This window comes from Pantoea sp. KPR_PJ (genome assembly GCF_041386365.1).
GTDB lineage: Bacteria > Pseudomonadota > Gammaproteobacteria > Enterobacterales > Enterobacteriaceae > Pantoea.
The window spans coordinates 691,646-801,624 of record NZ_JABMIK010000002.1; the positions used below are offsets into that span (position 1 = coordinate 691,646).

The window sequence follows — 109,979 nt, forward strand, 5'->3', positions numbered from 1 at the left end:
GTCAGGTTACGGTGCAGCAGATCGCTCTGACGCCAGATAGCCACGCCACCGTCTGCGTTCAGGGCGATAACGCGATCGTCCTGATCCACCAGATAGATACGGCCGGCATCGACAATCAGATCTTTCACGCCGCCAATTTCGCGCTTCCACAGGATCTGGCCGGAACGCAGATCGAGTGCCGCCAGATTGCCGTTATAGGCCAGCGTGTAGACAACGCCGTTGACAATGACCGGTGTCGTATCGACATCGTTCAGGCGATCGATTTCCGTTGCGCCGCTCGGCTGGGAAATACGCTGCTGCCAGATGATCTGGCCCTGATTCATGATGACCGCGCTAACGCGGCCATTATCGCCGCCGACAATTGCGCCGCCGAATGCCACCGCTGGCGCAGACTCGCCGCGCAGTGACAGCGCAGGCATATCCAGGTTGACGGTCCACTTCACCGCGCCGCTGCTCTGATCCAGCCCTTGCAACATACCGTTGCTGGTGTGCACCAGCACCAGGCCATCGCTGACCACCGGACGCGACAGCGCTTCACCCGCCACCTTCGTCTGCCATGCAAGGGTGCCATCGTTGCTGTTCAGCGCGAACACCTGGCCGCGTTCGCTGCCCACGAAAATATGATCGCCTGCCGCCGTGACGCCGCCAGAGAGCAGAGCCGAGATATTTTTCGAGAAAAAGCCGGTTTTCTCAGAGAGATCGACTTTCCATTTTTCCTTGCCGCTGGAGGCGTCCAGCGCTTTCACCACGCCGAAACGGTCCGCCGCAAATACGGTATTGTCCTGCCATGCCGGATGCAGGTTAGAGTAGAAATCGCCAACGCCATCACCAACTGACGTGCTCCACGCTTTCTGAGGGGTAAACTGATTTTCCACCTTCGGCAGCGGGGCCATTTTCACTACATCTTCTTCGCCGCTGAACAGCGAACAACCGCTGAGCAAAGTGACTGAAATCAGTCCTGGCAGCAGGTATTTACGTAATTCCATGCGCTCTCTCTTGACTGGCTTAGCTTAAGTTATTCATCTTCATCTGCATCATTTGCTTCAGCGCTGGAGAGGCGTTTGACTCAACGCCCTTACTCCATGCCGCGCGTGCGCCCTGCTTATCGCCTTTGCTCAGCAGCGCCTCGCCGCGAATATCCGCTACAATGGCCGTCCAGCCATCGCCCTTGACAGCGTCGAGGGTTTTAAGTGCGGCATCCGACTGATTCTGTTGCAGTTGAATGCGCGCCAGACGCAGGTTAATCACCGCCTGCAGATTGGCATCTTTGGTATTTTTCAGGCCGTTTTCCAGCAGGGAAGAGGCCTTGTCCAGCTGGTTAGCGTCAACATACTGCTTTGCCGCCTCCATCGCCGCCAGTGCGCCATAGGTATTGCTGTTTTCGTTAGCAAATTTCGCTACGGCATCCAGCGTGGCTGGCTGGTCAGCTTTCATCGCGCTGGTTACTTGTTGATACTGCGCTGAAACCGCTTTTGCCGACCCCTCTTCATGGCTGGCCCAGTAGCGCCAGCCGCCCAGCGCGGCAATGCCGATAATCACGCCGACCGCCAGCGCCTTGCCGTTACTGGCAAAAAAGCGACGTAACGCGTCAACCTGCTCGTTTTCATTGCTATAGACTTCCACGCGATCCCTCTCCTTTCTCTGGTTGGTGCCGTGCCACGCTTACTGCAACAGCGTGCGCAATGCAGCAGCAGCCTCTGTCTGTGCCAGCGTTTGTTGATCGCCGCTGCGCAGATCCTTAATCACCACCTGACCGGCTTTCACTTCATCTTCACCCACGACCAGCGCGACGCGAGCGCCCCACTTATCGGCACGGGCAAACTGCTTCTTGAAGTTGCCGCCGCCAAAGTTGGTCATTAGCTTTAGCTCTGGCGCTTCGTCACGCAATTTTTCTGCCAGCTGCATGGCCGCAGACTGAACGCCCTGCCCCGAAGCGATAACATAGACATCAACAACGCGCGTCGGTTCAAATTCAGGATTAACCGCCTGCACCAGCAGCACCAGACGCTCCAGCCCCATTGCGAAACCTACCGCCGGAGTAGCGCGTCCGCCTAGCTGCTCGACCAGGCCATCGTAACGGCCACCGCCGCATACTGTGCCCTGCGCACCCAGGCTTTCTGTCACCCACTCAAAAACGGTGCGATTGTAATAGTCGAGACCGCGCACCAGGCGCTGATTGACGGTGTAGGCGATGCCCGCATCGTCCAGCAACGCGCAAAGCCCGCTAAAGTGTTCGCGAGAGTCGTCGTCGAGATGATCCATTAGCTGTGGCGCATCGTTGAGCAGCGTCTGCACCTCAGGATTTTTGCTGTCCAGCACGCGTAGCGGGTTGCTGTACATGCGGCGTTTGCTGTCTTCGTCCAGCACCTCTTTATGCTGTTCGAGAAACGCGACCAGCGCGTCGCGATAGTTGGCGCGCGCCTCCAGCGAACCGATGGAGTTAAGCTCCAGGCGCACGTGATCGGCGATGCCCAGCGCTTTCCACCAGCGCGCGGTCAGCATAATCAGCTCAGCGTCGACATCGGGACCCTGCAGGCCAAATACCTCTGCCCCCAGCTGATGGAACTGGCGATAGCGGCCCTTCTGCGGACGCTCGTAGCGGAACATCGGGCCCATGTACCACAGGCGTTGTTCCTGGTTGTAAAGCAGACCATGCTCAATCCCGGCGCGTACGCAGCCTGCGGTCCCCTCGGGACGCAGCGTCAGGCTTTCGCCGTTGCGGTCGTCAAAGGTATACATCTCTTTTTCAACCACATCGGTCACTTCACCGATAGCGCGCTTAAACAGCGGCGTCTGCTCCACGATCGGCATGCGAATTTCGCTGTAGCCGTAGCTGGAGAGCACCTGCTTGAGCGTGCCTTCAATCCGTTGCCAGATAGCCGTATCTGCCGGCAGGTAGTCGTTCATGCCGCGGATAGCTTGAATGTTCTTCGCCACGTTAAAATCTCTTAATACAAAAAAACCTGTCCGGCATCATACCTTATGAGGATGAAACCGCACAGGTTCATTAAACAAAGTCACGCTGCACGCGCCGGATGTTATTTTTCCAGCTGCTGCACGCTGATACGACGACTCTCATCCAGCATGGTGGCTTTGGCACGGATGCGCGCCTCAAGCTGATCGATCATATCGTCGTTATCGAGACGATCGCGCTGACGCACGCCATCTTCGTAGAAACCGCTCTTCTTGTTACCGCCGGTGACGCCCAGGGTCGAGACCGTGGCTTCGCCGGGACCGTTTACCACGCAGCCGATAATGGAGACATCCATTGGCGTGATCAGGTCTTCAAGACGCTGTTCAAGCGCATTCACCGTGCCGATCACGTCAAACTCCTGGCGCGAGCAGGTTGGGCAGGCGATAAAGTTGATGCCACGCGAGCGGATGCGCAACGACTTGAGAATGTCGAAGCCGACTTTGACCTCTTCCACCGGATCGGCCGCCAGCGAAATGCGCAGCGTGTCGCCAATTCCTTCAGAGAGCAGCAGGCCAAGACCAATCGCCGATTTCACCGCGCCCGCGCGCGCGCCGCCTGCTTCGGTAATACCGAGATGCAGCGGCTGATCGATCTGTTTCGCCAGCAGACGATAGGATTCAACCGCCAGGAAAACATCTGACGCTTTAACGCTGACTTTGAACTGATCGAAGTTAAGGCGATCAAGATGGTCAACGTGGCGCATAGCCGATTCCAGCAACGCCTGTGGCGTCGGCTCGCCATATTTTTCCTGCAAATCTTTTTCCAGCGAACCGGCGTTAACGCCGATACGGATGGGAATGTTGTAGTGACGCGCGCAGTCCACCACCTGGCGGATACGCTCGTTGTTGCCGATATTGCCTGGGTTAATACGCAGGCAGTCAACGCCATATTCGGCGACCTTCAGCGCAATGCGATAGTCAAAATGGATATCTGCCACCAGCGGCACGTTGACGCGCTGCTTGATCAGCTTAAAGGCTTCCGCAGCATCCATCGTTGGCACAGAGACGCGGACAATATCCACGCCGACGCGCTCAAGCGCTTTGATCTGATTGACCGTGGCATCGACATCGGTAGTGCGGGTATTGGTCATCGACTGAACGGCGATAGGCGCGCCGTCGCCGACAGGCACCTTGCCGACATAAATCCGGGTTGATTTACGACGGATAATGGGTGCTTCGTTATGCATATTCTTTCTCCACAATTGCCCGGGGCGCGATGCAGCGTTATTGCGCACCCAACGTCAGGCGAGCAACCTGGTTATTACGGACAAAACGACTTAAATCAACCGGCTGGTTCTGATATTGCACCTGCACCGCCGCCGGTGCGCCAATTTTCAGGCGATAGGGTGCGGTACCGGAAAGGCTGAGTTTACCACCGTTACGTTGCATTCCGCTGAACAGTTTTTTACCGGTGGCGTCGGTGACTTCCAGCCAGCAGTCCGCATTAAAATTCATGACAACGGTATTCGGATCGGCAGGTGCTTCACCCACGGCTGCATTGCTGGTCGGCAGTTGACCGGCGGTCACAGACGGCGTTGCGCTACTCTCAACCGGAGCCTGGCTCGGTGAGACCACCGCGCTGTTAGCAGAGGTTGCGGCAGGTGCCGCGCTGGAGTTGGCAGACTGAGCCGCAGTGGTGCTGCTCGGCTGGCTGGCGGCCGGTGATGCCGTGCTGCTGTCAGCGCTGTTGGTTTCATCTGGTGCAGCCGGTGCCGTCGTCTCCTCGCTGGCGTCATTGCTGCCGCCGTCGAGAGGGATCGACTGGCTGTTATCGCTGCTGCTGCCGTTCTGGTCCGCCATAGAAACCAGATCGTCCTGGGAAGCTTTGTGATTCTGCCACCACCATGCGCCGGTCAGACCGACCACCACAAACAGCACCAGCCAGGTGAAAATCATTAGCCAGCCGTCGCGCTTTTTGCGACGTTTGCCGAGCGAGAAGTTCTGCATCGGCTCAATTTTTGCCGCACGCACCGGCGTCTGCTTCGCCATCATCGGCAGCAGATCCTCTTCAGGAATATGCACCAGACGCGCGTAGGAGCGAATGTATCCACGCAAAAAGGTCGACGCCAGATCGGCCGGCGATTTGTCCTCTTCGATATCGCGTACGGTCGTAAGTTTCAGGCACAGGCGTTCAGCCACGTTTTGCTGAGTCAGCCCCATTTTTTCACGGGCCAGACGCAGGCGTTCACCTGTGGAGTGTACTGCAGAGTTGTCTTGAGTGGCTTCAGTATTCATTAGCTAAATAACGCTGGTACTGTATCGATTGTGGAAAACTTCGCGCTAACTGGTCGCTATAACGTGTAACGTCAGCAGCTTTTCCCTGTTGCGCGGCGAAACGGATCTGTAACGCTAAGCTGCGTGCCGTAGCAGGCAGATATTGCTGATAAAGCTCAGTTAACAGTAAAGCATGTGCCGGATAAAGTACGCGTTGTTTTTCCGCCTCGTCCAGCAACGCATCGCCTTTCGCGCGATTTGCCTCAAGTGCCCGCCCCAGCGCCGCTCGTGCAGCCTGCATATTCTCTGCCTGGAGATAACAATATCCTGACAGCTCCCATGCGTCGGCCTGAGCGTCACTTTCTGACGCATCCATAGCCCGCTTAAACTGTTGATGCGCTTCATCATACTGCCCTAAAGCGCAGAGAAACGCACCGTAATTGTTAGCGACATAGCCATTTGCTGGTGCCAGCCGCTGCGCCTGCTGATAGTTACGCATCGCCTCGGCACGGTTTCCCTGTTTTTCTGCCAGCCGGGCCCGTGCCAGAGGCATACGGTAGTCACGTGGCGCAGCGGCCTGCGCCCGCTGAAAATTGCGGCTGGCGGCAGCAAAATCCCCTGCCGCCAGATAGTGCATCCCCAGCGCCAGACGCGTCTCAGCTGCCCCAGAACAGGGGCTGCGACTGACACAACCGGTTACAACAATCAGTGCCAGTAAACTGGCTGGTAATCCTTTACCCATTCGGTTCTCCTGATGACCAGAACGTTACTATGGCAGCAGCCTGCCATGCGTCCTCATCAGGTGAAACCCCCAGTTGCCTCGTTTCAGAGCGCCTTCACAGATATCGGCTCACCCGCCATTTTTTTACGCATCGTGCGCTTGGTACGGTCAATAACATCGCCCGCCAGCTGACCACAGGCCGCATCAATGTCGTCACCGCGCGTTTTACGCACGATGGTGGTAAAGCCATACTCCATCAGGACCTTAGCGAAACGGTCCACCCGGCTGTTAGAGCTACGGCCATAGGGCGCGCCCGGGAAGGGGTTCCAGGGGATCAGGTTGATTTTGCTGGGCGTATCTTTCAGCAGCGCCGCCAGCTCATGGGCGTCGTCGGTGCTGTCATTGACGTGGTCCAGCATCACGTATTCAATGGTTACGCGGCCCTGATTAGCGTTGGATTTCGCCAGGTAGCGCTTAACTGCGCCAAGGAACATCTCGATATTGTACTTCTTGTTGATCGGGACGATATCGTCGCGCAGCTTATCGTTAGGTGCATGCAGCGAAATTGCCAGTGCCACGTCGATCATATCGCCCAGCTTGTCCAGCGCTGGCACAACGCCAGAGGTGGAGAGCGTGACGCGACGTTTTGACAGACCAAAACCGAAGTCGTCCAGCATAATTTCCATCGCCGGAACCACGTTGTTCAGGTTAAGCAGCGGTTCACCCATGCCCATCATCACCACGTTGGTGATAGGACGCTGACCGGTGACTTTCGCTGCACCGATGATTTTCGCTGCGCGCCATACCTGACCGATGATCTCGGAAACACGCAGGTTACGGTTGAAGCCCTGCTGTGCGGTTGAGCAGAATTTACACTCCAGCGCACAGCCTACCTGGGACGATACACAGAGTGTCGCGCGATCGTCTTCCGGGATATAAACCGTTTCAACCAGCTGATCGCCAACGCGGATTGCCCACTTAATGGTGCCGTCGCTGGAGCGCATCTCTTCGGCTACTTCCGGCGCACGGATCTCTGCAATCTGGCTCAGCTTCGCGCGCAGCACCTTGTTAATGTCGGTCATCTGCTCGAAATCATCGCAGCAGTAGTGGTACATCCACTTCATCACCTGGTCAGCGCGGAACGGCTTTTCGCCCATGGAGAGAAACAGTTCACGCATCTGCTGGCGGTTGAGGTCCAGCAGGTTAATTTTTTCGCTTTTGGGGGCGACTACGGCAGGGGAAGCGGACGACGGCGTCACAATCTGTTCGGACATAGTATTCTCTGGCCTCGTTATTACACGTTATGGCTCTGGTTAAGGATAGAAAAAAAAGACGCCCTTGCTGAGACTGGCTCAACAAGGGCGCGATATTTTACAACATCTGCAAGATGATGTCAGGACAGTCGGCTGCGCGTTACGTAGAAATTTGTAAAGCGCCCTGCCTGGCTGACCTCAGCGCAATTAACGAGTGCGCGGGCAGATCTCGTTTTCGCCGAAGAAGTAGGCGATTTCACGCGCGGCAGACTCAGCAGAGTCAGAACCGTGGGTCGCGTTTTCAGTGAAGCTGTCTGCGTAGTCAGCGCGCAGGGTGCCAGCCAGCGCGTTCGCCGGGTTGGTCGCGCCCATCAGGTCACGGTGACGCTGAACGGCGTTTTCACCTTCCAGTACAGAAACCACAACCGGACCAGAAGTCATGAACTCAACCAGGCCGTCGAAGAACGGTTTGCCCTGGTGCTCAGCGTAGAAACCTTCAGCCTGCTCTTTGCTCAGCTGCAGCATTTTAGCGCCAACGATTTTGAAGCCTGCGCTTTCAAAACGGTTGTAGATAGCACCAATCACGTTCTTAGCAACGGCGTTTGGTTTGATGATGGAGAAGGTACGTTCGATTGCCATGTTGACCTCTGTCTTTAGCATCCTGAAGAAACCGGGAACCCGCTCCCGGTAAGAAAACGCGCCGATTATAGGGAGATCGGCGGGCGTTGCCTATTAGCGATCGCATGATTTATTGAAAATTATTGATATTTGTCGGGGCAAACAGGCAAAAAATGTGCAATACGCCGCCTTTCAGCTGCAGGTAAAGAAAAGAGGACCGAACGGCTCCGCCTCTCCTTTATTCTCCCCCGCCGCCTGCGGCCGGAAGCGCAGCGGCACCCGCTGCACAGGGTTGCTGAATGCGCCCTGCTCGCCTGGCGAGCCGCTAAAACACCACTCGCGCTTTTCACCTGCATCGCCGCAGGCAAAATCAGCACCGTCTGGCCAGTTGGCTGTAAGATGGCGCAGCAGAGCGCTGGCGATCGCCATCGGTGCGGCTTTCCCCTTACGCAGCGGAGGGAAGGGTAGCCACTGGAGACCGTCGCTGCGCGATTTCACCGCAAACTCACCATTTTAGCCACCCTGCCCTTGAGATAGCTTTCACATTCCCTGACACTGGGTTTTCCTGACGATAAGAAGAGGTTGTTATGACAGCCATATTTGTCTCTGCTGACTGGTTAAACGAACACTACGCCGAAGAGGGCGTACAGGTACTGGATGCCCGCATGCTGCCGCCAGGCCAGGAGGCCGTACGCGATATCACCGCAGAATATCTGGCGGGCCATCTGCCCGACGCCCCCTTTTTCGACATTGAAACCCTTTCCGATCACAGCAGCCCTTATCCACATATGATGCCGCGCGCCGAGCGCTTTGCGGTGGCGATGCGTGAACTGGGGATCCATAGCGATAAACATCTGGTGGTGTATGACGAGGGCAACCTCTTCTCTGCCCCGCGAGCCTGGTGGATGCTGCGCACCTTTGGCGTAGAGCAGGTATCGATTCTGGCAGGAGGATTACAGGGCTGGAAAGCGGCGGGCTTACCGCTGGCGACCGGGCCGGTCACGCTGCCAGAGGGGGAGTTTGAAGCGACACTGGATGAAACTCAGGTGAAACGCCTGACCGACGTGCTGCTGATCAGCCATGAGGGCGGCGCACAGATTATTGACGCGCGCGCGGCGAACCGTTTCAACGCCGAAGTCGATGAGCCGCGTCCGGGTCTGCATCGCGGTCATATTCCCCACAGCCGCAACGTGCCCTGGAACGATCTGGTGGTCAACGGGGCGCTGAAGCCGGAAGCAGAACTGCGCGCTATTTTCGACAACGCGGGCGTGAAGCTGGATGAGCCGATCGTTGCCAGCTGTGGTTCAGGCGTGACCGCCGTGGTGGTCATTCTGGCGCTGACCGTGCTGGGCGCCCGCAACGTGACGCTCTATGACGGATCCTGGGGCGAATGGGGCAGCCGCGACGATCTGCCGATCGAGAAGAGATAAAAAGGGGCGGCCGATCGCCGCACCCGTTTCAGATAATGCGAGGACTTCCTTTGAAGTCGCGCAGGAAGCTGCCCCAGCGGCGTTCATAGAACGGTGTGATGTGGGCAGTGAAAAAATGGCTAATGCCCTTCTCGCCCGCCACGACTTCACAAATATCAATCGGCGCATCCTCGGCCAGCGTATCCGTGGCGACGCTGCCCGCCGCCTGAATAATGGCCTCTATGTCGCTTTCCGCCTCAATACCGATCAGCAGATTGGGCTGCTCATCGGTGCTTTCGCGAATAGTGGCAACAAAAGCGCGGCGTACCTGTTTGTATTTGCTGAACAGCTGCGTCAGCGAGTCAATCATCTGCGCAGGCGGCGTTGCCACCTCAGAGAGCAGCAGCGCATGCCCGCCCTCCAGTACGGTCTGCTGGCTCAGCGCATTCCCCTCCTCCCCCAGCAGATGGGCAATCTCCGCCGGAGAAAACTCTTTACCGGCTGGCAGCCTGGGGTTGAGGAACAGCGTTTCGCCGCGCGTCATCTCAAACAGCGTGCGCACCGGCAAACGCAGACAAGCCTGCTCGCCCTCAATGGCCTCGCTCATGGCTTCCTGGGAGCTGAAAAACGGGATAACACTGCGGCCATCCTCTTTTTCCCAGTGCACCAGATCGACCGGCGTATCGGCAGCAAACGGCATCTGAGTACTCTCGCCCGGTACCCAGACGTCGGCGGTCAGCAGCAGCTGAAAAAACTCTGGACGGTGCGCTGGCTCAGTGGCTGCCAGCTTTAGCACCTCTTCAAGACGATTCATAATTTGCCTTTCTCCGTAAGGTGACGGAGAAACCGTCACCCGGTCCTTTACTTAAGCAGCAGATTCGCCAGGGTGCGCACACCAATGCCGGTTGCGCCCGCAGCCCACTGATCGACTGCACCTTTGCGGTAGGTCGCTGAACAGTCGATATGCAGCCAGCCTTCCTGATAGCGCGTCACAAAGTGCGACAGAAATGCGGCGGCACTGCTTGCCCCTGCGGCGTGCGCCGGGCTGGCAATGTTATTGAGATCGGCAAAGTTAGACGGCAGATGGTTGCGGTGGAACTCCGCCAGCGGCAGACGCCAGAACGGCTCATTCTCGCTGGTGGCGCTGCCCATCAGCGACTGTGCCAGCACGTCGTCAAAGGTAAAAAGCGCATGGTAGTCGTTGCCCAGGGCGGTCTTTGCCGCGCCGGTCAGCGTGGCTGCATCTATCAGCAGCGTTGGCTGCTGCTCGCTGGCATCGATCAGACCATCAGCCAGCACCAGGCGCCCTTCCGCGTCGGTATTCATCACCTCAACCGATTTGCCGTTGCGGTAGCGAATAATGTCACCCAGGCGGAACGCATTGCCGCTGACCATGTTATCGGCGCAGCACAGGAACAGCTTAACGCGCTGCTTAAGGCCGCGGGAAATCGCCAGCGCCAGCGCGCCGGTTACGGTCGCTGCACCGCCCATATCGGACTTCATTGAGTCCATAAAGGCGCTCTGTTTCAGGCTGTAGCCGCCGGTATCAAAGGTAATGCCTTTGCCCACCAGACAGGCGTAGACCGGTGCGCTGTCGTCACCGGTTGGGTTGTAATCGAGCGCCAGCAGCACGGGCGGACGACTGGAGCCGCGTCCCACGGTGTGAAGGCCAAGATAACCCTGAATGCGCAGGTCGTCGCCGCGCGTGACGCGATAGCTGACCGCTTCACCGCCGACTTCCGTAATCAGGTCGATCGCGCTATGCGCCAGATCTTCCGGGCCCAGCTCTTCTGCTGGCAGGTTAATGGTATCGCGCACCCAGTCGATAATGCGCAAACGGCGGGAGAACTCCGCCTGATCCTGTTCACTGAGGGTGGGCCAGGCCACGCTGCGCTGCCCTTTCGGCCCGCGATAGCCCTGCCAGAACGCCCAGCACGGTTCCAGATCCCAGCCCTCACCGCTCAGTGTCACCTGACGGATACCCTGGGCGTCAATTTTACGCGCCGCGCGCTGGATGGTGTTGAGTTCATCCGCACCGTTCAGGTGGATAGTCATGCCGCTGTCGTTGCTGGTCAGAATCGCTTTCTCACCCCAGCGCGCATCTGCGGGCTGATGGCTCAGCGTGATAGTCATCGGTTGTGTTGTCATCGCGAAACTCCGTATGCGTTATAAGTCTCATCCAGCCAGAAGCGCAGGCTTTAGCAGTTAAACGTCAGACCTGATAACAGATATTCTCGGGTGACGCCAGCGGATCCAGCCGGAGAGGCGCCGTTTCCGGTTTTATCCGGCCAACGGCGCAGGGATTAACGTGAAGTGGACAGGGGCGCACGCAGGCGAGTCACCACCTTTTGCACCAGGGCAATGGCGTAGTCGATCTCTTCCTGGGTGGTAAAGCGGCCCAGCGAGAAGCGCAGTGAACTGTGCGCCAGCGCCTCGTCCAGACCAATGGCGCGCAGGACATAAGAGGGTTCCATGCTGGCAGAGGTACAGGCCGATCCAGAAGAGAGCGCCAGATCTTTCAGTGCCATGATCAGCGATTCGCCATCAACGCCAGCAAAACTGACGTTAAGAATAGTGGGTGCGCTCTGCGTCAGATCGCCGTTGAGCTGAACCCCCTCCAGCGCGCTCAGCCCCTGCCACAGCCGCGCACGCAGCGCAGCCAGGCGCGTCATTTCGCTTTCGCGCGCCTCGCGGGCGAGGTGAAATGCTTCGCCCATGCCGACAATCTGATGCACCGGCAGGGTGCCGGAACGCATGCCGCGCTCGTGGCCACCGCCGTGCATCTGCGCATCGATCTGAACTTTCGGCTTGCGACGCACGTAAAGCGCGCCGATCCCTTTAGGCCCATAGAGCTTATGGGCTGAAAAGGACATCAGGTCGACCGGCAGCGTGCTGAGATCGATCGGCAGCTTACCCACGCTCTGCGTGGCATCGACGTGGAACAGGATATCGCGCGCACGGCACAGTTCGCCAATGGCCGCTATATCCTGAACCACACCAATTTCATTGTTCACATGCATCAGGGTAACCAGCACGGTGTCGTCGCGCAGTGCATCACGCACCGCATCCACGGTCACAATACCGTTCGCTGGCGGAGTCAGATAAGTGACGGTAAAACCTTCACTCTCCAGCTGCTTACAGCTGTCGAGCACCGCTTTATGTTCGGTCTGGCTGGTGAGGATGTGCCTGCCGCGGGCGCGCCGGGCATGGGCGGCACCCTTAATGGCAAGGTTGTCAGATTCGGTTGCGCCAGAGGTGAAGATAATTTCGCGCGGATCGGCATTGACCAGCTCTGCCACCTGATTACGCGCAACATCGACCGCCTCTTCCGCCTGCCAGCCAAAACGGTGCGAGCGTGAAGCCGGATTACCAAAGGTGCCGTCCAGCGTCAGGAACTGCATCATTTTGCTGGCAACACGCGGATCGGCCGGGGTGGTGGCGGCATAATCCAGGTAAATCGGTAATTTCATTGCGCTAAAGCTCCGTATCGAAAATCGTACGTCTTTATAGCAGATTCGGCCCTGACCGCGTTAGCAGTTAGGGCCGCAGAAGCGAGGGATTACGAGGCGCGCAGATTGACGTTGATTTCCTGAACGCGGTTGTTCTGGAAACGTCGGTTGTCCTGAGCATTCTGACGATCGGCAACGTCCAGAATCTCCTGGTTATTGACCAGTTCGGCCAGCGTAATGTTGTTCAGGAATTCGCTAATGCGCACGCTGAGATCGCGCCACAGCACATGCGTCAGGCAACGCTCACCGCCCTGGCAACCTTCTTTACCCTGGCATTTGGTGGCATCGACGGACTCATCAACGGCGGTGATCACTTCCCCCACCGCAATGGCGCTGGACTCTTTACCCAGCAGATAACCGCCGCCCGGACCACGTACGCTGGCCACCAGACCATGTTTACGCAGACGTGAGAATAACTGCTCCAGATAGGAGAGCGAAATGCCCTGACGCTCGGAGATATCCGCCAGCGGAACCGGTCCTTCATGGGAATGCAGGGCCACGTCCAGCATAGCGGTCACAGCGTAACGTCCTTTGGATGTCAGTCTCATAGCGAACTACCTCAATAGCGTCCGGTTATCGGAGGATTAGCAAAAGATAGCCGAAGTCTGACATTCCCGAGTGTTTTGGTCAACTATTTAACCGAGTATTTCACTCAACTATTTAACCTGGTAATTTAGTCAACTACTCTTTGTCGCCTTTGCGCTTCTCAAATGAGGCGAGCATGCCGCGCAGGATATTCAGCTCATCGCGCTCAGGACGCGCGCGGGTATAGAGGCGACGCAGCTTGCTCATCACCTGGCCCGGGTTGCCTTCACGGATAAAGCCGCTGTTCAGCATCATCTGTTCCATATGCTGATAGAAACGCTCAAGATCGTCTACCAGCGGATAAGGTGACTCCGCATACGTCGGGGCTGGCTGCGCGTTCTCCTGAGCGGCCAGCCATGCCATACGCACTTCATAGGCAATGATTTGCACCGCCATCGCCAGGTTGAGCGAGCTGTATGCCGGGTTAGCCTGAATGGCAACGTGGTAATGACACTTTTGCAGTTCGTCGTTGGTCAGGCCGACGCGCTCGCGGCCAAACACCAGCGCAACGGGGGCCTGCTGGCCCTCTTCCACACTTTTCACACCACATTCGCGCGCGTCCAGCATCGGCCAAGGCAGCGAGCGCGAACGGGCGCTGGTGCCTACCACCAGGCTACAGCCAGCGATAGCCTCGTCGAGCGTGTCGACGATTTTAGCTTCGCCAATGACATCACTGGCACCTGCGGCGAGCGAGATTGCCTGTGAATCAGGCTTGACCAGCGGATTGACCAGATAAAGGTTGCTCAGGCCCATGGTTTTCATGGCGCGGGCCACAGAGCCCATGTTGCCGGTGTGGGAGGTTTCTACCAGTACGATTCGAATGTTCTGCAGCATAGATTGGCGTCAGTCAGGAAATGATGGTCAGCATGCTAACATAAATCGAGACATTTAAAGAACGCACTGCTATACTCCGCGCCGTTTTTCCCGTTCTTTAACATCCAGTGAGAGATACCGATGCATCCGATGCTCAACATCGCCGTGCGCGCTGCGCGCAAGGCCGGAAACCTGATTGCCAAGAATTATGAAACCCCGGACGCGGTCGAAGCCAGCCAGAAAGGCAGCAACGACTTTGTAACCAATGTTGACCGTGATGCAGAACGACTGATTATCGAAGTGATTCGCAAATCCTACCCGCAGCACTCCATCATTACTGAAGAGAGTGGCGAACTGGCGGGCGACGATCAGGACATTCAATGGGTTATCGATCCGCTGGATGGCACGACCAACTTCATCAAACGTCTGCCCCATTTCGCTGTCTCTATCGCCGTGCGTATCAAAGGCCGCACCGAAGTGGGCGTGGTTTACGATCCGATGCGTAACGAACTCTTTACCGCCGTTCGTGGTCAGGGCGCACAGCTTAACGGCTACCGTCTGCGCGGCAGCACGGCTCGCGATCTCGATGGCACCATTCTCGCCACTGGCTTCCCGTTCAAAACCAAACAGCATGCGCCGTCCTACATGAACGTCGTGACCAAACTGTTTACTCAGTGTGCCGACTTCCGTCGCACCGGTTCAGCCGCGCTGGATCTGGCCTATGTCGCGTCTGGTCGCGTAGATGGCTATTTTGAGATCGGCCTGAAACCGTGGGATTTCGCAGCAGGTGAACTGCTGGTGCGCGAAGCTGGCGGCCTGGTCACCGACTTTACCGGCGGCCACAGCTATATGCACTCAGGTAACATCGTGGCGGGTAACCCGCGCGTGGTTAAATCACTGCTCTCAAATATGCGTGATGAACTGAGCGAAGCGCTGAAGCGCTAACATGAAAAAGGCGGCTTTTCAGCCGCCTTTTTTATGGGTCACCGCTTACGCTTAGCGACGTTCGTGGCTCAGCACCTGGCGAGGCTGAGTGCGACGGCCGATGCGGCCCATTACCGCTGCCAGTACGGCTTCAATCAGCAGCATAAAGAAGGCATACCAGCTCGCTTTCGCCGTTGCGGCTGCAGCCTGCTCAGCGGCCTCACGTGCTTTCTGCTCCGCCTGCTGCTTCAGCTGCTCATATTTCTGTACCGCCTGCTGATAGCTCTGCTCGGTCTGGCTCACGATCTGTTCAACTTCCTGATCGCTCTTACCGGTGCGCGCCTTGATGATATTTTTCAGCGCGTCGCGGTCAGCCGCCTGCAGTGTATCAGAATGGCGCGTCAGCACGCCGCGAACCCAGTTGGTAATATCGTTATCGGCATTCTGTGGGTTCTGCGCGGTATTTTTCGCCTGATTCTCTGCATTATTCGCTTCGTTATTTACGTCCTGCTGTAAATTTTCCGGCTGCAATTCAGGCTTGCCCGTCTGGCGCAGCGTCGTTTCCAGTTCATTCTGCAAATCGTCAAGATTAATATTATTTTCCTGCAGTTTCTGCTTCGCATAATTGGTTACCGTTGGGGCGGCGGCGGAAATACCACTGCCTACTGCCTGGAAACCAGAACCAATAATATTGAATGCGCCGCCGATCAGGCTGCTGGCAAGAGAAACGGCCAGCCAGATGGTCAGCAGGGTGCTGAGACCAAACATCAGCAGGCCATGCAGTGCACCTTCACGCTGTGCCAGACGCCCCGCCAGATAGCTGCCCACTGCCATCGCGATTAGCATGCTCAGTCCGGTCCAGATCAGTGCACCGGTGCCCAAATGCTGTAGAGGATTCTGCTCCTGCTGAGGATCGATTGTTGTTGCGCCGATCGCGGTTCCGAGCAGCGTCAGTAAAATATGCACTATCAGCGCACCAATTACGCCAGCGAAAACCGCACTCCAGGAAATACGCTTTAACGGTAATCCAGCGTGCGTTTCGGTAATGGTCTCTGTTGTGCCATTATTAATCCGGGTTTCATGCATGGTGGTTCTCCTCGCAACAGACAACGTTAAATAATCAATATTAATTAAAACAACATAACATTTGGTGGTTGTTATTTAGCGTAGACGAGAAAACTATTTTCACCAGTGAGATGATTCATCTGTTTTCAATAGCGAAGCAAAAAAAAAGAGATAAACAAAACGGAAAACAGCAAGGCCGGAAGATAAATTTATTTGCGGTCGCGAATAAACTGGCGCTAACGAAAAGGATTGACTCCCCCGCCGATACCGGATGCGGCGCTCTGCCATAAAATCATGCCTGTTACCACCAGCAGCAGGCTGCCGGTAAGGGCCAGCAGAGGCATGAGAATCGCTGCCGCTGAGGATGACGAGCGGTCACCGGCCAGACGTTGTGCAAGCGCCCGGAATCGCTGCACCAGCAGACCGATCGCAGAGATAGTTAGCGCCGTTCCTAAAGCCATGACCACCGCCGACAGTACGCCCCACAGATAGACGCCCGTTACGCGAGCAAAGAGCAGCATCATAACCGCACCAGAGCAAGGACGTAGTCCCATTGAAGCGACCAGCAGAAGCTGTGTTTTAACGCTTACCGCTTCGGCAACCTGCTGCGCAGCTGGCAGGTGCGCGTGTCCGCAGCCGCAATGCGCACTGTGATGATGTACATGTCGTGCGCGTACACGGCGCGCTGACCGCGGACGCAGCCGCTGCCACAGCGTTTTCAGCGAGCGGAAACTCAACCACAGGCCCAGGCCCATCACCAGCAGATAACTGCCTTTTTCCAGCCAGTCGCTGCTGAGATGCAGCTGACGTGAGGAGGTTTGCAGCACAATCAGCATAAGCGTCACCAGTCCAATCGCGACCCCGCCCTGCAGCAGCGACGCCAGTAGCGTCAGCCTGAGGCTGGTCCTGAGGCGTGCTGGATGAGTCGCAAGAAAGGTTGCGATCACGACTTTACCGTGGCCTGGTCCGAGCGCATGCAGAACGCCATACGCCAGGCTAAACAGCACCAGCAGGCCACCGGTGCTGTCAGGTTCGGCTTTCACCTGCTGCAACAGCTGCGTCATCTGCTGGTGCAAAGCTTTTTGCCAGATAACGCTTTGCAGCAGAAGTTGCGGCCAGTACAGCCAGAGCGCAAAAGCCGATGCCATCATGACAATAGCCAGCAGCCACAGGGGCCAGAGCCGGTGCGTTCGGGAGCCTGCTATTATCAGCGACACGTCAGCGTTACCTGTTGTGCAAACTGACGCCCCAAATCCATCTGCTCAGGCGGTGCATCCGCTTTATCCAGCGACAGCGCATACTGCTTAAGGCCGTCATCCGGTTTGGGCGTATGCAGCGCCAGGGCGCAGCGTCCCCGTAATGCTTCTGGCAGGCTGAGCGCCTGCGCGTCGGCATAGGTCATATCGACAAAATAGGTGGGATCAAAAGTCAGAATATCAAAGCGCTGACCGCCTAAGGTCGGCGGTTCGGCCAGGGGCAAAATAAACTCCAGCACCGCTTTATTGCCGCTGCGCGACAGATGATACTCTGTTGGCAAATTTAGAAACTTCACCCGCTGGCCATTGTGCCATACCTCAGAAAAGTAGTGCTGGCCCAGGACATTGGCCATCACCTCTGCCGCCAGCTTTTTCCACACCTCGCTGCCTGGTTTTGCATCTCCTGCGTCATAGAGCAGATCGGCAGAGGTAATCTCATCCATCGTCCAGCGCATTTTCAGTCCGGTAAACGTATCATCATTCGCGATCAGGTCCGTTTTCATATCGATAAAACTGTGCGGATGTGCCCAGCCCGCAGCACTCAGCACCATCAACAGAGTAAGAAGTGCAGTTTTCATAATGTTATAAAGTTACATTCCAGACGGGAAGCTTATATAAGTAACAAAAAATTGTGACCCATGCTGAAGCATTGCATTAAAAACCTGAACAACGCCCCAGCGTTTTATGCGATTGGCTATTCTTAGCGCAATACCGGACCGCTGGAATCCAGACTGATGAGTTCTGCTACCTCTTCGGCACCACTCTTCACCCGATCGCAGCGCCGCTGTCATCTGCTACTGCTACTGTATCTGCCTACTCCCGCACTTACGCTTGAAAAACTCTGTCAGTTGAATGGCGTTGATGCTGTCGTTGCCCGACAGGATATCGAAGATGTCGGCGAGGAGATACAGCGTTATCACCAGCTGGAACTGCATCAGATGGTGGACGGCAGCTTTCGCATTCATGGCACCGAGCTGGATCGGCGACTTTGCCTGCTGCACTGGCTGCGGCGCGGGCTGCGTTTGTCGGAAACCTTCGTGCGAGAGCAGTTTGCTGCGCCGCTACGCCAGCGGCTGAAGATAATGAAAATTGAAAAAGCGCTCTACGATGAGATTAACTTACAGGCGCTGATCCAGCACTGTAGCCTGAAGCTGTCACGCGATTTCAGCGCGCGCGATCGCCTGTTCCTGCAAATTTTTATGAAATATGGCCTGCTCCAGCGTCAGCCTGCGCTGTTTAACGAACGTCAGCGCGCCTGGCTGGCGCAAAAATTTGAGCGCGAGGCGGCGATGGACATCATCCTCCACTGGCAAAAGCGCTGTCACCTTGCGCCGCACAGTAGCGAAGCCGATTTCTGGACGCTGCTGTTCAGCCTGACCCATGCGCCAGACGCTGACACACTGCATCATCCCTGCCATCAGCAGCTGATGACGGCAACGGAACAGCTTATCCAGGCCTTTGAACAGCTTGCCGGGCTACGCTTCGTGGAGCCGCAGGAACTGACGCGCCAGCTCTATACCCACCTGGGGCAGGCGCTGGACCGCTCCCATTTTGCTATTGGCATTGATAACAGCGTGGCGCTGGACGTGACAAAGCTCTATCCGCGGCTGCTGCGCACCACGCAACAGGCGCTGACGCCGTTTGAAACCCATTACGATTTACATTTCAGTCAGGAAGAGGTCAGCCTGATTGCTGTTATTTTCGGTGCCTGGCTGATGCAGGGGAGCGCGCTTCAGGAGAAGCAGGTATTGCTGCTGACCGGAGAAAATGCCCGCCTTGAACAGCAGATCGAACAGCAGATCCGCGAAATCTCACTGCTGCCGATTAACATCAAATATCAGGATATGGCGGACTTTCAGCGCGACGGCGCACCCCGTGAAATTGCGCTGGTGATCTCGCCCTATGCCACCTCCCTGCCGCTCTACTCGCCGCCGCTGATCCACGCTGAGCTGCCGCTGAGTGACCATCAGCAGCAGCGTATTCGCGCGCTGCTGGAGAGTTAACTCGCGCGTGGACGCAAAAAGAGCGCAGGCAGTGCAACCAGCGCCATCACCCAGAAAAGATGTCCCTGCAGGTGGGTAAACAGCAGGCCGCAAATCATGGTCATTACCGCAATACCGCCTCCCATCGCCAGCGCCGAGTAAATCGATTGCAGGCGAATAACGTCCGGACCGCTGCGGCTGGCGATAAAGCGCATTGCCGCCAGGTGGCAAACGGTAAAGCTGCCGCAGTGCAGGATCTGTCCCACAATCAGCCAGGGCAGTTCCACGGTTGCTCCTGACACCCCCCAGCGCACCAGCGCACAGACGCCGGAAAGCAGCAGCAAGTCGCGAGCACGCCAGCGGCGGAACAGGCGATTGCTTGAGGCAAAAACGATAATCTCCGCCACCACGCCAAGTGACCACAGATAGCCGACCACCGAGGCGGAGTAACCACTCTGCTGCCACCAGATAGCACTAAAGCCATAATAAGCTGCATGCGCGCCCTGCATCAGCGTAACGCAGACCATAAAGCGCCATACGCTGTTTTCCCGCAGCAGATCGCGCCAGGCACGCCAGCCCCCGCCAGCCGCGCCATGACGCTCTTCTCCCTGTGGGTAGGTCAGCGGCGGCAGCAGCATGCCCGCCAGCATCGCCAGCATGCCAACCGACAGCAGCGCGAGAATCGCCTGCGATGACCAGTGATTGACCAACAGTCCGGTCAGCGCAGAGCTGATCACAAAGGCCAGCGAGCCCCACAGGCGGACCGGTCCATATTTCAGGCCGATTTGCCGGGTCCAGGTGGCAGCCAGCGCGTCGCTGAGCGGTACCAGTGGCGAGAAAAAGAGGTTAAAGCCTACCATCACCAGCAGCAGCCAGAGCCACTGCTGCCCTATCCAGTATCCGGCGGCAAACAGGCAGGTCATCAGCGCCAGCAGCCGTAGCGCGACGATCAGCTGCGCCGGATGTTTAACCTGTGAAGCGATGAACAGACTACCGGCAAAGCGTGCCACCATGCCACAGCCCAGCAGCAGGCCAATTTTTTCAGCATCAAGGCCGGTGCCCTTCAGCCAGACGCCCCAGAAAGGCAGATAGATGCCGTAGCAAAAAAAGTAAGTGAAATAGCCAAGACCGAGCCATTTCGCTGAGCTGATTGCCATTATCCCTCCAGCAATGCTTATCCGTTCACGTTATTGCGCGCTACTCTACCGGAAATCAGGCAATAAAAAAGGATGGCCAGGGCCATCCTTCTTCACGATTGCACAGAATTAAAATTACGCGTACACCGGCAGGCGGGCACAGACGTCCAGTACTTTCTGCTTAATACGTTCGATGGTCGCTTCATCGTTGACGTTGTCCAGCACGTCGGCGATCCAGCCAGCCAGCTCGCGCACTTCGGCCTCTTTAAAGCCGCGACGAGTAACCGCTGGCGTACCGATACGCACACCAGAGGTAACAAACGGGCTTTTCGGATCGTTCGGCACGCTATTTTTGTTTACGGTGATGTTGGCACGGCCCAGCGCGGCATCCGCCTCTTTACCGGTCAGATTTTTGCTGACCAGGTCGATCAGGAACAGGTGGTTGTGCGTACCGCCAGAAACGATGTTGTAGCCGCGCTCGATCAGCACTTCCACCATCGCCTTCGCGTTTTTCGCTACCTGCTGCTGGTAGGTTTTAAACTCCGGCTCCATCGCCTCTTTGAACGCAACCGCTTTACCGGCGATAACGTGCATCAGCGGACCGCCCTGCCCGCCCGGGAAGACAGCAGAGTTCAGCTTTTTATAGAACTCTTCGTCACCCCCTTTCGCCAGGATCAGCCCCCCGCGCGGACCCGCCAGGGTTTTGTGCGTGGTTGAGGTGACGATGTGCGCATGCGGCACCGGGCTCGGATAGACGTCAGCCGCGATCAGACCCGCTACGTGCGCCATGTCGACAAACAGGTAAGCGCCTACGCTGTCAGCGATTTCGCGCATTTTCGCCCAGTCACAGACGCCAGAATAGGCAGAGAAGCCGCCAACGATCATTTTCGGCTGATGCGTTTTTGCCAGCTCAGCCAGTTCGTTGTAGTCAATTTTGCCGCTCTCATCAATGCCGTAAGGCACAACGTTATAGAGCTTGCCAGACAGGTTAACTGGCGACCCGTGAGTCAGGTGACCGCCGTGTGCCAGGTTCATACCCAGAATGGTATCGCCCGGCTGCAGCAGCGCGGTATAGACGGCAAAGTTAGCCTGAGAACCAGAGTGCGGCTGCACGTTCGCGTAATCGGCACCAAACAGTTCTTTAGCGCGATCGATGGCCAGCTGTTCAACGATATCGACATATTCACAACCGCCGTAGTAGCGCTTGCCTGGATACCCTTCGGCATATTTGTTGGTGAGCTGCGAACCTTGCGCCTGCATTACGCGTGGGCTGGTGTAGTTTTCAGAAGCAATCAGTTCAATGTGCTCTTCCTGACGCACTTTCTCTTGCTCCATCGCCTGCCACAACTCGGCATCATAATCGGCAATGTTCATTTCACGCTTTAACATCCGCATCTCCTGACTCAGCTAACTTTTTAACGGCAGTTTACACTCCCTGAGGGAGCAAAGGCCCACAGTGTAAACCGTTTTGCCAGGTGACGGTAGCGCCAATTCCGGAATAGACGCAAACGATTGGCTGCCAGCTGGAACGGGATTTTTACGCTTTTTTATTCTGTCGTTCCACCACAATTTTTCCTTAAACCGTGGCGCAGATTTTTTCCCTCTGTCCCAGAAGCTTGCCAGTCAGATAACCCAAACGTGCACCGGATTATTTACAACCGCTGATGCCCGATAATAACATGCATTTAAAATACAACTTTAAACAGCCAGAGGATTACTCATGCTTGATGCACACACTATTGCTACGGTGAAATCTACGCTTCCTGCTATTGCCGCCGTGGGTCCAGGACTGACTGCGCATTTCTATGACCGCATGCTGACGCAGCATCCTGCATTAAAAAATGTTTTTAATATGAACAATCAGCGCAACGGCGACCAGCGTGAGGCGCTGTTTAATGCGATCTGTGCTTACGGGGCCAGCCTGGACAACCTGGCGGCTCTGCTGCCTGCTGTAGAAAAGATTGCGCAGAAGCATGCCAGCCTGGCTATCACGCCTGACCAGTACGCTATCGTGGGAGAAAACCTGCTGGCGACCATCAAAGAGTTGCTTAATCCAGGCGATGAGGTGCTGGCCGCGTGGGGACGCGCATACGATGTGCTGGCAGACGTTTTTATCCAGCGCGAGGAGGCGATTTATCAGGAAAGCGAGCAGCAGGAAGGAGGATGGCGCGGTACGCGCGCGTTTCGCATTAGCGCCATTGAGGAGCAAAGCGCGGTGATCAAAAGCTTTACCCTGACGCCGGTGGACGGCGGTAAGGTCGCAGCGTTTAAGCCCGGGCAGTATATCACCGTGCATCTGCGCCCCGCCGGATCTGTGTTTCAGCAAAACCGTCAGTATTCGCTGACGCATACACCGGATGGCAAGACCTACCGTATTGCGGTGAAGTATGAGCCGCCAGGCGTGGTATCGGGCTGGCTACACCGGCATGCAAAAGTGGGCGATGTGCTGGCGCTGACCGCTCCGCATGGGGATATTTTCATGGATGTGACATCAGAGATCCCGGTTGCGCTGATTTCTGCGGGCGTGGGCGTAACGCCCACGCTGGCTATGCTGCACGCGCTGGCAGAACAGGCTCACGCTGCACCGGTTACCTGGCTTCACGCAGCTGAAAACGGCGCGCAGCACGCTTTTGCTGCTGAGGTGGCTGAAACGGGGGCTCTCCTGCGCGATTTCTGCAAGCGTGTCTGGTATCGCATGCCGGACGCGGCTGACGCCGGGCGTTTTGACGCTGAGGGGGTAATGGATCTGGCCAGCCTCTCTGAGCGGCTGCGGGATGCACGTACGCAGTTCTGGCTGTGTGGTCCCGTGGGCTTTATGCAGTGTGTGGCCGGACAACTGCGCGAGGCGGGCGTTAATGCATCGCGCATTCACTATGAGGTTTTTGGCCCACACAAAGGTCTGTAACCATTACTCAAGAGAAAGCCCGCAGAGTAGCGGGCTTTTTGCGGGGACACGGCAGGCTTAAATCGCCTCTTCATCCTCTTCCCCGGTACGAATACGCACCACGCGTGAAACGTCAAAAACGAAAATCTTACCGTCACCGATTTTGCCGGTCTGCGCGGTTTTCATAATAGTTTCCACGCAGGTATCGACAATGTCGTCGCCTACGACCATTTCGATTTTCACTTTTGGCAGGAAGTCGACCATATACTCCGCACCGCGATAGAGCTCAGTATGCCCTTTCTGGCGGCCAAAGCCTTTCACTTCAGAGACCGTCATCCCGGTAATGCCCACCTCGGCTAAGGCTTCACGCACATCATCGAGTTTGAATGGTTTGATAATTGCATCAATCTTTTTCATGTCAGACCCTTTTTACACTCCCTCCAGACCGGATGGGGTGCTGTAAGTATATACCCGCAACCTCAGGCGTTTTCTTTGCGCCAGAAAGCTACTCTTTAAAATCGCTGGCGTCCAGTTCATGTCGGGAAAGCAGCTTATAAAACTCGGTGCGATTACGCCCGGCCAGCCGCGCGGCGTTAGTGACATTGCCTTTGGTCATCTGCAACAGCTTACGCAGGTAGTTCAGCTCAAACTGGTTACGCGCCTCAACAAACGTCGGTAATGCGCTATTCTCGCCGCTGAGCGCCTGCTCTACCAGCGCATCGCTGATAACCGGCGACGACGTCAGCGCCACGCACTGTTCAATGACGTTCACCAGCTGGCGCACGTTACCAGGCCAGCTCGCGGACATCAGACGCTTCATCGCATCCACCGAAAAGCTACGTACAAAGGGTTTATGCCGCCCGGCTGCCTGACGCAGCAGATGCGCGGCGAGCAGCGGAATATCCTCGGTGCGCTCGTGCAGCGCAGGCAGCTTCAGATTCACGACGTTAAGACGATAGAAAAGATCCTCGCGAAATTCTTTCTTCTCCATCGCCTTCGGCAAGTCGCGATGCGTCGCCGAGATAATGCGCACGTTAATTTCGATGTCGTTATTGCTACCGAGTGGGCGAATTTTGCGCTCCTGCAAGACGCGCAGCAGTTTAACCTGTAGCGACGGAGGCATATCACCGATCTCGTCGAGGAATAACGTGCCCCCTTCCGCCGCCTGAAACAGTCCTTCACGTGCGCTTACCGCACCGGTGAACGCTCCTCTGGCATGACCAAAGAGTTCTGACTCCAGCAGCTGTTCCGGCAGCGCACCGCAGTTAATGGCAATGAAGGGTTTTTCAGCGCGCGGGCTGGCGGCATGAATCGCCTGCGCCAGCACCTCTTTACCGCTGCCGCTCTGACCGTTGATTAATACGCTGACGTCCGATTGCGCCACCATATGCGCCTGCTCCAGCAGTCGGAGCATGACCGGGCTGCGAGTCACTATCGCTTCACGCCAGCGGTCGCCACCCGCTGGCGCACGCTGCGCCAGCGCATCGTCAATAGCCTTATAGAGCGCATCACGATCGACCGGCTTGGTAAGAAAGCTGAATACCCCCTGCTGCGTGGCGGAAACCGCGTCTGGAATCGAGCCGTGCGCCGTCAGAATAATCACCGGCAGGCTGGGATTGCGCTTCTGGATTTCGCCGAACAGCGCCAGGCCATCCATGTCGTCCATGCGCAGGTCGCTGATCACCAGATCGATCTGCTCTTTCTGCAACAGCCGCAGCGCGTCCGGCCCGCCTGGGGCAGTATGTACCTGAAAGCCCTCGCTGCTGAGGCGCATGCCCAGCAGCTTTAGCAGGCTGGGATCGTCATCTACCAGCAGCAAACGTGCGGATTGTCTGGCCATCATGGCTCCTCGTGTTGCGGCGTTTCCGGCGCGTGACTGCTTTCGGTGACGTCAGGCGCTTTGCGCGATGAGAGCTGGCGCTCAATGTCCGTCAGCCGCTCCAGCTTATGCTGGGTATCGTTAAGGGTGTTACGCATCTGCGTCTGCTGCTGACGCAGCGCGTCAAGCTGCGCATCGCTGCTTTGCTGTAAATGGGCATAACGGGATCGCGTTTCGCTGAGGTTAAGCTGAGCCACCTGGCTACTGCGCCACAGCTGGATCAGCGGTCGCACGGCGCCCGGAAACTCGCTGCTGTATTCATCCAGCGACGCAACATAATCGCGTCGCTCCAGCGGCGTCACGTTGCCGTTAGCCATCAAAATGCCATTCTTGAATGCGCGCGCCCACCCCTCTACCGGCCAGCGATGCGCCTCAGCGCGCGCCTCGGCGGGGGACAGTCGCTCGGCACAGTCAATGGCACGCATCCAGTAGAGCGGATTGCCGGTGGCCGCCGCGCTTTCATTGCGCCAGACGCTGCTGCATTCTGTGGCAAGGTAATCAGGGAGATTAACTTCCGGCTCGGTAACAACGGCGTTGCGGTGTGCGGACGAAGTGGCCGGGGAGGCATTACAGCCGCTGAGCGACAGGCTTAGCAGCGCGGTAAAAAGTGAGGCGAAGATGATTTTCATCTGTCAGGCATTCCCGGCTGTGTGATTCAGTACAATACGAAAACAAACGTCAGCGTCTTTGCTGTCAATCAGTTGCAGATCGCCCTGCATGCGACGCAGACAATCTTTGGCTATGCTCAGTCCCAGTCCGCTGCCTTTAACGGGCCCTTTACGCTGCTGGCTGCCCTGGAAAAAAGGTTCAAATATCATTGCCCGCTCCTCAACCGGGATCGGCGTGCCGCTGTTGGCGACCTCGATCCAGACTTTATCGCCGTGCAGCTGGCTGCGCAGCCAGATGCTACCCGATTCGCTGCCATAGTTCACTGCGTTAGAGTATAAGTTGTCGATCGCCCGCATCAGCAGCATCGGCTCGGCAAGGCAGTGTGTTACCGACAGATCGCACAGGGTATGCATCAGCTTAGCGCGTGCCGGCAACGCATGCGCGCTGACCACCCTGTCGACCAGCTCACCGATCTCTACCCGCTCCAGCGATCCAGACCCTTCCCCTTCCGCCAGCTTGCGATTGTAATCAAGCAGCTGTTCAATCAGGCGTTGCAGATGGCGGCTGCTGGAATCGAGGATCGCTACCACCTCTTTCTGCTCATTGTTGAGCGTGCCGACCACCTCATCTGCCAGTAATTCGGTGCCTTCCCGCAGGCTGGCAAGTGGAGTTTTCAGCTCGTGCGACAAATGGCGCAGAAACGCATGCCGCTGGCTTTCCAGCCAGGCGAGCCGCTCACTAAGCCAGACAATACGCTGCCCGAGTGAACGCAGCTCGCGCGGGCCGCGAAACGCCACGCTTGCGCCCAGTTCGCGCCCTTCGCCAAGCCGGTTAATCATCCGCTCAACGCTTTTTACGGGTCCAATAATCATGCGGGTAAAAAGCAGCACCAGCGCCAGGCTGACGATAAACAGCGTGAGCGCCTGCCAGCCAAAAAACTGACCGCGATCGGCTATTTCACGCTGGAGCTGTAGCCCACGCGCAAAGACTTCATCGCGCGTCTCTTGAACCAGTTGCGCATTCGTGGCGGAAAACCGCTCCAGCGCCTGCGAGACAGCGGCGACCGGATTTCCGTTATCACACTGCAAATCGGCCAGCTGAGGCAGGGTGGCGCGTAAGGTCTGAAAAGCGCTCAGCGCGGGCAGGCTTGAGGCGTGAGAATCGAGTATCTGGTTATAGCGCACGCGCTGGGTTTGGTAGAGACGCGCCAGGGTTGCGTCGCCCAGTACGCAGTACTGCCGGTAGCTCCGCTCGAGCTCCAGCGCAGTACGCGCCATTGCTTCGCTGCGGCGTACGTCGGTAAAGGTGTTGCGGTTGGTATCCGCTGCCTGATCGCTTAAAGCCGACAGGCTTTCCCAGGCCTGCCATGCCAGTACCAGCAGCGGTAACAAAACCAGCAGAAACGCCATCAGCACCAGCTGACGCAACGATCGGGGAAATAGACGCCATTTTCTCACGCGGTCGCTTCCTTAAATAAACGCTGTAAGAATGCTAGCGAAGTCAGCCCAGGGAAGATAGAGCGGAAATGAAAACGGCAGACCTTTCGGCCTGCCGTGAGAGCGACGCCGCAGCATCGCCTGGAAAAAGGTGGAGCCTTACTCAACGTTGCGTCCGATGTCTGATAACGTTGCAAAGCAAGCGATTATCGGTTGGTGGACGGCAGGCTCCGTTTGGTGCGTCATTCAGTTTTTATGCGCTCTGCCGCAGTGCGGGGCAATCATAAACAGGAGAATGAGCCACGTAGTGATATTAGCAAACTTCATGCCAGAAAATAAATGACTTTATTTTCCAGACAGTTGCCACCTTCAGCGACCGGCCTGCGCGTGCAACCGGGCCTGAGTCGCGTAAGAATGTCGCCAAAACCCAACAACTTAATGCAGCCCCTGGTAACACTCTCATTATCAACAGGATAAATGTCACCTTTTAGAGACAACAGAGACGCATGACTGTCGCCATTTCCCAACATCCAAAAAAAAGGAGACATTGCTGTCTCCTTTTAAACGCGGGCTGGCTTATCCCAGCTGCTTGCGCGCATTGCGGAAAATGCGCATCCACGGGCTGTCTTCGCCCCACTCTGCCGGATGCCAGGAGTTGCTGACCGTGCGGAACACGCGCTCCGGGTGCGGCATCATAATGGTCACGCGACCGCTTTCGTTGGTTACCGCCGTGATCCCGTTAGGCGAGCCGTTCGGGTTGGCCGGATAGGTCTCCGTAACCTTGCCATAGTTATCGACAAAGCGCAGCGCCACCAGGCCTTTCGCTTCCAGCGCGGCAAGATGCGCACCGTCACGGACCTCAACAAAGCCTTCCCCGTGAGAGACCGCAATTGGCATATGCGATCCTGCCATGCCGTCCAGCAGCAGCGACGGGCTTGCCTCAACCTCCACCAGGCTAAAGCGTGCTTCAAAACGCTCTGACTGGTTGCGCACAAAGCGCGGCCAGAGTTCACTGCCCGGGATCAGCTCGCGCAGGTTAGACATCATCTGACAGCCGTTACACACGCCAAGCGCCAGCGTCTGAGGACGGTGGAAGAAGTTTTCAAACTCGTCACGCACGCGGGTGTTGAACAGAATCGATTTCGCCCAGCCTTCGCCTGCCCCCAGCACATCGCCGTAAGAGAAGCCACCACAGGCCACCAGCGCCTGAAACTCTTCCAGTCCACGGCGCCCCGCCAGCAGGTCGCTCATATGTACATCAACTGCGGTAAATCCGGCGCGGTGGAAGGCGGCTGCCATCTCCACATGCGAGTTAACGCCCTGCTCGCGCAGCACCGCTACGCGCGGACGGGCACCGGTGGCGATCATTGGCGCAGCAACATCTTCTTCCGGAGCAAAGGTCAGATGCACATTCAGGCCAGGATCGTTGTCGTCTTTACGTGCCTCATGTTCCTGGTCGGCGCAGACCGGGTTGTCGCGCAGACGCTGCATCTGCCAGCTGGTTTCCCCCCACCAGGTACGCAGCGTGGTGCGACTTTCGCTGTAAACCGTGCTGTCGCCAGCGCGAATGACAAAGCGGTCGCCGCGCTGTGCGCTGCCCAGAACGTGGCTGCAATTTGCCAGGCCATGATCCGCCAGCACCTTTTCAACAGCATCGCGATCTTCTGCGTTAATCTGAATTACCGCGCCCAGCTCTTCAGTAAAGAGTGCAGCCAGCGCATCGCTGCCCAGCGCGGCAATATCCACCTCAACGCCACAGTGACCGGTGAAGGCCATTTCTGCCAGCGTCACCAGCAGACCACCGTCAGAGCGGTCGTGGTAAGCCAGCAGTTTCTGCTGTGCCACCAGCGCCTGAATCGCGTTATAGAAGCCCGCAAGCTGCTGCGCGTCACGCACGTCAGCCGGTTTGTCACCCAGCTGACGGTAAACCTGCGACAGCGCCGTTGCGCCCAGCGTGTTAGCGCCATTGCCGAGATCGATCAGCAGCAGCAGGTTATCGCCCGTGGCGTGCAACTGCGGCGTAACGGTACGGCGGACATCTTCAACGCGCGCGAATGCGGTGATCACCAGCGACAGCGGCGCGGTCATTTCACGTTGTTCAATGCCTTGCTGCCAGCGGGTTTTCATCGACATCGAATCTTTGCCGACCGGAATAGTGATGCCAAGCGCAGGACAGAGCTCTTCACCCACGGCTTTCACCGCTTCATAAAGACCGGCATCCTCACCCGGATGCCCTGCGGCAGCCATCCAGTTTGCCGAGAGCTTCACGCGCTTCAGATCGCCAATCTGCGTTGCTGCAAGGTTAGTCAGTGCTTCGCCCACGGCCAGACGGCCAGAGGCAGCAAAATCGAGCAGCGCTACCGGTGCGCGCTCGCCCATCGCAAAGGCTTCCCCGTGATAGCTGTCAAGGCTTGCCGTGGTCACCGCACAGTTTGCCACCGGGATCTGCCACGGACCAACCATCTGGTCACGTGCCACCATGCCGGTGACGCTACGGTCACCGATGGTCACCAGGAACGTTTTCTCCGCCACCGTCGGCAGGTGCAGCACGCGGTTTACTGCATCGCTCAGGGTAATTCCGTCACGTAACAGCGGCTCGCCTTTAGCCTGCTGCGTCTCGACGTCACGCGTCATCTTCGGCGTTTTGCCGAGCAGCACGTCAAGCGGCATGTCGATAGGTGTATTGTCGAAATGGCTGTCGCTCAGGCTCAGATGCTGCTCTTCCGTGGCTTCGCCAATCACGGCGTACGGCGCACGCTCACGCTGGCAGAGCGCGTCGAACAGCGCCAGTTTTTCAGGTGCCACCGCCAGCACATAGCGCTCCTGCGACTCGTTACACCACACTTCCAGCGGGCTCATGCCGGGCTCATCGCTGAGAATGTCGCGCAGGTTAAAACGACCGCCGCGGCCGCCGTCGCTGACCAGCTCCGGCATGGCGTTTGACAGGCCGCCCGCGCCCACGTCGTGGATAAACAGAATGGGGTTCGCTTCGCCCATCTGCCAGCAGCGGTCAATCACTTCCTGGCAGCGACGCTCCATTTCCGGGTTATCGCGCTGCACTGAGGCAAAATCAAGGTCGGCATCGGACTGGCCTGACGTCATTGAAGACGCGGCGCCACCGCCCAGACCGATATTCATCGCCGGCCCGCCCAGCACGATTAGCTTCGCGCCTACGGTGATTTCGCCTTTCTGCACGTGATCGGCACGGATATTACCGATGCCCCCCGCCAGCATAATCGGCTTATGGTAACCGCGCAGTTCGACGCCGTTGTGGCTGTTAACCTGCTCTTCATAGGTGCGGAAGTAGCCATTCAGCGCCGGACGACCAAATTCGTTATTGAATGCGGCGCCGCCCAGCGGGCCTTCGGTCATGATATCCAGCGCGCTGACGATGCGATCTGGCTTGCCGAAGTCCTCTTCCCAGGGCTGCTCAAAGCCCGGAATGCGCAGGTTCGACACTGAAAAACCGACCAGGCCCGCTTTCGGCTTCGCGCCGCGTCCGGTAGCACCTTCATCGCGGATTTCACCGCCGGAACCGGTCGCCGCACCCGGCCACGGAGAGATTGCAGTGGGATGGTTATGGGTTTCCACCTTCATCAGGATATGTGCCGCCTCCTGATGGTAGTCATATTCGCCTTTCTGCGCGTCAGCGAAGAAACGGCCCACTTCCGAACCTTCCATGACCGCCGCATTGTCTTTGTACGCGGAGAGCACATGGTCTGGCGTGGTTTCGAAGGTGTTTTTAATCATTTTAAACAGCGATTTCGGCTGTTTTTCACCGTCGATAATCCAGTCAGCATTAAAGATTTTATGGCGGCAGTGCTCTGAGTTGGCCTGCGCGAACATATACAGCTCAATGTCGTTCGGGTTGCGTCCCAGACGCTGGAACGCTTCCAGCAGGTAGTCGATCTCATCATCCGCCAGCGCCAGACCCAGCGTGCGGTTAGCGTCATCCAGCGCCTGACGACCACCGTTCAGCACATCAACACTTTTCAGCGGCTGCGGTTCGTGATGGGTAAACAGCGCCTCGGCCTGCGCCAGATCGCTAAAAACGGTTTCCATCATGCGGTCATGCAGTAGCGATGCCAGCGTCTGCCACTGCGCCTCGGTTAACGCCGTTGCCTGCACGTAGAAAGCCAGGCCGCGCTCAAGGCGACGCACCTGTGGCAAATCGCAGTTATGGGCGATATCAGTCGCTTTCGAAGACCAGGGAGAGAGGGTGCCGGGGCGCGGCGTAACCAGCAGCAGGCGGCCTTTTGGCGCATGTTCGGCGAGAGAGGGACCGTATTTCAGCAGGCGCTGCAGGCGTGCTTTTTCATCAGCGTTCAGCGGTGCGCTGACATCGGCAAAATGGACGTACTCGGCGTAAATGTCACTCACTGGCAGGTGAGCGTCCTGAAAGCGGGTCAGCAGTTTGTTTACACGAAATGCCGACAGGGCGGGCGAACCACGCAGAATTTCCATCATTTAATCTCTCGTCAGAGCGCCAGGCGACGCTTCATGGGGCACAACAGAAGAAAACGGGCGGTATTATAGAGAAACAGCCCGCCCGACGAAACCGTTTGCGCATAATTTCTCGCACCAGGAACTTGCCTGAATTTTGCGCAAAACTTGCTTTATAAGTTGCTCTACGCTGCCGAGTTGCGCAAAATGCCCCTCGCTCTGGGAGTTAAAAAAAGATCAATACTGCCTTTAAAAGACAGAGGCCTTAGAGCCAGCGAGAGACAACTATTTGAAACGCCTAAAATTAAACTATCTGTTCGTCGGTCTGATCACCCTGCTACTGGCGATGGCCCTATGGCCATCCGTCCCATGGTACGGTCACGGTCAGGATGCGATATCGCAGATAAAATCACGGGGAGTACTGCGTATCAGTACCATAAATTCCCCACTGACTTACTACACCATCAACAAAGCCCCGGCCGGCATGGATTATGAGCTGGCGAAACGCTTTGCCACTTATTTGGGCGTAAAGCTCAAGGTAACGGTGCGCCCAAACCTCAGCGATCTGTTTGACGATCTCGACGACGGCAAGGCTGATTTACTGGCTGCAGGCCTGATCTATAACGATGAAAGGCTGATGCGTTACAGCACCGGGCCAGGTTACTACTCCGTTTCTCAGCAGCTGGTTTATCGCGTGGACAAACCGCGCCCGAAAAATCTTGGCGATCTGAAAGGACAGCTGCGGGTCGCGGCCGGTTCGGCCTATCTTTCCTCGCTGAAGGCGGCACGCGATAAGCAGTATCCCGATCTGAACTGGGTAATCTCTACCGACCAGTCGCCTAAAACGCTGCTGGAAGCGGTGGCTGACGGCAAGCTGGATTACACCATCGGTGACTCCGTGACCATTGCCCTGCTGCAGCGCATACATCCGCAGCTGGCCGTGGCGTTTGATGTCACGGATGAAAAGCCGGTCACCTGGTATATGCCCCAGAGCGACGACGACAGCCTTAACGCCGCCATGCTCGACTTCTTCAACGCGATGGGCGAAGAAGGCGTTATGGCACGCCTGGAAGAGAAGTATCTGGGACACGTCGGCACCTTTGACTATGTCGATACGCGCACATTTTTGCACGCGATTGACGTTACGCTGCCTGAAATTAAGCCACTGTTCGAAAAATATGCGGCCAGCATCGACTGGCGGCTGCTGGCGGCCATCTCCTACCAGGAGTCGCACTGGGACCCGCTTGCTACCTCCCCTACCGGCGTTCGCGGCATGATGATGCTGACGCGCAACACGGCCGACAGCGTTAACGTTGAGGATCGTACCGATACGGAACAGAGCATTCGCGGCGGCAGTCTCTATTTGCAGCGCATGATGGAGAAAGTCCCCTCCACCATTCCGGATGAGGAGCGCATCTGGTTTGCGCTGGCCGCCTATAATATGGGCTACGCCCATATGCTGGACGCGCGAAAACTCACCGCTAAACAGGGGGGGAATCCGGATAGCTGGGCCGACGTGAAGCTGCGGCTTCCCATGCTAAGCCAGAAGCGCTACTACGCGCAGACCAGCTATGGTTATGCGCGCGGCCATGAAGCCTATAACTATGTCGAGAATATTCGCAAGTATCAGCTCAGCCTGGTGGGTTATTTGCAGGAGCAGGAGAAACGGCTGGCTCAGCAGTCTGTGCTGGAAGCCGAGCTGGGCGGCGGTTATCCGGCAGTCGCGCCGGAAATTGCGATGAACTGACGTGCTGCCTGCGCTTGCCGCAGGCAGCGCGCTATAAGCCCGTTCCGCGCTGCGCCTGACGCAGCGCTTTTTTTTGCTCGCGCCGCATGCGGAAAAAGTCGCTCAGCATTGTCGCGCACTCTTCCGCCAGTATCCCGGTATGAAGAGTAATCTGGTGGTTCATACCCGGATGGCCCAGCACATCGATCAGCGATCCTGCAGCCCCGGTCTTCTCATCAGAGGCACCATAGACCAGCCGCGTGATACGGCTGTGCACCATCGCCCCTGCACACATTACGCAGGGCTCCAGCGTCACGTAGAGCGTGGTATTCAACAGACGATAATTTTCCAGCACCTTGCCTCCCTGACGCAGCGCCATAATCTCGGCGTGCGCGGTAGGATCGTGCTGGCCAATAGGCCGGTTCCAGCCTTCGCCAATCACGCGATCGCCCTGCACCAGCACCGCGCCAACCGGCACCTCGCCCTGCTTCCAGGCGAGACGCGCCAGCCGCAGCGCATGGCGCATCCAGTATTCGTCTTGAGGTTGATTCACGCAGGCTCACTCCCGGCAGCAGCAAAGCCGCGCATTATAGCGATCCCGCGCGCAGATTCGAAGATTAAACCCTACTCCAGCTGCTGAAGTTCACCACGCGGCGTGACGCGCCAGCGATGCTGGCAGAAAAACAGCAGCGGGTTATCCTGTTTGCTGTCGCTGTAGCCACTGTAGAGCTGAAGCGGCGTGCCGATCTTCTCTTCCAGCTGCGCCACTTTCTCGTGGCCAAGGCAGCGCATCGCGAGCACACGGCCGCCAAATCCGCGCTGCATCTGGCTGGCAATCAGCTTAACGCGCGGCAGAAAAGCCGAATCGTAATAGACCTGCTCTACCAGCGACTGCGGTGAGCCGGTAATCAGCCAGACGTCGGCATTATCACTGCCGAGATAGTCCGTCAGCCGCTGTTGCACCACGGGAAATGCCGTTACGCGCTGGCGAAACCACTGCGCAAAGGCCGCCTCACGCTGCAACAGCGTGCGCTCCGTACGGCCAAACGTAATCGACCAGAGCAGGAGACTCATCGGCCAGCGCGCCGCGCGCCCTTTGATAAGCAACCCCAGCCCGACAACCGGCAGCAGCGGCACCACCAGCAGCAGATTGAGCGGCTGACGCCACAGCAGATAACGCATAAAAGTGCCAAACATATCCTGCTGATGTAAGGTGCCATCCAGGTCAAAAAACACCACGCGACGTTGTGTACCTTTGGTCAAAAAACGCTCCTTTTCCGTTTTGTTTGTCACACTGCTATTGAGTGTAGTCATCAACCGCCGCAGCGGCGACGGCTGCAATTTTTAATTCCAGCGACTACAATGCCAGATGAATAGTTTATTCTTCCGCTGCACGCTGCATCTTACGATACGATTTCTAAATGAGGACCAGGCATGAGCTCATTGCTGCGCATCCGTCAGCTCTATCCGCGTCTGGCGCTGAATGAGCGTCGGCTGGCTGATTTTCTCTTGTCACAACCCGATCGGGCGCGGCATCTCAGTTCGCAAAAACTGGCTGAAGAGTCAGGCGTCAGTCAGTCGAGCGTGGTGAAATTTGCGCAGAAGCTGGGCTATAAAGGGTTCCCTGCGCTCAAGCTGGCACTGAGTGAATCGCTGGCAGACCGTGATGCGATTACGGTGCATAACCATATTCTCAGCGACGATTCGCTCAAAACTGTCGGCGAAAAGCTGCTGGCTGAAAAGCTGTCAGCCATCCGCGCCACGCTGGATATCAACAGCGAGGAGAAGCTTACCGAGACGCTGCACCTGCTGAAAAACGCCCAGCGCATTGTGCTGGTCGGTATTGGCGCGTCAGGACTGGTCGCCAAAGATTTTTCCTGGAAGCTGATGAAAATCGGCATCAATGCGGTGGCTGAACAGGATATGCACGCGCTGCTGGCAAGCGTGCAGGCGATGCGGCCCGGCGATGTGCTGCTGGCCATCTCCTACACCGGAGAACGTAAAGAGATCAACCTGGCGGCGCAGGAAGCCGTACAGATAGGTGCCTGGGTGCTGGCCTTTACCGGGTTTACGCCTAACAGCCTGCAACAGACGGCAACGCACTGTCTCTACACGGTGGCAGAAGAGCAGAGCACGCGCAGCGCGGCGATCTCATCGACCACTGCACAGCTGGCGCTGACTGACCTGCTGTTCATGGCGCTGGTGCAGAACGATCCGGAACGCGCCGCCAGCCATATGCGGCACAGCGAGGCGCTGGTTAAAAAGCTGAATTAGGCGGGGAACAGGAGTATAATCTCGCCGTTTTTAGCTGATCAGGTGAAGAAATGGCGCTGTTAATTACCGCCAGGTGCATTAATTGCGATATGTGCGAACCCGAATGCCCCAATCAGGCCATCACGCCTGGTGCAGATATCTATCAGATTGATGTCAGCCGCTGTACAGAATGCGTTGGTCATTACGATACGCCAACCTGCCAGAGCGTTTGCCCTATCGACAATACCATTACTGTTGATCCACAGCACATCGAATCACGCGATGCGCTGTGGGAGAAGTTTGTGGTGCTGCACCACTAGTTTTCAATGATAACCGTTGCGCAGGCGTAATGGCGCTCATCGGCCAGCGTCACGTGTACGTGCCTGACGCCCAGCTTTTCCGCCACGTCGCAGGCGTGATTGAAAAAACGCAGGCCGGGTTTGCCCAGCGCATCGTTGTACACCTCAAACTGGTTGAAAGCTAACCCGCCGCGAATGCCGGTACCAAAGGCTTTTGCCGCTGCCTCTTTGACCGCGAAGCGTTTAGCCAGAAAACGCACCGGCTGCTGATGACGCTGATACTGCTGCCACTCTGCTTCGCTCAGTACACGACGCGCCAGGCGATCGCCGGATCGCTCAATCACTCCGGCAATCCGCTCAATCTCAACGATATCGGTACCCAGTCCAAGAATGGCCATTAGCGGCGCGCTTCCCGCATCAGCAGCTTCATCTCTTTGACCGCATCCGCCAGGCCACTGAACAGGGCGCGACCAATAATAGCATGGCCGATATTCAGCTCGTGCATCTCCGGCAGCGCGGCAATGGGTTGCACGTTGTGGTAAGTCAGGCCATGACCGGCGTTCACCTTCAGCCCCAGGCTGGCCGCGAAGGTTGCGGCGTGGCGAATACGCGTCAGCTCAGTCTCACGCGCCAGGCCTTCTGCTGCCTCCGCGTAGGCGCCGGTATGAATTTCGATATAGGGCGCGCCGCTGGCGACCGCCGCCTCAATCTGGCGATGATCGGGGTCAATGAACAGCGAAACCAGAATGCCCGCCTGACTCAGCTGCGCCACCGCCGCATTGATTTTATCCTGCTGACCCGCCACGTCGAGTCCGCCTTCGGTCGTTACCTCTTCCCGTTTTTCCGGTACCAGACAAACGAAGTGTGGTTTGATGTCACAGGCTATTCCTACCATCTCGTCGGTAACCGCCATCTCCAGATTCATGCGCGTCTGAATGGTGTCGCGCAGAATTCGCACATCGCGGTCGGTGATATGGCGACGATCTTCACGCAGATGCACGGTGATGCCCTCTGCCCCCGCCTGCTCAGCGACAAACGCTGCCTGCACCGGATCGGGATAGTGTGTGCCGCGGGCGTTACGTACCGTGGCGATATGATCGATGTTGACCCCTAACAGCAACTCAGCCATGACAATCCTCAGGTTAACTATGTCGAAAAATCAGAGTGTACCGCGCCTCAGCGCGCAGGCACAGCGCTATGGCCCCACCGCGTCGGGCCGCTTCTTTGGCACGAACTGGCGAAACAGCTCGGTGCTCTTTAGCGGCTTGCCGCCGAGGTAGGGCTTCAGGGCGATGCGGGTAAAGCGTTTGGCGGCCCGCAGCGTGTCGGCATCCGGAAAATCGCGCGCCCACAGCGCGCGAAGCTGGCGTCCGGTAAAGCTGCGCTGGCCCGTCACCAGACTGGCGATAAAGCCCTTCTCTTCACGGTAGCTGTAGGTCATGGCGTCGGTCACGGGTTCGCCGCTACCGGCACAGTGAAGAAAATCGACGCCGTAACCAAGATGCCCCAGCAGCGCCAGTTCAAAGCGGCGCAGCGCCGGTTCAGGCGAGCTGTTCTCAGCCGCCAGCGCCTGCAGGCAGTTAAGGTAGTCAAAGAAAAGTTCTGAGAAAGGAAATTCCTGCTCCAGCACGCGTGACAGCAGTTCATTAACGTAGAGACCGCAATAGAGCGTGATGCCGCTGAGAGGCAGCGCCAGCGATACCGCTTCGGCTTTGGTCAGCGTTTTGACTTCGCCGCGTCCGGTCCAGCGAACCAGCAGCGGCGTAAAGGGTTGCAGCGTGCCTTTAAGCTGCGATCGGCGCGCCCGGGCGCCTTTCGCCAGCACCCTGACCCGCCCATCGCTTTCGCTGAACAGGTCGAGCAGCAGGCTGGTTTCGCTGTACGGGCGACTGTGCAGTACAAAGGCGCGTTGCCAGCCTTCCATCGGATCAGAGGTCGTCTACATAACCCAGGCTGCGCAGCGCACGTTCGTCGTCGGCCCAGCCGGATTTAACCTTGACCCACAGCTCGAGATGCACTTTTGCTTCAAACATCTCTTCCATGTCTTTACGTGCTTCAATGCCGATGGTTTTAATTTTGGCGCCTTTGTTGCCAATTACCATCTTTTTCTGCCCTTCACGTTCGACCAGGATCAAGCCGCTGATGTCGTAGCCGCCGCGCTCGTTAGCGATGAACTGCTCGATCTCAACCGTTACCGAATAGGGCAGTTCAGCGCCGAGGAAGCGCATCAGCTTCTCGCGAATGATCTCTGACGCCATAAAGCGCTGTGAGCGATCGGTAATGTAGTCTTCCGGGAAATGGTGATCGGCCTGCGGCAGGCGCTTACGCACAATGGCCGCAATGGTATCCACGTTTTTTCCGTTCTCAGCGGAGATCGGCACGATGTCGAGGAAATTCATCTGCTGGCTCAGGAACTGCAGATGCGGCAGCAGGATGCTTTTATCCTGAATGTTATCTACTTTATTGACGGCCAGCACCACCGGCACTTTGTTATCGCGCAGCTTGTTGAGCACCATCTCATCGTCTGGCGTCCAGCGCGTGCCTTCCACCACAAAAATGATCAGTTCCACGTCGCCAATAGAGCTGCTGGCCGCACGGTTCATCAGGCGGTTAATGGCGCGTTTCTCTTCCATGTGCAACCCGGGGGTATCCACGTAGATGGCCTGATATTCGCCTTCAGTGTGAATGCCCATAATGCGGTGGCGCGTGGTTTGTGGCTTACGCGAGGTGATCGACACCTTCTGTCCCAGCAGCTGGTTCAGTAAGGTGGATTTGCCGACGTTGGGTCGGCCGACAATCGCGACAAAGCCGCAATAGGTATTCTGTTCGCTCATTCGAGTCCTGACTTTTTCAGCGCCTGTTCAGACGCCGGGATATTGCTATTCGAGACCAAGCTTAATTAACGCCTGTTCAGCGGCAGCCTGTTCTGCTTTACGGCGGCTGGAGCCTACGCCCACCACCGGTTCAGCCATGCCACTCACCTGACAGTGAATGGTGAATTCCTGATCGTGGGCTTCGCCACGCACCTGCACCACCAGATAGGACGGCAGCGGCAGATGACGCCCCTGCAGATACTCCTGCAGGCGGGTTTTCGGATCTTTTTGCTTGTCGCCTGGGCTAATCTGCTCAAGGCGGGTCTGATACCAGTCGAGGATCAGTTTTTCCACCGTCTGGATATTACTGTCGAGGAAGATGCCGCCAATCAGCGCTTCCACGGTATCCGCGAGGATGGATTCGCGACGAAATCCGCCGCTTTTCAGCTCGCCCGGTCCCAGGCGCAGACACTCACCGAGGTCAAACTCGCGCGCCATCTCTGCCAGCGTGTTGCCACGCACCAGCGTCGCACGCATGCGGCTCATATCGCCCTCGTCAACCCGGGGAAAGCGATGATAGAGCGCGTTGGCGATCACATAGCTGAGAATGGAGTCGCCAAGAAATTCCAGACGCTCGTTGTGCTTACTGCTGGCGCTGCGGTGCGTTAGCGCCTGTTGCAAGAGTTCCGGATGAGTAAAAGTGTAGCCCAGTTTGCGCTGAAGCTTATTAATGAGGATGGGGTTCATGCGATTCCAGTTCTTTTGTGCGTCTGTGACTCTGCATACGAAACAGGGCTGACTTTCCAACGCAATCTGTTTCGTGTGCAGTGGCCTCCCGCAGGAGGCCAACCGTGTTGCCCTTTTATCCGGGCCAGATTGATCAGTGAATGCCGCCGATACGACTCAGACGAACACCTGTCGGCCACTGACCCTCTTGCTTATCGAAGCTCATCCAGATGGCAACCGCCTTGCCGACCAGGTTACGCTCCGGGACAAAGCCCCAGTAGCGGCTGTCAGCGCTGTTATCGCGGTTATCACCCATCATGAAGTACTGACCCTGCGGCACGATCCAGGTCGCCTGCGGCTGGCCCGGCTGTTGATAATACATGCTCGCCTGACTCTGCGCTTCGTTTACCAGCAAAATATCGTGCGTGACGTTGCCCAGCGTCTCTTTACGGGTGCCGAGACGCAGTCCGCCGCGCATGGTTTCGCCCGGCGCAACCTGATAGAAGCCGTTACCGGTTTCGTTGCCGTCAAACCCGCTGAAGGTCTGGATGAAGTTGCTCGGCTCAACGTGGGTGTAGGTGACCGGCAGCGCGCTGGTGCAGCGCTGGCCAGCAGCACAGTTCGGGCTGATGGTCAGCGTTTTGCTGTAGGGATCAAACACCACTTTGTCCCCTGGCAGACCGATAACGCGCTTGATGTAGTCCAGGCTCGGATCTTTCGGGTATTTGAATACCGCAATATCGCCGCGCTGCGGATGACCAGTCGGGATCAGCGTTGTCTGGGTGATCGGATCCTTAATCCCATAGGCAAATTTCTCTACCAGAATAAAATCCCCAATCAGCAGCGTTGGCATCATCGAGCCGGACGGGATCTGGAACGGCTCATAGATGAATGAACGCACCACAAATACCACCAGCAGCACGGGAAAGACCGAGGCAGTAGTCTCTATCCAGCCGGGCTGACCGTTGATCTTTGCCAGGGTTTTGCTGTCCAGCGTATTGCCTGCTGCAGCCTGCGCTTCCGCCCGTTTAGCCCTGCGAGCGGGTGCCCATTTAAAGCGGTCGATACACCAGACAACGCCCGTTACCAGCGTTGCAATCGCCAGAATCAGGGCGAACATATTAGCCATGGGAAATCCTTATTTGCTGTCCTTACCGACATGCAGAATGGCGAGGAAGGCTTCCTGCGGCAGCTCCACATTACCAACCTGCTTCATGCGCTTTTTACCTTCTTTCTGTTTCTGCAGCAGTTTCTTCTTACGGCTGACGTCGCCGCCGTAGCACTTAGCCAGTACGTTTTTACGTAGCTGCTTCACGGTAGAGCGGGCAATGATGTGGGTGCCGATCGCCGCCTGAATCGCAATATCGAACTGCTGACGCGGGATCAGATCCTTCATTTTTTCCACCAGCTCACGACCACGGTACTGTGAGTTATCGCGGTGGGTAATCAGCGCCAGCGCATCCACACGCTCCTGGTTGATCAGCACGTCAACGCGTACCATGTCAGAGGCCTGGAAACGTTTGAAGTTGTAATCCAGCGACGCATAACCGCGCGAGGTGGATTTCAGTCGGTCGAAGAAGTCGAGCACCACTTCTGCCATCGGGATGTCATAGGTCAGCGCCACCTGGTTACCGTGATAAACCATGTTGGTCTGCACACCGCGCTTTTCCACGCAGAGCGTAATCACGTTACCCAGGTATTCCTGCGGCAGCAGCATGTGACATTCAGCAATCGGCTCGCGCAGCTCTTCGATGTTGTTCAACGGCGGCAGCTTAGACGGGCTGTCTACGTAGATGGTTTCCCCCCCGGTGGTTTCCACTTCGTACACCACGGTCGGCGCAGTGGTGATCAGATCGAGGTCATACTCGCGTTCCAGACGCTCCTGGATAATCTCCATGTGCAGCAGGCCGAGGAAGCCACAGCGGAAGCCGAAGCCCAGCGCGGTAGAGCTTTCTGGTTCATAGAACAGAGAGGCGTCATTGAGGCTCAGTTTGCCGAGCGCGTCGCGAAACGCTTCATAGTCGTCAGAGCTTACCGGGAACAGCCCCGCATAAACCTGCGGTTTGACTTTCTTAAAGCCAGGCAGCGCTTTGTCCGCCGGGTTGCGAGCCAGCGTCAGAGTATCGCCTACGGGCGCACCCAGGATGTCTTTAATGGCGCAGACTAGCCAGCCTACTTCACCGCAGTTCAGTTCGGTGCGGTCGACCTGCTTCGGCGTAAAGATCCCCAGACGGTCAGCGTTATAGACCTGGCCGGTGCTCATCACTTTAATTTTGTCGCCTTTGCGCAGCGTTCCGTTTTTCACGCGGATCAGCGAGACAACGCCGAGGTAGTTGTCGAACCAGGAATCGATGATCAGGGCCTGTAACGGCGCATCCGGAGAGCCTTCCGGCGGCGGAATATCGCGCACCAGGCGCTCCAGTACATCAGGGACGCCAACGCCGGTTTTCGCCGAGCAGCGCACCGCGTCGGTCGCGTCGATGCCCACGATGTCTTCGATCTCCTGTGCTGCACGCTCAGGGTCGGCAGCAGGCAAATCGATCTTGTTGAGGACCGGCACGACTTCCAGATCCATCTCAATTGCGGTGTAGCAGTTTGCCAGGGTCTGTGCTTCGACGCCCTGTCCTGCATCTACCACCAGCAGTGCGCCTTCACAGGCGGCCAGCGAGCGCGACACCTCATAGGAGAAGTCGACATGCCCTGGGGTATCGATGAAATTGAGCTGGTAAGTCTCGCCGTTGAGGGCTTTATAATCGAGCGTCACGCTCTGCGCTTTGATGGTAATGCCGCGCTCGCGCTCCAGGTCCATGGAGTCGAGTACCTGTGCCGCCATCTCACGATCGGTTAAGCCGCCACAGATTTGAATCAAGCGGTCAGAGAGCGTCGATTTACCATGGTCAATGTGCGCGATGATGGAGAAGTTTCTTATGTGCTTCATTTATATGAATATCTTCACGTAGAAAAACAGTTAAAAACCTGAGCACAGACACATTCAGGAAGATCGCTCTTAACCCACAATCTTGTCAGCCTCATTAATGACGACGCATATTACACTGTTAAGGCCGCGCATAAAAGAATGGAACGTTGTGGAATCGCAACACTTTTTGGCGGGAAACAGACAGCAAAAGGCCGCGATGTACGCGGCCTGGCAGAGGATCAGGCTTCGCTTTCCACACGCAGTGCGTCAGGCGGAAGCGCCACACTCAAAATGACGGGCTGGAAGGCAGCGCGGTCGCCCACTTTTAGCGACACGCCCTTTGCCACAATAAAACCGCCGATGCCCCCAAGGAGCGCGCCGCAGGCCGCCGCCAGATCGCTGTGAAACAGCGCCTGAAACAGGCCCGCCAGCAGGAACAGACCGAACAGGGGGGTCATATAGACCAGCAGCGCTGAACCGAGCAGACTACTCTCTTTAATGCCCAGCTCTACGCGCTGACCCGGCTGCAACGGCTTTTCGCTGACGATACTCATCACGTGAGCATCTTTTGGCCCCAGCTTGTTCAGCATATGGCTGCCGCAGCCTTTGCGCGCCGAGCAGCTGTTACAGGAGGTTTTCGCCTCTGTATGCAGCGTCGCGATGCCATCCTGCCATGCCACCACGGTGGCCCATTCTCTCATCATCGTTGTGACCCCAAATCAATACTGTCCGCAATGCGTTTTGCTGTCGCAGGCGGCAGTTCGCCTACAACAGTGATTTCACGATTATTGCGCACTTCAGTCTGCACCGTACGACGTCCTGTGCGCAATGTCTGCGAAATGCTGCTTTTATCGACCGGGGTAACGTTGATGGCAAAGCTAAAAAGTCCATCGCTGTAGAGCCGCGACTCCACGGTTTTATTCATGGCCGGGATTTCACGACGGTTTTGCGAAACCAGCGACATGCCTGCAGGCAGCCAGGCGGGCTGCCAGTCGAGCGTCACCTTTTCACCTTCCGGAACAGAGAGCGACGGCGGCAGATTAGCCTTTTCCAGCCCCTGCATTAAGTTGCGCACCCCTTCGTCTACGGCAAAACTGATGACGCGGAACTGTTCCAGCGTTTCACCGTCGCGATCGAGCAGATCGATACGCAGCGGGAGTTTAGTCTCTACATCCAGCCATACAACATAGCTGTAGCGTGTGCCGTCACGAGAGACGATGCGTATGACTTCGCACAGCTGGTCGGCAATACGCGAGCGGCCCACCGGAATAAAATCCCAGGCGCTGGAGAGTTTGGAAAAGTCGGCGAAAATAGGCGACGGCAAAGCGTCAATGATGTGGTTGCCGGGCAGTGAGAAAGGATCAAGCCCCGGTTCGAAATAGCTGATGTCGCTGCCGCGCTGAATAACCTCGCGTCGCGGACCGTCCATCTGTAACAGCTGAGCATAAACGCGATTATCGATCACGGCGTGACGATAGCGCAGCGACTCAATGCCCATGCGCGACACGTTAATGTAGGCGAATTCGTAATTAAGGGTCTGGCTGGCCTGCTCCATCTGCTGTAACAACGCCCCGGACGCAGATGTCTGCGCCGGGGCGGTAGATGACCAAAGCAGGCTGCCTGCCAGCAGGCTAACGGCACACCAAAGCTGCTTCATTACTGCTGTTGAACACCTAATGTCTGATTACCGGGAACGTTCACCTGTGCCTGCTGCGGTGCAGGCGTTTCAAACTGCAGGCGATCAGAGTGGAGACGGCGTTGCAGTTCATAATCCTGCAGCATCGCATTAACGCGACGGCGCTGCTCCTGCACCTGCTGGTTCGCCCCACCGGTGTCGAATGCATCGGAAGGAACACCCAGGCTAACCGGTGACGCCTTGCCCATCATCGGCAGCGTGTTAAATACAGGCGAATCTGACGGCTCAGCGGTCGTTCCGCCTGGCTGGTTATAGTGCTGAACGCCAACAATGACCGCCAGCGAAACGCATGCCGCCACGCCAACCTGCGTCAGCTGTGCTGCCCAGGGACGCATTATGCGCCAGAATGGCATTTTTACCACGCTGGCCGGTTCAGGTTGCGCTTCTGGAATCAACGCCGTGACGTTGCGAGCCGGTTCCTGTTCAAGGGCCGCTGCGACGCGCGCAGAAATATCGAAGTGCAGCACATCGCCCACATCGCCGCGCATGGTATCGCGGATGAGATGATAGCTTTTCCAGCGCTGTTGCAGTTCTGCATCCTGAGATAGTGCTGACAACAGCGCGCTATCAAGCGCTTCGCCATCCATCAAAGCGGAAAGTTGTTCTTTCTGCATGCCTATGTACCCTTCCAGTAGCCGTTATCACTGACGTTGGATAAGCGGTTGAACTTTGTTATCAATGGCCTCTCGCGCGCGGAAAATACGTGAACGAACCGTACCAACCGGGCAATCCATAATGGCAGCAATCTCTTCGTAGCTTAGTCCGTCGAGTTCCCTGAGGGTAATTGCCATACGCAAATCTTCAGGAAGCGCTTCAATGGTGCGAAAGACAATTTGTTTCAGTTCATCTGACAACATTAAGTTCTCAGGGTTCGAAATTTCTTTTAATGCGCCCGCACTTTCGAAATTTTCCGCATCGATCGCATCCACATCGCTGGATGGCGGTCGACGCCCCTGAGCAACCAGGTAATTTTTGGCGGTATTGACCGCGATTCGGTACAGCCAGGTATAAAATGCGCTATCGCCGCGAAAAGATTCCAGTGCGCGATAGGCTTTGATAAAGGACTCCTGAACAACATCAGGAACGTCTCCCGACGGAACATAGCGGGAAACCAGGCTCGCCACTTTATGCTGGTAACGAATAACCAGTAAATTGAATGACTTCTGATCTCCCTTCTGCACCCGCTCTACGAGTACCTGATCCGTTAACTGCTCGCTCATCCGAGGTAATGTCTCCCCAAATTTTTTAAAATGCGTAAAGGAACTGCCAGCACATCTTCTTCATGGTTCTGAGCAAGCATGCGCTTGGAGTTGCGGTGTGGCAAAAAGTTCCTTTGACGCGCTGATGGTGACTCTTCCAGATGCGCTGTCGTTTGTTTTTCATTCTCAAGACAGTGTAATCCAGACTGCGGCTATCAACGCAGAATCGCAGGCAGAGTACCCTATGATGGCACCTTTTTCATCTTTAAATCCTTTACCGGCCCTGCGTTTTGTATAACAAACTCACCCTCGATCCTCAGGTTTGCAACGCCTTGATTTTACTTTAGCTGACGCGATAAACAGGCAGGGTTTGACCAGGTTTTGTTTAAAATCCTTCACAAGCCTGCGCTAAACGCTTATTCTCGGTCCACCCCTGTTTAGTAAATTAAACATTATGACGCAGCTAACTTCTCCGGATTATCAGTGTGACGTCTTGATTATTGGCAGTGGTGCGGCGGGTCTCTCACTGGCGCTACGACTGGCGGCCCACTATGACGTACTGGTCTTGAGTAAGGCGCAGGTGAGCGAAGGCTCAACGCTTTATGCTCAAGGCGGCATCGCCGCAGTGTTTGACAGAGATGACAGTATTGAATCACACGTCGAGGATACGCTGATTGCTGGCGCAGGCTTATGCGATCCGCAGGCCGTCTCGTTTGTTGCCAGCAACGCGCGGCACTGCGTGCAGTGGTTAATTGATCATGGCGTTGATTTCGACCGGAATGCAGAGGCAACGGGGGATCAGCCCTACCATCTCACGCGCGAAGGTGGCCACAGCCACCGACGCATTCTGCACAGTGCCGACGCTACCGGACGAGCCGTAGAGACAACGCTGGTCAGCCAGGCGCTAAGCCATCCCCGCATCCGTATTCTTGAGCGCGCTAACGCAGTCGATCTGATTTTATCAGACCGGGTCGGGCTTTCAGGGCCACGCCGTGCCACAGGGGCCTGGATATGGAATCGCAACCGGGAAAGGGTTGAAACCTGTAGCGCGCGGGCGGTGGTGCTGGCGACCGGCGGGGCCGCCAGAGTCTATCAGTACTCGACAAATCCCGACGTCGCTTCGGGCGATGGTATTGCAATGGCGTGGCGAGCCGGTTGCCGCGTGGCGAACCTGGAGTTTAACCAGTTCCATCCCACCTCGCTGTTTCACCCGGATGCACGCAGCTTTTTACTGAGCGAGGCGCTGCGCGGCGAAGGTGCCTGGCTGCTGCGGCCTGACGGTACCCGGTTTATGCCTGCGTTCGACGAGCGCGCCGAGCTTGCGCCACGCGATATTGTGGCCCGCGCCATTGACCATGAGATGAAGCGGCTCGGCGTCGACTGCCTTTATCTGGATATCAGCCATCAGCCGCCAGAATTCGTTCGTGCACACTTCCCGGGCATTTATGAAAAGCTGATGACCTTTGGCCTTGATCTGACCCGCGATCGCATCCCGGTTGTGCCTGCGGCGCACTATACCTGTGGCGGGGTAATGGTGGATGCACAGGGACGCACGGATATCGACGGGCTCTATGCAATTGGTGAAGTGAGCTATACCGGCCTGCACGGAGCGAACCGCATGGCCTCAAACTCTCTGCTGGAGTGTCTGGTATATGGCTGGTCAGCCGCAGAAGATTTACTGCGGGTGTTGCCACAGACCGTCGCCGTTGATCGGTTGCCCGCCTGGGATGAAAGCCGCGTTGACGATGCTGACGAGCGCGTGGTGATCCAGCATAACTGGCACGAGCTGCGGCTATTTATGTGGGATTATGTCGGCATCGTGCGGACCACACGCAGGCTGGAGCGGGCGCTACGCCGCATCACGCTGTTACAGCAGGAGATCAATGAGTACTACGCCAGTTTTCGCCTCTCCAGCGATCTGCTGGAACTGCGCAATCTTACCCAGGTTGCAGAACTGATGGTGCGTTGTGCGCTGATGCGCAAAGAGAGCCGCGGGTTGCACTTCACCCGCGACTATCCGGAGACGTTGCCCGAAGCCGCGCCGTCGATCTTAAAACCTGTTACATAAAGAGGTAGAAGTCGCGGGTCAGGCTGCACCAGGCTTCAGAGTAGTGAGTGTCCTGATTGCGTATCGCCATGCGCTCGATCAGAGTTTCGCCCGCGCTGGGCGAAAAACCGAGCAGCACACGATGTGGCGGTCGATGGGCATATTCCGCGACATCAATGCGAAAGCGCAGATGCCAGCCCTCTTTCTGCGCCAGCTCAACCATGTTCTGCCCTACCGCTTCCGGCAGCACCACACAAAAAAAGCCCTCTTCCTCCACCAGCTGTGCGGCACAGCGCAGCAGAGTGAGATGATCCAGCGTTGAGGTGGAACGGGCGCTATCGCGCTCTGGCGTACGGCAGGCAACACCCGGCGGAAAGTAAGGCGGGTTGCTGACAATCAGCGAATAGCGCTGGTCGCACGCGCTGGTAAAGACCGTGATATCCTGTGCATGCACCGCAATACGCGTTGGCCAGGGCGACTGTGCGACATTCTCCTGCGCCTGCCCGGCTGCCGCACCGTCCAGCTCTACCGCGTCAATATGCACCGCATGGGGCGTGCGCTGGGCCAGCATCAGGGCAATCAGCGCGCTGCCGCTGCCAATGTCGAGTATGCGACGCGCATTTGCGACCGGTGCCCAGGCACCCAGCAAAATTCCGTCGGTGCCGACCTTCATTGCGCAGCGATCGTGCGCAACAAAAAATTGTTTAAAGGTAAAACCGTTTCTTTTTAATACTGGCCGTACGTGCGGCTTTTCCTGCGTCATACTCTGCAACCGTTACTTTTTTCCTGCCGTGCGGCAGCGCATCAGTGTACCGTGACGGCGTAAGGAATACACGCAATGGGCGGAACGACACGGATAAACAGATGAAGATTACGTTTGATCTGTCTATAATCAGCGCCCCAAACTGAGGTAGACCATGACCGTAACCACATTTTCCGAACTCGAACTCGACGAAAGCCTGCTGGAAGCCCTGCAGGATAAAGGCTTCACACGCCCTACCGCCATTCAGGCTGAGGCGATTCCGCCTGCGCTGGAGGGCCGCGACGTTCTGGGTTCGGCTCCTACCGGAACAGGGAAAACCGCGGCGTATCTGCTGCCGGTACTGCAACATCTGCTCGATTTTCCGCGTAAAAAATCGGGCCCCCCGCGAATTCTGATCCTGACGCCCACGCGCGAGCTGGCGATGCAGGTCGCCGACCAGGCGCGCGAGCTGGCAAAACATACGCATCTGGATATCGCCACCATCACCGGCGGCGTGGCTTATATGAACCACGCAGAAGTGTTTAGTGAAAACCAGGATGTGGTGGTCGCGACCACGGGTCGTCTGCTTCAGTATATTAAAGAAGAGAATTTCGATTGCCGCGCCGTAGAAACGCTGATCCTCGATGAAGCGGACCGCATGCTGGATCTGGGCTTTGCGCAGGATATCGAAACCATCGCAGGCGAAACGCGCTGGCGTAAGCAAACCATGCTCTTCTCCGCCACGCTGGAAGGCGATGCGATCAAAGACTTTGCCGAGCGCCTGCTGAACGATCCGGTCGAAGTGGAAGCCGATCCAAGCCGCCGCGAGCGCAAGAAGATCCAGCAGTGGTACTACCGCGCCGACGATCTGCAGCATAAAACCAAACTGCTGATCCACCTGCTGAAGCAGCCGGACGTGACGCGCTCTATCGTGTTTGTGCGCAAGCGCGAGCGTTTGCACGAGCTGGTACAGTGGCTACATGAAGCGGGGATCCGCTGCTGCTATCTCGAAGGCGAGATGGTACAGGCCAAGCGTACTGAGGCGATCAAACGTATTACCGATGGCCGCGTTAATGTGCTGGTAGCGACCGATGTGGCGGCACGCGGTATTGATATCGAAGATGTCAGCCACGTCTTTAACTACGATATGCCGCGCACCGCTGATACCTATCTGCACCGTATTGGGCGTACGGCACGCGCCGGACGTAAGGGAACGGCGCTGTCGCTGGTAGAGGCCCACGATCATCTGCTGCTGGGCAAAATCAGTCGCTACCTCAATGAACCGCTAAAACCGCGTACCATTGATGAGCTGCGCCCCGTGACGCGTGCCCCCAGTGCTAAAACCACCGGTAAACCATCGAAAAAGGTGCTGGCGAAGCGTAAAGAGCAGAAAAAGAGCGAAGCGGAAAAGCCACGCGTTAAAAAGCGTCATCGCGATACCAAAAATATTGGTAAGCGCCGCAAGCCAGGCGCGACCGCTTCCTCCAGCAACGATGCGGAATAATTCAGCACCGTGATAAAAAAATCGCCTCCAGTGAGGCGATTTTTTTTATTTAACACAACAAAACAGCGTTTACAGCCGTGTAAAAGGTGCGACCCGCAGGAAAAAGCAATGCAGGTTCTTTCCCTCTGACACGATGTCAAAAAATCAGAAAAATATCAGCAACATAAAATTATAAGCCAGCTGGATGCTTTTTCTGCATGCCTGCAAACAAAGCCATTACAGGCTTTCAGTAAAGGTGCGGGTAATCACATCGCGCTGTTGCTCTGGGGTCAGTGCATTAAAACGCACGGCGTACCCTGAAACGCGGATGGTCAGCTGCGGGTATTTTTCCGGATGCTTTACCGCATCCTCAAGCGTTTCACGGCGCAGCACGTTAACATTCAGATGCTGTCCTCCCTCTACGCGCACCTGGGGCTTCATCTCCATGGGGATTTCACGAAAGGCAAATTCACCCAGTTCGCTCACGGCTACCACCTGATCTTCTTCGTATCCAGCTTTCGCACACAGGCAGCGCGCTTCCGCTTTTTCGTCATCCACCAGCCAGAATGAGTTCAGCAGGTCAGGATTATTGGTTTGAGTAATTTGAATGCCAGTGATCATAATCAGTTCTCCAGAACAGAGCGCTAACTGCGTTAGCGCGGGTTAAATCAATTTAATGCCCTGATATAGCACCCGTCTTTGGCAGGAGTTTTGACCTTAATCAATTTATATCGCCCGGTTATCTGCTGCTGACGTCAATTAATTGATTCAGATAAATTTTCTTATAAATTTATTTTGTATTTTTTCAACTATTTTTTACCTTCAACCTGACGCGGTGAACCGTTAAGCTAGCCGTACCGATCTCAAGGGAGCAAACCATGACGGATAAACTAACCTGGCACGATGTGCTGGCTGAAGAGAAAGAGAAGCCCTATTTCACTGAAACGCTTAAGCTGGTCGCGAATGAACGTGCGGCTGGCGTGACGGTTTATCCACCGCAGAAGGATGTTTTTAATGCGTTTCGCCTGACGGAGCTGGGCGACGTAAAAGTGGTTATTCTTGGTCAGGATCCCTATCACGGTCCAAACCAGGCGCACGGTCTGGCCTTCTCCGTGCTCCCCGGCGTGCCGGTTCCGCCCTCTTTGCAGAATATGTATAAAGAGCTGGAGCAAGAATATCCCGACTTTAAACGTCCGCAACACGGCTTCCTGGAAAGCTGGGCACGACAGGGCGTCATGCTGCTGAATACGGTGCTGACCGTCGAGGCGGGTAAGGCGCACTCTCATGCGCGATTTGGCTGGGAGACCTTTACCGATAACGTCATTGCCGCTATCAACCAGCACCGTGAAGGTGTGGTGTTTTTACTCTGGGGATCGCATGCGCAGAAAAAAGGCAGCATCATCGATCGTCAGCGCCATCATGTGTTACAGGCCCCGCATCCGTCGCCGCTCTCTGCGCACCGGGGATTCTTTGGCTGCGGGCATTTTGCACAGGCCAATGCGTTACTGACGCAGGCCGGCGATACGCCCATCGACTGGATGCCGCAGCTCCCGGCGAGCTGAGGCAGCCATAAAAAAACGGCCGCGTCACTGCGCGGCCGTCTGATTTTCAGCAATAGATGGCTTAGCCTTTGGCTTTTGCCACGGCCACCATCGCCGGGCGCAGCAGACGACCATTCAGGGTGTAGCCCCGCTGCATCACCATCATCACATGGTTTGGCGCAACCTCATCAGACTCCATCATTGACATCGCCTGATGGATTTCAGGGTTAAACGGCACGTTGGTATCGCCCACGACTTCAACGCCAAACTTACGCACGGCACCCAGCAGGGATTTCAGCGTCAGCTCAATGCCTTCGATCATTGAGGCCAGCTCTGGATTTTCTTTGTCCGCGACTTCCAGCGCACGCTCCAGACTGTCGATTACCGGCAGCAGCTCATTGGCAAATTTTTCCAGCGCAAACTTGTGCGCCTTCTCAACGTCGATCTCAGTACGGCGACGGATGTTCTCAATCTCCGCCTGCGCACGTAGCTGGGCGTCACGCACGCCCGTCTGAGACTGCGCCAGTTCAGCTTCCAGCTGGGCAATACGCTCATCACGCGGATCCACCTCTACTGCCGTCTCCGCTTCCTGAGGTTGCTGCTGATCCTGTTGAATTTCGTCTGAGACTTGCTCGTTCGGGGTGTTCTGTTCTTTACTACTCATGAATTTCTCCGCGTTGTGCACATTCATCTCGCCAGTCCGCTTATTATGGGGATCGGTTTGACGGTTTCAAGGGAACCCATCACATTGCCTTGCCGTTTTGGCTTATGAGGAAAGACCCACCAAATGAACAAACACTTTAACTGCATTGGTATTGTAGGCCATCCGCGTCACCCTACTGCGCTCACCACGCATGAGATGCTGTGGCGCTGGCTGACGGCCAAAGGTTATCAAGTGATTATTGAGAAGCAAATTGCCCAGGAGCTGAACCTGCATGATGTGCAGACCGGCACGCTGGCGGAGATTGGACAGCAGGCAGACCTTGCCGTAGTGGTTGGCGGCGACGGCAATATGCTTGGCGCGGCTCGCGTGCTGGCGCGCTATGACATCAAGGTGATCGGCATTAACCGCGGCAACCTGGGCTTTCTTACCGATCTTGACCCGGACAATGCGCAGCAGCAGCTGGATGAGGTTTTACAGGGGAGCTATTTCGTTGAGAGCCGCTTTCTGCTGGAAGCGCGCGTCTGTAAAGATGAGTGCTCACCGCGCCTGGGCCTGGCGATTAATGAGGTGGTGCTGCACCCGGGCAAAGTCGCGCATATGATCGAGTTCGAAGTCTATATTGACGAGGTCTTCGCCTTCTCACATCGCTCCGACGGGCTGATCATTGCCACGCCAACAGGCTCAACCGCCTACTCGCTGTCAGCCGGTGGCCCCATCCTGACGCCGTCACTGGATGCGATTGCGCTGGTGCCCATGTTTCCGCATACGCTGTCGGCACGCCCGCTGGTGATCAACAGCAGCAGTACTATCCGTCTGCGTTTTCCTGCGCGCCGCAGTGATTTAGAGATCAGCTGTGACAGCCAGATCGCGCTGCCTATTCAGGAAGGCGAAGATGTGTTAATTCGCCGCAGCGAGAACCATCTCAACCTGATTCATCCTAAAAACTACAGCTATTTCAATACGCTGAGTTCCAAACTGGGGTGGTCAAAAAAATTGTTTTAAATTCAACGCCCCCTCTTTACTGGATAAAAAACCAGTTTATACTGTATGAAAAACCATATCTGTTTTTCCATACAGGTGATTCTATGCTGGCACAGCTGACCATCAGTAACTTCGCTATCGTTCGTGAGCTCGACATTGATTTCCAACGCGGTATGACGGCGATTACCGGTGAAACCGGCGCGGGTAAGTCTATTGCTATTGACGCGCTGGGTCTGTGCCTCGGCGGTCGTGCTGAAGCAGATATGGTGCGTCAGGGTGCGGCTCGCGCCGATCTCTGCGCCCGTTTCAACCTCAAATCCTCGCCTTCTGCTCAGCGCTGGCTGGAAGAGAATCAGCTTGATGACGGCAACGAGTGTTTGCTGCGCCGGGTTATCAGTGCCGATGGCCGCTCGCGTGGCTTTATCAACGGGACTGCCGTCCCGCTCTCCCAGTTACGCGATCTGGGCCAGCTGCTGATTCAAATTCACGGCCAGCATGCTCATCAGTTGCTGCTCAAAGCGGACCATCAGAAACACCTGCTGGATGCCTATGCGGGCCATGACGATTTGCTACAGCAGATGCGTCGCGATTATCACGCCTGGCATCAGAGCTGTCGTAATCTGGCGCAGCATCAGCAACTGTCTCAGGAGCGCGAAGCGCGCCGCGAACTGTTGCAGTATCAGCTGAAAGAGCTGAACGATTTCGCTCCGCAGGCCAATGAATATGAGCAGATCGACGAAGAGTACAAGCGCCTCGCTAACAGTGGACAGCTGCTCTCTACCAGCCAGCAGGCGCTACAGCTGCTCGCCGATGGCGACGACAGCAATCTCAACAGCCTGCTCTACACTGCGCGACAGATGGTGACCGAGGTGGTGACGCTCGACGACAAGCTGAGCGGCGTGTTGAATATGCTGGAAGAGGCTGCCATTCAGCTGAGCGAAGCCAGCGACGAGCTGCGTCACTATGTAGACCGACTCGATCTTGACCCTAATCGTCTTTATGAGCTTGAGCAGCGTATTTCGCGCTACATTACGCTGGCGCGTAAGCACCATGTGACCCCTGAAGGGCTTGCGGAGCTGCATCAGCAGCTGCTGGCCGAGGCAGAGCAACTGTCTCAGCAGGAGAGCGATCAGGAGAGCCTGCAGGCGCTGGTGACAGAACACTACCAGGCCGCACTACACAGCGCTGAGCGTTTGCATCAGCAGCGCCAGCAGTATGGCGCCGAGCTTGAGCACCTGATTACCCAGAGCATGCATCAGCTTTCCATGCCGCACGGCCGCTTCACTATTGCGCTGGCGTTCAATGCCGATCAGCTGACCGCTGACGGGGCCAGCCGTATTGATTTCCAGGTTACCACTAACCCTGGCCAGCCTTTGCAGCCGCTGGGTAAAGTCGCCTCGGGTGGTGAACTGTCACGTATTGCGCTGGCTATCCAGGTCATTACCGCGAAGAAGATGGAAACGCCAGCCATGATTTTCGACGAAGTAGATGTGGGGATCAGCGGACCAACCGCTGCGGTGGTTGGTCGTCTGCTGCGCCAGCTGGGAGAATCGACGCAGGTGATGTGCGTTACGCACCTGCCTCAGGTCGCGGGCTGTGGCCATCAGCACTTCTTCGTCAGCAAAGAGACCGACGGTGCAATGACGGAAACGCATATGCAGGCGCTGGACAAACGTGCCCGCCTGCAGGAACTGGCGCGACTGCTTGGCGGCAGCGAAGTCACGCGCAACACCCTTGCTAACGCAAAAGAACTTTTAGCGGCCTGACAGCCGCACTTTCTTCCCGCTGCGTGGTCATATGCTTGCTCTGTCGATGTAGAGGTTTCCAATAGCGAAAAGGTCTATTATCATCGGCAACTTATGTCGCCTGAATAATAAAGCCTGCCGCAGGCAGAGTTCAGAATTTGATGGCAAAAAAACAGCCTGAGAAAAGGCGTTTGGCCCCAGAAAAGGAATGTAGAGATGCGCTGTAAAACGCTGACTGCCGCGGCAGTGGTAATGTTGATGATGACCGCCGGATGCTCCACTCTTGAGCGCGTGGTATACCGCCCAGATATCAACCAGGGCAACTATCTGGTTGCCAACGATGTGGCAAAAATCCACACCGGCATGACGCAGCAGCAGGTCGCCTACACGCTCGGTACGCCGATGATGCGCGACCCGTTTGGCAGCAACGTCTGGTATTACGTCTTCCGTCAGGAGCCAGGCCATGAGAGCGTGAAGCAGCAGACGCTGACGCTGACCTTCGACAGCAATGGCATCCTGACCAACATCGACAACAAGCCAAATCTGACCACATCGAAAGAGTGATTGAACGGCAACAAAAAAGGCACCCTGGGTGCCTTTTGCGTTTCTGTTGGGTAATTACTTTTTACCGCTGGCCGAACGTTCGGCACGCTGACGCCGCAACTCTTTGGGATCGGCAATCAGTGGACGATAAATTTCGACCCGATCGCCTTCCTGAAGCGTATCGCTCAGTTTTACTGTGCGACTGAATACGCCCACTTTGTTGCTGTTGAGATCGATATCACGACGCAGCTCAAGCAGCCCCGATGCCACAATAGCCTGCTCGACGGTGCTCCCCTCTTCCAGGGTGACTACGCGCTGGTATTGCTTCTCCGGCAGCGCATAAACCACCTCAACTGAAATCTCAGGCACTGTAGACCTCTTTGGCACGCTGGGTAAACGCCTGCACCATGCTGTTCGCCAGCTCTTTAAAGATGCGGCCAAACGCCATTTCGACCAGCATATTGGTGAATTCAAAATCGAGGCTCAGCTCAACTTTGCAGGCATCATCGCCCAGCGAGATAAACTGCCATCCGCCGGTCAGCTTACGAAACGGACCATCGACCAGCTGCATATGGATGCGCTGATTGTCGGTAAGGGTGTTACGCGTTGTAAAGGTCTTGCTGATGCCCGCTTTTGAGACGTCTACCGAGGCGGTCATCTCATTTTCAGACGATTCCAGCACGCGACTGCCGGTACAGCCCGGTAAAAACTGTGGATAGGCATCCACATCGTTAACCAGTTGGTACATTTGCTCAGCGCTGAAGGGCACCAGCGCTGAACGACTAATCTGAGCCATAATGGTTCCTGTTCATCACAAAACCGCTGAATTGTAGCATTTCCAGCGATCAAACAAAAATTCCCCGCATTGAGAGGTGTGCTAGAATATCCCGTTTCCCGGTGCCCCGCTGGACAAGGGGTGCGATGGCCGCCTAAGTGATGTAAAATACGCCGCACTATGACAAAGAAAAAAGTACATAAACCCGGTTCTGCCACTATTGCCCTTAACAAACGCGCCCGTCATGAATACTTCATTGAAGAGGAGTTCGAAGCGGGATTGTCGCTACAAGGATGGGAAGTGAAATCACTCCGTGCGGGTAAAGCCAACATCAGCGACAGTTATATTCTGCTGCGCGATGGTGAAGCTTACCTGTTCGGCTCTACCTTTCAGCCGCTGGCTGTGGCTTCGACGCACGTCGTCTGCGATCCAACGCGCAACCGCAAGCTACTACTTAATCAGCGTGAACTTGACTCACTCTATGGCCGCGTTAACCGCGAAGGCTATACCGTTGTTGCGCTGTCGCTTTACTGGAAGAACGCCTGGTGCAAGCTGAAGATTGGCGTTGCGCGCGGTAAGAAAGAGCATGACAAGCGCGACGATATCAAAGAGCGTGAGTGGAAGCTCGATAAAGCGCGCATCATGAAAAATCGCAACCGCTAATCACTGGATAGTTTTAAAGATTTTTGCTAGAGTAGTTGGCTCCTGGGGCTGATTCTGGATTCGACGGGATTTGCGAAACCCAAGGTGCATGCCGAGGTGCGGTAGGCCTCGCTAAAAAACCGCAAAAAAATAGTCGCAAACGACGAAAACTACGCACTAGCAGCTTAATAACCTGCTTAGAGCCCTCTCTCCCTAGCCTCCGCTCTTAGGACGGGGATCAAGAGAGGTCAAACCCAAAAGAGATCGCGTGGATGCCTTGCCTGGGGTTGAAGCGTTAAATCTAATCAGGATAGTCTGTCAGTGGCGTGTCTGTCCGCAGCTGCCAGGCGAATGTAAAGACTGACTAAGCATGTAGTACTGAGGATGTAGGAATTTCGGACGCGGGTTCAACTCCCGCCAGCTCCACCAAAATTCTCCATCGGTGATTACCAGAGTCATCCGATGAAGTCCTAAGAGCCCGCACGGCGCAAGCCCTGCGGGCTTTTTTGTGTCTGTCGCCTTACCAGCTGTCATTATAATTCTGAATGATGCTATAAGGGCATGTCAGCCTTTACAGGCTCATTCACTACATAGGCATACCACTTCGCCTTGTTGCATCAGCGTTTTTCCACGCTACCAGTAAGCGCGAGACACAGAACTGTCCCAGTAAAAGTAGTGCTGAAAAACTTATTAACTCTTTCGATATTTGCATAATCGACAATTTTTTCCAGGCTTAAGAAAATTAACTCAAGCCCAGGAGGAACCATGTTGGATCAGTATCAAAAATGCATCGAAGCCTGCTACCTGTGCGCCGCCGCATGTGATAACTGCGCAGCATCATGCCTTGAAGAAGAAAATCTGGAAATGATGCGTGAGTGCGTCAGGCTGGATATGCAATGTGCCAATATCTGCCGTCTTGCTGCTCAGTTTATGGCTCTGGAAAGCGAATCAGCTAAACAACTTTGTCAGCTGTGTGCTGAGATATGCCAGAAATGCGGTGACGAATGCGGTAAACACAAGCATGACCATTGCCAGCACTGTTCAAAAGCTTGCCATCACTGTGCTGAACAGTGCCGAAAAATGGCGGCCTAAAACATCACTCAATATCACAAGTCAGTCAGAAGAGACTGAGGGCGCGGCGTAGCTTACTGGCCTGATGGTAATGTATTGTTCCAGTCATCGTTCAGCGTTTTATTCTTGGCGGCAACTTACTCGCCTGCGTCACTGCTCCGTCTCTGGCAATGCCGCCCGCCAGCGCGCCGTTGCCCGCCGCGTAAGCTGTCACCGCGCCCACCATCGCATGCGCCATCAGATGGTAAAGGGTGCTGGGATACAGGCTTCGTAATCGTCCATACGCCAGACGGTACCCATTCATATTGCTTCGATACATGATTTAATATTTTACCCACAGTAACTTCGATAACATTACCAACCTCATATCCGGCCGATGCACCTGCTTTGCTTAGTTCAGCCGGAATGTCTCGCTATTTTCTTTATAAGCAGAGGAACTGGAAGGACATACCGCTATCATTTCCTGCTGTTGCTTATGCATTGCATGGGGTAATGATTCTTCTCGTAGTTGTCTCATCATTACTAAATTTTTTCTGGCGACTATAGGCTCATAAATTCAGGTTAAATTAGCTGTGTGACGTCACAGTATTCTAATCAGCAATGAGATTACGAACTTCTTTCTTATTACCCATTGCCACAATTTCACAAGATGGTTCGTCAAAAAATCCTAATGCAAAAAAAACAACCCCCCCTTCTTTCCAGGTTTCATTCATCCAGTGAGACCGTCCCTTTCCATAATCTATTTCTTTAAATTTATATCGGCTTATAGAAAAATAAACGCTAATTTCAGTATTTATCAGGCTACCAATCACCCCATTCTGAGACAAATCAATTATTCCAGTTCCTGAAACCCTCAACCCATCATTTTGTTTTTGCAGAAAACTGATTTTATCGGACACTTTGTCAACATTAATACCTCGATCTTGAAGCAGCCCCCATAATTTTTTATGGTTAACTATAGCGCTATCAGGCTGCACAGCCGAAAGTTCAACTACAACCCTCATTTCCGCCCCCTCCAGATCATTAACTGATAATAATTTTTTTATCATCATCTTTAATAACTCTTCGCTACCGTCTCTTCTTGTCTGTTTAGTAAACTCCCAACTAACCGCAGAAATATTTATACCTTCTATAGAATAACGGCTATAAAAATCAGCTATATCATTAGCTGTTGATACATCCTCTGCATACCTCAAAAAGACATTAGTAATCATAATGATTTCCTTTAGGATCGTTAAAATGTGGCCCTCGGTTCTGAGGATTTTCCTCACCAAAGAAATGCCCGCCGGCGTCATCCCTAATATATATTTTTTCTGTACCACCACCTGATTTTGGTACATCAAATTCATATATATATCCGGGTTGTGGATTACCGCGTTTATCTACGTTTGGATGAACTTTGCTCGGGCTTTGGCTGACTGGGATACCTGATTGACGTTTAGCCTCATTAAACGCTCCTGCTCTTGCGCTTCCTTCAGGAGATAAACTTGCAGGTTTGTCACCTTCAGCCAAATAGATATAATCATTTATATCTTGTCCAAAGGCCGGCGTTACCGTGGTATTACCGCCCGTGTCTGGCGCACCCTCAGTATTTCCTGTATGGCTTACTCCCTGTCCCGGCGACCGATCCGGCGTAACCAGCGACGTCCCTTTAGTTTCATCCGCAGCCGGATTCACCAGCTTTCCTCCGGTCAAATCATCATTAACCGGCACGGTTTCAGTTTTGCTGCCTGCTCCATTCGTATGCTGCTGGCTCTGCGCCGATACTATTGCCATCAATACGCAGCCGGGATTTGCCAGGCATGCCGCATCCAGCCCTTCTTTTACCTTTTTGGTCAGCGCCAGCGCCGCCTGCTCGTTTGCACCGCCTTTACCCGCTTCGGCCATTGCCGCCGAGTTCAGCGTTTCCTGTGCCAGCATCTGCTGCAACATGCCCGCGCTGAACATATTGTTACTGATTTCATTCTGGCCAGCCTGTGCGCCTGTGACCGCGTCAGCTGCTGAGTTACCGGTAAGGCCGCCAGCCAGCCCTGCCGCAACCGTGCCCAGTGCGACCAGCGTCTGCTTCTGCTCCTCGCTCAGCTGGCTGACCGGCACGTTGCCATACAGCGCATTCTTGATGGCTTCACCCATTGCCGCCGTGGTCGCTGCGCCAGCCGCGCCGGACAGCGCTGAATTGCCCTGTGCTGCAGCTATCACTCCGGCTACGGCCGCATGAGCCATTATACGGCTGGCTTCATCCGGCGCGGTCTGTTTGATGACCTCCGCCAGGTAAGGCGCCGCCGCTCCGCTGGCCGCCTGCGCCAGGCTGCCGCCCGCCAGCCCCTGCACCGCCGCCGTCGCCGCCTGAATGCCCTGCTGGATGGCGCTGCCCGTTCCCCACTGCTGCTGCGCCGCCTTATAGCTGTCCGTCGCCGTCAGCTTCGCGTTATAGCTTGCCCACTCGTCCTGCGACGCGCCTTCGCCCGGCTCTGTTATGCCGTTCTTCGCCAGCTCCGCCTTACCGGCATTGGTGGCCCGTATCTGCCCCTCCGTCCGGGCGATATCCGCCGCCTGGTTGCCAATCTCCCCAATCAGCTGCGCCTCCTGCAGCCGGTTCTGCTCTTTTTCCTTGTCGAATATCGGCGACAGCGTCTGGTTAGCGTGCGCCACGTCCCGGCTCAGCCCACTCACGTCCTGCGTCTGCTTCTCCCTGTCGCGGATAACTATCGCGCCCTGCTTACCGCCCCGTTCAGCTGCTGTGCATCTTGCCGCGCGAGGCGTTGACGTTTGTAGAGCAGGTCATCAAGCTGGTTGAGATGCGCCGTGTAATCCCAGCAATACTCCTAAAAGAAACTGCTGGCAAAAGGGAGTTTGTGACAAATATGCCTGCGACTGACGCTATCGAGCACAGGCAAAAGGTGATACGGTTAGCGGCTGAAAGTAAACTATAAGCAAAGCTTGCTCAGTAAAGGCCACGACTGTTACTAATTTACAGCTTTAAAAAATCCATCAATTTCACTTTTTGTTAGTTTCCTTAGATATAAGTTAACAATATTATTTTCATCATCTATCCCCAGGTAAAAATTATCATCACATTTTATCCAACTAGTTACTTGTGTATTTTCATCAATCTCCAGCAACATAGAATTTAATGTTATTTTCACTTTAATATTCACACTTAAATTATCGATAAATCGCTGACTGAAATCATTGCCATTTGATTCATTCCATAGCCCTTTATTAAAAACTGGAACCCCCTCCACACTTTCTGACAAATTAACTGACAGGCAGTCAACCTTATGGATCGAGCCAGGCTCTATCATTACTAATGTTATAGCTGATAAAAACCCGCTTTCTGGTAATACAGCAAACTCCAGGAGACTTGCATTACCGTTTCCTGTTCGCCAATACAAGGGCGATGACTTTAGAACATCAAGTATTTTTATATCAAGCGGAACGTAACCATCAATAGTAATGATTACATTTCTGGTCTCATCAATCACGTTATCAGTACTTATTTTCATTATTAATACAACGCATGTTTCAATACTGGGTAAGGGTCTGCAGGCCGCTGGCTAAATACCAGTATCTAGCGCCCTACCGGCATTTCTCGTTAAATTTAAAGCCCTGCGAAGAAGCATTCTCAAAAGTCCCCTTAATGCTGGTCAACATAGACTGACTTCTATCAGTTGTACTGTGAGATAAGCCATTTCTTGTTAAATACTCACCCATATTTTTAGTTGCATTTGGATTTACCCAAATGATTTATCCATTAACATTTAACTAAAAAGATTATGGAATAGACATCCCCGGTATCGCAGACTGAGTCGCTTTAATTGAATCAAAAACAGTTCCTGTTTTAACTACACCAGGACCAACTTTAGCCACTGCTGATTCAACCTTACCTGCAACCTTATCAACTACTTTCTCCGTCAGTAACGCGCCACCTTTCACCACTCCGGCACCGCCAGCCAGCAAGCCTGCTATATCCGTAATCAGCTTGCCGCCTTCAACGCCCGCATTAAACGAGCCTCTGGCCCGGCTTCCTGGTACTCGACTTCCATCCGGTTAATATAAGGCTGCTTCACCACTTCCGGAACGTTACCCAACACATCGCCACTTTTACACAGCATCTTCAGTACAAGCTGATCACCCGGCTGATAGTTAATGAATAACTGAATAATAAGGAAAGCCCCGGCTCTAAAGCCGGGTTTGTTTAACTCGTTTTCTTAACTATATGTTTCAACCATTCTTCTGATGAGGACCACTCATTAGGGTAATAATAGTCGCAATCAATTTTGTTCAGCAATATGTCTTGTAATTCATCATCCGATAAAGAAAGAGCTATTAGCTCATCTATTTCAACTTTCAACTGCAACCGTTCCCCCACCGTTTCAGTAGCTCTATAAGCGGCTAAGATTTCATCTGCATTACCAAATAGCACCTCAAAATCTTGGTTGAAATAGCACCTTAATAAATATGACAGCGAAGGTAACTTCTCATTAATGTTCATGGCGTTGGGTATCCAGTAATGATTTTGTATCCGTCGGGCATTGAAGGATCTCGACCAATAATTATCCTTGCATTAGTAGCAGATACAGCGCTTGTCGAGCCGCGAGTAACACTGATACCAATAGCTGCAGAAGATTGATAATCAAGCTCTAAGTAGCCCTTTTGGCTGCCAGATAAATATTTCTGGATTTTCGCTTGATTATTATCAATAGCTTTACTTACAACAGATTCTGCCGTAGCTCTATCAGTAAATGTCGATGCTGTTTTGTATTACCTGTAGACACTCTATCAAATAGCTCCGCTTCAGTTTTTCCTACATGACGCTCAATTAAATGGCCGCCTGCTTTTTCATGGGCAGCCAATCCGCCCCCGGAAACAATCGTACTATGTTGTCCGGCTGCCAGTACTTTATTAGACCCTGCATTACTGCCTTTGCCAATACCCACCGCTATTCCCGCTGCACTTGTTCCAACTGCCTGTGCCAGCGAGTTTATCGCAAGCTGCTTCGCTTCAGGTGAATCATCGGACATCAACGCGTTATGAATTGCCGCATTTCTGTCTGCTTCAAGCTGGATAGTTGTCACCTGAAGGATTGAAAGCTCGTTCTGATCTGCCTCGCTTAGCCCTCCATTAACCCGCGCTTTTTCCAGTAGCTCACTTGTGCGGTTAGCGTATTCGGTCTATAGTCTACTGACTTCGTTTGCCTTATCAACACAGTCCTTAGCTCCTCTACACTCCACAACTCGCTTCTGTTGTGCGGCAGAAATCTGCTTGTATTTTTCAGTGACGGATCCCTCACAAGCCTTATCGTCCCGACACTGTGTCATTTCCTGAACACGGGACTGATTCTGCTTAACGTTTAATGCATTATTCTCAACCGCATTCCTTCCCGCCTGCGCACCCGCCTGCGCACCCGCCACCGCATCCGCCGTGCCGTCTCCGGCCACGCCGCCCGCCAGCCCCGCTGCTAATGTCCCCAGCGCACTTATCATCTGCTTCTCGGTTTCCGTCAGGTCACCAACAGCTTTCCCCGGATAGAGTTGCTTCATCACCAGCTGCGCCATCAGTTCGCCGCTGACTCCGCCCGCCGAGCCGGAAGTGGTGACTACGCTGAAGCGGGCCTGCAGGAAGCTCTCTGCTCGTAAGCAGCGGGAGATAGCGGCGTTTATTGAGCTGGTTGCCGCGCCGCAGAAGCGGACACTGAAGATCCCGCAAGGTGCGGTTGAATGGCACAGGCTGGATTAGCTGGCTGGCTATGCAGGTAAAAAATATCCCGGCTCGATAGCCGGGATATTCAATGACTAACAGAAGTCTGGATCTATTCGACCTTCAGCTTTCAGGATATCAAGGAACCGGTTGTAGGCTGTTTCGTCCAATTCAAGGAGATCATCTAATAGATTCTCTTTGATTAAGGCCCAGTGATATATACCATGCCCATTATTTCTAAAATAAACACTGTCGCCTTCAATTTCAGGTTCAACAACCGTTACTTCTCTGGCTGAGTATGCAGATAACCCTCCATAATTTTTAGGCATTCCTAAAAAATTAACCTCACCGTTAATAAAGTAAATTGCATATATATCAACAATTTCACCATCATGTTCCTTTATTCTCATCGTACTTTATCCTTTATATTATTGATGATGTCTTGAGGATCGGGCTGAACCCTCTGCGGTGTAGTTATTTTCATATCATATGCCTTACCAGTTGTTGAGTTGTACTGATAATGAACAGTTATTGTTGAACCATCTGAAAGTTTTTGTTTTGCTTCCATCTTCTGGAATCCGGCTGATACAGGGAAGCGAGGATCGTTATTCATACCATCCAATGTCTTGCCAATTGTTGGATTTTCTTTTACCTGATTCCATAGTAATTGCTCATTTAAATCCCTCGGCGCTGTAAATTGTTTACCCGGTTTGGCCGTCGAGATTTTCTCCGCCGCACTGATCAGGATTTTGTTATCAATAACCTTCGCCGCTTTGCCGACAACTGACAGCGCTTTTTCTGCCGGGATCGACGTCAGCAGCGCCAGCGCATAATCTTTTGCATCTTCCGCTGACAACACGGCCATTACCGTATCTGAGCCAGGATTATTGCTCAGGATGGCTTTAATTATATCTGCGCTTTCCGGCAGATCGCCTTTCACCATCCGGGCCAGGTCAGCCTGTATCTGTTCCGGCGGCAGATTCTTGTCCTGGGCATATTGCGCGTAGGACTGCACAGACTGGCCATAATCCATCATGCCTTTTCCAAAGCCTTCCAGACCACTCAGCGCATTATTCTCAACCGCATTCCTTCCCGCCTGCGCTCCCGCCACCGCACCTGCCGTGCCATCTCCGGCCACGCCGCCCGCCAGTCCGGCCGCCAGCGTACCCAGCGCGCTTATCGTCTGGCGCTGCTCCTCCGTCAGGTCCTCACGCTTAACCCCCGGATACATCTGCTGCGCGATATACTCGCCCATTGCTGCGCCCGAGGCGCCCGCCAGCGCGCTGTTGCCCGCCGCGTAAGCCGTAACCGCACCCACCACCGCATGCGCCATCAGGTTCGCCTGTACGTTGACGGAACCATCTGGGTTCAGCGTCTGGTTATGAATAATTTCTGCCAGATACGGTGCAGACCCGCCGGTTATTGCCTGCGCCAGGTTGCCGCCCGCCAGACCCTGCACCGCCGCCGTCGCCGCCTGAATGCCCTGCTGGATGGCGCTGCCCGTTCCCCACTGCTGCTGCGCCGCCTTATAGCTGTCCGTCGCCGTCAGCTTCGCGTTATAGCTTGCCCACTCTTTCGTCGACGCGCCTTCGCCCGGCTCTTTTATGCCGTTCTTCGCCAGCTCCGCCTTACCGGCGTTCGTGGCCCGTATCTGCCCCTCCGTCCGGGCAATATCCGCCGCCTGGTTGCCAATCTCCCCAATCAGCTGCGCCTCCTGCAGCCGGTTCTGCTCTTTTTCCTTATCAAATATCGGCGACAGCGTCTGGTTAGCGTGCGCCACGTCCCGGCTCAGCCCGCTCACGTCCTGCGTCTGCTTCTCCCCGTCGCGGATAACTATCGCGCCCTCGCTCACCGCCGCCTTCGTCGTTGAGCTGTCGCTGCCGCTGTGGTTCGCCCCCACCAGCAGCCCGTTCGCCATGTTCCCGGCAAACTGACCGGCGATGCTGCCCCCGGTGCTGATGCCCGCGCTCTGGTGCTCCACCTTATAGTCCGCGTGGTTCTCAGTGTCACTCCAGCCCAGCGTACCCGTCTCCAGCCGGTTTTTATCCGCCGTCGCGGTGGAGCCGATTACCGCCCCGTCCAGCTGGGTGTGCTCTCCGACGCTCACGTCAAAGCCGCCCTTGCCCGCGAAGATGCCGGTCTGCTCCTCCACGCTCTGCCAGGTGCTGTGCATCCTGTCGCGCGAGGCGTTGACGCTGGCCGAGCCGGTCATCGAGCCGAAGGTAAAGCTGCCGCCCGCGCTGGCGCTCTGCTGCTTCGCGTCGTAGCGGTCGCTGTCCTGCTCGCTTGCCAGCGTCAGGTTGCGGGCCACGTCGGCCTTCACCTTTTCGCCGCTCACCTGCGCCCCCTGAAGAGTGGTGTCGCGCCCGCTCACCATCGTCACCTGGTTGCCCGCGCTCACCTGGGTCTCGGTGTGGGTGACGCCGCTGCCCTGCTCGCTGCCTTTGCCCTTGTTGGCGCTGGCGGAGACGCTGATGCCCCAGCCGCCCTGGCCCGCGCCGATGCCCACGCCCAGGCTGCCGCCGTGGCTCTCGTTTTTCCCCTCCAGCGAGGAGGTATTCGCGGCCGACAGCAGGTTCAGGTCCCGGTTCGCCGACAGCAGCACATCTTTACCAGCCTGCAGCTGGCTGCCCTGCACCGTCAGGTCACCGTCGGCTCCTTTCACGCCGCTGCCGCGCGCTACCACGCTCAGGTTATCGCCCGCCGTCAGGGTGCTGCCCTGTGCGGTGCGCTGCTCGCTGCGCTGGGTGGAGGTGGAGGACTGGCTGCCGTAAGAGAGGCTGACGCCGATGGCGTTGTTATTCTCCGGGCTGTCGCCCTGCGCCGCCGCCAGCCGCGCGGCCTGCGTCGCCTGAACGCCGCTGAGCGCCGCTTTGGTGCCCTGCAGCGCCGCCAGCCGTCCGCTGTCGGCGGACTTCGCCTCCTGCACCGTCTGCGCCGCCGTATTGAGCGCGCTGCCCACCGTGCCGGAGAGCGCCAGCGTCAGGCCGGAGGTTTTCTGCTCCACCCTGTGCGTCTGGCTGCTCTGGTTCTCCGCCGCGGTGACGCTGACCTCGCGCCCGTCCAGCGTCAGGTTTTTACCGGCGATAAGCTCAGAGCCGTTAACGTCCAGACGGTTGCCCGCCTGCAGCGTCACGTTACCGTTCACGCTGCCGACGGTGCTGCCCTGGTTCGTCAGCGCCTGCGCGGTGTCGGTGGTTTTCAGGCGCTGCGTGCCGTAACTGAAGCCGATGCCGCCGGTGCCCGACAGCCCGCTCTTTTTCTCCTGCGCCAGATGCTGTTCGCTGTTACGCTCCGTCGCGCCCACCACGCTGAGGTCGTTGCCCGCCTGCAGCGCAACGTCGTGCGTGCCCGCGATCTGGCTGCCCTGCACCCACAGATCCTTGCCTGCCGCGACCGTGACGCTGTCGCCGCTCAGCGCGCTGCCCTGCGCCGTCTGGCGCGCAATCTGGTCGCGCGTGGTGGTGGTGCTCTTCGACAGCCAGCCGCTGCTGCCGGTCACCTTATGCCGCTCGTCCAGATCCTGGGTGTTCTCACCATTCGTCAGCGTAACATCCTGTCCGGCAGTCAGCGCCAGCGCGAGGTCGGCCGACAGAGTGGCGGCGCGCGCCTTAAGATCGTTGCCTGCCAGCAGCGAGACGTCGCCTTTGCCCACCACGTCGCTGCCGATCTCCTGGGTGTTGCCCTGCATCAGGCTGTTGTCGCCGTCCCAGACGATATCGTCGCGGCTTGCGGTGGTAACGGTGTTAAGGCTGAGGTCGCGGCCCGCCTGCAGCACCGTCTGGCTCGCTTTACCGCTGTTGACCACCTGCGCCGCCGTCAGGTTGATATCGCGTCCCGCCTGCAGGATCAGCCTGCCGTCGTCGCCCTGCACGTACATGCCCGCCACGCTGTCGACGGTGGTGCGCGCAAAGCGGTTGTCGCCGCTCTGGCTCTCAACGCTGCGCGTGGTGCTGATGGCGTTGATATCCCGTCCGGCGCTGGCCAGCAGCGCGTCACTGCCCTGAATGACGCCACCAATGTTGTTGATATCGGTGCGGGCACGGAGATCGACGCTGGCGCCCCTGATGGTGCCCGCCAGATTAGTGATGTTGTCGGCGCTCAGCTTCACCACTTCGCGTCCGGCCAGCGTGCCGCTGTTAAACAGCCCGCCGCCCAGGTTCAGGTTGAGGTTGCGGCCCGCAATCAGCGCGCCGCTGCCGTCGACATCGCCCGGCTGGACGCGGGCGTAAACCTGCGGCACCAGCACCGTCTGGCTGGAACCATCCGGCAGCCTGACCTGCGCGTTAACCAGCCAGACAATATCCTTTGTCAGCAGCGCCATCTGCTCCGGCGTCAGCGCCACGCCGAGCGTCAGGTTGTACTGCTGGCTGAAGTCGATGGCGTTGTTCATCAGCGCCTTGTACTGCTCTTCGTCGTTGCTGTAGCCGTCCAGATAACGCTGCCCCGTCAGGTTGATCACCTGCTCGCGGATCAGACGCTGCTCATAAAAGCCGTCGCCGAGGCGCTTCAGGACGTTATCGCTGTTCTGCGTCAGCTTCTCCTGCATATAGTCGCTGCTCAGCCACTGCTTCTCCTGGGTAAAGCGCGGATCGGTCTCCACCAGATAGTTGCCGCCGGGCGACGGACTGGTTTTGAACAGGCTGTTGTCCGGCAGGCGGGTATCTGGCCCGACGATGCGCACCACGCGCGCCGCTTCACCCTGCTGCGGCGCGACGCTGCTGGCAACGTCAAAGCGCTGTCCCGGCTTCAGGGCGGCGGCGGCGATAGCGGGCAGCGCGCCGGTGTCCACAGCCTGCCAGTCAGGCGCAAGCGCGCTGCCCGCCACGGCGGCGCTGACGCCGCCGGTATGGCCGATCGCCGCGTCGGTGCCCTGTGCGCTCTGCGGCGCCAGCGAGACTGGCGTGCCGCTGATATCGCCATGATCCACCAGCTGGCTCGGCTTCAGCGCAATCGTCTCAATCACCTCCGGCGGCGTATAGGCCGACCTTTTTTTGCCCTGGCTGTCGCCGCCTTTATGACGGATACGGTAGTAGCTGGTGACCTTACCGCTGTCGGTCGTGATGCGCTGGCCCGGCACCTCGACGTTGTCGACCTCACCCGCGTTCATCGTCAGCGTATTGCCCGCTACGATTTGGCTCTTATCGTTGAACACCTTATCGGCGTTCACCGTCATATTGCCGCCCGCGACGATCTTCGCCGGATCGCTTTCGGCGATCTGCGTCTCCTGCACCGTGCGGGTGTAGTCATACTGGGTGAAGCGGTCGTGGTTGCTGCCGGTTTTGCCCGGCGTGTTAAGGTTCCGCAGCGAGTCGGCGGAGTTGCGATCGACAAACACGCCCGGCTCACCCGCTTTCCAGCGCACGGTGTCGCCCGAATGCTGATACTCGGTGATCGCCTCTGTGGAAACGGTCGCCAGCTCGGTGCTGAAATGGTCGTTGACGTTATTAATCTGTCCGGCGTCGAGCTGCATATCGCCCGCCGACTCGATAGTGGCGCTGTGGTTGTTGAGGGTGTCGGCCTTGCCGGTTGCCAGCCCGCTGGCGTCCAGCTGCCCGCCCAGCGCCATATCCCCCGCGCTGTAGATCAGGCCGTGATCGCGGTTGTTCAGCGTCTGGACGCCGATATCGACCCGCTCGCGCCCCGCCAGCGTGGCGGCGGTGCCGTTTTCCGCCAGGTTATTAAAGGTGCCGGCCTGCACGCCAAGGGTATCGCCGTAAATCCGGCCGCTGCCGATACTGGTTAAGGTGGCGGCTTTGAGCAGCGTCTGTTTGCCGTCAATCAGGCCGTAGTTAGTGAGCTGCCCGTTAAGGGTCAGCCAGTCCTGCCCGGCATTGATCTCGCCGCTGGCGCGGTTCAGCAGGTTGCTGGCGCGCAGATCCAGCTTGCTGCCCGCCAGCAGTTTGCCGCTGTTAACGACGTCGCCCGGCGTGGTGAAGTTGAAGCTGCCGTTGGCGATCATCTCGCCGCTGTTGTTCAGGCTCTGCTGGCTGACCAGCGTGATATCGCCGCGGGAGAGGATCTGGCCGTCACCGCCGATGCGATCGGCGCGGATCGTCAGCGATCGCCCCGCCTTGACGCCGCCCGCGCTGTTGATCAGCGCCAGCCCGCTGCCCTGCAGCAAAAGATCTTCTCCGGCAGCCAGCTCGCCCTGGCTGTTGTCGACGCTGCCCTGGCTGTTGAGGGTCAGCTGCCGATCGGCCAGCAGCGTGCCGCGCTGGTTGGCGATGCTGTCGCTGTTGACGTCAAGGTTTGCCGCTTCGATGCCCTGCTGCGCGCCCTGGGTATCCTGGTTATTGAGCTGCAGCGCGTTGATCACGGCGGTCGCGCCGCTGCGGATAAGACCGGCGGCGTTATCGATAACGCCCTGCGCGCTCGACAGCAGCAGATCGCCGACGCTCTGGATCTGCCCGCCGCGGTTATCCAGATGCGTGGTGGTGAGGCTGGCCGCCTGCTCGCTCACCACGCGCCCGCCGCTGCGGTTATCCAGCTCGCCGCTTTGCAGGCTGAGGTCGCCCTTCGCGCCCAGGGTGCCGCCCTGGTTGTCGATATCACCGCTTTGCAGGCTGAGATCCCCAAGGCTGTAGAGGGTGCCGTTTTCGTTGTCGACGCCCCGGCCGTGGCTGTCGACGAGCACGCTACCGCCCTGCAGCAGGCCTGCCCGGTTATTCAGCGCCGATGAGGTGTCGAGGCGCAGCGCATTAAACACTGATGCGGTGTTGAGGCGCTGCGCGTTCTGCGTTGCTGCAATGTCGAGGCGCAGCGCGTCTTGCGCCACCAGCCTACCAGCCGCATTATTCAGGCTGCCCGCCGTCAGCTGCAAGGCTTTTCCGCTCAGCGCCAGCCCCTGCGCGTTATCCATCCGCCCGGCGTGGATAAGCATCTCGCCCTGACTGGTCAGCCCGCCTTTCTCGCCGCTGTTCTGGTTGAGCAGCGTATCCACGCCGATATCAAGAGCATCGCCGCTCTGGATAAGGCCGCCGTCGCTGTTGTTCAGCGTGCCGCCGCGCAGCGTCAGCGCCTGCTGCGCCGCCAGCTGGCCGTTGCGGTTATCCAGCACGTCGACGCTCAGGCTGCCCGTTGCGCCGCTCGCCAGCACGCCCTGGCCGTTAAGCAGCTCGCCGGCCGTAACGCCCAGCGCCTTGCCCGCGCCGATGGCGCCGCCCTGATTATCGAGCCGCTGCGTTGCGTCCAGCTTGAGCCCCTGGCCCGCTTTGATCGTGCCGCTCTGGTTGCTGATGTTCGCCGCAACGGCGGAAAGCGCCGCCTGCGAGGCGAGCGTGCCGCGCTGGTTATCCAGCTGCGCCCCCTCCAGATAAAGATCCCCCTGGCTGGCGATAAAGCTCTGCTGGTTGTCCACCGCGCCGGCGTTAAGGGTGAGCGCGCCCAGGCTGCTGATGCCGCCCTTGCTGCCGCTGTCGCGGTTGCTCAAGGCATAGCCGTGGGTGTCGATACGGGCGTCGCCGCCCGACTGCAACAGACCCGCGTCGTTGGTCAGCGCGCCGTCGCTCTCAATCCGCAGCTGCTGTTTGCCCACCAGCGTGCCGCCGCTGTTGTTCAGCCCCTGCGTGGTCAGCTGCGTATCGCCGCCGCCCGCCAGCATTCCCTGACGGTTATCCAGCTCGCCGCTGCGCAGCGTCAGCGCGCCGGAACTCAGAATGCCGCCGCTCTCGCCGCTCAGCTGATTGCTGAGGCGCGCGCCGTGCGTGTCGAGCAGCAGATCGCCGCCCGCCTGCAGCAGCCCACCGTCGTTGTTAAGCGCGCCGCTGCTGCTGCCCAGCGCACCTGAGGCGGCGATCACGCCGCGCTGGTTATCCAGCGCGTGCTGGCCCAGCGCCAGCTGAAGGTTATCGCCCAGCAGCGTACCGCCCTGGTTGTCGAGACCGGCGGCGCTGAGCGTCAGATTGCCCTGGGCTTCGATGCGCCCGGCCTCGTTGGTCAGCGCCTGCTGCGTGGCGAGGCTGGCGGCGCCCGTCGCGGCCGATGCGCGGCCCTGGCGGTTGTCCAGCCGATCGGCGTTCAGCCTGAGGTAACGGCTCGCCGTCAGTTCGCCCTGGCGGTTGTCGACCGCGCCGCTGACCTGCGCCGTCAGGCTGCCCTGCTGCGCGGCGACGATGGTGCCGGAACGGTTATTCAGCGCTGCGGCATTAATATCGATATTGCCGTTGCCCGCCAGCTGGCCGCCCTGGTTATTCAGGGTGCCGCGCGTATGCAGCCGCATCTCACCGCTGCCGCTCTGCACCAGTTGGCCCTGCTGGTTCGACAGACTGTCGACGTCGGCGTCGATCTGCTGTGCGGAGGTTGTGCCCTGATCGAGGTTGAACTCGCCGCCGCGCAGGCTGAGCTGACCGTTGGAAAGCAGCCTGCCGCCTTCGCCCTGCAGGCTGCGCGCGCTGATGGCCAGCGCGCCGCTGTCGGCATGGGCAATTTCACCGGACTGGTTATCGAGCGTATCGGCGTTCAGGGTCAGGCTGCCGCTGTTGCTGGCGATGCGTCCGCCGCGGTTATTCAGGCTGCCCGGCAGCGCGATAGCGAGGTCGTCGCCGCCGGTTTGCGTAATCTGACCCTGCTGACTGGAGAGATCGTGCGCCTGCAGATCGAGCTTGCTGGCGGTCAGCGCGCCGCCGTCGTTATCCAGCATTTTGCCAGTGCGGGCAGCGAGCTGCTGCTGCGCTACAAGCGTGCCGCCGCGCGTAGCGAGGTCGCCGTCGCGGGCCTCAAGGGTGATGTTTTTTCCCTGCGTGCGGCTGCCGCTGAGATCCAGCCGCTGGCCGCGCGCGGTCAGGCTGCCGCCCGCCAGGTTCTCCCCCTGAGCGCTCAGCGCGCCATCGGCAGCCAGGGTCAGATCCCCTGATTCACCGATCCTGCCATCATCCTGTACGCCTGCGGCAAGAATGCCCGACCGGGTGCTGTTGAGACTGGCACCCTGCAGCGTAACGTTATTGCGCGCGGCGACGGAGCCGCTGTTCTGCACCTCCGCCGCGCTGGCGACCGTGGCGCTGCCGCCAGCAAACAGCGCACAGCTGTTGCTGAGCCCCTCTCTGGCGGCAACCTGCAGATCGCCGCTGCTGCTTATGCTGCCGCTGTTTTCGATGCGGCCGTCGGCGGTGATCGCCACCGTGCCGGCCTGCGCGCCGATGCTGCCCGCGTTGCGCACGCCGACGCCCGCTTCGGTGCCGATCAGGCGGATTTTTCCGGCATACATGCCGCCCAGGCTGGAGACGTCCAGCGAGACCTGCGGACGCGAAGCGGGATCGTCGCCCTGCTTCGTGACCTGCTGATGGGCGGCGTCCACCTGATTGCGCCCGGTGGTGACCTTCAGATCCTTAGCCCAGACGCTGGCATTGACCTTGACCGAGCGGGCGATAATGTCGGTGTAGTCCTGACGCGAGCTGTCCATGCCCGCGCCCTCGACCGCCACCTCGCCGCGTTCGACGTTAAAGCCGGTAAGGTTACCGTTATTGAGCTGCGCCTGGCCGGTAGTGAGCGTGGCGCGGTTGGCGTTAATAAATCCGCAGCCGTTACAGGTAATGCCGGACGGGTTGGCGATCACCACTTCCGCCTTTTGCCCCGCCACTTCCACAAAGCCGTTCAGGCGACTGGGATCGCGCGCGTTCACTTCGTTAAGAATAACTTTGGCCTCGCCGCGAGCCAGCCAGGGGTTGCCGGTTACCATGCCGCCCAGTTCGGTCTGAACGTTTTTGTGGGAGTTATTAAGAATGGCCCCCTGCTGCCCGACGTCGAACTGGCTGTAGCTGTTGCGCGACACCCCGCCGGCAGACGGGGTCTGAATATTGATCTGCGGCGTGCCGTTGGCGCTGTTGATAATGGTCGGCTGCTGACCGCCGGGCGCCTGCGCGTCCGCGACGATAGCGGCGCTGGCGGGCTGAATAACCCCCATCGCCAGCCAGAGGCTAAAGCTTAGCGCGCCCACTCTGCCGACCAGTTTGCTGAGCGTGTGACCCACGCCTGATGAGCGCCCGTCGCCTGCCCGGCCCGAACCGGCAATATCGGCCACCACCATCAGCATGCCGCGCGCTTTGTTGAAAATAATGCGGTAAAGGTTTCTGTTCATCTGATGTCCCTGTCAGATTTGCGGTAACGTCACGGCGAGCGGATGGTGCTGCCGCCACTGTTTTGCCGCCTCGCGGCTGACGCTGGCGCCGTGAAAATTGAGCACGCGCTTGCCGCGCTGTTCGCCACGATGGTCTAACGCGCGCCAGCAGGCGTGAGGAAAAAGGTCGCGGCGCACCAGACGGCTCATCGCCGCGGTATGGCCAAACGGCGCGATCCAGTCGCAGCACCACATGCGCTCGCCGCTGTTCCAGTCTTCAGGCGGAAAATGGATCGCGGGCAGCGTGAGATAGCGCGCTTCCGCCGCCTCATTCAGCCAGGCCCAGCTAAAGAAAAAAACTGGCTCGCCCGCTTCGGCGACCAGCACGTACTGCCGCTGCTTAACGATCGGCAACAGCAGCGTCGGCAGCGCGTGCAGCGGGGCGTCACGATGCAGCGGCGAGTGCATCCACAGCCAGACGGCCGCCCCCAGTACTTCCGCCTCGCTCTCGTCGCCGCCGAGGATCAGCGGCGATTTAATTTCATAGTTCCCCGCGCGCATGCTCAGTAGCTCCAGTTGAGGTTGAAGCCGAGCGTAACCTTGCTGGTGCGCAGGCCGTCGGGTTTAGAGAGCGGCGTGCCGATAAACAGGTCATAGCCGGTGTTAAAGGCCTGCCCGCGCAGTCCCGCTACGCCACCCGCCAGGTGCTGGCCGATCAGCAGTTCGCTGCCCGCACCGCCCACCTCGCCGTAGTCCGCACCGAGGTAGAACTCCTGCGCGGGCAGCGGCGTGCTCCAGGCGATATCGTTGCGCAGATACCAGCCGTGGCTGGCGTTAAGCGTGCGCTCGCCGTCGAAGCCGCGCACCGTCCAGCGGTTACCGATCGCAAACTGCTCCTGCGGCGTGAGCGGCGTGTTGCTTATCTGATGCAGATACTGGATGTTGTAACGAAAACGCTGTTCGCCGAGGCGGAACGGCAGGTTGAACTGCGCGTTAAGCTGCACGATTTTGCTCAGCGCCGTCGCCTCGCCGAAAAACTCCTCCGGCGCAGGCTGTGCGCCAAACCAGCGCGTGCCGCGCTGATAGCTGACGCCCGCGTCCAGCGTGGCCTGCTGGATATAATGGCGGTGTTGCAGGCCGATGCGCCAGGCGGCGGTCTGTCGCCGCTGCACCTGCACCTCGGTATCGTTGATATAGTTGCGGGTTTCGCGCGTCAGCACGTCATAGGTCAGCGACGTTTTCTGCGAGCCGCTGCGGTGCAGTACGCGGCTGAGCTGTAGATCGAGGCTTTTGCTTTTCCCACTGTAGCGATAGTCCTGGTTCGTGCCGGCCACCGTCTGGTGATAGTCGTAGTCGCTGCCCGTTACGGAGAACATCCAGTAGCCGAACGGCACCGAGTAGTGGCCGGTGAAGTTTTTGCTGCCTTTGCCGCCCTGGCCTTGCAGATCGTGCGTGGCAGACAGATAAAAGAGATCGCTCAGCGCGAAAGGATTGTCGAGCGACAGCGTGACCCCGCCTAAATAGCGGCCGGTGCTGCGGGTGCCGGAATCGTCCAGCGAGAGGCCGACGCGCCACATTTTTTGCTGCTTCCAGCGCACCTGAATATCGCTCTCGCCAGGCTGTTCGCCGGGCACCACCGACATATCGGCCTGCACGGTCGGCAGCCTCTGCAGGTTCTCCAGCCCCTGTTCGATATCGCGTAAATCCAGCAGGTTGCCAGCGTGCGCAGGAAAAGCGCTATAGAGCCAGAGGTGGCGATCGCTCTCTGGCGTCAGTTTCGTCTCCCGCACGTAGCCGGGCAGGATCACCAGCCGCAGCACGCCACCGTTAAGATCCTGCGAAGGCGCCAGCACGCGCGTGGTGACATAGCCGTGATCCACCAGCCGGTTTTGCAGAGCGCTCATCAGCAGGTTAATCCCCTGTGCGCCCAGGCATTTTCCCTGCGCCTGGCTGGCGATGCGGTGCAGCGGCAGCCAGTGCGGCAGCGCCTGCTGCCCCTGCAGCTCGACGCGCGCGAGGGGGAAACAGGTTTTTTCAACGGGAAACCTGATGCGTCCGAAGCTGGAAGCGGGCGATGAAAGCCGCACGTCGGGTGCCTGAGGTTCGATTTGCCGCTCCAGCGCCTGCTGGCGCTGTTGCTGCTGGCGGATCTGTTCACCGGCGTCGGGAAAAGCGTCGGCGGCAGCGGCCTGCGCGGTTAAAAAAACGCCAGACAGCAGCGACAATAAGAGCGGAAAAGATTTATGTCGAAAATACATCAGACAGTCCCTGTCGCGTAAAGCAGTCGTAAATAATGTTAACTTAAGTAAAACTGGCTGCGTATTATCCACAATTTTACGTTAGCAACAACTCTCTCCTGCTGAATTTTCAGCCGAATTGTTTAAGAGATTTAACGAGTTTGTATAAAGGAAGCCCGGGACGATAGCCTGGCGGTCAGGGTTAAGCGAGAGGGGGCCAGGTGGGAAAATTAAGGCCGAAAATAGCTGGGGTTTAACGCTGGAGGCAGGATAACGGCGGCGAGTGGCCTCGCCGCCCGTGAGTTAGCGCACAATCACCGTCAGCAGAATTAGCGCGATGGCGATAAGCGCGACGCCGGTAAATACCCGGTCGAGTCGTTTTCGGCGCATTTTCGCCCTCCTCAGAACCACTGTCCAAACCGGCGGATATAGAATGTCTTCATCCCCTGTGCAAACAGGCAGTAGCCGAACAGCGTTGCCACCAGCCAGGGGAAATAGGCGAGCGGCAGCGGCACCAGCCCGACCATTGCACCGAGCGGCGAAAAAGGAATGGCGATGCCGAGTGCCATAATCGCGAAGGTGGTCAGCAACACCGGCAGCGCCGCGCGACTCTGGATAAAAGGAATTTTCTGCGTGCGCAGCATATGTACCACCAGCGTCTGCGACAGTAACCCCTCAACAAACCAGCCGGACTGGAACAGCGACTGCACCCCCGCGTGATTTGCGCCAAAGACGTACCACATCAGCGCAAAGGTGGTGACATCAAACAGCGAAGAGGTCGGTCCCATCCACAGCATAAAGCGACGGATATTACTGGCATCCCACTTGCGCGGCTTGCGCAGGAACTCCGGGTCCATTTTGTCCCAGGGCAGCGCCAGCTGGGAGATGTCATACATCAGGTTCTGCAGCAGCAGATGAATCGACAGCATCGGCAGAAACGGAATAAAGGCGCTGGCGATCAGCACGGAAAAGACGTTGCCGTAGTTAGAACTGGCGGTCATGTTCAGGTACTTGATGATGTTGCCAAAGGTTTCGCGCCCTTTCAGCACGCCCGCCTCCAGCACGCGCAGATCTTTTTCCAGCAGAATAATATCTGACGACTCCCTGGCGATATCCGCTGCGCTGTCCACTGAGATCCCTACGTCGGCAGCGCGCAGTGCGGGCGCGTCATTAATACCATCCCCCAGAAATCCCACCGTATGACCGTTTTGCTGGAGCAGTCTTACCAGACGCGCCTTCTGCGGCGGCGTCAGTCTGGCAAACAGGCTGCTGCGTTCAGCGGCGGCGGTCAGTTCATCATCACTCATCGCGTCAATCTCATCGCCGTTGAGCATGCTATCTGCGTCCAGCCCCACCTCGCGGCAGATACGTGCGGTAATGACCGGGTTGTCACCGGTCAGGACTTTCACCGCTACGCCGTTGGCACGCAGCGCCTGAATGGCCTGGCCTGCACTCTCTTTCGGCGGATCGAGGAAGGTCAGGATCCCTTCCAGCGTCAGCTCGCGCTCTTCGGCCTCGGTCAGCTGCCGGGGCCGGTCACCTTCACGCGTTGCCACCAGCAGCACGCGAAACCCCTGCTGGTTGTAGCGCTCGATAAGTGCCAGCAGCGCTGCGCGCCGTTTGGCACAGAGCGGCACTACCTCGCCCTGCAGGCGGATCGCCGTGGATACCGCCAGCATCTCATCGACCGCCCCTTTGCATACCAGCATTGCGTTACCCTGCTGCAAATCATCGACCCATACCGAGGCGCGGCGACGGGCAAAATCAAACGGCAGCGCCTCGCTCTGGTGGTAGCGGCTCTGCTGCTGGGCAGCGATGGCTCCGACGCTGGCCTGCATCACAGCGCGGTCCATCAGGTTTTTGGTGCCCTGCTGGCCGCTGCTGTTTAGCCAGGCGAGCAGCATGACGCGCGAGTCCTGTTGATCTGCACAGTTCAGCGCGTGCGACAGACGGATTTCATCCTGCGTCAGCGTCCCGGTTTTGTCGGTGCAGAGCACATCCATTGCGCCGAGATTCTGGATAGCATTGAGCCGCTTAACGATCACCTTGCGCTGCGCCAGCGCCATTGCGCCTTTCGCCAGGTTGGAGCTGACGATCATCGGCAGCATTTCCGGCGTCAGTCCGACGGCAACGGCCAGCGCAAACAGCACTGCGTCCACCCAGTCGCCTTTGCTAAAGCCGTTAATCAGCAGCACCACCGGCACCATAATCAGCATAAAGCGGATCAACAGCATACTGACGCTGTTGACGCCGCGATCGAAGGCGGTCTGGGTGCGGCTGCCCACCAGCGATTTTGCCAGTGAACCGAAGTAGGTCTGACTCCCCGTTGCCACCACCACGGCACGCGCCGTGCCGCTGGCAACGGTGGTGCCCATCAGACAGATATTGCTGCGGTCCAGCAGGCTTTGATCTCTCTGGCCGGCCCGATCGGGATGGCTCCCTTTGCCCGCTATCTGCGTAGTGAGGTCAATTTTTTCTACCGGCAGCGATTCGCCGGTCAGCGCCGCCTGACTGACGGCGAGATTGCGGGCGCTAAGCAGCCGCACGTCGGCAGGCACCAGATCGCCCGTGCTGAGCAGTACGACATCACCCGGAACCAGCGCACTGATGGCCACTTCCTGCGCGATGCCGTCGCGCAGCGCCACGGCGGTGCTGCGCACCATGGATTTCAGCGCCTGTGCGGCGCGGTTGGTGCGAAACTCCTGCCAGAAGCGCAGCAGCGCGCTAAGGGTGACCATGGTGCAGATAATCGTGACGCCGGTCAGATCGCCCTGGTCACCCGCCCGCAGCGGCAGCCAGTAGTCGGTGAAAAAACTCACCAGTGCCAGCGCCAGCAGCACATAGATAAAGGGGTTATGAAAGGCCATCAGCAGCTGCACCAGCACCGGCGGCGCTTTTTCATGCGCCACCTCGTTGGGACCAAACTGCGTCTGGCGGCGTTCCGCTTCCTGTCCGCTCAGGCCTTCGGGCTGGCTGCGCACATGGTGCAGCGTGGCCTCCACCGTGCAGCAAGCCTGCTGCTCAATCAAAAACGTTTTTGCGCCCTTTCCCACAGATGAAGAGCGGTTTTTAGCCAGCGCCTGGCTTTCCAGTTTTATTTCAGACATCGTGAATTCTCCCTGCAACGGGCATAGCAATTCCGGCACGCAAAAAGCGGCGTGCATAAAAACATTTTCAAAAGGAAGGCGTAAACCGAGGGGCGAACAGGTTCCGCGCGACAGATGGCGCAGCGCGAGAGGGTGGAAGCCGCTCGCAGCCCGTCAGTTACGCGCAGCGAGGAGGAGGAAACAGGGCGTGAGAAAAGAGCAGCATAACGATCGCCTTAACATGAAAATTTTTTTTCAGGAAGCCATCGTGATGAGTCAGGATCGCTGCCCGCCGGTTGGCAAGCAGCAGAGAACATTCAGCTTGCCAGTGTCAGTAACCAGGTCGAATGAGGGTCCAAGTGAATGTCTCCAGTGAAAAAACTGCCGGTATTATAGGCGCGCCGGGAAAAGGATAAAGCAGAAAGTTAAGGCTAAATGCCCTTCGTTGAGCTTCTGTTTCCCTATACTAAACAGATCGCTTTTTATACCGCTTATAACCAGAGCGTTAAGCTTATAACTTTTGTGCATAAGTTTAGCCAATAATAGACTATTCTTCCTTTAAACCCTTCCGTACACTCGCGTTACTACTTTATAAGGCAAGGAATTACCATGAAAAAAATCGTCGCCTCCCTGCTCGCGATGTCGCTGGCAGCGGCGTTTGCCTCCCAGGCCGCTACGCCAAAAGATACGCTGGTTATTGCCCAGTCTACTGATGATGCCGACAGCTTCGATCCGGCTAAAGGGTTTGAACTGACCAGCGTGCAGGCCTTTACCAATATTTATCAGCGCCTGGTTCAGTCCGACCCACAGAACCCAACCGACTTAAAGCCCACGCTGGCGACCAGCTGGCAGCCGGGCAGCGACAACCGCAGCCTGACTTTTGAGCTGCGCAAAGAGGCGAAATTCTCTGGCGGCAATCCCCTGCGTCCGGAAGATGTGATCTTCTCGCTGGGCCGCGTGGTGAAGCTCAATCTCGATCCCTCCTTTATTCTCACCCAGCTTGGCTGGACCAAAGAGAACGTTGATGGCTTCCTGAAGAAAGTGGACGACAATCACGTGCAGATTAGCTGGACCGCTAACGTGAGTCCCACCTACGTGCTGAGCCTGCTCTCTGCGCCGGTCTCCTCAATCATCGACGAAAAAACCGTGATGGCGAACGAGAAGAACGGCGATCTGGGCAACGGCTGGCTGGCGACCCACTCAGCGGGCAGCGGCCCCTACCAGATCCGCAAAGTGGTGCTGCATCAGGTGGTATTGCTGACCGCTAACCCGACCTCACCGGCGGGTGCGCCTAAGCTGAAAAATGTGCTGATTAAAAACGTACCGGAACCGGCGGCGCGTCGTCTGCTGCTGGAGCAGGGCGATGCCGATATCGCACGTAACCTCGGTGCCGACCAGATCGCCGCGCTGAAAGGCAAAGCGGGCGTGAAGACCGAAGCGATCCCGATGGCGTCGATCTACTACATGCAGTTTAATGTCGGCGGTAACGATACCCTGAAAAACCCGGCACTCTGGGAAGCGGCACGCTATCTGTTTGACTATAAGGGTATCGCCAACGACCTGCTGAAAGGCCAGTTTGACGTCCACCAGACCTTCCTGCCGAAAGGCTTCCTCGGTGCGGTGAACGACACGCCTTATAGCTACGATCCCGAAAAAGCAAAAGCTATCCTGAAGAAAGCGGGCCTGACCAACGTGAGCTTCGATCTCTCCACCAGCAATCAGCCGCCCTATCTGGACATCGCCCAGGCCTTGCAGGGCAGCTTTGCGAAAGGCGGCGTGAAGATCAACGTTCAGCCGGGACTGAGTTCAGAGGTCTCAACCAACGTGAAGGCGCACAAGTACCAGGCAACCCTCAACGCCTGGGGCGCGGACTATTTCGATCCCAATACCAACGCCGCCTCATTTGCCTATAACCCGGAAGACGGCAGCAAAACTATTGCTTACCGCTCCGACTGGCATATTCCTGAGCTGAACAAGCAGGTGCTGGCCGCCACCGCGGAGAGCGATCCGCAGAAGCGCGTGGCGCTCTATAAGGCGATGCAGGAGTCAGTGCTGAAAAACTCCCCCTACGTGATCGGTCTGCAGGCGCGTAACCTGATCGCGCTGCGCGATAACCTGCAGGGCTACGTGCAGGGTATCAATCCAGACATGGTGTACTACTCGCAGGTCAGTAAATAATGGCGCAGTCAGCCGCTCATACCGGGTTCGCCCGGTATTTCCTGCCGCGCCTGTCGCGGCTTATCACCAGCCTGCTATCGCTGCTGGTGACGCTGCTCGGCCTGCTGGCCTTTACCTTTATGCTGTCGCACCTCTCGCCGGTCGATCCGGTACAGCAGATCGCGGGCGACCACGCCAGTGAAGCGACCTACGCTCAGGTGCGCCACGAGCTGGGGCTGGATCAGCCGGTGCTGGTGCAGTTCTGGCGCTATCTTGAACATCTGGCACGCGGCGATCTCGGCCTGTCTCACCTGACCAACCAGCCAGTGGCGAACGATCTGATGCAGACCTTCCCCGCCACGATTGAGCTGGCGACCTGCGCCATGATCTTTGCTGCGGTGTTCGGCATCAGCCTGGCGCTGCTCGCCGCGTGGAAACCCGGCAGCATTATCGACAACGTTGCGCGCTTTATCTCGCTGCTCGGCTATTCGGTGCCGGTGTTCTGGCTCGGCCTGCTCGGGCTGCTGCTGTTCTACGCCGTGCTGCACTGGTCAGCCGGTCCGGGGCGGCTTGACGATCTCTATATTTATACGCTGGAGCCTAAAACCGGCTTTGTGCTGATCGACAGCTGGCTTTCCGGCGATCCTGAGATGTTCCGTAACGCCATTGCTCACCTGTGGCTGCCGGTTGTGATCCTTGGCCTGCTGGCTATGGCGGGCATTACCCGCCTGCTGCGCGCGGCGCTGCTGGAAGAGAGCAGCAAAGAGTATGTCACGCTGGCGCGGGCTAAAGGTGCCGGGCGCGGCCGTATCCTGCTGCGCCATATTTTCCCCAACGTGCTGGGCACGCTGGTCACGGTCATCGCCCTCTCCTATGCCACGCTGCTGGAAGGCTCGGTCCTGACCGAGACCGTTTTCGCCTGGCCGGGCGTGGGACGCTATATGACCAATGCGCTCTTTTCTGCCGATGTTCCCGCTATCCTCGGCTCAACGCTGCTGATCGGCACCTGCTTTGTGCTGCTGAATGCGCTGGCAGACGCCTTAACCTGGTTAACCGATCCGAGAACCCGATGACGCAACAACTCTCTGAACTTGAAACCCTGCGGCCGCGCCGACGCCGACAGCGTGTGACCTCGCTGACCATCGGCCTGACGCTGGTGGCGATCCTGGTGCTGACCGCGCTGTTCGCGCCGCTGCTGGCCCCGGTCGATCCCAATCTGCAGACCATTTCGGCCCGCCTGCTGCCGCCGTCGGCGCAGCACTGGTTCGGTACTGACGGCTTTGGCCGCGATCTGCTGTCGCGCGTCATCTACGGTACCCGCCCGACGCTGCTGCTGGTGTCGTTGATTCTGGTGCTGACCATCCCGGTTGGCCTGCTGATCGGCATCACCGCCGGTTACGTCGGTGGCTGGACCGAGCGCGTGCTGATGCGTATTACCGATATTTTTCTTTCGCTGCCTAACCTGGTGATTGCGCTGGCGCTGGTGGCCATGCTGGGTCCAGGACTGATGAACGGCGCGCTGGCGCTGGCGCTCACCAGCTGGCCTCCCTTTGCCCGCCAGGCGCGTGCAGAGACGCTGGCGCTGCGCCGCAGCGACTATCTGGCCGCCGCGCGTATGCAGGGGATTACCGGACTGCGCCTGATGTTCGGCCATATCCTGCCGCTCTGCCTGCCAACGGCCGTGGTGCGTGCCGCGCTGAGCCTGGGCGGTATTATTCTCTCTGCCGCCGGTCTTGGCTTTCTGGGCATGGGCGTTCAGCCGCCGACCGCAGAGTGGGGATCGATGGTTGCAGAAGGCAGTAAAGTGATTTTTGACCAGTGGTGGGTCGCCGCCGCGCCCGGCGCAGCCATTCTGTTTGCCAGCCTGGCCTTTAACCTGACAGGCGACGGCCTGCGCGACCGACTGGATACCCGCCATGCCAAATGATCTGTTACTTAACGCCGAGTCGCTGACCATTCGCAGCGATGACGCGCTGCTGGTGGATAACATCAGCTTCCGCATCGGCCGCGAGCGCGTGGCGCTGGTTGGCGAATCGGGCTCAGGCAAATCGCTGACGGCTCGCTCGCTGATGGGGCTGCTGTCGCCTGCTCTGCATTTGCAGGCACAGCGGCTCGAGATTGCCGGTCATGACGCGCTGCGCCTGAGCGAAAAAGCCTGGAGCACGCTGCGCGGTGACACGGTAGCCATGGTGATGCAGGACCCGAAGTATGCACTTAACCCGACGCGCACCATTGGCTGGCAGGTCGAAGAGCCGCTGCGTCTGCACCGCCGTCTGAGCCGCAGCGAGCGCAAGGAAAAGGTGTGCGAGATGCTCGATGCGGTGGGCCTGCCGCAGCCGCGCCAGCTTATGCAGCGCTATCCTCATCAGCTTTCGGGCGGCATGGGTCAGCGCGTTATGCTGGCAATCGCGCTGATCACCGATCCTGCCTTTTTAATCGCCGATGAGCCTACTTCGGCGCTCGATCACGCCATGCGCGATCAGGTGCTGGCGCTGATCCGCCGACTGGTCGAGGCGCGCAATATGGGCCTGCTGCTGATCAGCCACGATTTGCAACAGGTCTCTGAACACTGCGAGCGCGTGATGGTGATGTACAAGGGCCGGTTGCTCGATACCCTGCCCGCCGCCGATCTGCCGCGTGCCACCCATCCCTATACCCGCACGCTCTGGTCGTGCCGACCGAGCAAGGCGACGCACGGAGAGGCCCTCCCGGTGCTCGATCGCGCGGCGCTGGAGGCAAATCATGATTAATCTGCAACAGCTTAGCGTCTCGCACAAACAGGGCTACGAGCTGCGTACCGTGGTTCACGACGTTGATTTACAGGTGCAGGCGGGCGAATGTTTTGGCCTGGTTGGCCCCTCCGGCTGCGGCAAGTCGTCGCTGCTGTGGGTCATGGCCGGGCTAAACCCGCACTGGCAGGGAAATATGCAGCTGGCAGGGTGCAATGTCGCACCCGGCAAGCCTTTTACCGGCCAGCTGCGCCGCGACGTGCAGATGGTGTTTCAGGATCCCTATGCCTCGCTGCACCCGCGTCACCGGCTGCGCCGCACGCTGGCAGAGCCGCTAAAACTGCTGAAACGCGATAACATCGACGATCGCATTAATCAGGGTTTTCGTCATGTCGGGCTGGACCCGGCGCTGGCGGATCGCTATCCGCATCAGCTCTCCGGCGGGCAGCGCCAGCGCGTGGCCATCGTACGCGCGCTGCTGCTGGAACCAAAGATTTTGTTGCTGGATGAGCCCACTTCGGCGCTGGATATGTCCGTGCAGGCCGAGATCCTCAACCTGCTCAACGATCTCAAACGCGAAGATGGTCTGACGATGGTGCTGGTGAGCCACGATCCTGACGTCATCGACCATATGTGCGATCGCGCGGCGCGTATGGCTCAGGGGCGCATCGTTGAGCAGATCAGCGCCTGAGCGCGTGCGCGGGTAGCAGGCTATGGCTATACTCGCGCCATCTGTTCGCTAAGAGGTTACCATGACGGTTAAGCTACGCCCGCTGGAGCGGGAAGATCTGCACTTTGTTCACCAGCTGGATAACAACGCCAGCGTTATGCGCTACTGGTTTGAAGAGCCGTATGAGGCCTTTGTTGAACTCTCCGATCTCTACAACAAGCACATTCACGATCAGAGCGAGCGTCGCTTTGTGGTGGAACATGATGGCCAGAAAGCCGGGCTGGTAGAGCTGGTGGAGATTAACCACGTGCACCGCCGCGCGGAGTTTCAGATTATCATCGACCCGGCGCATCAGGGCAAAGGACTGGCCAGTCAGGCCGCGAAGCTGGCGATGGAGTATGGCTTTTCAGTGCTTAATCTGTACAAGCTTTACCTGATTGTCGATCAGGAGAATGAGAAAGCGATCCACATCTACAGCAAGCTGGGATTTGAGACAGAGGGCGTGCTGAAGCACGAGTTTTTTATCAACGGTGAGTACCGCAATACCATCCGCATGTGCATCTTCCAGCATCAGTTTCTGGAGCGGTTCCGCACAGGCGGCGCGATGGTGAAACCCACCGCGCAGTAACCGCCCTAGCCCCGCGCGCCTACCGGATTAAGGAACGGGCGCGGATGATCCGGATGGAGGTTGTACATGCCGCCGTTAAAGGGATCGACCAGCAGCCAGCCGGGGAAACCGCCCAGCGGAATATTGCCCAGCAGATACCAGAGGTTGGCTCTGCCCTCAATGGGCAGGGTAACCGGCACGTAGCCTGGACTCTCCAGCATCACCTGATAGCGCTTCTTGCCAAAATAGCGGCCGGTGGACTTCGCCAGCTCAACGGTCTGCGGCGTGAATCCCTCTGCGACTGCGCGTCCGTTCTCATCCTGTACGGTAAAACGCGCCCCCTGCGGCTGCGAATCGATACGCACCGACTGGGTTGACGAGCCGACAATGGATGCACAGCCGCTAAGCAGCAGCGCGGCGGCAAGAATAAGAAGTCGCTGTTTCATGGAAGGATCCGCAAAAGGGTCAGGGAGGGCAGTATAAACCGCCCTCACGCCGTTAATCGGCTTAGCATCGCCTGTTTTCTGCGCTTTATTGCGGTTGACAGCCCTGCGCTATCGCCCGGATATCCTGCGGCGTGGTGCGACAGCAGCCGCCAATCAGCCTTGCACCTGCGCCATGCCATTCAGGTAGCTTGTCGTGCAGCGTGCAGCCCGAGGGCGCAGAGTGCCAGGTTTTTGTCGTCGCGTCATACTGTTCGCCAGAGTTGGGATAGACCACCAGCGGCTTATCGGTCAGCGCCTGAAGCTGCTGTAGCGCAGGCGTCACCTGCTCCAGCGCCACGCAGTTGATGCCCAGCGCGGCCACCTGCGGCTGCGCGTGCAGGAACGCCACCACCTCACGCAGCGGCGTGCCGTCGCTGATATGCTGCGCGTCGCGCAGCGTAAAAGAGAACCAGGCCTGCGCGCCGGGGAACTCCGCCAGCAGGGCCACCAGCGCCTGCGCTTCAGCAAAGGAAGGCAGGGTTTCGCACGCCAGCAGATCGGCCCCCGCCGCCAGCAGCTCCTGCACGCGCGGACGGTGGAACGCCTTCATCTCTTCGTCCGGCAGCGCATAGTCGCCGCGATATTCCGCGCCGTTGGCGAGAAAGGCACCGTACGGCCCTACCGATCCCGCCACCAGCAGCGCGGCCTGGCTGCCGCTTGCGGCGCGATAGTCGTCGCGCGCCCGTCGCGCCAGCTCAACGCTGCGGGCAATTAACTGCAACGACTGCGCCTCATCCAGCCCGCGCGCGGCAAAGCCCTGCGGCGTGGCCTGATAGCTGGCGGTAATTGCCACGCGCGCGCCTGCGGCGAAGTAGTCGTAGTGCACCTGATAAATCAGTTCCGGGTTTTCCATCAGCACCTTCGCTGACCAGAGCGCATCGGCCAGGTTACAGCCGCGCGCCTCCAGCTCGGTCGCCAGTGCACCGTCCAGGATTAAAATTTCATTTTCTGCCAGCGCCTGCGCCACGGGATCATGCTGCATCATCGGCCTCCTCAGCCTGCGGTTTTTTATGGGTGATAGCGTAAGCCGCATAACAGAGCAGCACAAAGGGAATACCGCACCAGAGTGCAATGCGCTGGGAAGGATCGAACGCCAGTCCGACGCACGCCAGCAGACAGAGCGCAAAACCCAGCAGCGGCGTCAGCGGATAGAATGGCGCGCGATAGACCAGCTCGCTCAGCGCCCTGCCCTGTGCCAGATGACGGCGGCGGAAAACATAGTGCGACGCGCAGATGCTGAGCCAGACGGCAACCACCGCAAAGCCCGAGATAGCAGACAGCGCCACGAAGACCGTGTCTGGTGCAATAACGCTGGAGAGCAGCGCCAGCACGCCGCCCAGCATACTCACGGTAATAGCCAGCTGCGGCACGCCGCGTTTATTGACGCGGGCAAAGCAGCGCGGCAGCGTCTTCTCATTTGCCAGCGACCAGAGCATACGCCCTGAGGCATACAGCCCGGAGTTAGCCGCTGACAGGATTGCCGTCAGGATCACGAAGTTGACGACATCGGCGGCATAGGGGATACCGATCTGTTCAAAAACCAGCACAAAGGGGCTTTTGACGATGCCCGCCTGCTCCATCGGGATCAGCGCGGCCAGGACCAGCACGGTACCAACAAAAAAGAGGATCAGTCGTGCCACCGTGGTCCGGATCGCCAGCGGCAGCACCTTCTGCGGGTTTTCCGTTTCTCCTGCCGCGATACCGATCAGCTCGGTACCGGAGAAGGCAAAGTTAACCGCCACCATGGTCATGATTATCGGCAATATGCCGTGCGGCAGCCAGCCGTGCTGGGTGAGATTACTCAATCCCGGCGCGGCACTGCCATCTTTAAGCGGGATAAAGCCAAACATCGCCGCCGCGCCCAGCACGATAAAAGCAATGATGGTGATGACTTTGATCAGCGAAAACCAGAACTCTCCCTCAGCGAAGAAGCGCGTTGAGATGATATTCAGCAGATAGATAGCGACGCAGAACACCAGGCACCAGATCCACACCGGTATCTGCGGAAACCAGTACTGCATACAGAAGCCCGCCGCCGTGAAGCTGGAACCCAGCGCGACCGTCCAGGTAAGCCAGTAGAGCCAGGCCACCGTGTAGCCGGTAGCCGGACTGAGATAGCGCGCGGCATAGACGTGGAACGCACCGGTCTCCGGCATCGCGACCGAAAGTTCGCCCAGACAGACCATAACCAGCCAGACAACCAGCGCGCCGATCAGGTAGGCGAGCAGCGTGCCAGCAGCGCCAGTGGTGGAAATAATATAGCCGGTGTTAAAAAACAGCCCGGTGCCAATGACGCCGCCCAGCGATAACATCACCAGGTGGCGCGTTTTCATGGTGCGCTTGAATTGTTGCTGCGGTGGGGTTTCCTGTTTACTCATCTTTCTATCCGTATGGACGTCTAAACATCTATACGCAAAGAGTTATACGCGTCGGCAGCAGGAATTGCAACGTGATAAAAGATAAGGATAAGGTAAAAAAACGCCGTGCCCCGCGCTGACGGGGCTGGCCGCTGTCAGCCGAAGACGCTTTGTAGATAGCGTTCCAGCGCGATGCGCGAACTGAATCCGTGCGGAATGCCGTAGTGCTCCTGTGACTCACCGGCCAGATAGAGCGGAAACTGCGTATAGTGATCGCAGGTTTTCATCTCTGATGCCGGTTCGGCAAACGGCTGACTTTTCTCTTTTAGCGTGGGGTGGATCACCAGCGCTGTGCGTCCCATGCGAGCTTCGCGGTTGACATAAACATAGTTCTCGCCACGGCGATAGCCGTAAGCTTTTGGCGTGACCTCGTCAACTTCAAATCCCGCCTTTTCCAGAACGCGCGCTACCTCATCGGGTCGTAAATACATGCTCTTTCCTCTCTTCTTTCAAGCCTCGCAACCTTACAACAGCACGCCGCCATGCGGCTTTCGGAATTTCCCTAAACCCCGGTGTTGCCGATGCGTTTATCCACGTATCGTCTACACTCAGTATTACGTTTAAAATCAAAGGGAGCGAAAAAATGTTTAATCGAACCACTAAAAACGATGACATTGATGTTAACCAGGATGTAAACGATCTCGCGGATTCGCTGGAAGCGCTATTGAAATCTTACGGCAGTGAAGCGAAAGATGAAGTGGATTCAGCCCGTAGCCAGGCGCAGGCGCTGCTAAAGCAAACGCGCGCAAAACTGAACGGGGGACATAACCGTGTTTCTCAGGCCGCGCGTGACGCCGGTTCTCAGGTTCATGCCTACGTGCAGGACAAACCGTGGCACGGCGTAGGGATTGGCGCGGCGGTGGGTCTGGTACTGGGCGCACTGCTGGCCGGTCGTCGTTAACCTACTCTCAGCCACTTCATAGCCTCGCCTGCGCGGGGCTTTTTTTTGCCTGTTCTCTCCCACTTCGCCTTTACAAAATGCTTTTTCGCCCGCGTTTCTCGCCTGACCCGCATGACAGCTGGCGTTAGCTGAACTTTGCCCCGCTGACCGGCAAAAACCCTATATATGGTATGCTTGAATTTAAACACACCTATATCTAGTATTACCTCTATCAACCAGACACAAGATGTGAGCGAAGCGATGCCTGAACGTTCGGCCAATCAGCTTCGTTTGACCCGCCTTGTTCATGAACAAAGGGAAATACGAATCATGCGCATAATTATTTACACTAAGAATAACTGTGTCCAGTGCAACGCCACCAAAAACGCTCTGGACCGTCACGGCATCGACTATCAGCTGATTAATCTCGACGCACAGCCTGAGGCGATCGACCGCCTGACATCGCTGGGATACCGTCAGGTGCCCGTGGTAATGGCCAATGACGATCACTGGAGCGGCTTCCGCCCCGACAAGATTGCGGGCCTGCGCCAGCTGACGGCGGCGGGAGAATAAGACCATGTTCCCGCTGGTCTATTTCTCCAGCCAGTCGGAAAACACCCATCGGTTTATTACCCGTCTGGGTCTGCCGGCTCGCCGCATTCCCCTGGCGCTCTCAGCGCGCCTGCAACAGCATCAGCCCTATATTCTGGTGGTGCCGAGCTACGGCGGCGGCGGCAGCCGCGGTGCGGTGCCCAGACAGGTCATTCACTTTTTAAACGACGAATCGAACCGGCGCGGTATCCGCGGGGTGATCGCAGCGGGCAACCGCAATTTCGGCGAGGCCTACTGCCTGGCTGGCGACATCATCGCGCAAAAATGTCAGGTTCCCGTGCTCTATCGCTTTGAGTTGATGGGCACGCCGGACGATATCGCCAGAGTAACAGCGGGAGTAACCCAATTTTGGCAACAACAGACACCCTCACTGGCGTAGCGCTCGACTACCACGCGCTTAACGCCATGCTGAACCTTTTTGATGCCGACGGCCGTATCCAGTTCAGTAAAGACCGGGAAGCGACGCGTCAGTTTTTTCTGCAACACGTGGCGCCAAATACCCTCTCCTTCGCCAGCGCGGCGGAACGTCTGCGCTATTTAGTGGCAGAAGGCTACTACGAAGCCGAGGTGCTGAATCAGTACGACTTTGATTTTCTCTGCGCCTTTCATGACGACGCGGCGGCCTGGGGCTTTGAGTTCAAAACTTTTCTCGGCGCCTGGAAGTTCTATACCAGCTACACGCTGAAAACCTTCGATGGCAAAAGCTACCTGGAAAGCTTTGAGCAGCGCGCCTGCATGGTGGCGCTGACGCTGGCACAGGGCAGTGAGACGCTGGCGCGTTCGCTGCTGGAGGAGATGCTGAGCGGACGCTTCCAGCCCGCCACGCCCACCTTTCTTAACTGTGGCAAACAGCAGCGTGGCGAGCTGGTTTCCTGCTTTCTGCTGCGTATTGAAGACAACATGGAGTCGATTGGTCGCGCGGTGAACTCGGCGCTTCAGCTCTCGAAGCGCGGCGGCGGCGTGGCGTTTCTGCTCTCCAGTTTGCGTGAAAACGGCGCGCCGATTAAGCGCATCGAGAACCAGTCTTCGGGCGTCATCCCGGTGATGAAGATGCTGGAAGATGCCTTCTCTTACGCGAATCAGCTTGGCGCACGTCAGGGCGCGGGCGCGGTCTGGCTCAACGCTCATCATCCCGATATTTTACGCTTCCTGGATACCAAACGGGAAAACGCCGACGAAAAGATCCGTATCAAAACGCTGTCGCTCGGCGTGGTTATCCCCGACATCACCTTCCAGCTGGCCAAAGAGAACCGCCAGATGGCGCTTTTCTCGCCCTATGACGTTGAACGCATTTACGGTCAGGCATTTGGCGATATCAGCATCAGTGAAAAGTACGATGAGATGGTGGCGGACGATCGTATCCGCAAAAGCTGGATCCAGCCGCGTGACTTTTTCCAGACGCTGGCAGAAATCCAGTTTGAGTCAGGCTATCCCTATATCATGTATGAGGACAGCGTGAACCGCAGTAATCCCATTGCCGGTCGCATTAATATGAGCAATCTCTGCTCCGAGATTTTGCAGGTGAACAGCGCCAGCGAGTTCAATGACGATCTCAGCTATCGCCGCGTTGGTAAAGATATCTCCTGTAACCTGGGCTCGCTGAACATCGCGCATGCTATGGATTCGCGCAACCTGGCGCATACCGTGGAGATGGCCGTGCGCGCCCTGACCGCCGTGTCTGACATGAGCCATATCAGTTCAGTGCCTTCGGTGGCGGAAGGCAACCGGCGCTCGCACGCGATTGGCCTGGGTCAGATGAACCTGCACGGCTATCTGGCACGCGAAGGCATCGCCTATGGTTCACCAGAAGCGCTCGACTTCACTAACCTCTACTTCTACTGCGTCACCTTTCACGCACTGCGCACATCGAACCAGCTGGCTCGCGAGCGCAGCCAGTGCTTCGACGGCTTTGCACACTCTGCCTACGCCAGCGGAGCATACTTCGATAAATATATCGAGCGTGACTGGCTGCCGCGTACCGAGCGTGTCGCGCAGCTGTTCGCCGGCGCGGGAATTGCGCTGCCCACGCGCACAGAGTGGCTGACACTCCGCGATGCGGTTATGGCACAGGGTCTCTACAACCAGAATTTACAGGCGATCCCGCCCACGGGATCGATCTCCTATATCAATCACGCGACCTCGAGTATCCATCCGATCGTATCGCGCATTGAAATTCGTAAAGAGGGTAAAACCGGACGCGTTTACTATCCCGCCCCCTTTATGACGAATGAAAATCTTGAACTCTATCAGGACGCGTATCAGATCGGTCCGGAAGCCATCATTGATACCTACGCCGAAGCGACGCAGCATGTCGATCAGGGCTTATCGCTGACGCTGTTTTTCCGCGACGACGTCACAACACGCGACATCAACAAAGCGCAAATCTATGCCTGGAAGAAAGGTATCAAGACGCTTTACTACATTCGACTACGCCAGATGGCGCTACAGGGCACCGAGGTGCAGGGCTGTGTTTCCTGCGCACTGTGATGAAAACTATGCGACTACAACAGATTCAGGCCATTAACTGGAACCGTCTTCAGGACGAAAAAGATCTTGAGGTGTGGAACCGTCTGACCAGCAACTTCTGGCTGCCGGAAAAGGTGCCGCTCTCTAACGATCTGCCCGCCTGGCAGACGCTGAACAAACAGCAGCAGCAGCTGACGATCCGCGTATTTACCGGACTGACGCTGCTCGACACTATTCAGAATGCGATTGGCGCGCCGGGCCTGATGCCGGACGCGCTGACGCCGCATGAAGAGGCGGTGCTCTCCAATATCAGCTTTATGGAGGCAGTGCATGCGCGCTCCTACAGTTCAATCTTCTCGACGCTGTGTCACACCAGCGACGTGGATGCCGCCTATCAGTGGAGCGAGGAAAATGCGGCGCTCCAGAACAAGGCACGCATTATCCTGCAACACTACCGCGACGACGATCCGCTGAAGAAAAAGATTGCCAGCGTCTTTCTGGAATCCTTTCTCTTCTACTCCGGCTTCTGGCTGCCGATGTACTGGTCCAGCCGCGGTAAGCTCACCAATACCGCTGACCTGATCCGGTTGATCATTCGCGATGAAGCGGTGCACGGCTACTATATTGGCTACAAATACCAGAAAGCGCTGGCGCAGGTGAGTGAGGCGCGTAAAGACGAGTTGCAGCAGTTTGCTTACGATCTGCTGCTGGCGCTGTATGAGAACGAAGTCGCCTACACCGAAGCGCTCTACGGTGACTCCGGCTGGGTAGACGAGGTCACCACCTTCCTGCACTACAATGCCAATAAGGCGCTGATGAATCTGGGCTATGAAGCTCTGTTTCCGGCAGAGCTGACCCGCGTCAATCCGGCAATCCTCTCTGCGCTGTCCCCTAATGCCGATGAAAACCACGATTTCTTCTCTGGATCGGGCTCCTCTTACGTGATGGGCAAAGCCGTGGAGACCGAAGACGAAGACTGGAACTTTTAAGCAGTTACTATCGGGCCTGACATGGCCCGATATTTCTTAATATTCATTCCGTGATCACTGCCGCTATTTTGCTTAGCATCCAGGCCTGTTGCCATCATATTATCTCCTTATGATGGCAGAATAACTGAAACCCGACCTTTCATTCTCGCTAAATTTAACCACGCATCCTGTCAAACCGGCCTGATTCCATCACCTGTTGAGAAAAAAATATCCCCCTCTCATCCCTTGTGGGCACTGGATATTTTAACCTGCGGACATTGCCGCACGCCGCAAACAGTGACATACAGGGTTGTCAGACATTTTCAATGTGTTACGGTATAACCCGCTTAAATTTTACCAGGGTAGCTAAACTTCAAATAATTCAATCAGGATTTTGTGACTGCATGGCAATTAAAATTGAAGTAAAAAACCTCTATAAAATATTCGGGGAGCATCCCGAACGCGCATTTAAATATATTGAAAAAGGGGAGAGCAAAGAGACAATACTGGCGAAAACCGGGTTGTCACTGGGCGTCAAAAACGCCAGTCTGGCCATTGAAGAAGGCGAGATATTTGTCATCATGGGGCTCTCCGGCTCAGGAAAGTCGACCATGGTCCGCCTTCTCAATCGTCTGATTGAGCCTACCAGAGGCCAGGTGATCATTGACGGCGTTGATATCGCCAAAATATCTGAACGCCAACTGCGCGACGTGCGCCGAAATAAAATCAGTATGGTATTCCAGTCATTTGCGCTCATGCCCCATATGGACGTGCTAAATAACTGCGCCTTTGGCATGGAATTAGCAGGCGTGCCGCTGGCTGAGCGTCAGCAAAAAGCGATGGAAGCGCTGCGTCAGGTTGGCCTGGAAAATTATGCTCACGCGTTTCCCGATGAACTTTCTGGTGGAATGCGCCAGCGGGTGGGATTAGCGCGCGCGCTGGCGATTAATCCCGATATTTTGCTGATGGACGAGGCGTTTTCCGCGCTCGATCCCCTGATCCGCACGGAAATGCAGGATGAACTGGTCAGGCTACAGGCGAAACACCAGCGCACCATTATTTTTATTTCCCACGATCTCGATGAGGCGATGCGTATTGGCGATCGCATTGCCATTATGCAGGGCGGTGAAGTGGTGCAGGTCGGCACACCGGACGAGATTCTCAACAATCCGGCCAGCGATTATGTGCGCACCTTTTTCCGCGGCGTTGATATCAGCCATGTCTTTAGCGCCAAAGATATTGCCCGTCGCAGCGCAGGCGCGCTGATCCGTAAAGCGCCCGGCTTTGGTCCCCGCTCCGCCATTAAGCTGTTGCAGGATGAAGACCGTGAGTTTGGCTACGTGCTGGAGAAGCAAAAATTTGTTGGCGTGGTCTCTACTGACTCACTGAAAACGGCACTGGCGGCAGGCGAAGGGCTGGACAGCGCTTTGCTGGACGCGCCCGCTGCCGTTTCTTCCGATACCTCGCTGAATGAGCTGCTTGGCCACGTGGCCCATGCGCCCTGCGCAGTGCCGGTGGTCGGCGAGGCGCATCAGTACGTCGGGATTATTTCCAAAGGCATGTTACTGCGTGCCCTGGATCGCCAGGGAGCGTCCTCATGAGTGCACAGATCAGCTATCCCCTGGAAAACGCAAACGCAGCGTCGCCGGCCATTGATGCCGCCTCAGCACGCGATCCCTGGTCAGGCGCGGACGACAGCGCGACGCCAGCCAGCGCACCCGCCAGCCACGGCGCTGACGCCTGGGGTTCACCAGACGGAAGCCGCGCGCACGACGCGGCCAGCAGCGCCACCGACAACGGGGCGGATGCCTGGGGGACGCCCGACGGCGGCAGCGCCACCAGCAGCAGCGACTGGCTAAGCAGCGCGCCCGCGCCGCAGCCGGAACATTTTAATATTCTCGACCCCTTCCATAAGACCTGGATCCCACTGGACAACTGGGTGACGGAGGGCATTGACTGGGTTGTAAACCATTTCCGTCCGGTGTTTCAGGGCATCCGCGTGCCGGTGGATTCTATCCTGAGCGCCTTTCAGCTGCTGCTGCAAAGCCTGCCCGCGCCCGTTGCTATCGTGGTGTTTGCTCTGATCGCCTGGCAGATCGCCACCCCGGCGATGGGACTGGCGACGCTGATCTCACTGGTGCTGATTGGTGCCATCGGAGCCTGGTCTCAGGCAATGGTTACGCTGGCGCTGGTGCTGACTGCGCTGCTGTTTTGTATCGTCATCGGATTACCGCTGGGTATCTGGCTGGCGCGCAGCGAACGCGCAGGTCGGCTTATACGGCCGCTGCTGGATGCCATGCAGACCACGCCGGCATTTGTCTATCTGGTGCCCATTGTGATGTTGTTTGGTATTGGCAACGTGCCTGGCGTGGTAGTGACCATTATCTTTGCCCTGCCGCCCATGGTGCGCCTGACCATTCTCGGCATTAAACAGGTGCCTGCGGACCTGATTGAGGCCAGTGAATCTTTTGGTGCCAGCCCGCGCCAGATGCTGTTCAAAGTCCAGCTACCGCTGGCTTTGCCGACCATTATGGCGGGCGTCAATCAGACGCTGATGCTGGCACTGTCGATGGTGGTTATCGCCTCAATGATTGCCGTAGGCGGACTCGGTCAGATGGTGCTGCGCGGCATTGGCCGTCTTGATATGGGTCTGGCCACCGTTGGCGGCGTTGGCATCGTGATCCTCGCCATTATTCTTGACCGTTTAACCCAGTCTGTCGGCCGCGATGGCCGCAGCCGCGGCAGCCGTCACTGGAGCCATACCGGCCCGGTTGGTCTGCTGACGCGCCCTTTCCGTAAAGCCTGATCTTTCGGGCAGCCCGCTACGGCTGCCCGCCTTGCAACACCGACCATAAGGAATAACTATGCGCAAGACCGCACCTCTCCTCGCCGCCGGGTTCGCCACGTTTGCTATCGCTCAGGTTTCTGCCGCCGATCTGCCGGGGAAAGGCATCACCGTGAAGCCTGCACAAAGTACCATCGCCGAAGAGGGTTTTCAGACGCTGCTGGTGAGCCGCGCGCTGGAAAAGCTCGGCTACAACGTCGAAAAGCCGAGCGAAATTGATTACAACGTTGCCTACACCTCGATGGCCGCGGGTGATGTGACCTTTATGGCCACCAACTGGCAGCCGCTGCATGACGATATGTATAACGCCGCTGGCGGCAACCGCAAATTTTACCGGGAAGGCACCTACGTTTCGGGCGCAGCGCAGGGTTACCTGATCGACAAAAAAACCGCCGAGCAGTACCACATCACCCATATCGAACAGCTGAAAGATCCCAACATCGCCAGGCTGTTCGACAGTAACGGGGACGGAAAAGCTGACATGACCGGCTGTACGCCAGGCTGGGGCTGTGAAGCGGTGATTAACCATCAGAACCAGGCGTTTGGCCTGAGCAATACCGTGACGGCCAATATGGGCAACTACCCGGCGATGGTTGCCGATACGCTGGCGCGCTTTAAGCAGGGCAAACCTGTTCTTTACTATACCTGGACACCCTACTGGCTGAGCGATGTGCTGAAGCCGGGGCGTGACGTAGTGTGGTTGCAGGTCCCCTTCTCCTCCCTGCCCGGCGCGCAGAGCCACGTTGATACTACGCTACCCAATGGCGCGAACTACGGTTTCCCGGTCAACAGTATGCATATCGTGGCGAACAAGGCCTGGGCAGAACAGAACCCGGCGGCAGCAAAACTGTTTGCGGAAATGAAGCTGCCGATCAAGGACATCAACGCAGAGAATGCGGCAATGCACGCGGGACAGGCCTCGGAAGCGGACATTAACCGTCATGTTGACGGCTGGATTAAGGCGCACCAGCAGCAGTTTGATGGATGGGTAAAAGCAGCACTGGCTGCCGCCAGGTAAGTAAACACTTACTAAGTAGGGACGGAGCTCGCCGTCCCTCTGATTTTCCCTGAACCAACTGGTACGTCCTGTCAATTTACATATCAGGGAAATAGTTTTTTGGGTTACTATTACCTGATTATGATTATCATTTCTTCACTGACCTGAATGAACAGTAACCGCCATAGCCTTACTCCCGCACTGGTCGTGCTGATGTCTATCGCCACTGGCCTCTCCGTAGCCTGCAACTACTATGTTCAGCCTCTTCTTCATACCGTCGCCCATGATTTTGGTCTCTCTGTCAGCCTGGCCGGATTTATCGTTACCACGGCACAGCTGGGCTACGCCTGCGGTCTGCTGCTGCTGGTGCCTCTCGGCGACATGCTTGAACGCCGTAATCTTATCGTGGCCATGAGCCTGCTGGCGGCAGGCGGCATGGTGATCACCGCCACGGCCTCTTCTTTTGCGCTGCTGCTGCTCGGCACCGTGCTTACCGGGCTGTTTTCCGTTGTCGCGCAGATTCTGGTGCCGCTGGCCGCGACGCTGGCTGCTCCGGAGAAACGTGGCAGGATCGTGGGAACGGTGATGAGCGGGCTGCTGCTGGGCATTCTGCTGGCGCGCACCGTGGCGGGCGCGCTGGCGCAGCTGGGGGGCTGGCGCACCGTTTACTGGACCGCCAGCCTGCTGATGGTGCTGATGGCGCTGGCGCTGTGGCGCTTCCTGCCGCGTGTTAAACAGTCGGTATCGCTTAACTATCCGCAGTTACTGGGATCGATCTTCCAGCTTTTTAAAGCTAACCGCGTTATTCGCACCCGCGCCTGGATCGGCTGCTTCTCCTTCGCCAACTTCAGCGTACTCTGGACCTCTATGGCGTTCTTGCTCGCCTCCCCGCCTTATAACTACTCCGAGGGTGAAATTGGCCTGCTGGGGCTGGTTGGTGCAGCAGGCGCGCTGGCTGCGCGTCAGGCAGGTTCACTGGCCGATAAAGGTAAAGCCCGGCTTACTACCACGCTGGGGCTGCTGATTATGCTGGCTTCCTGGGGTATGACAGCGCTGGGCGCACACGCCCTGCTGGCGCTGATCGTCGGTATTCTGCTGCTGGATCTGGCGGTGCAGGGTGTACACATTACTAATCAGAGTGTGATCTACAGCCAGATGCCGGAAGCCCGCAATCGCCTGACCGCCGGTTATATGACCAGCTATTTTATCGGCGGCGCGTTTGGCTCTGTTCTCTCCGCTAATGCCTATCATCTTGCTGGCTGGTACGGTGTGTGCGCCGCAGGCGTCGTTATGACGCTGCTTAACCTGCTGATTTGGTGGCGCGGCTATCGCTTCGAACAGCATCAAAAAACGTAAATAAAAGACCGAAATTGTGATTGAGTCTGTTCACAAATGGTTGGGTTTGGTATAGTTAGCAACAAATCTATTCACGAAAGTTATTTTTTCATGCGAAATTATTTAGCATAAAAAAAGTTTCTGCCACATTTGATAACGCAAACGGTACGTTCAGACTGCCGTATGCGAGGGTTTTTGCCCTGGGTTACGGATTGACCTCGATATACTGGATGACGACAGTGTGATCTTCTGAACTTTTGCGCGGCGTAAACTGGCTACGCTCAATCTGTCACCATCGTTACTATACAAGTTGCAACTAGTGAGGTTTTTTTATAATGGAAAGTTCGTTTACTCCCATTGAACAGATGCTTAACATCCGCGCAAATCGCCATAAAGATTTCCCGCTGCACGAAATCATTCTGACGCGCCTGTGCATGCACATGCAGGGAAAGCTGCTGGAAAATCGCAACAAGATGTTAAAGGCGCAGGGAATTAACGAAACCTTATTCATGGCGCTGATTACGCTGGACGCGCAAGAAAACCAGAGCATTCAGCCGTCTGAGCTGAGCGCCGCACTGGGTTCGTCGCGCACCAACGCAACACGCATTGCGGATGAGCTGGAAAAACGCGGCTGGATCGAACGCCGCGAAAGCGATAACGATCGTCGCTGCCTCCACCTGCATCTGACCGAGAAAGGCAACGAGTTTCTGCGTCAGCTGCTGCCGCCGCAGCATCAGAGTCTGCAATACCTCTGGTCTTCGCTCTCTCATGACGAAAAATCGCAGCTGGAAGGCATTACGCGTAAGCTGCTCAATCGTCTCGATAAAATGGATGAAGATCAGGTCATCGCTTCCCTCTCTCGCTAATAGCAAGAACTGCGACACAATCACCTGTCGAAACCGTTATTTTAGTCCCCTTTTATCCGGCCAGCGCTCTGTCGCTGGCTTTTTTCGACCTCGGCTCCGTGAAAGGGATCTTCTTTGCGAGCCGACTATTTGAACAGGTGGAGAACAACATGAGTGCATCGGCAGAGGCGCAAAGCCCACAACAGCCAGCCAGTAAGAAGAAAACACGTAAAAAAGTACTGTTGCTGCTGGCGCTGCTTTTTGTACTGGCAGGTATCGCATGGGGTGTCTACTGGTTTTTAGTGCTGCGTCATTTTCAGGAAACTGATGATGCCTATGTTGCCGGGAACCAGGTGCAGGTGATGGCACAGGTTTCGGGCAGCGTTAATCGGGTCTGGTTTGACGATACCGATATGGTGAAAAAAGGTGACGTGCTGGTATCACTGGACAAAACCGACGCCGAACAGGCCTTTAAAAAGGCCCAGACCGCGCTGGCCACCAGCGTGCGCCAGACGCACCAGCTGATGATTAACAGCAAGCAGTATCAGGCTACTATTACGCTACAGCAAACGGCACTGGCACAGGCTGAAGCCGATCTAAAACGCCGAGAGCCGCTGGGCGCCTCTAACCTGATTGGACGTGAAGAGTTACAGCACGCGCGCGATGCGGTTGCTACCGCCAAAGCGCAGCTGGACGTAGCGATTCAGCAGTACAACGCCAACCAGGCGATGATCCTCAACACCTCGCTGGAGAACCAGCCAGCGGTGCAGCAGAGCGCAGCCGAACTGCGCGACGCCTGGCTCGCCCTGCAGCGTACCGAGATTCGCAGCCCGATGGATGGCTACGTGTCGCGCCGCAGCGTACAGGTTGGCTCGCAGATAAGCCCCAGCACGCCGCTGATGGCCGTTGTCCCCGCGAACAACCTGTGGATTGATGCCAACTTCAAAGAGACGCAGCTGGCAGGCGTGCGCATTGGACAGGACGCTACCGTTGTGGCCGATATCTACGGCGACGACGTGGTTTATCACGGTAAAGTGGTCGGTCTGGATATGGGCACCGGTAGCGCCTTCTCGCTGCTGCCTGCGCAGAATGCGACCGGCAACTGGATCAAAGTGGTACAGCGCCTGCCGGTACGTATCGAACTGAACCAGGACGATATTGCGAAGCATCCGCTGCGCATTGGGCTTTCAACGCTGGTCAAGGTTGATACCACCAATAAAGAGGGCAGCGTACTTGCCACCCGTGTTCGCCAGCAGGCCGCCTATAGCAGTAACGCGCTGGCAATCGACCTGGCCCCGGTGAACCAGCTGATCACAGACATCGTCCGCGCTAACGCCGGATGATCGCGCGGAGGCTGTCATGGCACAAAAACCGCTAGAAGGCGCACCGCTGGTCTTGATGACCATTGCCCTGTCGCTGGCGACCTTTATGCAGGTGCTGGATTCGACCATCGCAAACGTGGCCATTCCGACCATTGCGGGCAATCTGGGCGCGTCCAACTCGCAGGGAACCTGGGTCATCACCTCGTTTGGCGTGGCGAACGCCATTTCCATTCCGATCACCGGCTGGCTGGCGAAGCGCATCGGCGAGGTTAAGCTCTTTACCTGGGCAACGATCCTCTTCGCCCTCGCCTCCTGGGCGTGCGGCATGTCGGAAAGCCTGGAGATGCTGATTTTCTTCCGCATTCTGCAAGGTATTGTGGCCGGTCCGCTCATCCCGCTGTCGCAGAGTCTCCTGCTCAGCAACTATCCCCCCGCGAAGCGCAGTATTGCGCTCTCGCTGTGGGCCATGACCGTGATTGTCGCGCCCATCTGCGGCCCGATTCTGGGCGGCTGGATCAGTGATAACTATCACTGGGGCTGGATCTTCTTTATCAATGTGCCTATTGGCGCCGTGGTCGTGATGCTGACGCTGCAAACCCTACGTGGCCGTGAGACGCGCACCGAAATCCGCCCTATCGACGTGGTCGGGCTGGTGCTGCTGGTGGTCGGCATCGGCTGTTTGCAGGTGATGCTGGATCGCGGCAAGGAGCTTGACTGGTTTAACTCTACCGAGATTATCGTGCTGACGGTGGTCGCCGTTGTCTCGCTGGTGGTGCTGCTGGTGTGGGAGCTGACCGACGATCATCCCATTGTCGACCTGGCGTTGTTTAAGTCGCGAAACTTTACCATTGGCTGTCTCTCTATCAGCCTGGCATACATGCTCTATTTCGGCTCGATCGTGCTGCTGCCGCAGCTGTTGCAGGAGGTCTATGGCTATACCGCAACCTGGGCAGGGCTGGCATCCGCGCCGGTGGGGATTATTCCGGTGATCCTGTCGCCGATTATTGGCCGCTTCGCCCACAAGCTGGACATGCGTCGACTGGTGACCTTTAGCTTTATTATGTACGCCGTTTGCTTTTACTGGCGCGCCTACACCTTCGAGCCTGCGATGGACTTCGGCGCATCGGCCTGGCCGCAGTTTATTCAGGGATTTGCGGTTGCCTGCTTCTTTATGCCGCTCACCACCATCACCCTGTCAGGCCTGCCGCCAGAGCGACTGGCAGCCGCGTCGAGCCTGTCGAACTTTGTGCGTACGCTGGCGGGTTCTATCGGCACCTCGATTACCACCACCATGTGGACCAATCGCGAGTCGATGCATCACAGCACCTTTGCTGAGTCGATCACGCCCTATAATCCGAACGCCCAGCAGATGTATCAGCAGCTGGAAGGGATGGGCATGACCCACCAGCAGGCATCCGCCTATATCGCCCAGCAGATCACTAACCAGGGACTGATTATCTCTGCCAATGAGATCTTTTGGGCCTCAGCCGGGGTGTTTTTAATTTTGCTGGTGCTGATTTGGTTTGCCCGCCCGCCGTTTGGTTCAGGCAGTGGTGGCGGTGGCGCGCACTAGACGCCAGAAACAAAAACGGGCCTTTCGGCCCGTTTTTTTATGCGTTCTGACGCCACCATTCGGCAAGCAGAATGCCGGTTGCCACCGAGACGTTGAGGCTCTCAACGTTGCCGGTCCCGCCAATCGACAGGCTAATATCACCCTGCTGGAACGCGCTGTCAGACAGCCCTTCGCGCTCCTGACCCAGCACCAGCACCATCTTCGCAGGCAGTTCAGCTTTCGCCAGCGGCGTGCCCTGATGGCTGGAGGTGGTCACAATGGTGTAACCCGCTTTGCGGAACGCTTCCAGACCGGCCGCGAAGCTGTCGCCGCTGATCGCCTGTACATGCTCCGCGCCGCCTTCAGCGGTACGTACCGCTGCGCCAGACTCCAGCAGAGAGGCGTCATTAACCAGCAGACCTTTGACGCCAAAGTGCGCGCAGCTACGCATAATGCCACCCAGGTTATGCGGGTTGCTGACATCTTCCAGCGCCAGCACGCAATCTTTCTCATCGGCCTGGCGCAGCCATTCGCTGACCGCCATACCCATGCGCTTCTTGATAATAAAACAGACGCCGCCGTGATGTTCGGTGCCCGACGCTTTCGCCAGCTCAGCATCATCCACCACATGATAGGCTTTGCGGTTTGCGGCCAGCCAGCGCAGTGCATCGCGGAAACGCGGCGTCACGCTCTGCACAAACCAGGCGCGCACGATCGCTTCAGGACGGCTCTGAAACAGGGCCTGACAGGCGTTTTCACCATAAACACGCGTCTCTTCCTGACGCTGACGACGGATCACTTCAGGATCGACAGTGACTTTGCCGTTCTGTTCAGCCGGGCTGGCTTCACCTGATGCGCGCTCGCTCGGCGGACGCGATACGGTACGCCAGGGGGAGAATGCCTCGTCGCTGCGCGGTTTACGGCTGCCCTCGTCGTTACGTGGCCTGCGGCTGCCTTCGTCGCTGCGCGGCTTGCGGCCAGCGCCTTCTTCGTTACGACGGCCAGAGGAACGACGCGAATCTTCCTGACGGGCTGGGCGGCCACCTCCTTTACCGGTACGCGGGTTCGGCGCGCGTGAGCCAGACTCGCCCTCATCTCGCACGTACATCACTTTTACCTTGCCACTTTTGCCTTTAAATTCGTCGTTCATCTGTTCCTCCTGCATTGAGAGCGCGAAGATTACCTGATGTATTAGCGCTTAGCTATCAACTATTGAACCTATTGGACAATCCAGTTTGAGGGCTGTTCGCAACCTTCTCATAATGGACGACATTTACAAGCGTGACACCTGCAAACCCTCCGAGGTATCTATGAATACGGTATGTGCTTCCTGCCAGGCAACCAATCGCGTTCCGCCAGAGCGCGTGGCCGATGGGGCAAAATGCGGTCGCTGCGGCAGCGAGCTGTTTAACGGCGAAGTCGCTAACGCGACAGCCCAGACTCTGGATAAATATCTGCAAGACGACCTGCCGGTTGTGGTCGACTTCTGGGCACCATGGTGCGGCCCCTGCGTTAACTTTGCTCCGGTATTTAAAGATGTGGCGCACGAGCGCAGCGGCAAGGTCCGCTTCGTTAAGGTTAACACCGAAGCAGAACCCTCCCTGAGCACGCGTTTTCGCATCCGCAGCATTCCCACCATTATGATCTTTAAAAATGGTGAAATGGTGGACATGCTGAACGGTGCAATGCCAAAAGCGCCGTTTAATGAATGGCTGGATGAGTCGCTGTAGTTGCCGACGTCATCGTTCTCCCCCCTCAGGCCAGCCGCGCTGGCCTTTTTCTTTTCCGGCGCGCTTCGAGTACACTGACGTTTTACTTTTTCTGCTGATCCATGACTGATAACGCCGTTCTCCGCCTGCGTGCCCAACGCCTTGCCCGCGCCACCCGCCCTTTCCTTGCCCGAGGCAATCGCGTCGTGCGCTGCCAGCGCTGTCTGCTGCCGCAAAAAAACTGCCTGTGCGCGACTATTCAGCCACAAACGGCGCGCAGTCGTTTTTGCCTGGTGATGTTCGATACCGAACCCATGAAGCCCAGCAATACCGGACGCCTGATTGCGGATATTTTGCCCGAAACAGACGCCTTTGGCTGGTCGCGTACCGAACCCGATCCGGCGCTGCTGAACGCAGTGGCGCACCCGGACTATCAGCCGATGGTGGTCTTTCCCTCTTCCTATGCCGATCCTGGCCGTGAGGTGCTGACCGCACCGCCGTTAAGCGGAAAGCCACCGCTGTTTATTATGCTCGACGGTACCTGGACAGAAGCGCGCAAAATGTTCCGCAAAAGCCCCTGGCTCGATGCCCTGCCGGTGATGTCGCTGAACGTGAGCTCGCCGTCGCGCTATACCCTGCGCGAGGCCCATGGCGAAGGCCAGCACTGCACGGCTGAAGTGGCTGCCGCGCTGCTGGAGCAGGCGGGTGATCTGGCTGCGGCGCAGGCGTTACTGCACCATTTCGAGCACTTCCGTCACGCCTATCTCGCGGGCAAGCCGCATCATCCCGTGCATCAACAGGCAACAGCTGACGGCGTTTAAGCCGATCATAAAGGCTGCTACCGCTCTCAGCCTGCGATCGTCGTAAGGGCAAAGCCGCGCAAAAGCGATTACACTCACGCCAGTCGACCTGGGGAGAATGGGATGAGCCAACGCGGACTGGAAGCGCTGTTACGACCTAAATCTATTGCGGTGATTGGTGCCTCGATCAGGCCAGGACGCGCCGGGCACTTTATGATGCGCAATCTCCTGGCGGGCGGGTTCAGCGGCCCGGTGCTGCCGGTCACGCCGAAATATAAGGCGGTCAGCGGCGTGCTCGCCTGGCCGACCATCGACAGCCTGCCGTTTGCACCCGATCTGGCGGTGATCTGTACCCATGCGAAGCGCAATCTTGAACTGCTCCGGCAGTTGGGTGAGAAAGGCTGCAAGGCCTGCATTATTCTCTCCGCCCCTGCCAGTCAGCTGGACGAACTGAAAACCTGCGCCGCCCAGTGGCAGATTCGTCTGCTCGGCCCAAACAGCCTTGGGCTGCTCGCGCCCTGGCAAGGGCTGAACGCCAGCTTCTCACCGGTGCCGATTGAAAAAGGCCGCATCGCCTTTATCTCCCAGTCGGCGGCCGTCTCTAATACCATTCTTGACTGGGCGCAGCAGCGCAACCTGGGCTTCTCCTGGTTCATTGCGCTGGGCGATAGCCTGGATACTGACGTTGACGACCTGCTCGATTTTCTGGCGCGTGACGGGAAAACCAGCGCCATTCTGCTCTATCTCGAACACCTCAGCGATGCGCGGCGTTTTGTCTCGGCCTCGCGCAGCGCCTCACGCAATAAACCCATTCTGGTGATCAAAAGCGGCCGCAGCCACCAGGCACAGGCGCTGCTTGGCACCCACAGCGGACTCGACGCAGCCTGGGACGCCGCGATTCAGCGTGCAGGCTTATTGCGCGTGCAGGATACGCATGAGCTCTTTACCGCCGTGGAGTCGCTCAGCCATATGCGGCCGCTGCGCGGTGAGCGGCTGATGATTATCAGCAATGGTGCTGCCCCCGCCGCGCTGGCGCTGGACGAGCTTTATGCGCGGAACGGCAAGCTGGCTACGCTGAGTGAGGAGATGTTGTCACTGCTGGCCGAACGGCTCCCGGAAGGCGCTGGCCGCGGTAATCCACTTGATTTAAAAGATGACGCAAGGCCGCAGCGCTATGTGGACTGTCTGAATATCCTGCTCAACAGCCACGAGCTGGATGCGCTGATGATTATCTATGCCCCCAGCGCGGTCGCGCCAGCCACGCAAACGGCGGAGCAAATTATTCAGGCCATCGCCGCCCATCCGCGCGGTAAGCAGGTCACGCTACTGACCAACTGGTGCGGGGAATTCTCCTCTCAGGCGGCACGGCGCGCCTTTACCCTGGCAGGCATTCCGACCTGGCGCACCCCGGAAGGCACCGTAACGGCCTTTATGCATCAGGTAGAGTACCGGCGCAACCAGAAACAACTGCGCGAAACCCCGGCACTGCCTGCCAGCCTGACGCAGGACAGCGCACAGGCGCATCAGCTGCTGTCGCAGGCGCTGGCTAAAGGCGTGAACACGCTTGATACCCATGAAGTGCAGCCGGTGCTACAGGCGTATGGCCTGGCTACCCTGCCCACCTGGATTGCCAGCAACAGCCTGGAGGCAACGGCCATTGCTGAACGCATTGGCTATCCTGTGGCGCTGAAGCTGCGTTCGCCCGATATCGCGCACAAGTCAGAGGTCCAGGGCGTAATACTCTACCTGCGCAATGCCGCCGAGGTGCAGCAGGCGGCCGAAGCGATGGTGGATCGCGTGCGCCAGACGCTGCCACAGGCGCGTATTGATGGCCTGCTGGTGCAGAGCATGGCCAACCGCGCCGGCGCACAGGAACTGCGCGTGGTCGTCGAGCAGGATGCGCTGTTTGGTCCTGTCATTTTACTGGGTGAAGGCGGCGTGGAATGGCAGGCGGATAAGCAGGCCGCTGTCGCGCTGCCGCCGCTTAACATGACGCTGGCGCGCTATCTGGTTATCCAGGCGATCAAAAGCGGTAAAATTCGCAGTCGTGGTGGGCTGGAAGCGCTGAATATCCCAGCGCTTAGTCAGCTGCTGGTTCAGGTCTCTAACCTGGTGGTGGACTGTCCGGAGATCAGGCGTCTTGATATTCACCCGCTGCTGGCCGCAGGCAGTGAGTTTACCCTGCTTGACGTCACGCTTGAGCTGGCCCCTTTCCACGGTGATAGCGAAGCACGGCTGGCAATACGTCCCTATCCGCAGCATCTGGAAGAGCCGGTCACGCTGAAAGACGGGCAACAGTGTCTTTTCCGTCCCATTCTGCCGGAAGATGAACCGCTGCTGCGCGACTTTATCGCGCAGGTCACTAAAGAAGATTTGTACTACCGCTATTTCAGCGAAATTAACGAGTTTACTCATGACGATCTCGCCAATATGACGCAAATCGACTATGACCGCGAGATGGCGATTGTGGCGGTGCGCCAGCAGCAAGGGGTAAGCGAAATTATCGGCGTTACGCGCGCTATTTCCGATGCCGACAACATTGATGCGGAATTTTCCGTGCTGGTGCGTTCCGACCTGAAAGGCCTGGGCATGGGACGGCGGCTGCTGGAGAAGATGATACGCTACACGCGCGAACATGGTTTGCAGCAGCTCAACGGCATTACTATGCCGCACAACCGCGGCATGATTACCCTGGCACGCAAGCTGGGTTTCGGTGTCGATGTTCAGCTCGATGAGGGCATTGTCAACCTGAACTTACCTTTACACCGCGAGTTCAACTAACCTTGTACAGAAAGGTAAAAAATGGCCGACCCCGGCCGGTTAATGTTATCATTTAGTGTTATGACCCTGATTTGATGGCAAAAGGCCATGCAATGAACCGAGAAGAAGCGCACTGCGATGCTGTCTAAATTCAAACGCAATAAGCATCAACAACACCTCGCACAGTTGCCGAAACTGTCACAGTCCGCTGCGGATGTGTCGACCCTTTACTCGCCAGCCGATTTTCGTCGTACGCTGCTGGAAAAAATTGCGGCGGCGCAGCATCGCATCTGTATCGTTGCCCTTTATATGGAAAACGATGACGCCGGACGCGTCATCATGGATGCGCTTTATGCGGCGAAGCGTGCGCGTCCGGCACTCGATATCACTATTCTCGTCGACTGGCATCGCGCTCAGCGCGGGCGTATTGGCGCCGCGCGCGGCGTGACCAATGCTGACTGGTATTGTGAAATGGCGACGCAGCATGCGGATATTGCCATTCCAGTGTACGGCATTCCGGTTAACACCCGCGAAGCACTCGGCGTATTGCATCTCAAGGGCTCCATCATTGACGATACGCTGCTCTACACCGGTGCCAGCATCAACGATGTGTATCTGCATCAGCATGAAAGATACCGATATGACCGTTACCAGCTGATCCGTAATGCCCGGCTGGCCGACACCATGTATGAGTGGATTAACGTCAATCTGAAGCAGTCAGAAGCGGTTAACCGTCTCGATCGTGAAGAACGCCCATCAAGCCCGGAAATTAAAAATGAAACGCGCCAGTTCCGTCAGGATCTTCGCGGATTTAACTACCAGTTTGACGGTAACGGCCATAACGAAGAGCTGACGGTGACGCCGCTGGTTGGTCTGGGCAAGCGCAGTCTGCTCAACAAGACCATCTTCCATCTGATGCCCTGCACAGAACAGAAGCTGACGATCTGCACCCCTTACTTCAATCTGCCCGCTATTCTGGTGCGGAACATCATTCATCTGCTGCGCGAAGGTAAAGAAGTAGAAATCATCGTCGGTGACAAAACCGCGAACGATTTCTATATTCCGCCCGATCAGCCCTTTAAGATCATTAGCGCACTCCCCTATCTTTATGAGATCAACCTGCGTCGCTTCCTTAGCCGCCTGCAGTACTACGTAGATAATGGCCAGCTGGCGGTGCGCCTGTGGAAAGATGGCGAAAACAGCTATCACCTGAAAGGCATCTGGGTGGATGAAGAGTGGATGCTGATTACCGGCAACAACCTTAATCCACGCGCCTGGCGTCTCGACCTGGAAAATGCGGTATTGATCCACGATCCCCTGGGTCAGCTGAGTGAACAGCGTGAAAAAGAGCTGACGCTAATCCGCACCCATACCCACGTGGTTAAGCATTTCCGCGAGCTGGAGAGTATTGCCGACTATCCGGCCAAAGTACGTAAGCTGATCCGCCGCCTGCGACGTATCCGCATTGACCGTCTGATTAGCCGCATACTCTGACGGTCAGCCCTGTTACCCTGAGGCGGTTGTCACGCCATGACGTACAACCGCCCTTCTCTCCGGGCTCCCCGCTTTGCCCAGTCAGTGAAACCTTACAGCTTAATACCCTGACCGCGTTTATGTAGCAGTAGCGAGACCAGAAACGCCAGTGCGCCCATTGCGGATACATACCAGAAAAAGGTCGTTTCAATACCCTGCTGTTTCAGCAGGAGAGCCACATATTCTGCCGATCCGCCAAAGAGGGCGTTAGCCACGGCATAAGATAAACCGACGCCTAATGCGCGTACTTCCGGTGGAAACATCTCTGCTTTAAGGATCCCACTGATCGCGGTATAGAAGCTGGTGATCAGCAGCGCCAGCATGATCAGGCAAAAAGCAAGGGTGGGGCTTTGCACGTTTTGCAATGCCGTCAAAATCGGAACGGTGCAAATGGCCGCGCCTGCCCCAAAGATCAGCATCGATCCACGGCGACCAATTTTATCGGAAAGCGCGCCGATAACGGGCTGAATCAGCATAAAGACCAGCAGAGCAGCGGTCATTAATCCACTGGCGCTTTTGGCATCCATCCCTGCTGTGTTCACCAGATACTTCTGCATGTAGGTGGTAAAGGTATAGAAACTCAGGGACCCCCCTGCGGTAAAACCCAGCACCATCAAAAACGCGCGCGTATGGTTACGCAGCAGACCGGAAATACTGCCTGCATCTTTATGCTGTCGACTCTGCTTATCGGAGGTTTCATTGAGCGAGCGACGCAGCCAGAGTGCGACCACGGCCAGTACTGCACCAAGGAAAAAGGGGATGCGCCAGCCCCAGCTGCGCAAGTCCTCTTCACTGAGAATAAACTGCAGAACGACCACCGTCAGCACGGCGAGCAGCTGTCCACCGATAAGGGTCACGTACTGAAAGGAGGCGTAAAAACCTTTACGTCCTTCCAGCGCCACTTCACTCATATAAGTTGCGCTGGTGCCATATTCGCCTCCAACAGAGAGGCCCTGAAACATACGTGCCAGTAGCAGGATCGCAGGTGCCGCGATACCGATGCTGGCATAGCCGGGCAAACAGGCAATAACCAGCGAGCCCAGACACATCATACAGACTGAAATTAACATCGAATTTTTGCGCCCGTGGCGATCAGCGATATAACCGAACAGCCAGCCGCCAATAGGCCGCATCAGGAATCCGGCGGCGAACACGCCTGCCGTTTGCAGCAGTTGCGTGGTGGTGTCGCCTTTGGGAAAGAAAATATGGGCAAAATAGAGAGAGAAAAAAGAGTAGACATAGAAATCGAACCACTCCACCAGGTTACCCGATGATGCGCCAACAATTGCCCAGACGCGCTTCCTGTTTATTCCCTGCTCTTCTGCGTTCTGATCTGGGCGATGATTAATTTCGGCCATGCGATACCTCTCGTTCCTTGCTGATAACCAGCGTTAAAACAATGAGTAAAGCATTTCATCCGCTGCAACGGAACGTTACAGATGCTGCGGTGTATTAAATGTGATCAGGTTAAGGTTTTGAGTGCAACGTGTGAAAAAAGGCAGACTGGTTTGCAGTAGCAGCAAAACGCAAAAAGCCCTGACCGTGAGGTCAGGGCTGTCGCGTGTGGATGCCTGGCAGTTCCCTACTCTCGCATGGGGAGGCCCCACACTACCATCGGCGCTACGGCGTTTCACTTCTGAG

The 109,979-nt window shown here is 57.1% G+C and carries 100 protein-coding genes, 1 other RNA gene and 1 pseudogene (1 of these 102 cut by a window edge); 39 read left to right on the top strand and 63 right to left on the bottom strand.

The features are described 5' to 3' along the window. From bamB to HP564_RS07955, 9 genes are all read right to left on the bottom strand, one after another. Positions 1-986: the 5' portion of an outer membrane protein assembly factor BamB gene (bamB, locus tag HP564_RS07915; protein WP_371241791.1), read on the bottom strand. The gene continues 196 nt to the left of window position 1, outside the view; the window shows 986 of its 1,182 coding nt (coding positions 1-986); the start codon lies at positions 984-986; its stop codon lies off the left edge, out of view. Positions 987-1,005: 19 nt separating this feature from the next. Continuing rightward, positions 1,006-1,623: a YfgM family protein gene (locus tag HP564_RS07920; protein ID WP_371241793.1), complete on the bottom strand. Its 618-nt coding sequence runs from the start codon at positions 1,621-1,623 to the stop codon at positions 1,006-1,008. A 39-nt stretch (positions 1,624-1,662) separates the two neighbouring features. Continuing rightward, positions 1,663-2,937: a histidine--tRNA ligase gene (gene hisS, locus HP564_RS07925; RefSeq protein ID WP_371241794.1), complete on the bottom strand. Its 1,275-nt coding sequence runs from the start codon at positions 2,935-2,937 to the stop codon at positions 1,663-1,665. A gap of 101 nt (positions 2,938-3,038) precedes the next feature. Then, positions 3,039-4,160, bottom strand: coding sequence for a flavodoxin-dependent (E)-4-hydroxy-3-methylbut-2-enyl-diphosphate synthase (gene ispG, locus HP564_RS07930; RefSeq protein WP_371241796.1), 1,122 nt, complete (start codon positions 4,158-4,160; stop codon positions 3,039-3,041). A gap of 37 nt (positions 4,161-4,197) precedes the next feature. Continuing rightward, positions 4,198-5,208: a cytoskeleton protein RodZ gene (rodZ, locus tag HP564_RS07935; protein WP_371241798.1), complete on the bottom strand. Its 1,011-nt coding sequence runs from the start codon at positions 5,206-5,208 to the stop codon at positions 4,198-4,200. After that, positions 5,198-5,929 carry a type IV pilus biogenesis/stability protein PilW gene (pilW, locus tag HP564_RS07940; protein WP_371241800.1) on the bottom strand — a complete coding sequence of 244 codons (732 nt, stop codon included), beginning with the start codon at positions 5,927-5,929 and terminating at the stop codon, positions 5,198-5,200. Before pilW ends, rodZ begins: the two co-directional genes overlap by 11 nt. Before the next feature lie 83 nt (positions 5,930-6,012). Next, entirely contained in the window at positions 6,013-7,182 is a 1,170-nt protein-coding gene (locus HP564_RS07945) for a bifunctional tRNA (adenosine(37)-C2)-methyltransferase TrmG/ribosomal RNA large subunit methyltransferase RlmN (RefSeq protein WP_371241802.1), read from the bottom strand. A gap of 186 nt (positions 7,183-7,368) precedes the next feature. Beyond that, positions 7,369-7,800, bottom strand: coding sequence for a nucleoside-diphosphate kinase (ndk, locus tag HP564_RS07950; RefSeq protein ID WP_003848684.1), 432 nt, complete (start codon positions 7,798-7,800; stop codon positions 7,369-7,371). 171 nt (positions 7,801-7,971) lie between these two features. After that, entirely contained in the window at positions 7,972-8,277 is a 306-nt protein-coding gene (locus tag HP564_RS07955) for a hypothetical protein (RefSeq protein WP_371241807.1), read from the bottom strand. An 89-nt stretch (positions 8,278-8,366) separates the two neighbouring features. On the opposite strand from HP564_RS07955, the gene sseA reads away from it, so the two are divergent. Next, positions 8,367-9,209 (top strand): 3-mercaptopyruvate sulfurtransferase, encoded by an 843-nt coding sequence (gene sseA / locus HP564_RS07960; RefSeq protein ID WP_371241809.1) that lies wholly within the window; start codon positions 8,367-8,369, stop codon positions 9,207-9,209. A gap of 28 nt (positions 9,210-9,237) precedes the next feature. Here the strand turns inward: sseA and sseB are convergent, their stop codons facing one another. From sseB to trmJ, 5 genes are all read right to left on the bottom strand, one after another. Further along, a complete protein-coding gene (gene sseB, locus HP564_RS07965; protein WP_371241811.1) occupies positions 9,238-10,002 on the bottom strand; it encodes an enhanced serine sensitivity protein SseB in 765 nt (254 codons plus the stop codon). A 47-nt stretch (positions 10,003-10,049) separates the two neighbouring features. Next, complete coding sequence (gene pepB, locus HP564_RS07970; protein ID WP_371241814.1) at positions 10,050-11,336, bottom strand: aminopeptidase PepB; 1,287 nt, start codon at positions 11,334-11,336, stop codon at positions 10,050-10,052. A 155-nt stretch (positions 11,337-11,491) separates the two neighbouring features. Then, a complete protein-coding gene (locus HP564_RS07975) occupies positions 11,492-12,658 on the bottom strand; it encodes an IscS subfamily cysteine desulfurase (RefSeq protein ID WP_371241815.1) in 1,167 nt (388 codons plus the stop codon). Between the two features lie 89 nt (positions 12,659-12,747). Next, positions 12,748-13,245 carry a Fe-S cluster assembly transcriptional regulator IscR gene (gene iscR, locus HP564_RS07980; RefSeq protein ID WP_371241817.1) on the bottom strand — a complete coding sequence of 166 codons (498 nt, stop codon included), beginning with the start codon at positions 13,243-13,245 and terminating at the stop codon, positions 12,748-12,750. 133 nt (positions 13,246-13,378) lie between these two features. Beyond that, on the bottom strand, positions 13,379-14,116 hold the full coding sequence (gene trmJ / locus HP564_RS07985) for a tRNA (cytosine(32)/uridine(32)-2'-O)-methyltransferase TrmJ (RefSeq protein ID WP_371241819.1): 738 nt from the start codon (positions 14,114-14,116) through the stop codon (positions 13,379-13,381). 120 nt (positions 14,117-14,236) lie between these two features. Between trmJ and suhB the strand changes: the two genes are divergently transcribed. After that, positions 14,237-15,040, top strand: a complete 804-nt coding sequence (suhB, locus tag HP564_RS07990) for an inositol-1-monophosphatase (RefSeq protein ID WP_371241821.1) — start codon at positions 14,237-14,239, stop codon at positions 15,038-15,040. A 51-nt stretch (positions 15,041-15,091) separates the two neighbouring features. Here the strand turns inward: suhB and HP564_RS07995 are convergent, their stop codons facing one another. The 3 genes from HP564_RS07995 to HP564_RS08005 all read right to left on the bottom strand — a co-directional run bounded on the left by HP564_RS07995 (position 15,092) and on the right by HP564_RS08005 (position 17,918). Further along, on the bottom strand, positions 15,092-16,105 hold the full coding sequence (locus tag HP564_RS07995) for a hypothetical protein (protein WP_371241823.1): 1,014 nt from the start codon (positions 16,103-16,105) through the stop codon (positions 15,092-15,094). Positions 16,106-16,320: 215 nt separating this feature from the next. After that, a complete protein-coding gene (locus tag HP564_RS08000) occupies positions 16,321-17,301 on the bottom strand; it encodes a nickel/cobalt transporter (RefSeq protein WP_371241825.1) in 981 nt (326 codons plus the stop codon). Further along, positions 17,292-17,918 (bottom strand): DUF1007 family protein, encoded by a 627-nt coding sequence (locus HP564_RS08005; protein ID WP_371241827.1) that lies wholly within the window; start codon positions 17,916-17,918, stop codon positions 17,292-17,294. The genes HP564_RS08000 and HP564_RS08005 overlap by 10 nt, the downstream gene beginning before the upstream one ends. A gap of 156 nt (positions 17,919-18,074) precedes the next feature. Between HP564_RS08005 and csiE the strand changes: the two genes are divergently transcribed. After that, positions 18,075-19,343 carry a stationary phase inducible protein CsiE gene (csiE, locus tag HP564_RS08010; protein ID WP_371241829.1) on the top strand — a complete coding sequence of 423 codons (1,269 nt, stop codon included), beginning with the start codon at positions 18,075-18,077 and terminating at the stop codon, positions 19,341-19,343. On the opposite strand, the gene HP564_RS08015 is transcribed toward csiE, so the two are convergent. Both HP564_RS08015 and glyA read right to left on the bottom strand, forming a co-directional pair. Then, a complete protein-coding gene (locus HP564_RS08015) occupies positions 19,340-20,479 on the bottom strand; it encodes a 3-phenylpropionate MFS transporter (RefSeq protein ID WP_371241831.1) in 1,140 nt (379 codons plus the stop codon). The two genes, csiE and HP564_RS08015, sit on opposite strands and share 4 nt — an antisense overlap. Before the next feature lie 114 nt (positions 20,480-20,593). Next, positions 20,594-21,847, bottom strand: coding sequence for a serine hydroxymethyltransferase (gene glyA, locus HP564_RS08020; protein WP_371241833.1), 1,254 nt, complete (start codon positions 21,845-21,847; stop codon positions 20,594-20,596). Between the two features lie 331 nt (positions 21,848-22,178). Here glyA and hmpA point away from each other — a divergent pair, with 331 nt between their 5' ends. After that, a complete protein-coding gene (hmpA, locus tag HP564_RS08025; protein ID WP_371241835.1) occupies positions 22,179-23,363 on the top strand; it encodes an NO-inducible flavohemoprotein in 1,185 nt (394 codons plus the stop codon). A 57-nt stretch (positions 23,364-23,420) separates the two neighbouring features. On the opposite strand, the gene glnB is transcribed toward hmpA, so the two are convergent. From glnB to purL, 5 genes are all read right to left on the bottom strand, one after another. Beyond that, positions 23,421-23,759, bottom strand: a complete 339-nt coding sequence (glnB, locus tag HP564_RS08030) for a nitrogen regulatory protein P-II (RefSeq protein WP_033753971.1) — start codon at positions 23,757-23,759, stop codon at positions 23,421-23,423. An 88-nt stretch (positions 23,760-23,847) separates the two neighbouring features. After that, entirely contained in the window at positions 23,848-25,182 is a 1,335-nt protein-coding gene (gene glrR, locus HP564_RS08035) for a two-component system response regulator GlrR (protein WP_371241837.1), read from the bottom strand. Next, positions 25,182-25,850 (bottom strand): two-component system QseEF-associated lipoprotein QseG, encoded by a 669-nt coding sequence (gene qseG / locus HP564_RS08040; RefSeq protein WP_371241839.1) that lies wholly within the window; start codon positions 25,848-25,850, stop codon positions 25,182-25,184. Before qseG ends, glrR begins: the two co-directional genes overlap by 1 nt. 3 nt (positions 25,851-25,853) lie before the next feature. Continuing rightward, entirely contained in the window at positions 25,854-27,287 is a 1,434-nt protein-coding gene (locus HP564_RS08045; RefSeq protein ID WP_371241841.1) for an ATP-binding protein, read from the bottom strand. 555 nt (positions 27,288-27,842) lie between these two features. Next, positions 27,843-31,733, bottom strand: coding sequence for a phosphoribosylformylglycinamidine synthase (purL, locus tag HP564_RS08050; RefSeq protein WP_371241843.1), 3,891 nt, complete (start codon positions 31,731-31,733; stop codon positions 27,843-27,845). A 265-nt stretch (positions 31,734-31,998) separates the two neighbouring features. Here purL and mltF point away from each other — a divergent pair, with 265 nt between their 5' ends. Then, entirely contained in the window at positions 31,999-33,456 is a 1,458-nt protein-coding gene (mltF, locus tag HP564_RS08055; protein WP_371241845.1) for a membrane-bound lytic murein transglycosylase MltF, read from the top strand. Between the two features lie 31 nt (positions 33,457-33,487). Here mltF and tadA read toward each other — a convergent pair whose 3' ends face one another. After that, entirely contained in the window at positions 33,488-33,988 is a 501-nt protein-coding gene (tadA, locus tag HP564_RS08060) for a tRNA adenosine(34) deaminase TadA (protein ID WP_371241847.1), read from the bottom strand. A gap of 71 nt (positions 33,989-34,059) precedes the next feature. Further along, positions 34,060-34,698, bottom strand: coding sequence for a phosphatidylglycerophosphatase C (gene yfhb, locus HP564_RS08065; protein WP_371241849.1), 639 nt, complete (start codon positions 34,696-34,698; stop codon positions 34,060-34,062). Positions 34,699-34,869: 171 nt separating this feature from the next. Here yfhb and HP564_RS08070 point away from each other — a divergent pair, with 171 nt between their 5' ends. Together HP564_RS08070 and HP564_RS08075 are read left to right on the top strand one after the other, a co-directional pair. Further along, on the top strand, positions 34,870-35,709 hold the full coding sequence (locus HP564_RS08070) for a MurR/RpiR family transcriptional regulator (protein WP_371241851.1): 840 nt from the start codon (positions 34,870-34,872) through the stop codon (positions 35,707-35,709). 50 nt (positions 35,710-35,759) lie between these two features. Next, positions 35,760-36,008 carry a YfhL family 4Fe-4S dicluster ferredoxin gene (locus HP564_RS08075; RefSeq protein WP_371241853.1) on the top strand — a complete coding sequence of 83 codons (249 nt, stop codon included), beginning with the start codon at positions 35,760-35,762 and terminating at the stop codon, positions 36,006-36,008. On the opposite strand, the gene acpS is transcribed toward HP564_RS08075, so the two are convergent. The 11 genes from acpS to rpoE all read right to left on the bottom strand — a co-directional run bounded on the left by acpS (position 36,005) and on the right by rpoE (position 45,359). Next, positions 36,005-36,385 carry a holo-ACP synthase gene (gene acpS / locus HP564_RS08080; RefSeq protein ID WP_371241855.1) on the bottom strand — a complete coding sequence of 127 codons (381 nt, stop codon included), beginning with the start codon at positions 36,383-36,385 and terminating at the stop codon, positions 36,005-36,007. The genes HP564_RS08075 and acpS overlap by 4 nt on opposite strands. Further along, the gene (gene pdxJ / locus HP564_RS08085) at positions 36,385-37,116 is read right to left on the bottom strand and encodes a pyridoxine 5'-phosphate synthase (protein WP_371241857.1); all 732 of its coding nucleotides are present in this window, start codon (positions 37,114-37,116) and stop codon (positions 36,385-36,387) included. Before pdxJ ends, acpS begins: the two co-directional genes overlap by 1 nt. Positions 37,117-37,182: 66 nt before the next feature. Continuing rightward, a complete protein-coding gene (recO, locus tag HP564_RS08090) occupies positions 37,183-37,911 on the bottom strand; it encodes a DNA repair protein RecO (RefSeq protein WP_371241859.1) in 729 nt (242 codons plus the stop codon). Positions 37,912-37,915: 4 nt separating this feature from the next. Continuing rightward, complete coding sequence (era, locus tag HP564_RS08095; RefSeq protein WP_371241861.1) at positions 37,916-38,821, bottom strand: GTPase Era; 906 nt, start codon at positions 38,819-38,821, stop codon at positions 37,916-37,918. Positions 38,822-38,866: 45 nt separating this feature from the next. Next, positions 38,867-39,547: a ribonuclease III gene (rnc, locus tag HP564_RS08100; protein WP_081142359.1), complete on the bottom strand. Its 681-nt coding sequence runs from the start codon at positions 39,545-39,547 to the stop codon at positions 38,867-38,869. A gap of 133 nt (positions 39,548-39,680) precedes the next feature. After that, complete coding sequence (gene lepB / locus HP564_RS08105; protein ID WP_371241864.1) at positions 39,681-40,655, bottom strand: signal peptidase I; 975 nt, start codon at positions 40,653-40,655, stop codon at positions 39,681-39,683. 9 nt (positions 40,656-40,664) lie between these two features. Beyond that, a complete protein-coding gene (gene lepA / locus HP564_RS08110) occupies positions 40,665-42,464 on the bottom strand; it encodes a translation elongation factor 4 (protein ID WP_371241866.1) in 1,800 nt (599 codons plus the stop codon). Between the two features lie 218 nt (positions 42,465-42,682). Continuing rightward, complete coding sequence (gene rseC, locus HP564_RS08115; protein ID WP_371241868.1) at positions 42,683-43,147, bottom strand: SoxR-reducing system protein RseC; 465 nt, start codon at positions 43,145-43,147, stop codon at positions 42,683-42,685. After that, positions 43,144-44,100 carry a sigma-E factor regulatory protein RseB gene (gene rseB / locus HP564_RS08120; protein WP_371241871.1) on the bottom strand — a complete coding sequence of 319 codons (957 nt, stop codon included), beginning with the start codon at positions 44,098-44,100 and terminating at the stop codon, positions 43,144-43,146. The genes rseC and rseB overlap by 4 nt, the downstream gene beginning before the upstream one ends. Then, complete coding sequence (gene rseA / locus HP564_RS08125) at positions 44,100-44,753, bottom strand: anti-sigma-E factor RseA (protein WP_371241873.1); 654 nt, start codon at positions 44,751-44,753, stop codon at positions 44,100-44,102. The genes rseB and rseA overlap by 1 nt, the downstream gene beginning before the upstream one ends. Positions 44,754-44,780: 27 nt before the next feature. Beyond that, entirely contained in the window at positions 44,781-45,359 is a 579-nt protein-coding gene (rpoE, locus tag HP564_RS08130) for an RNA polymerase sigma factor RpoE (protein ID WP_010617748.1), read from the bottom strand. 97 nt (positions 45,360-45,456) lie between these two features. On the opposite strand from rpoE, the gene HP564_RS08135 reads away from it, so the two are divergent. Together HP564_RS08135 and nadB are read left to right on the top strand one after the other, a co-directional pair. Further along, on the top strand, positions 45,457-45,636 hold the full coding sequence (locus tag HP564_RS08135; protein ID WP_371241874.1) for a hypothetical protein: 180 nt from the start codon (positions 45,457-45,459) through the stop codon (positions 45,634-45,636). A 156-nt stretch (positions 45,637-45,792) separates the two neighbouring features. Then, complete coding sequence (gene nadB, locus HP564_RS08140) at positions 45,793-47,406, top strand: L-aspartate oxidase (RefSeq protein ID WP_371241875.1); 1,614 nt, start codon at positions 45,793-45,795, stop codon at positions 47,404-47,406. On the opposite strand, the gene HP564_RS08145 is transcribed toward nadB, so the two are convergent. Then, on the bottom strand, positions 47,399-48,148 hold the full coding sequence (locus HP564_RS08145; RefSeq protein WP_371241877.1) for a tRNA1(Val) (adenine(37)-N6)-methyltransferase: 750 nt from the start codon (positions 48,146-48,148) through the stop codon (positions 47,399-47,401). The two genes, nadB and HP564_RS08145, sit on opposite strands and share 8 nt — an antisense overlap. Before the next feature lie 154 nt (positions 48,149-48,302). Here HP564_RS08145 and srmB point away from each other — a divergent pair, with 154 nt between their 5' ends. Beyond that, the gene (srmB, locus tag HP564_RS08150; protein ID WP_371241879.1) at positions 48,303-49,631 is read left to right on the top strand and encodes an ATP-dependent RNA helicase SrmB; all 1,329 of its coding nucleotides are present in this window, start codon (positions 48,303-48,305) and stop codon (positions 49,629-49,631) included. A 216-nt stretch (positions 49,632-49,847) separates the two neighbouring features. Here srmB and grcA read toward each other — a convergent pair whose 3' ends face one another. Continuing rightward, positions 49,848-50,231: an autonomous glycyl radical cofactor GrcA gene (grcA, locus tag HP564_RS08155; RefSeq protein WP_371241881.1), complete on the bottom strand. Its 384-nt coding sequence runs from the start codon at positions 50,229-50,231 to the stop codon at positions 49,848-49,850. Positions 50,232-50,488: 257 nt separating this feature from the next. On the opposite strand from grcA, the gene ung reads away from it, so the two are divergent. Then, complete coding sequence (gene ung / locus HP564_RS08160; protein ID WP_371241883.1) at positions 50,489-51,172, top strand: uracil-DNA glycosylase; 684 nt, start codon at positions 50,489-50,491, stop codon at positions 51,170-51,172. Between the two features lie 61 nt (positions 51,173-51,233). On the opposite strand, the gene grpE is transcribed toward ung, so the two are convergent. Further along, entirely contained in the window at positions 51,234-51,815 is a 582-nt protein-coding gene (gene grpE / locus HP564_RS08165) for a nucleotide exchange factor GrpE (protein WP_371241885.1), read from the bottom strand. Between the two features lie 123 nt (positions 51,816-51,938). Here grpE and nadK point away from each other — a divergent pair, with 123 nt between their 5' ends. From nadK to bamE, 3 genes are all read left to right on the top strand, one after another. After that, positions 51,939-52,817 carry an NAD(+) kinase gene (gene nadK, locus HP564_RS08170; protein ID WP_371241887.1) on the top strand — a complete coding sequence of 293 codons (879 nt, stop codon included), beginning with the start codon at positions 51,939-51,941 and terminating at the stop codon, positions 52,815-52,817. An 83-nt stretch (positions 52,818-52,900) separates the two neighbouring features. Further along, complete coding sequence (gene recN, locus HP564_RS08175) at positions 52,901-54,562, top strand: DNA repair protein RecN (protein WP_371241889.1); 1,662 nt, start codon at positions 52,901-52,903, stop codon at positions 54,560-54,562. Between the two features lie 195 nt (positions 54,563-54,757). Next, positions 54,758-55,105 carry an outer membrane protein assembly factor BamE gene (gene bamE / locus HP564_RS08180; RefSeq protein WP_371241891.1) on the top strand — a complete coding sequence of 116 codons (348 nt, stop codon included), beginning with the start codon at positions 54,758-54,760 and terminating at the stop codon, positions 55,103-55,105. Positions 55,106-55,159: 54 nt separating this feature from the next. On the opposite strand, the gene HP564_RS08185 is transcribed toward bamE, so the two are convergent. Next, a complete protein-coding gene (locus HP564_RS08185) occupies positions 55,160-55,453 on the bottom strand; it encodes an RnfH family protein (protein WP_371241892.1) in 294 nt (97 codons plus the stop codon). After that, on the bottom strand, positions 55,446-55,880 hold the full coding sequence (locus HP564_RS08190) for a type II toxin-antitoxin system RatA family toxin (RefSeq protein WP_371241894.1): 435 nt from the start codon (positions 55,878-55,880) through the stop codon (positions 55,446-55,448). Before HP564_RS08190 ends, HP564_RS08185 begins: the two co-directional genes overlap by 8 nt. 159 nt (positions 55,881-56,039) lie before the next feature. Between HP564_RS08190 and smpB the strand changes: the two genes are divergently transcribed. From smpB to HP564_RS08205, 3 genes are all read left to right on the top strand, one after another. Continuing rightward, the gene (smpB, locus tag HP564_RS08195) at positions 56,040-56,522 is read left to right on the top strand and encodes an SsrA-binding protein SmpB (RefSeq protein WP_033754058.1); all 483 of its coding nucleotides are present in this window, start codon (positions 56,040-56,042) and stop codon (positions 56,520-56,522) included. 44 nt (positions 56,523-56,566) lie between these two features. Continuing rightward, positions 56,567-56,930: a transfer-messenger RNA gene (ssrA, locus tag HP564_RS08200) on the top strand. 336 nt (positions 56,931-57,266) lie between these two features. After that, positions 57,267-57,593 carry a four-helix bundle copper-binding protein gene (locus HP564_RS08205; protein ID WP_371241896.1) on the top strand — a complete coding sequence of 109 codons (327 nt, stop codon included), beginning with the start codon at positions 57,267-57,269 and terminating at the stop codon, positions 57,591-57,593. Between the two features lie 91 nt (positions 57,594-57,684). Here the strand turns inward: HP564_RS08205 and HP564_RS08210 are convergent, their stop codons facing one another. From HP564_RS08210 to mgtA, 15 genes and pseudogenes are all read right to left on the bottom strand, one after another. Next, positions 57,685-57,876 (bottom strand): hypothetical protein, encoded by a 192-nt coding sequence (locus HP564_RS08210; protein WP_371241898.1) that lies wholly within the window; start codon positions 57,874-57,876, stop codon positions 57,685-57,687. A 286-nt stretch (positions 57,877-58,162) separates the two neighbouring features. Continuing rightward, positions 58,163-58,786, bottom strand: coding sequence for a hypothetical protein (locus HP564_RS08215; protein ID WP_371241900.1), 624 nt, complete (start codon positions 58,784-58,786; stop codon positions 58,163-58,165). Continuing rightward, positions 58,776-60,245 (bottom strand): VENN motif pre-toxin domain-containing protein, encoded by a 1,470-nt coding sequence (locus tag HP564_RS08220; protein WP_371241902.1) that lies wholly within the window; start codon positions 60,243-60,245, stop codon positions 58,776-58,778. Before HP564_RS08220 ends, HP564_RS08215 begins: the two co-directional genes overlap by 11 nt. A 293-nt stretch (positions 60,246-60,538) precedes the next feature. Next, positions 60,539-61,078: a hypothetical protein gene (locus HP564_RS08225; protein WP_371241904.1), complete on the bottom strand. Its 540-nt coding sequence runs from the start codon at positions 61,076-61,078 to the stop codon at positions 60,539-60,541. A 2-nt stretch (positions 61,079-61,080) separates the two neighbouring features. Further along, positions 61,081-61,693, bottom strand: a pseudogene (locus HP564_RS08230) (pretoxin); the annotation flags it as partial. Positions 61,694-61,770: 77 nt separating this feature from the next. Then, positions 61,771-62,067, bottom strand: coding sequence for a contact-dependent growth inhibition system immunity protein (locus HP564_RS08235; RefSeq protein ID WP_371241906.1), 297 nt, complete (start codon positions 62,065-62,067; stop codon positions 61,771-61,773). Further along, positions 62,064-62,276, bottom strand: coding sequence for an RNase A-like domain-containing protein (locus tag HP564_RS08240; RefSeq protein WP_371242026.1), 213 nt, complete (start codon positions 62,274-62,276; stop codon positions 62,064-62,066). The genes HP564_RS08235 and HP564_RS08240 overlap by 4 nt, the downstream gene beginning before the upstream one ends. A gap of 8 nt (positions 62,277-62,284) precedes the next feature. Then, on the bottom strand, positions 62,285-62,596 hold the full coding sequence (locus tag HP564_RS08245) for a hypothetical protein (protein WP_371241908.1): 312 nt from the start codon (positions 62,594-62,596) through the stop codon (positions 62,285-62,287). A gap of 150 nt (positions 62,597-62,746) precedes the next feature. Then, entirely contained in the window at positions 62,747-63,130 is a 384-nt protein-coding gene (locus tag HP564_RS08250; RefSeq protein WP_371241910.1) for a VENN motif pre-toxin domain-containing protein, read from the bottom strand. 237 nt (positions 63,131-63,367) lie between these two features. After that, positions 63,368-63,682 carry a hypothetical protein gene (locus HP564_RS08255; protein WP_371241912.1) on the bottom strand — a complete coding sequence of 105 codons (315 nt, stop codon included), beginning with the start codon at positions 63,680-63,682 and terminating at the stop codon, positions 63,368-63,370. Then, positions 63,679-73,347 carry a hemagglutinin repeat-containing protein gene (locus HP564_RS08260; RefSeq protein WP_371241914.1) on the bottom strand — a complete coding sequence of 3,223 codons (9,669 nt, stop codon included), beginning with the start codon at positions 73,345-73,347 and terminating at the stop codon, positions 63,679-63,681. The genes HP564_RS08255 and HP564_RS08260 overlap by 4 nt, the downstream gene beginning before the upstream one ends. 12 nt (positions 73,348-73,359) lie before the next feature. Beyond that, positions 73,360-73,887, bottom strand: coding sequence for a toxin-activating lysine-acyltransferase (locus HP564_RS08265; protein ID WP_371241915.1), 528 nt, complete (start codon positions 73,885-73,887; stop codon positions 73,360-73,362). A gap of 2 nt (positions 73,888-73,889) precedes the next feature. Beyond that, positions 73,890-75,584 (bottom strand): ShlB/FhaC/HecB family hemolysin secretion/activation protein, encoded by a 1,695-nt coding sequence (locus HP564_RS08270; protein WP_371241917.1) that lies wholly within the window; start codon positions 75,582-75,584, stop codon positions 73,890-73,892. 282 nt (positions 75,585-75,866) lie between these two features. Next, positions 75,867-75,953, bottom strand: coding sequence for a magnesium transporter protection protein MgtU (gene mgtU, locus HP564_RS08275; RefSeq protein ID WP_371242027.1), 87 nt, complete (start codon positions 75,951-75,953; stop codon positions 75,867-75,869). Between the two features lie 11 nt (positions 75,954-75,964). Beyond that, positions 75,965-78,670, bottom strand: coding sequence for a magnesium-translocating P-type ATPase (gene mgtA / locus HP564_RS08280; RefSeq protein WP_371241918.1), 2,706 nt, complete (start codon positions 78,668-78,670; stop codon positions 75,965-75,967). 588 nt (positions 78,671-79,258) lie between these two features. On the opposite strand from mgtA, the gene HP564_RS08285 reads away from it, so the two are divergent. The 6 genes from HP564_RS08285 to speG all read left to right on the top strand — a co-directional run bounded on the left by HP564_RS08285 (position 79,259) and on the right by speG (position 84,833). Continuing rightward, positions 79,259-80,827 carry an ABC transporter substrate-binding protein gene (locus tag HP564_RS08285; RefSeq protein ID WP_371241919.1) on the top strand — a complete coding sequence of 523 codons (1,569 nt, stop codon included), beginning with the start codon at positions 79,259-79,261 and terminating at the stop codon, positions 80,825-80,827. Further along, positions 80,827-81,879 carry an ABC transporter permease gene (locus HP564_RS08290; RefSeq protein WP_371241920.1) on the top strand — a complete coding sequence of 351 codons (1,053 nt, stop codon included), beginning with the start codon at positions 80,827-80,829 and terminating at the stop codon, positions 81,877-81,879. The genes HP564_RS08285 and HP564_RS08290 overlap by 1 nt, the downstream gene beginning before the upstream one ends. Next, positions 81,876-82,733, top strand: coding sequence for an ABC transporter permease (locus HP564_RS08295; RefSeq protein WP_371241922.1), 858 nt, complete (start codon positions 81,876-81,878; stop codon positions 82,731-82,733). Before HP564_RS08290 ends, HP564_RS08295 begins: the two co-directional genes overlap by 4 nt. Continuing rightward, the gene (locus HP564_RS08300) at positions 82,723-83,556 is read left to right on the top strand and encodes an ABC transporter ATP-binding protein (protein WP_371241924.1); all 834 of its coding nucleotides are present in this window, start codon (positions 82,723-82,725) and stop codon (positions 83,554-83,556) included. Before HP564_RS08295 ends, HP564_RS08300 begins: the two co-directional genes overlap by 11 nt. After that, on the top strand, positions 83,549-84,226 hold the full coding sequence (locus tag HP564_RS08305; RefSeq protein WP_371241926.1) for an ABC transporter ATP-binding protein: 678 nt from the start codon (positions 83,549-83,551) through the stop codon (positions 84,224-84,226). The genes HP564_RS08300 and HP564_RS08305 overlap by 8 nt, the downstream gene beginning before the upstream one ends. 61 nt (positions 84,227-84,287) lie before the next feature. Further along, entirely contained in the window at positions 84,288-84,833 is a 546-nt protein-coding gene (gene speG / locus HP564_RS08310) for a spermidine N1-acetyltransferase (protein WP_371241928.1), read from the top strand. 5 nt (positions 84,834-84,838) lie between these two features. Here the strand turns inward: speG and HP564_RS08315 are convergent, their stop codons facing one another. From HP564_RS08315 to HP564_RS08330, 4 genes are all read right to left on the bottom strand, one after another. Next, positions 84,839-85,258: a hypothetical protein gene (locus tag HP564_RS08315; RefSeq protein WP_371241930.1), complete on the bottom strand. Its 420-nt coding sequence runs from the start codon at positions 85,256-85,258 to the stop codon at positions 84,839-84,841. Between the two features lie 85 nt (positions 85,259-85,343). After that, positions 85,344-86,279, bottom strand: a complete 936-nt coding sequence (mmuM, locus tag HP564_RS08320) for a homocysteine S-methyltransferase (protein WP_371242029.1) — start codon at positions 86,277-86,279, stop codon at positions 85,344-85,346. Next, positions 86,269-87,675: an S-methylmethionine permease gene (gene mmuP, locus HP564_RS08325; protein ID WP_371241932.1), complete on the bottom strand. Its 1,407-nt coding sequence runs from the start codon at positions 87,673-87,675 to the stop codon at positions 86,269-86,271. Before mmuP ends, mmuM begins: the two co-directional genes overlap by 11 nt. 134 nt (positions 87,676-87,809) lie before the next feature. Continuing rightward, positions 87,810-88,145 carry a DUF2002 family protein gene (locus tag HP564_RS08330; RefSeq protein WP_371241934.1) on the bottom strand — a complete coding sequence of 112 codons (336 nt, stop codon included), beginning with the start codon at positions 88,143-88,145 and terminating at the stop codon, positions 87,810-87,812. A gap of 152 nt (positions 88,146-88,297) precedes the next feature. Here HP564_RS08330 and HP564_RS08335 point away from each other — a divergent pair, with 152 nt between their 5' ends. The 12 genes from HP564_RS08335 (at position 88,298) to emrB (ending at position 101,557) form a co-directional block, all read left to right on the top strand. Next, the gene (locus HP564_RS08335) at positions 88,298-88,615 is read left to right on the top strand and encodes a DUF883 family protein (protein WP_371241936.1); all 318 of its coding nucleotides are present in this window, start codon (positions 88,298-88,300) and stop codon (positions 88,613-88,615) included. Positions 88,616-88,924: 309 nt separating this feature from the next. Continuing rightward, positions 88,925-89,167, top strand: coding sequence for a redoxin NrdH (locus HP564_RS08340; protein ID WP_371241938.1), 243 nt, complete (start codon positions 88,925-88,927; stop codon positions 89,165-89,167). 4 nt (positions 89,168-89,171) lie between these two features. Continuing rightward, the gene (gene nrdI / locus HP564_RS08345; protein WP_371241940.1) at positions 89,172-89,585 is read left to right on the top strand and encodes a class Ib ribonucleoside-diphosphate reductase assembly flavoprotein NrdI; all 414 of its coding nucleotides are present in this window, start codon (positions 89,172-89,174) and stop codon (positions 89,583-89,585) included. Continuing rightward, positions 89,555-91,693 carry a class 1b ribonucleoside-diphosphate reductase subunit alpha gene (gene nrdE, locus HP564_RS08350; RefSeq protein WP_371241941.1) on the top strand — a complete coding sequence of 713 codons (2,139 nt, stop codon included), beginning with the start codon at positions 89,555-89,557 and terminating at the stop codon, positions 91,691-91,693. The genes nrdI and nrdE overlap by 31 nt, the downstream gene beginning before the upstream one ends. A gap of 8 nt (positions 91,694-91,701) precedes the next feature. Continuing rightward, positions 91,702-92,661: a class 1b ribonucleoside-diphosphate reductase subunit beta gene (nrdF, locus tag HP564_RS08355; protein ID WP_371241943.1), complete on the top strand. Its 960-nt coding sequence runs from the start codon at positions 91,702-91,704 to the stop codon at positions 92,659-92,661. A 383-nt stretch (positions 92,662-93,044) separates the two neighbouring features. Continuing rightward, complete coding sequence (gene proV, locus HP564_RS08360; protein ID WP_371241944.1) at positions 93,045-94,241, top strand: glycine betaine/L-proline ABC transporter ATP-binding protein ProV; 1,197 nt, start codon at positions 93,045-93,047, stop codon at positions 94,239-94,241. Further along, entirely contained in the window at positions 94,238-95,446 is a 1,209-nt protein-coding gene (gene proW / locus HP564_RS08365; RefSeq protein WP_371241946.1) for a glycine betaine/L-proline ABC transporter permease ProW, read from the top strand. The genes proV and proW overlap by 4 nt, the downstream gene beginning before the upstream one ends. A 58-nt stretch (positions 95,447-95,504) precedes the next feature. Continuing rightward, positions 95,505-96,503, top strand: a complete 999-nt coding sequence (gene proX, locus HP564_RS08370; RefSeq protein WP_371241947.1) for a glycine betaine/L-proline ABC transporter substrate-binding protein ProX — start codon at positions 95,505-95,507, stop codon at positions 96,501-96,503. A 147-nt stretch (positions 96,504-96,650) separates the two neighbouring features. Continuing rightward, the gene (locus HP564_RS08375; protein WP_371241949.1) at positions 96,651-97,838 is read left to right on the top strand and encodes an MFS transporter; all 1,188 of its coding nucleotides are present in this window, start codon (positions 96,651-96,653) and stop codon (positions 97,836-97,838) included. 314 nt (positions 97,839-98,152) lie between these two features. Continuing rightward, on the top strand, positions 98,153-98,683 hold the full coding sequence (gene mprA, locus HP564_RS08380; protein WP_371241950.1) for a transcriptional repressor MprA: 531 nt from the start codon (positions 98,153-98,155) through the stop codon (positions 98,681-98,683). A gap of 149 nt (positions 98,684-98,832) precedes the next feature. Next, entirely contained in the window at positions 98,833-100,005 is a 1,173-nt protein-coding gene (gene emrA, locus HP564_RS08385; protein ID WP_371241951.1) for a multidrug efflux MFS transporter periplasmic adaptor subunit EmrA, read from the top strand. 16 nt (positions 100,006-100,021) lie between these two features. After that, positions 100,022-101,557 carry a multidrug efflux MFS transporter permease subunit EmrB gene (emrB, locus tag HP564_RS08390; RefSeq protein WP_371241953.1) on the top strand — a complete coding sequence of 512 codons (1,536 nt, stop codon included), beginning with the start codon at positions 100,022-100,024 and terminating at the stop codon, positions 101,555-101,557. A 37-nt stretch (positions 101,558-101,594) separates the two neighbouring features. On the opposite strand, the gene HP564_RS08395 is transcribed toward emrB, so the two are convergent. Continuing rightward, a complete protein-coding gene (locus tag HP564_RS08395) occupies positions 101,595-102,686 on the bottom strand; it encodes a tRNA/rRNA methyltransferase (RefSeq protein ID WP_371241954.1) in 1,092 nt (363 codons plus the stop codon). Positions 102,687-102,846: 160 nt separating this feature from the next. On the opposite strand from HP564_RS08395, the gene trxC reads away from it, so the two are divergent. The 4 genes from trxC to pssA all read left to right on the top strand — a co-directional run bounded on the left by trxC (position 102,847) and on the right by pssA (position 108,299). Continuing rightward, on the top strand, positions 102,847-103,266 hold the full coding sequence (trxC, locus tag HP564_RS08400) for a thioredoxin TrxC (protein WP_371241955.1): 420 nt from the start codon (positions 102,847-102,849) through the stop codon (positions 103,264-103,266). A 101-nt stretch (positions 103,267-103,367) separates the two neighbouring features. Then, positions 103,368-104,066, top strand: coding sequence for a tRNA-uridine aminocarboxypropyltransferase (locus HP564_RS08405; protein ID WP_371241956.1), 699 nt, complete (start codon positions 103,368-103,370; stop codon positions 104,064-104,066). Between the two features lie 102 nt (positions 104,067-104,168). Then, positions 104,169-106,826 carry a GNAT family N-acetyltransferase gene (locus HP564_RS08410; protein WP_371241958.1) on the top strand — a complete coding sequence of 886 codons (2,658 nt, stop codon included), beginning with the start codon at positions 104,169-104,171 and terminating at the stop codon, positions 106,824-106,826. Positions 106,827-106,943: 117 nt separating this feature from the next. Continuing rightward, positions 106,944-108,299, top strand: coding sequence for a CDP-diacylglycerol--serine O-phosphatidyltransferase (pssA, locus tag HP564_RS08415; protein WP_371241960.1), 1,356 nt, complete (start codon positions 106,944-106,946; stop codon positions 108,297-108,299). 92 nt (positions 108,300-108,391) lie between these two features. Here pssA and HP564_RS08420 read toward each other — a convergent pair whose 3' ends face one another. Further along, positions 108,392-109,696, bottom strand: a complete 1,305-nt coding sequence (locus HP564_RS08420; RefSeq protein ID WP_371241962.1) for an MFS family transporter — start codon at positions 109,694-109,696, stop codon at positions 108,392-108,394. Between the last annotated feature and the right edge of the window lie 283 nt (positions 109,697-109,979).

Excerpts from the sequence above, each read along its gene's own strand:
- srmB (WP_371241879.1), top strand. The coding sequence starts at position 48,303 with ATGACCGTAACCACATTTTCCGAACTCGAACTCGACGAAAGCCTGCTG.
- proX (WP_371241947.1), top strand. The coding sequence starts at position 95,505 with ATGCGCAAGACCGCACCTCTCCTCGCCGCCGGGTTCGCCACGTTTGCT.
- rseB (WP_371241871.1), bottom strand. The coding sequence starts at position 44,100 with ATGAAGCAGCTTTGGTGTGCCGTTAGCCTGCTGGCAGGCAGCCTGCTT.
- recN (WP_371241889.1), top strand. The coding sequence starts at position 52,901 with ATGCTGGCACAGCTGACCATCAGTAACTTCGCTATCGTTCGTGAGCTC.
- HP564_RS08285 (WP_371241919.1), top strand. The coding sequence starts at position 79,259 with ATGAAAAAAATCGTCGCCTCCCTGCTCGCGATGTCGCTGGCAGCGGCG.
- pssA (WP_371241960.1), top strand. The coding sequence starts at position 106,944 with ATGCTGTCTAAATTCAAACGCAATAAGCATCAACAACACCTCGCACAG.
- glyA (WP_371241833.1), bottom strand. The coding sequence starts at position 21,847 with ATGTTAAAGCGTGAAATGAACATTGCCGATTATGATGCCGAGTTGTGG.
- emrA (WP_371241951.1), top strand. The coding sequence starts at position 98,833 with ATGAGTGCATCGGCAGAGGCGCAAAGCCCACAACAGCCAGCCAGTAAG.
- mgtU (WP_371242027.1), bottom strand. The coding sequence starts at position 75,953 with ATGCGCCGAAAACGACTCGACCGGGTATTTACCGGCGTCGCGCTTATC.
- HP564_RS08305 (WP_371241926.1), top strand. The coding sequence starts at position 83,549 with ATGATTAATCTGCAACAGCTTAGCGTCTCGCACAAACAGGGCTACGAG.
- HP564_RS08225 (WP_371241904.1), bottom strand. The coding sequence starts at position 61,078 with ATGAAAATAAGTACTGATAACGTGATTGATGAGACCAGAAATGTAATC.
- nadK (WP_371241887.1), top strand. The coding sequence starts at position 51,939 with ATGAACAAACACTTTAACTGCATTGGTATTGTAGGCCATCCGCGTCAC.
- era (WP_371241861.1), bottom strand. The coding sequence starts at position 38,821 with ATGAGCGAACAGAATACCTATTGCGGCTTTGTCGCGATTGTCGGCCGA.
- suhB (WP_371241821.1), top strand. The coding sequence starts at position 14,237 with ATGCATCCGATGCTCAACATCGCCGTGCGCGCTGCGCGCAAGGCCGGA.
- emrB (WP_371241953.1), top strand. The coding sequence starts at position 100,022 with ATGGCACAAAAACCGCTAGAAGGCGCACCGCTGGTCTTGATGACCATT.
- HP564_RS08255 (WP_371241912.1), bottom strand. The coding sequence starts at position 63,682 with ATGAGAATAAAGGAACATGATGGTGAAATTGTTGATATATATGCAATT.
- mprA (WP_371241950.1), top strand. The coding sequence starts at position 98,153 with ATGGAAAGTTCGTTTACTCCCATTGAACAGATGCTTAACATCCGCGCA.
- glrR (WP_371241837.1), bottom strand. The coding sequence starts at position 25,182 with ATGGCCAGACAATCCGCACGTTTGCTGCTGGTAGATGACGATCCCAGC.
- pdxJ (WP_371241857.1), bottom strand. The coding sequence starts at position 37,116 with ATGGCTGAGTTGCTGTTAGGGGTCAACATCGATCATATCGCCACGGTA.
- HP564_RS08335 (WP_371241936.1), top strand. The coding sequence starts at position 88,298 with ATGTTTAATCGAACCACTAAAAACGATGACATTGATGTTAACCAGGAT.
- nrdF (WP_371241943.1), top strand. The coding sequence starts at position 91,702 with ATGCGACTACAACAGATTCAGGCCATTAACTGGAACCGTCTTCAGGAC.
- mmuM (WP_371242029.1), bottom strand. The coding sequence starts at position 86,279 with ATGCAGCATGATCCCGTGGCGCAGGCGCTGGCAGAAAATGAAATTTTA.
- HP564_RS08410 (WP_371241958.1), top strand. The coding sequence starts at position 104,169 with ATGAGCCAACGCGGACTGGAAGCGCTGTTACGACCTAAATCTATTGCG.
- HP564_RS08420 (WP_371241962.1), bottom strand. The coding sequence starts at position 109,696 with ATGGCCGAAATTAATCATCGCCCAGATCAGAACGCAGAAGAGCAGGGA.
- HP564_RS08290 (WP_371241920.1), top strand. The coding sequence starts at position 80,827 with ATGGCGCAGTCAGCCGCTCATACCGGGTTCGCCCGGTATTTCCTGCCG.
- rnc (WP_081142359.1), bottom strand. The coding sequence starts at position 39,547 with ATGAACCCCATCCTCATTAATAAGCTTCAGCGCAAACTGGGCTACACT.
- HP564_RS08375 (WP_371241949.1), top strand. The coding sequence starts at position 96,651 with ATGAACAGTAACCGCCATAGCCTTACTCCCGCACTGGTCGTGCTGATG.
- HP564_RS08190 (WP_371241894.1), bottom strand. The coding sequence starts at position 55,880 with ATGGCTCAGATTAGTCGTTCAGCGCTGGTGCCCTTCAGCGCTGAGCAA.
- proW (WP_371241946.1), top strand. The coding sequence starts at position 94,238 with ATGAGTGCACAGATCAGCTATCCCCTGGAAAACGCAAACGCAGCGTCG.
- pilW (WP_371241800.1), bottom strand. The coding sequence starts at position 5,929 with ATGGGTAAAGGATTACCAGCCAGTTTACTGGCACTGATTGTTGTAACC.
- HP564_RS07995 (WP_371241823.1), bottom strand. The coding sequence starts at position 16,105 with ATGCATGAAACCCGGATTAATAATGGCACAACAGAGACCATTACCGAA.
- HP564_RS08015 (WP_371241831.1), bottom strand. The coding sequence starts at position 20,479 with ATGGCAATCAGCTCAGCGAAATGGCTCGGTCTTGGCTATTTCACTTAC.
- mmuP (WP_371241932.1), bottom strand. The coding sequence starts at position 87,675 with ATGAGTAAACAGGAAACCCCACCGCAGCAACAATTCAAGCGCACCATG.
- HP564_RS08205 (WP_371241896.1), top strand. The coding sequence starts at position 57,267 with ATGTTGGATCAGTATCAAAAATGCATCGAAGCCTGCTACCTGTGCGCC.
- HP564_RS08340 (WP_371241938.1), top strand. The coding sequence starts at position 88,925 with ATGCGCATAATTATTTACACTAAGAATAACTGTGTCCAGTGCAACGCC.
- purL (WP_371241843.1), bottom strand. The coding sequence starts at position 31,733 with ATGATGGAAATTCTGCGTGGTTCGCCCGCCCTGTCGGCATTTCGTGTA.
- HP564_RS08300 (WP_371241924.1), top strand. The coding sequence starts at position 82,723 with ATGCCAAATGATCTGTTACTTAACGCCGAGTCGCTGACCATTCGCAGC.
- rseA (WP_371241873.1), bottom strand. The coding sequence starts at position 44,753 with ATGCAGAAAGAACAACTTTCCGCTTTGATGGATGGCGAAGCGCTTGAT.
- rpoE (WP_010617748.1), bottom strand. The coding sequence starts at position 45,359 with ATGAGCGAGCAGTTAACGGATCAGGTACTCGTAGAGCGGGTGCAGAAG.
- nadB (WP_371241875.1), top strand. The coding sequence starts at position 45,793 with ATGACGCAGCTAACTTCTCCGGATTATCAGTGTGACGTCTTGATTATT.
- nrdI (WP_371241940.1), top strand. The coding sequence starts at position 89,172 with ATGTTCCCGCTGGTCTATTTCTCCAGCCAGTCGGAAAACACCCATCGG.
- HP564_RS08330 (WP_371241934.1), bottom strand. The coding sequence starts at position 88,145 with ATGTATTTACGACCCGATGAGGTAGCGCGCGTTCTGGAAAAGGCGGGA.
- HP564_RS08005 (WP_371241827.1), bottom strand. The coding sequence starts at position 17,918 with ATGAAAACTGCACTTCTTACTCTGTTGATGGTGCTGAGTGCTGCGGGC.
- rodZ (WP_371241798.1), bottom strand. The coding sequence starts at position 5,208 with ATGAATACTGAAGCCACTCAAGACAACTCTGCAGTACACTCCACAGGT.
- HP564_RS08070 (WP_371241851.1), top strand. The coding sequence starts at position 34,870 with ATGAGCTCATTGCTGCGCATCCGTCAGCTCTATCCGCGTCTGGCGCTG.
- HP564_RS08215 (WP_371241900.1), bottom strand. The coding sequence starts at position 58,786 with ATGATTACTAATGTCTTTTTGAGGTATGCAGAGGATGTATCAACAGCT.
- proV (WP_371241944.1), top strand. The coding sequence starts at position 93,045 with ATGGCAATTAAAATTGAAGTAAAAAACCTCTATAAAATATTCGGGGAG.
- ndk (WP_003848684.1), bottom strand. The coding sequence starts at position 7,800 with ATGGCAATCGAACGTACCTTCTCCATCATCAAACCAAACGCCGTTGCT.
- HP564_RS08145 (WP_371241877.1), bottom strand. The coding sequence starts at position 48,148 with ATGACGCAGGAAAAGCCGCACGTACGGCCAGTATTAAAAAGAAACGGT.
- HP564_RS08315 (WP_371241930.1), bottom strand. The coding sequence starts at position 85,258 with ATGAAACAGCGACTTCTTATTCTTGCCGCCGCGCTGCTGCTTAGCGGC.
- HP564_RS08395 (WP_371241954.1), bottom strand. The coding sequence starts at position 102,686 with ATGAACGACGAATTTAAAGGCAAAAGTGGCAAGGTAAAAGTGATGTAC.
- lepB (WP_371241864.1), bottom strand. The coding sequence starts at position 40,655 with ATGGCTAATATGTTCGCCCTGATTCTGGCGATTGCAACGCTGGTAACG.
- HP564_RS08245 (WP_371241908.1), bottom strand. The coding sequence starts at position 62,596 with ATGTCCGATGATTCACCTGAAGCGAAGCAGCTTGCGATAAACTCGCTG.
- HP564_RS08235 (WP_371241906.1), bottom strand. The coding sequence starts at position 62,067 with ATGAACATTAATGAGAAGTTACCTTCGCTGTCATATTTATTAAGGTGC.
- trmJ (WP_371241819.1), bottom strand. The coding sequence starts at position 14,116 with ATGCTGCAGAACATTCGAATCGTACTGGTAGAAACCTCCCACACCGGC.
- HP564_RS08260 (WP_371241914.1), bottom strand. The coding sequence starts at position 73,347 with ATGAACAGAAACCTTTACCGCATTATTTTCAACAAAGCGCGCGGCATG.
- HP564_RS08210 (WP_371241898.1), bottom strand. The coding sequence starts at position 57,876 with ATGAATGGGTACCGTCTGGCGTATGGACGATTACGAAGCCTGTATCCC.
- ung (WP_371241883.1), top strand. The coding sequence starts at position 50,489 with ATGACGGATAAACTAACCTGGCACGATGTGCTGGCTGAAGAGAAAGAG.
- hmpA (WP_371241835.1), top strand. The coding sequence starts at position 22,179 with ATGCTTGATGCACACACTATTGCTACGGTGAAATCTACGCTTCCTGCT.
- lepA (WP_371241866.1), bottom strand. The coding sequence starts at position 42,464 with ATGAAGCACATAAGAAACTTCTCCATCATCGCGCACATTGACCATGGT.
- smpB (WP_033754058.1), top strand. The coding sequence starts at position 56,040 with ATGACAAAGAAAAAAGTACATAAACCCGGTTCTGCCACTATTGCCCTT.
- speG (WP_371241928.1), top strand. The coding sequence starts at position 84,288 with ATGACGGTTAAGCTACGCCCGCTGGAGCGGGAAGATCTGCACTTTGTT.
- sseB (WP_371241811.1), bottom strand. The coding sequence starts at position 10,002 with ATGAATCGTCTTGAAGAGGTGCTAAAGCTGGCAGCCACTGAGCCAGCG.
- recO (WP_371241859.1), bottom strand. The coding sequence starts at position 37,911 with ATGGAAGGCTGGCAACGCGCCTTTGTACTGCACAGTCGCCCGTACAGC.
- csiE (WP_371241829.1), top strand. The coding sequence starts at position 18,075 with ATGAGTTCTGCTACCTCTTCGGCACCACTCTTCACCCGATCGCAGCGC.
- HP564_RS07945 (WP_371241802.1), bottom strand. The coding sequence starts at position 7,182 with ATGTCCGAACAGATTGTGACGCCGTCGTCCGCTTCCCCTGCCGTAGTC.
- trxC (WP_371241955.1), top strand. The coding sequence starts at position 102,847 with ATGAATACGGTATGTGCTTCCTGCCAGGCAACCAATCGCGTTCCGCCA.
- HP564_RS08075 (WP_371241853.1), top strand. The coding sequence starts at position 35,760 with ATGGCGCTGTTAATTACCGCCAGGTGCATTAATTGCGATATGTGCGAA.
- HP564_RS08295 (WP_371241922.1), top strand. The coding sequence starts at position 81,876 with ATGACGCAACAACTCTCTGAACTTGAAACCCTGCGGCCGCGCCGACGC.
- pepB (WP_371241814.1), bottom strand. The coding sequence starts at position 11,336 with ATGACAACACAACCGATGACTATCACGCTGAGCCATCAGCCCGCAGAT.
- acpS (WP_371241855.1), bottom strand. The coding sequence starts at position 36,385 with ATGGCCATTCTTGGACTGGGTACCGATATCGTTGAGATTGAGCGGATT.
- HP564_RS08265 (WP_371241915.1), bottom strand. The coding sequence starts at position 73,887 with ATGCGCGCGGGGAACTATGAAATTAAATCGCCGCTGATCCTCGGCGGC.
- grpE (WP_371241885.1), bottom strand. The coding sequence starts at position 51,815 with ATGAGTAGTAAAGAACAGAACACCCCGAACGAGCAAGTCTCAGACGAA.
- sseA (WP_371241809.1), top strand. The coding sequence starts at position 8,367 with ATGACAGCCATATTTGTCTCTGCTGACTGGTTAAACGAACACTACGCC.
- mgtA (WP_371241918.1), bottom strand. The coding sequence starts at position 78,670 with ATGTCTGAAATAAAACTGGAAAGCCAGGCGCTGGCTAAAAACCGCTCT.
- glnB (WP_033753971.1), bottom strand. The coding sequence starts at position 23,759 with ATGAAAAAGATTGATGCAATTATCAAACCATTCAAACTCGATGATGTG.
- HP564_RS08250 (WP_371241910.1), bottom strand. The coding sequence starts at position 63,130 with ATGGCGCAGCTGGTGATGAAGCAACTCTATCCGGGGAAAGCTGTTGGT.
- rseC (WP_371241868.1), bottom strand. The coding sequence starts at position 43,147 with ATGATGAGAGAATGGGCCACCGTGGTGGCATGGCAGGATGGCATCGCG.
- HP564_RS07975 (WP_371241815.1), bottom strand. The coding sequence starts at position 12,658 with ATGAAATTACCGATTTACCTGGATTATGCCGCCACCACCCCGGCCGAT.
- HP564_RS08270 (WP_371241917.1), bottom strand. The coding sequence starts at position 75,584 with ATGTATTTTCGACATAAATCTTTTCCGCTCTTATTGTCGCTGCTGTCT.
- qseG (WP_371241839.1), bottom strand. The coding sequence starts at position 25,850 with ATGAAAATCATCTTCGCCTCACTTTTTACCGCGCTGCTAAGCCTGTCG.
- ispG (WP_371241796.1), bottom strand. The coding sequence starts at position 4,160 with ATGCATAACGAAGCACCCATTATCCGTCGTAAATCAACCCGGATTTAT.
- grcA (WP_371241881.1), bottom strand. The coding sequence starts at position 50,231 with ATGATCACTGGCATTCAAATTACTCAAACCAATAATCCTGACCTGCTG.
- bamE (WP_371241891.1), top strand. The coding sequence starts at position 54,758 with ATGCGCTGTAAAACGCTGACTGCCGCGGCAGTGGTAATGTTGATGATG.
- HP564_RS08405 (WP_371241956.1), top strand. The coding sequence starts at position 103,368 with ATGACTGATAACGCCGTTCTCCGCCTGCGTGCCCAACGCCTTGCCCGC.
- iscR (WP_371241817.1), bottom strand. The coding sequence starts at position 13,245 with ATGAGACTGACATCCAAAGGACGTTACGCTGTGACCGCTATGCTGGAC.